The sequence below is a fragment of the Flindersiella endophytica genome, assembly GCF_054779015.1.
Genome location: NZ_BAAGYY010000009.1, coordinates 218,639 through 333,054 on the forward strand (window position 1 = coordinate 218,639; position 114,416 = coordinate 333,054).

The following is a 114,416-nucleotide window of genomic DNA, read 5'->3' on the forward strand; positions in this document are numbered from 1 at the left end:
CGTGGCGTCGCGGGAGTGGAGGTAGGACAGCTCGCGGACCTGACTGTTGAAGAACGTACAGCCCTCGCACTGCTCCGCGGCGGGTTGGCCGGGCCACCAGGCGTGGAAGTACGCGATGAGCTGCCACCGACCTTCGAAGACGTCGAGGATCGGGACCGGACCGTCCGGGCCGATCACCTCGATGGTGGCGTCGACCTCCACCATCGGCAGCCGCCGGCGCTCCGCCGCGATCGCGTCCCCTTCGCGGGTGTGCGCCTTCTCCCGAACGAGGAGGGCGTCTCGTGCTGCCTGCCACGTGGCCCGGTCCACCACCGGCGGTAAGCCCCGCGGCTCTACGTCATCGTTCATGATCGACTCCACAGCCTTCGATATCAGAGAAATCCGCCACCCGCTGCGATCCTCAGCCTGCCCATTACCGCTGGCGCCACGCTGGCGCCGAAACGAGGCGAATACTGGTCACGGCCCGGCCGGCCGACGCCTCACAGTATGCGAGCACGATAGACAGCGCTGTCACAAGCTGTACTATACAAATCTATGACAGGTGCCCGATTCCAGCAGGTTGCCGCCGAGCTGCGTGAACGGATCGCGCTCGGGGATTACGCAGGTTCGGGGGCGCTCGAAAGCGAGGCGGAGCTCACCCGGCGGTACGGCGTCAGCCGGGTGACCGTGCGCAAAGCCCTCGAGTTGTTGCGCGCCGAGCACGTCGTCGCGGCCAGGAGGGGGTCGGGGTGGTACGTCGTCTCGGATGCGAGTTTCGGGCAGTCGATCGCGCTGGGGTCGTTTCAGCATGCGCAGTCCGCCGTCGCCGAGGCCGGGGTGGAGCTGCGACGCACCGTCGTCAGGTACGAGTATCGGGCGGCGCCGAGCGACGTTGCCAGGTTGCTCGGTGTCGACGAAGGCACCGAGGCGCTCCACGTGCAGGCCGTCAGGATCGCGGGGGCCAGTCCGCTCGATGTTGTCACCGAGTGGGTTCCGCTCGACTTCGCCAGTCCGGTCAGCCGCAAGGATGCCGAGGACCCAGGCGTCTGGGAGACGCTACGACGCCAGGGGAACACGATCGCCCTGGTGAGGCAGAGCATCGCGGCGACCGCGGCCGGCACCCAGACCGCCAGGCAGCTCGACGTCGCCGACGGCACGCCCGTCCTCCTCGTACGCAGGCTCGCGCTGCTGGAGGACGACAGGCCGCTCGCCCTGTCCGAGCACCGCTATCTCGGCCACCGCTTCCGCCTCGACGTGGAGTTCCGCGGCTGGCCGGGCACCGCGGCCGCCGAACCGCTCGGCCTCACACCCATTACGTAGAAGGGAAAAGCATGCGCCTGCTCGTCACCGGTGCGGCCGGCTTCATCGGCTCCAACTTCGTACACCACTGGACCGCCAACCATCCTGACGACGAGATCGTCGCGGTCGACGCGCTGACGTACGCCGGCAACGAAGCCAACCTCGACCACGTACGCGACCGAATCACGTTCGTCCGGGGCGACATCGCCGACCTCGACGCGATGACCGGCCTCCTCCGCCGGCACCGGATCGACGCCGTGGTCAACTTCGCCGCCGAGTCGCACAACAGCCTCGCCGTCATCAACCCCGGGCTGTTCTTCAGGACGAATGTCCTTGGTACGCAGTCGTTGCTGGAGGCCTGCCGCCGGTCCGGCGTCGAACGCTTCCACCACATCTCGACCTGCGAGGTCTACGGCGACCTCGCGCTGGACGACCCCGGCGCGTTCCAAGAGGAGTCGCCCTATCGCCCCCGCACGCCCTACAACGCCAGCAAGGCCGGCGGCGACCACGCCGTACGCGCCTACGGCGAGACGTTCGGCCTGAACGTCACGGTCACCACCTGCTCCAACAACTACGGCACGTACCAGTTCCCCGAGAAGGTCATCCCGCTGTTCACCACGCACGCCCTGACCGGCACACAGCTCCCCGTCTACGCGAGCTCGGCCAACCGCCGCGAGTGGCTGCACGTGTCCGACCACTGCCGGGCCATCGAAGCCGTTCTCCACAACGGCAAACCGGGCGAGACCTACAACGTCGGCTCCGGCGTCGAGGTGAGCGTCGCCGACCTGGCAGCCAGGATCCTGGACCAGCTCGGCCTCCCCCGCACCATGATCACGACCGTGCCGGACCGCCCGGGCCACGACCGCCGCTACCTGCTCGACTCGACCAAGCTCCGCACCGAGCTCGGCTGGGCTCCCGTCATCGGCTTCGACGAGGGACTCGCGGCGACCATCGCGTGGTACCAGGACAACCGCGCCTGGTGGGAGCCGCTGCTCGACCGCGGCCAGGTCATCGAGAGCGAGTGGCGGGAGGCTTCGATAACGTCGAGTCCATGACCGGCGAGATCACACCGTTCCGGATCGACATCCCGCAAGCCGAGCTCGACGAGCTGCGCGACCGGCTGGCGCAGACGCGCTGGCCGGACGAGCTGCCCGGCGTGGGTTGGGCGTACGGCGCGCCGCTCGGCCACGTACGCGCGCTCGCCGAGCACTGGCGCACGACCTACGACTGGCGCGCGAACGAGGCCCGGCTCAACGCCTACCCGCAGTTCACCACCGAGATCGACGGCGCGACCGTGCACTTCCTGCACATCGAGTCGTCCGAGCCAAATGCACTCCCGTTGATCCTCACGCACGGCTGGCCGGGCTCGGTCGTTGAGTTCCTGAACGTGATCGAGCCGCTCACCACCAGCGGGTTCCACCTCGTGATCCCGTCGATCCCGGGGTACGGCTTCTCCGGCCCGACCACCGAGACCGGCTGGGAGGTCGGACGGATCGGCAGGGCCTGGGCCGAGCTGATGAGCCGCCTCGGGTACGAGCGGTACGGCGCGCAGGGCGGCGACTGGGGCTCGGCGATCTCGCGCCACGTCGGCATCGCCGCACCGGAGCACGTCGTCGGCGTCCACCTCAACACGTTGACGACGTACGTGCCCCGCGACGACTCCGAGCTGGAAGGCCTGACCGACGCCGAACGCGACCGGATCGCCACCAGGGCACGGTTCCTGCAGGACGGGCTCGGCTACGGCATGCAGCAGTCGACCAGACCGCAGACGCTCGCGTACGCGCTGACCGACTCGCCCGTCGGGCAGCTGGCCTGGATCGCGGAGAAGTTCCAGGCCTGGACCGACGACCCCGCGACGATCGACCGCGACGTCCTGCTCACCAACGTGATGCTCTACTGGCTGACCCGGACCGCCGGCTCGTCGGCGCGGCTCTACTACGAGTACGCCCACGCCGCACGCGCCGGCGGCTGGACCCAGCCACCCAGCTCGACAGTGCCGACCGGCGTAGCCGTGCTGCCGAAGGAGATCGCGCCTCCCGTCCGGCGGTTCGCCGAACGGGCCGACAACATCGTCTACTGGTCCGAGCTCGACCGCGGCGGACACTTCGCCGCGCTCGAGGTACCCGACCTGCTGGTCGCCGACATCCGCGCGTTCTTCCGTACCCTCACGTGAGCAGGAACTCCCCGACCAGCGCGGCTACCTGCTCCGGGATCTCGTGAACGAGGTTGTGGCTCGCCGGCACGGGCTCGATCCGTAGCAGGGGGTTGTCAGCCGCGACCGCGGCCAGGTCCCGCGAGACACCGCGGCGGTGGGCGGAGAGCAGCTCGGTGAACGGCTCGGTTCCCGGCAGGTTGCGCGTCGCGGTGCAGACGAGGAGCGGGCAGCGCGCCTCGGCGAGCACCTTGAACAGGTCGTAGGAGTCCATGTCCGCGCGGAAGGTCTCGACCGTCGCCTGGGACGGGCGGACGAACGTCTCGCCGTTGTCGGTACGGACCAGGTTGCGCTCGACCGTCTCGACGGCCGACGGCCCGCGCAACGCACAGACCTGCTCGCGCATTGCGTCGAGCGCGACGTCTGTGAGCGGCCCGGCCATCGCCGCGGCCTGCGCCTCGAACGCCGCGGTCAGCTGCGCGAGCTGAGCGGCGGCGACCGAAGAGTCGAGGCCCGGGTAGTTCTCGGGTGCCGTCTCCACGGCGCGCGTACCGTCGAGGTCGACCGCGCCCGGGCAGTCCGGATGCTGACGCGCCCACCACGCCGCGATCCCGCCGCCGAGCGAGTGCCCGACGACAGCCGGCCGCTCGAAGCCAACCCGGGCGGCCACCCGCGCGACGTCGGAGACCAGTGCGTCCCAGTCCCACGGCCCGTCGCCCGAGCGGCCGTGGCAGCGCAGGTCCGGCGCCACCACCCGGAACCGATCGGTGAGCAGCGGCGCGAACTCCTCCCAGTGCAGCGCGTTCCCACCGAACCCGTGCAGCAGCACCACGCCCGGGCCGTCCGCCGGGCCGCCGTGGTCACGTACCACCAGCTCAGGCGAACCAGGCGAACCAGCCGGACCAGCCGAGCCCGGCACGGTCAACTCAACAGTCATGTCCACTCCCATCGCTTGACGATCAACGTCAAGTACCATAGCCGATACTTGACAGTGAACGTCAAGAGCGCAGGATGGAGGGCGATGCCGTCCGAGCCAGAACTTCGCGACCAGCTCATCCAGCTGGTAGAGACCCGCTGCGTCGATCCGCTGGAGATCCTGCTCCAGGACGCCGGAACGTTGCGTGACCTGCGCACGCAGATCCACCAGCAGGCAGCGGCGTGGGCCCGCCAGCTCCTCGAAGCCGACGACGACACCGCGGTCGGCCTGATCATGCGCCTGGTCGCGGCGCTCTACCCCAGCGACGCCAGCGACGCGGGCTTCGACCCGCCGATCGCCTGGTGGCGTACGCCGATGGGCCAGGCCCTCGTCCGCCGGGTCGGCCATCCGACCGCCACCCGGCTGCCGTACCCCGTCGCGGGCGCGATGCTCGGCATCAGCAAGCAGGGCGTGCACGACCTCGTGAGCCGCGGCAAGCTGGCCCGCCACCCCGACGGCGGCGTGCTCCCCACCGCCGTCCGCGACCGGCTCCTCCGGCAGGAGCCCAGCCGCTCACGTTCCTGACCGCAGGACCAGACGCCTTGAGGGCGGCAGCTGTCCGCAACGCGTGCCAGACTGCTGAGCATGTTGGAGACCTCCGCCCGGCTGCTCCGCCTGCTCTCACTGCTGCAGACCAGGCGCGACTGGTCGGGGGCTGAGCTCGCCGGCCGGCTCGAGGTCGACGTCCGCACCGTACGCCGTGATGTCGACAAGCTCCGCACGCTCGGCTACCCCGTCAACGCCACCACCGGCACGGCCGGCGGCTATCGGCTCGGCGCCGGCGCCTCCCTGCCCCCGCTCCTGCTCGACGACGAGGAGGCCGTCGCGGTCGCGGTCGGGCTGCGCACCGCCGCCCGCGGTGCCGTCGCCGGGATCGAGGAGACCTCCGTACGCGCGCTGGCCAAGCTCGAGCAGGTACTCCCGTCCCGGCTACGGCACCGCGTGAACGCGCTGCAGACCTACACCGTCGCGATTCCCGGCGGCACCGGCCCGACCGTCGACCCGGCGGTGCTCACCGTGATCGCCTCGACGTGCCGCGACCACGAGCGCCTGCGCTTCGACTACCGCAAGCACGACGGCACCGAGAGCGTCCGTACGGTCGAGCCCCACCGGCTGGTGTGCTGGGGCAAGCGCTGGTATCTCGTCGCCTGGGACGTCGAGCGCGACGACATGCGCACCTACCGCGTCGACCGGATCCAGCCGCGGAGGCCGACCGGGCCGCGCTTCACGCCCCGCGACCTGCCGGACGAGCAGATCGCGGAGTACGTGGAGCGCGGGGTGTCGGCGGCCGGCTGGACCTACCGCGGCCGGATCAGGCTGCACGCGCCGGCCGAGCGGATCCTGGCGAAGATCAACCCGTCGGTCGGCGTGGTCGAGGTGATCGACGAGCAGACCTGCGTGCTCTCGACCGGCTCCGACTCACTCGAGATGATGGCGGTCTGGATCTCCGCGATGGGGTGCGACTTCGAGGTCGAGAGCCCGCCCGAGCTGCTCGGGCACATCGAGGAGCTGGCGGGCCGTTACGCGCGCGCCGCCTCCAGCAACTCCGAGATGCCCCGCGGGTCGGAGTAGTCGCGGGAGTGCACGATCTCGCCGTCCCGCACGGTGATCACCATGGCGTACGTACGCGTGAACGCCTGGCCGGTCGGCACCAGCTCGCCGTGCAGGTCGTACTCCGCGACGATCACCTCCGGGTCGGTCGTCTCGTGCACGGCGTGGACGTCGGCTCCGGTGAACCGCACGACCCCCGCGACCGAGGCGAACCGCTTGCGCAACGCCTCCCGGCCGCCCTGCGACCGGCGGAACGACGGGTCCGGCGCGAACGGGATCTCGATCACCACGTCGGCCGCGTACTGGTCGACCAGCGCATCCCAGTCGTTCTCGACCGAGGCCTGGACGAACCTGTCGAAGACCTCACGAGCTGTTTTCATGTCGTACTCCTAGAATCGGAACGGTGGACCCGGTTAACTATACGGAACGCACGCCCCGGTTACGCGCCGACGCCCGGCGGAACCGTGCTCGCGTGCTGGAGGCCGCCCAGGCGGCGTTCTCCGACGAGGGCCTGGCCGTGCCGCTCGACGAGATCGCCAGGCGGGCCGGGGTCGGCGCGGGCACGGTCTACCGGCACTTCCCGACCAAGGAGGCGCTGTTCGAGGCCGTGGTCTCCGAGCGGCTGCGGCTCCTGGCCGAGCACCTGCACGGTGTCGACGCGTCCGGCGAACCCGGCACGGCGTTCTTCACGTTCTTCGCGCACCTGGTCGAGCAGGCCGTGCTCAACAAGGACCTCTGCGACGCGCTGGAGTCGACGACGGGCTTCGGGTTCAAGGCCGACCTCGAGACGACGACGCGGTTCCGTGAGACGTTCGCCGAGCTGCTCGGCGCCGCCCAGCGAGCCGGCGCCGTGCGTTCCGACGTCGACGTCGAGGACGTAAAGGCGCTGCTGGTCGGCGCGCTGGCGATCCGGCGGCAGACGTCCGGCGAGCAGGCGGGCCGGCTGTTCGGCATCCTCTGCGACGGGCTGCGGCCATGAAACTGCCCGAGGAAACGGCCCGCGAGCGGTTCGCGCGCGCCCGCGTCGCCCGGCTGGCGACCGTCGGCGCCGACGGGCAGCCGCATCTCGTACCGGTGGTTTTCGCCTTGCAGGACGACGTTCTGGTGATCGCGGTCGACAACAAGCCGAAGTCGACACACGACCTCAAGCGGCTGCGCAACATCGCCGCGAACCCGCTGGTGTCGGTGCTGGTGGACCGCTACGCCGACGACTGGACCCAGCTGTGGTGGGTCCGCGCCGACGGTCGGGCGACCGTCCTGACCAACGACGCCGATCGGGCGGAGCCCCTTGCCTGGTTGAGCTCCAAGTACTCCCAGTACGTCACCGACCCACCGCCCGGCCCGGTGATCCGGGTCGAGGTGACGAGCTGGCGCGGCTGGTCCGCGAGCTGACCGCTGCCCGCTGCGGCGGCAGCAGCGTCAGTCAGGAGAAACGGTTCTACGTGGCTCTTCTGGATCCACCTCTGCAGGCGCCCCAGGAGCAGCCGGCGGCTTCTCTACCTCCGCGACCCCGGAGGCCGCGCTGCGAGCGAGCGCACCCGTCGCGTGCTCGAAGAAGCGCAGCATCTCCACCGGCAACGGCATGACCAGCGTGGAGTTCTTCTCGGCGGCGACCTCGACGACGGTCTGCAGCAGGCGCAGCTGCAGCGCGGCCGGCGTCTCCGCCATGATCGCCGAGGCCTCGGCGAGCTTGGTGGCCGCTTCCAGCTCGCCGCCGGCGGTGATCACGCGGGCCCGGCGTTCGCGCTCGGCCTCGGCCTGCTTCGACATCGAGCGCTTCATCGCCTCCGGCAGCTGCACGTCCTTGATCTCGACGCGATCGATGTGGATGCCCCACTCCACGGCAGGGCTGTCGATCATCAGGGCGAGCCCTTTGTGCAGCTCCTCGCGGTTGGACAGCAGGTCGTCCAGCTCGCTCTTGCCGATGATCGAACGCAGCGACGTCTGCGCGACCTGGCTGATCGCGAAGGTGTAGTCCTGCACCTCGATCGCGGCCTTCGCCGGGTCGATCACCCGGAAGTAGACAACGGCGTCGACCCGGACCGAGACGTTGTCGCGTGTGATGCCTTCCTGCGCCGGCACCGGCATCGTCACGGTCTGGACGTTGACCTTCTGCATGCGGTCGGCGATCGGCAGGACATAGGTGATCCCCGGCTGGCGAGCGGCGGGCATCGCCCGCCCGAACCGGAACACCACGCCTCGTTCGATCTGGTTGACCACCCGGATACCGCTCAGCAGCACGAGAACCACGATGCCGAGCACGACGAGCGCGATCTCAGTGACCATGCGGTAAGTGTCGCGCCCGAACGGCCGGAGGCACCGCGGCGAGCCAATCCTTTACACGGTCATAACCCTTCTTGGCGCCTCGTTCTAGGGTGTGCTCATGACCAGCTCCGGGAGAGGACCGCGCCTGCGCTCGTCGTTGCAGGGCATCGCTTCGTACAAACCTGGCCGGGCGCCCGCGCCCGCCAAGGACAAGCCGACCTACAAGCTGTCCAGCAACGAGAACCCCTACGCCCCGTCGCCCGAGATGGTCGCGGCGGCCGGCGACGCGGCCGCCCGGATGAACCGCTATCCCGACCTCGCGTGCACCAAGCTGGTCGGCACGTTGTCGGCGAAGCTCGACGTCCCGTTCGAGCACTTCGCCATCGGTACGGGCTCGGTCGCGCTGCTTTACCACCTCATGCAGGCCACCTGCACCGAGCAGGACGAGGTGGTCTACGCCTGGCGCTCGTTCGAGGCCTACCCGATCGCGGTGCAGGCGTCCGGCGCCTCCCGGATCGAGGTCCCGATCACCGCTGACGCCCGGCACGACCTGGACGCGATGGCCGGCGCGATCACCGACCGCACCCGCGTCGTCGTGGTCTGCACGCCCAACAACCCCACCGGCCCGGTCGTCCACCACGACGAGCTCGAGGCGTTCTGCGACCGCGTGCCCGACGACGTCGTGATCGCGATCGACGAGGCCTACCTCCAGTTCGTCCGCGACCCGCAGGCGGCCGACGGGCTGGCGCTCTACCGCGAGCGCCCGAACGTCTGCGTGTTCCGCACGTTCTCCAAGGCGTACGAGCTGGCCAACCTCCGCGTCGGCTTCGCGATCGCCCAGCCTCCGCTGGTCGACGCCATCCGCGCCTGCACACCGCCGTTCGCCGTGTCGAGCGTCGCCGAGGAGGCGGCGCTGGCCGCGCTGGCCGGCGAGGAGCAGCTGCTCGAACGCGTCGAGGCGCTGGTCAAGGAGCGTTCCCGGGTGCTCGACGGCCTGCGCGGCCAGGGCTGGGACGTCCCGGCCACCGAGTCCAACTTCGTCTGGCTGCCTCTCGGCGCCGACGCCGACCCGTTCGCCCAGGCCTGCGAGGCCGAGGGCGTGATCGTCCGGGCGTTCCCCGGCGACGGCTGCCGGATCACGGTCGCCGAGCCCGAGGCCAACGACATCGTGCTCCGCGTCGCCGAGGACTGGCGGAAGACCCACGCGTGAGATACGTATGCACGCGTTACCTGGCCAGATGCGGACGAACCGGGAACTCCCTGGCGGGTGCGCTCCCACGCCGTTTGCTCCCGCTTATGACCGGAAGTACCCCTTCCGCTCACACAGTGTTCATGCCGGGAAGAAATTCGGTTGTTCCAACGTAATAACCTTTAGCTAGGCATGTGTGTGACGTGAACGGGTCTGCGAGGGGGTTCATGGGATGCGGTCCAGACGGTCTATCTGACCTGAACGTGACGCGAAACCACCCGCGGGACCACAAATTTCGGTGAGGAGTGCCCTACTCGACGATGCCATCAGATAGCACGCCTGAAAGCGCTGTGTCCGCAGTTGAGGCTCAACCCCCCGCCCAGCCGGTTCGGCACCAGAACTCGCTGTGGCGGATGAAGTCCTACCTCCGACCATACGTCGCCCGCATGATCTTCATGTGGGTTGCCGCCCTCGGCGGCACAGCGGCGAGCATCGCCATCCCGCTGGTCAGCAGGGAGGTCATCGACGGCCCGATCGCCGACAGGGAACTGTCCGGCCTGATCCCGCTCGGCGCGCTGGCGGTCGCGCTGGGCTTCACCGAGGCCTTCCTGACGTTCCTTCGCCGCTGGATGCAGGCCAAGGCGATCCTCGGTCTCGAGACCGAGATCCGCAACGACCTGTACGAGCACCTGCAGCGGCTGCCGATGAAGTTCCATGGCGAGTGGCAGTCCGGCCAGCTGCTGTCCCGTGCGACGACCGACCTGTCGGTGATCCGCCGGTTCCTCGGCTTCGGGATGATGTTCCTGATCATCATCGTCTTCCAGCTCGTCACGGTCACGGTCCTGCTGCTGAACATGTACTGGCCGCTCGGCTTGATCGTCGCGCTGTCCTCGGTGCCGATCATCTTCATGTCGCTGAAGTTCGAGAAGAAGTACACCCGGATCTCGCGCAAGGTGCAGGACACCCAAGGTGACCTCGCCACCGTGATCGAGGAGGGCGCGGTCGGCATCCGGACGATCAAGGCGTTCGGCCGCCGGCACCACGTCTTCGACGGCTTCGACGACGGAGCCCGCGACGTCTACGACATCTCGATGGACAAGGTTCGCCTGTCGTCGCGGTTCTTCACGTTCCTCGAGGCGATTCCGAACGTCACGCTCGCGATCGTGCTGCTGCTCGGCGCGCTCGCGGTCGGCTCCGGCAACGTCACGCTCGGCACGCTCGTCGCGTTCACGACGATGATGCTGCAGCTGGTCTGGCCGGTCGCCGCGCTCGGGCACATCCTCGCGATGGGCCAGGAGTCGATGACCGCCGCCGACCGCGTGATGGAAGTACTCGACATCCCGCCGGCGATCCAGAGCGGCACCGACAAGATCGACAAGCCGCGGGGGCACCTGCGGTTCGAGGGTGTCGGGTTCCACTTCCCCGACAGCCAGAAGCCGGTCCTGCACGACGTCTGGCTCGACGTCCAGCCAGGAGAGACGGTCGCGATCGTCGGAGCCACCGGCTCGGGCAAGACGACTTTGACAGCGCTCGTCCCTCGCCTGATGGACGTCACCGCCGGCAGGGTCACGATCGACGGGCACGACGTCCGCGATCTCGAGCTGCCGGAGCTGCGCAGGGTCGTGGCCACGGCGTTCGAGGAGCCGACCCTGTTCTCGATGAGCGTGCGGGAGAACCTCGCGCTCGGCCGTACGGACGTCACCGACGAGGAGGTCCGCGAGGCGCTGGAGATCGCGCAGGCGGGGTTCGTCTACGACCTGCCGTGGGGCCTCGACACCCGGATCGGTGAGCAGGGCATGTCGCTGTCCGGTGGGCAACGGCAGCGGCTCGCACTGGCGCGGGCGGTGCTGTCCAAGCCGAAGATCCTCGTCCTCGACGACACGCTGTCGGCACTCGACGTCGAGACCGAGGCGCTGGTCGAGGAGGCGCTGCGCCACGTCCTGGTGCACGCGACCGCGATGGTCGTGGCACACCGGGCGTCGACCGTGCTGCTCGCCGACAAGGTGGCGCTGATCCACGACGGCACGATCACCCACGTCGGAACCCACTCCGAGCTGCTGGCGAAGGTCCCGGCCTACCGCGAGCTGCTCGCGCAGGACGCCGACCTCGAGGACGAGACCGAGGGGGCGCTGCGATGACGGCCACGCAGGACACTCAGGTCGACCAGAACAACAGCGCCGCCTCGGAGGCCGAAGAGAAGACCTGGCGCGGAGTCGCGACCGAGCACCAGGACGACATCACGGAGAAGGTCTCCCTGCGGCTGCGGGCCCGTTCCCGCAAGCTGCTGGGAGAGCTGCTCCGGCCGCACAAGAAGGCGATCATCACGCTGATCGCGGTGATCGTGATCTCGAACGCCGCGAAGCTGGCGATCCCGTACTTCGTGAAGGTCGGCATCGACTCCGGCATCCCGCCGATGCTGCGCGGCGAGGGCGCCCGAACGCTGGTCACGATCGTCTCGGTCATCTTGTTCGCGACGGTCGTGCAGGCGTTCACCCGGCAGGCGTTCCTGAAGATGTCCGGGCAGATCGGCCAGGACATCCTGCTCCAGCTGCGGCGGCGAGTCTTCAACCACTTCCAGAAGCTCTCGCTGTCGTTCCACGAGAAGTACACGTCGGGGAGGGTCATCTCGCGTCAGACATCCGACGTCGACGCGATCTACGAGATGCTGCAGTCCGGCTTCGACGGCCTGGTGACCGCGATCCTCACGTTGGTCGGCACGGCGATCCTGCTGCTGACGCTCGACGTCCACCTCGGTCTGGTCGCGTTGATCCCGCTGCCGATCCTGTACTTCTTCACCCGCTGGTTCCGGCAGCAGTCGTCGGTCGCCTACCGCCGTACACGGGAGACGGTCGCGATGGTCATCGTCCACTTCGTGGAGTCGATGCAGGGCATCCGCGCGGTTCAGGCGTTCCGCCGCGAGCCGCGTAACCAGGAGATCTTCCAGGAGCTCAACAACGACTACCGCGACGCCAACACCCAGGGCATGCAGCTGAACGCGAAGTTCGGCCCCGGCGTGAAGCTGATCGGTAACGTCACGGTCGCGGCGATCCTGCTGTACGGCGCCTACCTCGTCTTCCACGACGCGGCGACCGTCGGTGTGCTCGCGGCGTTCCTGCTCTACCTGCGGCAGTTCTACCAGCCGATGGAAGAGATCTCGCAGTTCTACAACACGTTCCAGTCCGCGGGCGCCGGCTTGGAGAAGCTGTCCGGCGTACTCGAGGAGGAGCCGGCGGTCCCGGAGCCCAAGGACCCGAAGCACATCGAGAACGCCAAGGGCGAGGTGCGCTTCGACGGCGTGCGGTTCGAGTACAACGACGGCACTCCGGTGCTGCCGTCGCTCGACCTGAAGGTGCCGGCGGGCCAGACCGTCGCACTGGTGGGTGCCACCGGCGCGGGCAAGACCACGCTGGCGAAGCTGATCTCGCGGTTCTACGACCCGGTAGAGGGCGCGGTCAAGCTCGACGGCATCGACCTCCGCGACCTCGACGAGGGCAGCCTGCGGCGGGCGGTCGTGATGGTGACCCAGGAGAACTTCCTGTTCACCGGCACGGTCACCGACAACATCCGCTTCGGCCGGCCCGACGCCACCCAGCAGGAGATCGTGGCGGCGGCCCGGGCGATCGGCGCGCACGAGTTCATCAGGGACCTGCCCGACGGTTACGACACCGAAGTCGGCAAGCGCGGCGGACGGTTGTCCGCCGGCCAGCGGCAGCTGGTCGCGTTCGCCAGGGCGTTCCTGGCCGACCCGGCTGTGCTGATCCTGGACGAGGCGACATCCTCGCTCGACGTGCCCAGCGAGCGGCTGGTCCAGCGCGCGCTGCGTACGATCCTCGCCGGCCGGACGGCCCTGATCATCGCCCACCGGCTGTCGACGGTCGAGATCGCCGACCGGGTGCTGGTCATGGAACACGGCCGGATCGTCGAGGACGGCTCGCCGAGCCAGCTGATCGGCGAAGCCGGGCGGTTCGCCTCGCTGCACCAGGCCTGGCTGGACAGCCTGGCGTAGTCCCCGCGGGGTAGTCGAGAGTCACTCCTCCCGCCCGACGGCAGCGATGCCGGAGGGCGGGAGGATTCAGTTATGGCCAACGAACTCAAGGACGCTCTCTTCAAGGCGACGACGGCTGTGCACAGGGCCGTCTTCCGGGCGTCGAAAGGCCGGGTGGCCGGTCGGGCCCTCGGCATGACCGTGGTGGAGCTGGTGACGACCGGCCGCAAGTCCGGCCGTCCGCGCTCGACCATGCTCACCGCGCCGATCGCCTCGCCGGACCAGCTGGTCCTCGTCGCCTCGTTCGGCGGCGACGACCGGCATCCGGCGTGGTACCTCAACCTCCGCGCCAACCCGAAGGTCACTGTCACCGCGGCCGGATCCACCCGCCCGATGATCGCCCGCGTCGCCTCCGAAGCCGAACGCGCCGACCTCTGGCCCCGCGTCACCACCATCAACCCCGGCTACGCGAAGTACCAGACGCGAACCACCCGAACGATCCCGCTCGTCCTCCTCGAACCGGCCTGAGCAGGCTTGTCCACAGGGGCCTGTGCATGACCGGAGGTCGCTGTGGAAACCAACCGGGGCCGCTGTGGAGCCATCGGTGGCAGCTTGTGCACAACAGTGTGTGGTCGTCCGCGAAACCGCAGGTCAACGCGTCCACACCCTGTGGACAACACTGCCTGTGGACGACCCCGGTATCCGGGGCGGAGCGGCCGCGACGAGGCCGTCCGTCGCTACGCCGGCCGCCGGGACTGGACGACGGAGAAGCGCGGAGCGACGAACGCGGCATCCACGAACGACGCGTTGGCCGCGGGGTTCACGCCCGTCCCGTGGAAGTCCGAGAACGCCGCCGACTGGTTGACGTAGACCCCGCCGGTCAGGTTCTCCGACAGCGCGACGCCGGTGTCCAGTGCCGCCTCGCGCGTCGCGGCGACCACCTCGGGAGACCGCGAGTAGACCGCGGCCGTCATCGCTCCCTGCTCCGCCGTCACCCGGCGGAACAGCGCGAGCGACTCCGCCGTGTCCGCCGTCCGCACCACGAACGACACCGGGCCGAAGCACTCCCGCCCGAACACGTCCCCGTCCTCGGCCTCCAGCTCGACCAGCGCCGGGGTCCGCACCACGGCGTCGGGATACGCGGGGTGCGCGACCGCCCGCGACGCCAGCAGCGTCTTGCCGTACCGCGTCGAGAGCTCCAGCCGGTTCAGCACACCGTCGTTGACGATCGCGCCCAGCAGCTCCACAGCCCGCGCATCGTCGCCGAGCAGCTTCTCCACAGCCGCACCGATCCCCGCGGCCACCTCGTCGAAGCTCTTGTGCCCCTCGTCCGTGTCGATCCCGTCGGCGGGCACGTACAGCGTCTGCGACGTGGTGCACATCTGCCCGGAGTACAGCGACAGCGTGAACGCGAGGTTCGCGCACATCCCCCGGAACGAGTCTGTCGAGTCGACGATCACGGAGTTCACGCCCGACTTCTCGGTGAACACCGCGGCCTGCCAGGCGTTCTCCTCCAGCCAGTCGCCGAACGCACTCGAGCCCGTGAAGTCGACGATCCGGACGTCCTTGTGCCGGGCGAGGTCCTTCGCCAGCTCGTCGCCGGCGTACTCGGCCGCCAACGTCACGAGCTGCGGGTCGAAGCCGTGCTCGGCCAGCACCGCCTGGCACACCTGCACCGTGATCGCCAGCGGCAGGACAGCCCGCGGGTGCGGCTTCACGACCACCGGGTTTCCGGTGACGAGCGACGCGAACAGCCCGGGATAGGAGTTCCATGTCGGGAACGTCGTGCACCCGATCACGACCGCCACCCCGCGCGGCACGACGGTGAACGTCTTGTCCATCAGCAGCGGCTTGTCGCGCGCCGGCTTCTCCCACCGCGACGATCCCCGAGTCCGGGTCATCTCGCCGTAGGCGTACGCGATCGCCTCCAGCGCCCGGTCCAGCGCATGCGCGCCGCCGGCCTGGAACGCCATCACGAACGCCTGCCCGGTCGTCGCATGCACCGCGTTCGCCAGCTCGAAGATCCGCGCCCGCAGCCCGTCGACGATCGCCAGGCACACGTCGGCCCGTCGCTCCGGCCCGGCATCCCGCCAGGTCGGCATGCCCGCCCGCGCGGCCGCGAGCAGCTCGTCGAGCCCGTCACCGTGTACGTGGGGGTACTCGACGTCCATCCGGATGCCGAACGGTGACGCCTCCGTGCTCACCGTTCCGTTGGCGCCCGGCGCTGCCAGCGGGAAGACCTTGCCCCGCCAGGCCTCGAAGGCGGCCTTCCCTTCCTCCGCTGCCTGCTCGCCCCAGACCCGCGGGCTCGGCGACTCGGGTACGGCGGAGAAGTACGAACGGTCCTTGGTCGCGTCCAGCGCCTGCTGCAGAGTGTCGCGGTTCATGCGATCAGGCTAGGCCCTGTATACGCATAGCCAAGATCTGAAACGGGAATTACGACGACGTGACCGCAACCCCAGGCAACGTCGCCCAGGCCGAGCCCGACCACACCACCGCGCGCACCATCGCCGCCGCCGTCACGGCCGCGATCGGCGGCTTCCTGTTCGGGTACGACACCTCCGTCATCAACGGTGCCGTGGACGCGATCGGCGACACGTTCGGCGCCGGGTCGTTCGTGCTCGGCTTCGCCGTCTCGTCCGCGCTGCTGGGATCTGCCGTCGGCGCCTGGTACGCCGGCCGCCTCGCCGACCGATGGGGACGTCCACGGGTCATGGTCATCGCGGCCGCGCTGTTCTTCGTCACCGCGATCGGGACGGGTTCCGCGTTCGCGATCTGGGACCTCACGATCTGGCGGTTCCTCGGCGGGATGGCCATCGGCGCGGCCTCGATCATCGCGCCGGCCTATATCGCGGAGATCTCGCCGGCGCACATCCGCGGCCGGCTCGGTTCCCTGCAACAGCTGGCGATCGTCGTCGGCATCTTCGTCTCGCTGCTCGTCGACTACGTCCTCGCGACGGGTGCCGGCGGTGCCGGCGAAGACCTCTGGTTTGGCGTGCCGGCCTGGCGGTGGATGTTCATCATGCTGGTCGTCCCCGCCCTGGTCTACGGCCTGATGGCGCTGAAGCTGCCGGAGTCGCCGCGCTTCCTGGTCGCCGCCGGACGGATCCCGGAGGCCCGGCAGGTGCTGAAGCGCTTCATCGGCCTCGGAATCGACGAGCGCGTACGCGAGATCGAGCAGAGCCTGCGGTCCGACCACCCGTTCCGGATGTCCGACCTGCGCGGCACGAGGCTCGGGCTGCTGCCGATCGTGTGGGCCGGGCTGATCATCGCCGCGTTCCAGCAGTTCGTCGGCATCAACGTCATCTTCTACTACTCCACGGTGCTGTGGCAGGCGGTCGGCTTCAACGAGAGCGACTCGATGCTGATCACCGTCATCACGTCGGTGACCAACATCGTGACCACGCTCGTCGCGATCGCGCTGATCGACAAGATCGGGCGTAAGCCGTTGCTGCTCACGGGTTCGGCGGGCATGGCGGTGTCACTGGCCGTGATGGCGATCGCGTTCGGAGCCGCACGGATCACCACGCTTCCGGACGGAACCGAGCAGCCCATCCTCGAAGGTGCCTGGGGGCCGATCGCGCTCGTCGCGGCGAACGTGTTCGTGGTGTTCTTCGGATGTACGTGGGGTCCGGTGATGTGGGTGATGCTGGGCGAGATGTTCAGCAACCGCATCCGCGCGTCGGCGCTGGCGCTGTGCGGTGCCGTGCAGTGGCTGGCGAACTGGCTGGTCACGGTGACGTTCCCGGCGCTGAAGAGCGTGAGCCTCGGGCTGACGTACGGCATCTACGCCATCTGCGCGGTGCTGTCGTTCGTCCTCGTGCTGAAGTGGATCACCGAGACCAAGAACCGTGAGCTGGAAGACATGGCGGACGCCTGAGCTGCCGGACATGATCGACGTGTGAACCTCACGAGTCACATCCTCGAGCGGGCCCTCGGGCTGCCACGGGCAGACACCCGCGACCTGACCGTCGAGCGCGACCTGCGGGTGCCGATGCGCGACGGCACCGTACTGCTCGCCGACCGGTGGGCGCCGTCGACCGGTGCCGAGGGCCTGCCGACCGCGCTGGTCCGCACGCCGTACGGCAGGGGCGGCATGGTCGGCCAGCTGATGGCCAGGCCACTTGCGGAGCGCGGCTATCAGGTGCTGATGCAAAGCGTGCGCGGCACGTTCGGCTCCGGCGGAGCCTTCGACCCGATGCGCCGCGAGCGTTCGGACGGCTTGGACACGCTGGCATGGGTCGTGGATCAGCCGTGGTTCGGCGAGGCGATCGTGCTGTACGGCGCCAGCTACCTCGGGTACGTCCAGTGGGCCGTCGCCGACCAGCTGCCGCCGCAGGTCAAGGCGATGGTCCCGATCGTGACCGAGTCGGCGGTATCGCTCGGTGCCCTGCGCCAGGAGGACTTCTCCCTGCAGATGCCGTTCAGCTGGGGCATCATGATCGACGGTCAGGAGAGCCGCTGGGCGCTGCTCAACCACCTGACGCTGAACCGGAAGGTCGCCCGCGCGCTGTGGACGCTGCCACTGAAGGAAGCCGATGTCGCCGCGATCGGCCGGCACGCCACCTACGTACAGAACATCCTGGCCCACGACGCCGACGCGCCGTTCTGGTCCGCGCTCGACCATCGCTCGCGGGTGCGCGACGTCACCGTGCCGGTCAGCTCGATCGGCGGCTGGTACGACATCTTCCTGCCCGGCCAGCTGCGCGACTTCGAAGCTCTGCAGGACGCGGGCCGTCCGGCCAGGCTCACGATCGGGCCGTGGACGCACGCCGACCGCGGCATGCTGCCGGTCACGTACGGCGAGACGCTCGGCTTCGCGCTCGCGCTGGCTCGCGGCGAACAGCCTCCCGACCGCACCGCGCCAGTGCGCCTGTATGTGATGGGTGCCGAGGAGTGGCGCGACTTTCCGGCCTGGCCACCTGCTGGGTACGAGCCGCGGCGGTTCCACCTCCAGCCGGACGGCGGGCTGTCCACCGAACCGGTGAGCGGACCGGCGGAGCCGGACTGCTACCACTACGACCCGGTGCACCCCACGCCCATGCTCGGCGGCATCTCGCTGTTCGACAAGGCGGGCCGGGTCGAGAACGGGAAGCTGGAGGCGCGGGCGGACGTCCTGACGTACACCACCGGCGTACTCGACGCGGACGTCGAGGTGATCGGCGAGGTCGGCGCGGAGATCTGGTTCCGCTCCAGCCTGCCGTACGCCGACGTGTTCGTCCGGCTCTGCGACGTCGACGCGCGTGGTCGCTCGTACAACATCTGCGACGGCCTGATCGGCCTCACCGGCGCGGACGAGATCTCCCGCGCGACCGTTCGCCTCTATCCGACCGCGTACCGCTTCCGGCGCGGACACCGGATCCGCGTACAGGTGTCGAGCGGGGCGTTTCCCCGGTATAACCGCAACCTCGGCACCGGCGAGCCACGTGCGACCGCCACCACCCTGCGCGCGGCTGACCAGCAGGTGTTCCACGACGCCGCCCACCCGTCCGCGGTGATCCTGCCGGTACGCCGGAGCGCGTAACCGGTCAGAATGTGGACATGACTGCCCTCCAGGAGAACGCCGCCGTCGGCGTCGTCGGTGCCGGAACGATGGGATCGGGCATCGCCCAGGTCGCGTTGCAGGCCGGTCACGTGGTCCGGCTGTACGACACGCAGCCGGGCGCGGCCGAGCGTGGCGCCGAGCAGATCCGGGCGCGGATCTCGCGGCTGGCCGAGAAGGGCCGGCTGTCCGCCTCGGACGCCGATGGCGCGGCCGAGCGGCTGCAGGTGGTGGAGGACGTCTCCGCGTTCCACGACTGCGGGCTGGTCGTCGAGGCGGTGGTGGAGGACCTTTCGGTCAAGCGCGCGCTGTTCGCCGATCTGGAGAAGGCCTGCGGCGACTCCGCGGTGCTCGCGACCAACACCTCCACGATCTCGGTGACGGCGATCGCGGCCGGGCTGGCTCGGCCGGAACGGGTCGTCGGCATGCACTTCTTCAACCCCGCGCCGCTGATGGGACTCGTCGAGGTGCCGGCCGGAGCGGCGACGTCGCCGGAGACCGTCGACTTCGTGCTGGCGACGGCCACCGCGTGGGGCAAGACGCCCGTGCGCTGCTCGTCGACGCCGGGGTTCGTGGTCAACCGGATCGCGCGGCCGTTCTACGGCGAGGCGCTGCAGGTGCTGGAGGACGGCGCCGCCGACTGCGCGACGATCGACGCGGTGCTGCGGGAGGCCGGCGGCTTCCCGATGGGCCCGTTCGAGCTCGCCGATCTGGTGGGCAACGACGTCAACCTGGCGGTCGGCCGCTCTGTATGGGAACAGACCTTCGGCGACCCGCGGTACGCACCGTTCGTGACGCAGCAGGGCCTGGTCGACGCCGGCTGGCTCGGCCGCAAGACGGGGCGCGGCTGGTTCTCCTACCACGAGGCCGGCGGCGGAGCACCACCTCCGGCCTCGACGGAGCCCCGGCAGCCGGCGCCGGAACGCGTGACGTACCACGGCGGCTGGCTGACCTGTTACGGACTTCTCGACCGGGTGGCGGATGCCGGGATCAGCGTCGAGCGGTACGACACCGGGCCGGCCGGCAACCGCACGGGACCCGGCGAGTACGACGCGGAGGAGCAGGCCTACGGGCTCGAGCTGCCCGGCGGCGGCCTGATCCTCGAGACGGTCGGTGAGCCGGCCACAGTCGACGGCAACGCGGTCGTGCTCGACTGGGTACACGACCCGCGCACGGCGACCCGCGTCTGCCTCGCCGCGAGCGACACCGCCGAGCCGGGAACGCTGAGCGAGGCGGTCGGCCTCTTCCAGGCGGCCGGGCTCGAGGTGTCCGTGGTCGACGACGTGCCGGGGCTGCTGGTCGCCCGTACGGTCTCGATGCTGGTCAACGAGGCGGTGGAGCTCGTCGCCCGCCGCGAGGCGGCCGCCGCGGACGTCGACGTGGCGATGCGGCTTGGCACGGGCTACCCCGAGGGACTCCTGGCCTGGGGCGACCGCCTGGGCGCGAGCACGGTGGCAGAAGTCCTGATCGGGCTGGCGAGGGCCTACCCGTCCGGGCGTTACCGCGTGGCACCTCTCCTCAGCCGTGCTGCCCACAGCGGCCGCCACCTCACGTCGCTCTGACCTCGCTCTGACCTCGTCCTGGTCCTGACCTGACCTGCACTGACGTGGCTTGACGTGGAGGGTCTCGCGCGGCCCTCCACGCCGGTCTCGGCGCTTCGTAGCGCCTGTGGTGCCCCCGGTTACAGCGGCTCTCTTGTGCCGTTTGAGAGCCTGGAGCTGATGCGCCTCCCCGGAAGAAATCCCCGAAAAAGTTCGGAACCCCCTCCACGGCCCGGACATAGACGGGTTGTGGATCAGCTCGACCTTGACGACGCATCGGATGGGGACCTGTGGCATCAGGCCGCGCAGGGTGACCCATCCGCGTTTGGTGCGTTGTTCGAGCGACACAGCAGCGCGGTCTACACGCACTGTTTCCGGCGCACCGGCTCCTGGTCCGCGGCCGAGGACCTGGCTTCGGTGGTGTTTCTGGAGGCATGGCGTCGTCGGGCTGACGTGTCGCTCAGCGGTGAGTCGATCCTGCCGTGGTTACTCGCAGTGGCCAACAACGTTGTCCGCAACCGAGACCGGAGCCTACGCCGACATCGGCGTCTGCTCGCGAAACTGCCGGCGGCCGTGGTGGCGCCCGATCCGGCAGACGAGGCGGTATCCCGGGTCGACGACGAGCGCGCTATGCGGCGCGTGCTCGCCGTCTTCGCGAAGCTGCTGCCCGACGAGCAAGACGTGTTGGCGTTGTGCGTATGGGCCGGTCTCAGCTATGCGGATGCCGCGGTGGCGCTGGGGGTGCCGGTGGGTACCGTCCGCTCCCGTCTGTCCCGTGCACGCGACCACCTTAAAAGGCTTGCCGGGCTTGAGGTGGCCGCGGGACAGACGGGGGGTTCCGCGTCCACCTCGGGGCGGACTGGACGGGCCAGACTGTCAACAAGCGAAACGGGGACATCATGATTGACGCTGACGTGGACATAGAGCAGGTTCCGCCTGCACGTGAGATGCCGGCCGAACGCCGCGAGGCGCTGCGCGAGCTGCTGATGGAGCAGGTCAGCCCGCCGCGCCGGGCCTGGTGGCGGCGATCCAAGCAGGCAGGCATCGCGGGTATCGGTGCGACGGCTCTCGTCCTGGCCGGCGGCGCGGCGGCGGCATACGTCGCGTTCAAGCCGGCGAACGACAAGTTCAGCGTGATCTGCTACTCGGAGGCCAAGCTCGGCAAGGATGTCCAACGCTTCACCTACGCCGAGGCCAACCCCGAGACTCCCAACTCCAAGCAGCCCGCTCAGCCGGCGACTATCGCCGACCCGGAGCGTGCCTGCGCCGACTTGTGGAAAAGCGGCGTACTGCCCCCTGGCTCGGCCAAGGATCAGCCCGTCGTAGCCAACCCGGACGACCCAGCTGCCTCCAGAGCCGTGCCGAAGCTCGTCTCGTGCACGACCGAAGACGGAGTGGCGGCGGTCTTTCCGGGAGACGACAAGACGTGCGAGCGTCTCGGGCTGCCGAAGACGGCCAGCTCACCGCCCAACTGACGAATCAAGCGTTGGAAACGCCATGGACATTATGCCCCGCGCAGGGATGGTCTCTCCGCCGCCAGCAACTGGTGGTGGCGGCGGAGAGACCAGGCCGGAAACCGGCCAGCTGGTCGACCCACCGTCGATGACGTTCGGGTTCCCGTTCGTACCGCTGAGAGATGGGGTCGACGCGACGACGGCCGTCCCCTACAGCCTGACGACCGGGGTCGACGACAACGTATTTCCAGCTGCGGGCACCTACCCTCCGTTCGGCCTGAGCGGCGTCTCGCCCTGGCCCCATCAGGAGGACTGCTGATGCAGAAGCCTCGGTCGGGCAAGGATGCGCTCATCTGACGAGCGCCTACCCCTCCCTTGCCCGACCGTTCCTTTCTTGTTTTCGATCAACGCAGCTTTCGACCGCACGCAACGAGTCCGCCCTGCCGGTGCCGGCAGGGCGGATTCGCGTCTCCGCACGTTCTGCCCGAGCCTGTCAGGTATACGCAGCCAGGACGCTGGTCGCAGCCAGCTGAGGGGTGCTCCGCCGACTCTGTGCACGGCGGTCGAGTGGGTCATCGACCGGCGAGCGCACGTGGCCGTACCCGATCCGGCCGAGCGGTCGCGGCTGGCTTCCCGGTCCAGGCGACCCGCGAGCTCACGTCAGCCCGCCGCTGAGCCGCCGACGTCGTGGTTGGGTGCGGCCAGGACGACCTCGAGCGCTTCGAGTGCGGCCATACAGTCGGCGACGCCCAGCCCGGCGGTGAACCGCACGGCGTCGCGAACCTCGTCCGCGTCGGCGACCAGCAACGCCGGCTCGACGTGCCTGCGGAACGACTACCGAGCGAACGCCGGCTCACCTCGGCCGTCAGCGCCACGAACGCGCGTTCCCGAGCCGACAGTCGTTCCTCCGTCCACGCTCGGCTGACCCGCGACGCGACGAACTCCGCCATCCATGGATCGACGCTCAGGTCGCTGACGTCCGGGCGCAAGGCTTGCTTGCCGGCGTGCTCCGGGCGCAGCGAGCGGCAGCCGGTCCGACCTCCAGTCCGGCTTCGCCGGCGATTTCCGCCAACCGGCTAAGGGCATCCGCCGCCGCGGGTCAGCCGGCGGATGGCGCGACGAAGCGGATCAGCGCGAGCAGATCGGCGTACCCCGCGCCGAACCGGTCCATCAGCGCCTGCTGCACGGTGGCGACGGTGGCTTCGGCGCGGTCCGCGGCCTCGGCGTCGTCGAACATCGTGATGGTCAGCACGGTGTCCTCTCCGGTGTGAACGGCCGTGTAGAGAACGGATCCGACCTGCTTCGGAATCTGGTCGGCGAACTCGCTGTGCCGCACCATCGGCTTGATCGAGCCGGCAGCGGCGCGGTAGTGGCGAAGCCTCGAAGCCTTCGCCGAACCTCCTGGTCGGCACACCAGATCGCCGGCCAACTCCGCACCAACCGACGTCGGCTGGGCTTCAGCTACGTCACGGTCCTCGAACCCGGCCTCGCCGCGATGGCGCCCGTGATCGAGCTCCTCCGCGGACAGTGACCACAGCTCGCCGGGCGGCGGACACGACAAAGCCGGCGACCCGAAAAGGGATCGCCGGCTTGGGCTGATGAGTTGACGATCAGTAGAACTTGATCGACGACGTGCGGTCGTTCATGTCGCCCATGTCCGGGCAGCGGGCGGAGTCGCAGTAGAAGTGCATGCCGGTGTAGCTCGCGCCCTGGTGGTGCTTGCCGATGCAGTTGGAGAACATCTCGGCCGAGGAGATGCGGTTGTCGAAGTCGTACAGCGCCATGTTCGGGAAGCCGTAGGTCGTGCCGGAGTAGCAGCCGGAGCCGCTGGAGGCGGACAGGACCAGGGCGTCGCCACCGTAGTTGCGGTTGACGTATTCGATGCCGAGCACGCCTCCCGTCGGCCTGGGCGCCGCCGCGGAGGCTGAGGTCGATGTCGAGGCGGCTGCCACCTCGGCGTTCGCCTGCAGGATCTGCTTGCGGTCGACGCTGCGGGCGCCGGGCACGAGTTTGACGCGGCCGCCGGTCGCGTGGCTGATGGCCGCGCTGAAGGTGGTGAAGCAGCGGAAGTCGGCCACTGCGGAGCCGGCCTCCGGTACCGCGGCCGAGCTGCCTGTCAGGCTCGCCACGCAGGTTCGGCCCAGACCGGCCTCTGTTTGGACCGGTGCCGCGGTCGCGACCGGCGCTTGCACACAAACGGCTACGAACGTGATCGCCGCAGCGGCCCATCCAAGTCGACGTGGTTTCAAGACAGCCACCTCCCCGGGGTGTTTGGTTCCAGGAGGCATGATGACATGCGGAGCGCAGTTGTGTCGCTCCGGCTTGTCAAGCCAACTCGCCGAAGCGTACTTTTCGACGGTTTCGTCCGGTCCAAGGGTTCCCGCTTTGTCCGGTCTTGACCTAGGCCATGATCATGGCCAGGCCGGGATCGGACAAAATGCCGGCGACGTCGGTCAGGAACCGCGAACCTTGTTCACCGTCGACGACGCGATGGTCGAACGACAGCGAGAGCGTCGTCACCCAGCGTGGCACAACCTGCTCCACGCCGTCGACCTCGACGACCCAGGGCCGCCGCGAAACGGTGCCGACCGCCAGGATGCCGGTCTCGCCGGGGTTGAGGATCGGGGTTCCGCCGTCGACGCCGAAGACGCCGACGTTGGTGATCGTGAACGTCGTGCCCTGCAGGTCGGACGGTGGCGTCTTGCCCTCGCGCGCGGTCTGCGCGAGCGAGCTGATCGAACGGGCCAGCTCGGGCAGCGACATCCGGTCGGCGTCCTTGACGTGCGGCACCAGCAACCCGCGCGAGGTCGCCGCGGCGATGCCGAGGTTGACGTAGTTGCGCAGCACGATCTCAGCGCTGTCGCCAGACCCGGAGCCGGGCTCCGACCACACGGCGTTGACCTCGGGGGTACGCCGGATCGCCAGGCAGCAGGCCTTGGCCACCAGCACCAGCGGTGACACCTTCAGGTCGGCGAACTCCCTGCGCGCCCGCAGCCGCTCCAGCAGCTCCATCGACGCGGTCACGTCCACCGTGATCCACTCGCTGACGTGCGGAGCCGTGAACGCGCTCTTGGTCACGGCCGCCGCAGTGCTGCGCCGCAGTCCGCGGACGGGCACCCGGGTCTCCCGCTCGCCCGGTGCCGCGACCACGGCCGGGGTCGGGGCAGGCGAGGCGGCCGGAGCACCGGCGAACGCCTCGACGTCGGCCCGGCTGACCGTTCCGTTCGGCCCGGTCGGAGGCACCTGCCGCAGGTCGACGCCCAGGTCCTTGGCGAGCTTGCGAACGGGCGGCTTCGCCAGTACCGACACCGATGCCCGCGCCGGCTCGGGAGCCGGGGCGGGAGCGGGGGTCGGAGTTGATGCGGGAGCAGGGGCCACCGGCTCGGGCGCGGCCTGCGCCGGAACAGCCGCGGCAGCCGACGGAGCGGAAGTCGCCTGCTTGCGCGGCCGGCGCGTCGTCGAGTGCGCCCGTGCGCCGTACCCGACCAGCACCGCCTGCCGCTCGCCGTTCTCCTCACCCGACGCGGCCGACGCAGCCGCACCCCCGGACCCAGCCGCGGCAGCGGTCCCGCCCGAAGCCGACACCCGGATGATCGGCGTGCCCACCGGCACGACCTGCCCTTCCGGCACCAGCAGATCCGAGATCACACCGGTGTACGGCGACGGCAGCTCCACCAGCGACTTCGCCGTCTCGATCTCCACGATGATGTCGTTGACCTTGACCGAGTCGCCGGGCTTGACCTTCCACGACACGATCTCCGCCTCGACCAGGCCCTCGCCGACGTCCGGCAGCCTGAACTCGCGTACGTCCGTCACGTGTAACAACCGTCCCTTCAGTACGCCAGCAAGCGGTCGACGGCGTCGAGCACGCGGTCGAGGTCGGGCAGGAAGTCGTCCTCGGCGCGGGCCGCGGGGTAGGGCAGGTCGTAGCCGCCCACGACCTCCACCGGCGCCTCCAGGGAGTAGAAGCACTCCCGCGTGATCCGCCGGGACAGCTCGGCGCCCATGCCACCGCTCACCGGTGCCTCGTGTACGACCACCACTCGACCGGCCCGCCGGGTCAGGTCGTAGACCGGATCGAGGTCGAGCGGCGAGAGAGTACGCAGGTCGACCACCGCCAGCGACCGCCCCTCCTCGGCAGCGGCCGAGGCCGCCTGCACGCAGGTCTTCACGGTCGGGCCGTAGCACAGCAGCACCGCGTCGGTGCCGTCACGGACGATCCTCGAAGCATGCAAGGGATCCGGCGCCTGCTCGGCGTCGGTGTCGACCTCTGCCTTGTCGTGGTAGCGCACCTTCGGCTCGAGGAAGATGACCGGATCGTCGGACGCAATCGACTGCTGGATCATCCAGTACGCGTCGGCCGGGTTGGAGCACGCGACGACCTTCAGCCCAGCAGTGTGGGCGAAGTAGGCCTCGGGCGACTCGGAGTGGTGCTCGACCGCGCCGATCCCGCCGGCGAACGGAATCCGGATCACGACAGGCATCTGCAGCCGTCCCTGCGACCGGTGCCGGAGCTTGGCCACCTGGCTGACGATCTGGTCGTAGGCGGGGTAGACGAACCCGTCGAACTGGATCTCGCACACCGGCCGGTATCCCCGCAGCGCAAGGCCGATCGCCGTTCCGACGATGCCGGACTCCGCCAGCGGAGTGTCGATGATGCGGTCCTCGCCGAAGTCCTTCTGCAGGCCGTCGGTGACCCGGAAGACTCCGCCGAGCTTGCCGATGTCCTCGCCCATGATAAGGACCTTGGGGTCTTCTTCCATCGCGCGGCGAAGGCCGGCGTTGAGTGCCTTGTTGAGCGGAAGCTTGGTCATGATCCGACCTCCGCACCAGTCTCGAACGACTGCTGGTATTCGGTGAACCACTGTTGTTGGGCCGCGATCTCCGGCGGCTTGTCGGCGAAGACGTAGTCGAAGTTACGCGTGAGGTCCGGCTCCGGCATCGCCCTGGTGCCTTCGCGTACGTGCTCGGCCAGCTCGTCGGCCTCGTGCTCGATGCCCTCGAAGAAGTCGTTGTCCGCAAGGCCGTTGCGGGTGAGGTAGGCCTTCACCCGGGCGATCGGGTCCTTGAGCTTCCAGTGCTCGAGCTCGTCGTTGAGGCGATAGCGCGTCGGGTCGTCGGTGGTGGTGTGCGCACCCATGCGGTAGGTGAACGCCTCGACCAGCAACGGTCCGCCGCCGTCGCGAGCCTGCTGCATCGCCTGCTTGACGACGGCGTAGCACGCGAGCACGTCGTTGCCGTCGACGCGGACGCCGGGGAAGCCGAAGCCGTTCGCCCTGCGGTACAAGGGGATCCGGGTCTGCTTGGTGGTCGGCTCGGAGATCGCCCACTGGTTGTTCTGCAGAAAGAACACCAGCGGAGCGTTGAACACCGACGACCAGACGAACGCCTCGTTGACGTCGCCCTGGCTGCTCGCGCCGTCGCCGAAGAACGCCAGCACCGCTGTGTCGCGGTCGGGATCGCCCGTGCCGACGCAACCGTCGCGCTGAATGCCCATGGCGTATCCGGTCGCGTGCAGGGTCTGCGCGCCGATCACGATGGTGTAGAGATGGAAGTTGACGTCGCGTGGATCCCAGCCGCCGAAGTCGCAACCGCGGAACAAGCTGATGACCTTCAGCGGGTCGATGCCGCGCATCCAGGCCAGAGCGTGTTCGCGATAGGTGGGGAAGATGTAGTCCTGCGCCCGAACGGCGTGGCCCGCACCGATCTGTGCGGCTTCCTGGCCGAGCATGGAGGCCCAGATGCCAAGCTCGCCTTGGCGTTGCAGGGAGGTCGCCTCGGCGTCGACTCGCCGGGTCAGAACCAGATCGCGATAGAAGCCCTTGATGGCCTCGTCGTCGAGATCGAAGGCGTAGTCGGGATGCTCACGACGCTCGCCCTCAGGGGTGAGTAGCTGGACCAGATCATCGTCTGGACCCCAGCGCACACTTTCCGCCATACCGTGCACTCCTCGCAATCCATCGGTTACGGGATCGCCGTGACCGGGCCGGAGTTTCCAACCTCGGCGCTTCGGGTGGGCGCGTGAGGCCGGGACGTACAGACCGTGGCGGCTGCCACGGCTTATGACCTAACGTACCCACACACGTCGCCTACGCGCATCTGAAACCGCCGATCCAAGCTGCGGAGGTTCCTGCTATTTCAGGATCGGTGGCGATTGGGTCCGCGCGCCATGTCGGAACCCACGGTTCGGTGGCAGGGTTTGTCGTACGGGTCCAACAGGTAGTCGCGCGCCCTACGAGTTGGTAGGAAACACGACTACATCCGAAATCAGGCCTTCGAGGTCAGCCTGGTCGAGACCCCAGTCGCGCAGCGCTTCGACGGTGTGTTCTCCCGCGGCCGGCGCCGGACCCCGCACCTCGCCGGGCGTACGCGACAACCGCGGAGCGGGCGCCGGCTGGACGAGGCCGCCGACCTCGACGAACGCCTCCCGTGCGACCGCCTGTGGATGACGGGTGGCCTCGGCCGGCGTGAGCACCGGTGCCACGCACGCGTCGGTGCCGTCGAACATCTCGGCCCACTCATCGCGCGCACGCGAGGCGAACCTCTCGGCGAACAGGCGATGCAGCTCCGGCCACCCGCCCGGGTCGTACTGCGCAGGCAGCTCCGCACCGTCGAGGCCGAGCCCGTCGAGCAGCGCCGCATAGAACGCCGGCTCGATCGCGCCGACCGCGACATACTTCCCGTCACCGCATTCGTACGTACGGTAGAACGGTGCACCGCCGTCCAGTAAGTTCTGCCCGCGCGCGGCCGGCCAGCGTCCATCGGCGAGCAGACCGTGCAGGAACGAGGTCAGCAGCCCCGCGCCGTCGACCATCGCCACGTCGACGACCTGTCCGCGTCCGGAACGCTCGCGTTCCAGCAGTGCCGACAGGATGCCGACCACACCGAGCATCCCGCCTCCGGCGAAGTCGGCGAGGTAGTTGAGCGGAGGTACGGGAGGCCGCCCGGCCGGACCGATCGGCTCCAGCGCGCCCGAGACCGCGAGGTAGTCGATGTCGTGACCGGCGGTCTGGGCCAGCGGGCCGGCCTGTCCCCAGCCGGTGAAGCGCGCGTAGATCAGGCGCGGGTTGCGTTCCAGGCACGGGTCCGGCCCGATGCCGAGCCGCTCGCACACGCCCGGCCGGAAGCCCTCGACCAGCACGTCGGCCCGCTCGACCAGCCGGAGCACCAGGTCGGCAGCCCGCGCGTGCTTGAGGTCGACCGCGACCGAACGCCGGCCACGGCCGAGCGGAGCAGGTGGCGCGGTGCCCGGATCGGCGAGTCCCGCCGGCCGGTCCAGCCGAAGCACCTCGGCACCGAGGTCGGACAGCATCGTTCCAGCGAACGGACCGGGCGCCAGGCTCGCGAGCTCCAGCACCCGGACGCCGCGCAAGGGTCCGGTCACGAGCCTGTTGATACCAGACCCGTGGCTATCGCCAGATCAGGAACGTGACCCCCACGGCTGCCGCCGCCCACAGCAGGCTGGCGAACGTACCGATGATGAACCGCTCCGACGCGCCCGGAACCCGCAGCTCGGGATAGCGGGCCAGGCCCTTGACCGCCACCACGATCGCGACTCCCTCGGTCACGCCGACCAGCAGGGCGACGGTGATCGCCGTGCGTTCGAGGATGCCGATCCACGCGCCACCCCGCAGCACTTCGCCGACCGGCGGGCCGAACCGCGTGGTCGCCAGCTCGACGCCGGTCGGCCGGGCGATGCCGGGTACGTCGTCCAGCCCGGGCAGCTCGGAGCTCTCCGCGCCGCGCAGCAGCGCCATGGTCACCGGCCCACCACCCACCACAGCGACCACGACCCCCAGGACGGCGGACAGCGCGACCGTCGTCTCGGTCGGGTTGTCCGGCAGCTTGAGCGCTCCCAGCGCGACTCCACCGAGCCCGACCGCCGGAATTCCGAGGCCGACCCACCACGGCCTGCGGTCCAGCCAGGCCTCCAGCCACGGGTGCCAGAGGGCAGCGCAAATGATGGCGAGCAGCGTGTACCCGCCCAGAACTGCCGGGGTCACGAGTCGGCCTGCGCGAGCAGGCGTGCGGCCAGTGGCCGTACCCGGCGCTCCTCCCGCCACAGCCCGGAACGCAGGCGCTGGCTCACTGCCTGCGGTGTGATCCCGAGCTGGCGTGCGATCTCCTTCTGCGACAGCCCGTCTGTCATCAGATCCGCGACCTCCCATCCCTCACGGCTTCGACGTTGGACGACGGCTCCCAGGAGCCGTAAGAGGTCCTCCGCTTCGCTCGCGGAGTCGGAGTCCGGTCCGGCGACCGCGACGTGATAGGGGCTCTTCTTGGCCCGATCGACCGCATCCCTGGCGAAGATGAACGCGGGTCCGTTGGCCGCGCGGACGCTTTCGGGGATCGGCATGCGCACCGGTCCAGCGCCGATGCCGACCGTCCACTCACCAGTACGAATGAGCGTGAGCGCGATGTCGACGGCGTCCTCCGCCGAGCCGACAATGGCCTGCACCTCGTCGCCGGCGGTTCGTTCGAACGAGCGCACGAGGCGTTCCGCGGCCGCACTCTTGTGCAGCATCTCTATGAGGTCGTCGACCAAGTCCTCCCGATGTCGACTACCGCGCTGGTCGATCGTCATGACGAGCATGGGGAATCTCCTCCCGTCGCCCATAACCGACTGGAGGGCCGCCCTGATCAAGGATGCGACCTTGACCGGGCTCGATCAAGTGCCTGTCCTTAACTGGCCAAGGCATGCCTTGCCTGCCCGAAGCCAGGACACGTTTGCCACCCCACACCCTCAAGCTTGCCAGGCTTATACCGATCGGTGCAGTCTGTGAACTATGCGTCACCGGTCACTCACTGAAAGCCCTACCCCAGGTCCGGTGGTCATGCCCATTCCGGGGCCGGTTCCGCCCGAACAGACGGACTTCCTGCGCGACCTGCTGCTGCACTTCGACCGGCTCGGCTGGCCCGGCGCACCGCGTTTCGAGGGCGTCGACGCGGACGGGCGGGTGCTGACCAGCGCACTCGACGGGCATGTCGCGAGCCATTTCGTCCAGCCACCCGCCGTGTGGTCGACCCCGGCGCTCATCCGGGTGGCCAAGCTGGTCCGGCAGCTCCACGACCTGACCGCCGGCACCCGGCTCGCGGGCGACCACGACGTCGTTTGTCACAACGCGCTGGCACCGCGCACGACCGTCTACCGCCGGCCGGACCTGGTTCCGTACGCCTTCGTCGACTGGGAGCAGGCCGCGCCCGGACGCCGGATCGACGACCTGGCCCACGCCTGCTGGCAGTTCCTCGGCATCGGACCCGGCCGGTCGAGCGCGTTCGCCGTAGGCGGGCTGCTCCGGCAGGTCAGCGACGCGTACGGCCTGACCGGGCGCGAACGTGGTGAGCTGATCGCGGCGATCCTCGACTGCGTCGACGACGAGACGGCCGGCTGGATCGAAGCCGAGCGGACCGGCCTCGAGGTCGGACTGGGCTGATCCGCGACCTCAGGAAAGCAGGCCGAGCTTGTACGCGGTGGCCACCGCCGCGGCCCGGTCGCGGACGCCGAGCTTGTTGTAGATGTGCAGCAGGTGGGTCTTGATGGTGGTCTCGCTGACCATCAGCTTCCGCGCCGCGACCTGGTTGGTGGATCCGTCGGCGACCAGCCGCAACACCTCGAGCTCGCGCGGGCTGAGCTTCCCGCCACCGGCCGGCCCACCCGAGCCGGAGCCGGCGCCCGTACCTCCGCCGACGAGCCCCATCAGCGCGCTGGCCACCTTGGGCGCGAGCACGGACTGGCCCGCGTTGGCGGCGCGTACGCCCCTGACCAGTTCGTCCCGCGGCGCGTCCTTCAACAGGTATCCCGTCGCACCGGACTCGATCGCGGGCAGCACGTCGCGGTCGGTGTCGTACGTCGTGAGGATCAGCACGCGGGCGGGATGCTCGAGCTGCCGCAGCCGCTTGATCGCCTCGACACCGCCCATGACCGGCATCCGCAGGTCCATCAGGATGACGTCGACATCTACCCGCTGAGCCAGGTCCACGGCCTCCGCACCGTCGCCGGCCTCGCCGACCACCTCGAACTCCTCGTCGTCGGCGAAGACACCGCGCAGGCCGTCGCGCATGATCGGGTGGTCGTCGACGATCAGCAACCGGATCGGCGTCATGGTGCTTCTCCAGGCTGGTCGACGCGCAGGGGTACGGCGGCGTTGAGCGTCGTGCCGTAGCCAGGCGCCGACTCGACGGTGAGCCTGCCTCCGACGCTCGCGAGCCGGTGCCGCATGCCCGCCAGGCCGTAGCCCTCGGTGCTCGCCTCGGGGTCGAATCCCTCGCCGTCGTCGGCGACGTCCAGCAGCAACGTGTCGTCCAGATAGGTCAGCGTGAGCCGGACCTGGCCGGCGCCGGCGTGCTTGGCGATGTTCGTCAGGGCTTCCTGAGCGGCCCGGAACACCGCCGCCTCGATGTCGGCGCCGGTGCGCACGGCAGTGCCCGTCGTCTCGAGCTCCGCGGTGACACCGGAACGCTGCGACCAGGTGCGCGCGAGCTCCTCGACCGCCTCCGGCAGGCTGGCGCCCTCGAGCTGCTCGGGCCGCAGTGCACGCACCGAACGCCTGGCCTCGGTCAGGCTGGAACGGGCCAGCGTCTCCGCCAGCTCGAGGTGCCGCGACCATTCCGCCGGACGGTGCCGGGCGCGCTCGGCCGCCTGCAGCTGCGCGACGATCGCGGTCAGGCCCTGCGCCAGCGTGTCGTGGATCTCGCCCGCCAGGCGCTGGCGCTCGTCCACGACGCCGGCTTCCCGCGCCTGTACGAGGAGCCGCTCCTGCAGGCGTTCGTTCTCGGCCATCGAGGCGGCCAGCCGGCGGTTCGTCTCGGCCAGCTCGCGGATCACCAGTCCGCGTTCCTCGTTCTGCTCCAGCGCGTGGTTGCTGATGCTGGCGGTGTTCAGCACCAGCGCCATCATGATCGCGGCGACGACGAAGTACGGCACCGACTCTCCGAGCGATCCCGACGGGTACCCGCCGACCAGCGACGCCGACACGATCAGCGCGTTGACGCCGAAGCCCGCGGTCCGCCAGCGCCGGCCCAGCGGGTAGGCGAACAGGAAACCGGCGTAGGCGAACACGCCGTACCAGAGGTTGACCCAGACCAGCACCGCGGTGATCGCCATGTGCACGCAGTACAGGAGCACCCGGCGCGGTGTCGAAGCCGTCGGACGTGACCAGGCGCCGAGCGCGAGCGACGAGCCGGCGGCCGCGAGCACGAGCAACGCCTCGACCGGCCTGGACGCCACCGAGTGGCCGGGCATGGCGAACGAGCCGATCGCCGACACGCCCAGCAGGGGTATCGGCAGGAACCGGCGCATCCGGTCCAGCCGCTGCTGCCACGGATCGTTCACGTCATCGATGGTGGCACGCCTTGCATGCCCGGAATCGCCACGATCACGGCGATCCCGATCGGGCCGCCGATCGAGATGAACCGCAGCCGGCGGTGAGCCTCGCGCGAGCCGCCCGCCATCCGTTCGGTGAACACGATCAGCAGAACGCCCGTCGCCGCGACGATGGCTCCGCGGGTCCAGGCGGTGCCGTTGACATCGGCCGGGTCGTTCCGCAGCAGGAAGATCGCCACGAGCGCGAGCAGGCTCAGGCCGAGGTAGCTCCAGCCGAGCAGCTGGACGGTGCGGAACGCACGTCGGGTGCGTGGTTCGATGGTCGTTTCGGTGTTCATCTCGGTGGTCATGGAGCGAGTATTCGTTCCGGACCCCGCCCGGCGAATCGTCCGCGCGGCCCTGCCCGCCCGCCGGATCGGGCAGTGCGGGCATCCTCCGATCGGTGGATGTCGCTAGACCTTGGCGAACGTCGCGGCGCAGGTGAACGTGCCGGGCGCGACCTCGGTGAACCCCGCGTCCCGCACCACCGCGGCGGGCAGCCTGCCACGCAGGAGCTGTTGCCAGACAGAGGATTCGGCCGCTCGTACGCGCAGCGGGAAGCCCGCCGTCACCCACTCGGCGACCATGGCCTCGTCGAGCTCGAGCAGCGCAAGCTGGGCGGCGTGGCCGACCTGTGCGCAGGCCTTGCCGGTGGTCAACGTCAGGCCGGGCGCGAGCAGGATCGTGAGCTGGAGATCCGTTGCGGGCAAGGGCTCCCAGTCCGGATCAGCCTCGAGATCGAGCCCCGCGACCTGCAGCTTGGCGACGGTCGCCGGCGGTTCCGAAACCGGGTGCGGGAGCAGGGCGCGGACCTCCGCGCCCGCCACCTCACTGGTGACGCCTGGCAGCGCGATCGTCTCGGTCCAGCGGATCGTTCGCGCGCGGCGTACGACCTTGCGGATCCAGCCGTCGGACCACCGCCGCAGCGGCGCGTGCCACGGCCCGCCAGGAGCGGCATCGGGATGCGCCAGCAGCCCGACGACGGCGCGAGCGCTCGCGTGCACGGCGGCCTGATGGGAAGGCGGGCTCGCCTTCTCCGAACGAACGACGAGCGGCAGCGACCACGGCTCCACGCTGTCGAGCTCGGAGCGGGCAAGGGAGTCCTGCCCAAGCCACAGCTTGCGCCAGGTGGTGACGGCTTCCAGATCGGCCACCAGGTGAGGGTACGTCGCTCCGGCAACGGGCCGAGCTCGAGACCCGGGCTCAGGACCCGGCTGCCACCGGCCGGCCCGCCAGCAGGTCCTTCGCCATCCGGCCGGCCCGCGCGCCGTAGCCGCCGCCGAAGTGCGCGGCGTGGACGAGCAACGGGTGCAACTGGTGGACGCCGGCCCGCTCTCGCCAGCCGTCGGCCAGCGGGAACACCTCGTGGTAGGCACCGATCAGCCGGTCGAGATAAGGAGCACCGAACAACGACAGCATCGCCAGGTCGGTCTCGCGATGCCCGCCGTACGCCGCGGGATCGACCAGCCGCGGCGGGCCTTCGATCGCCCAGACGATGTTGCCCGACCACAGGTCTCCGTGGACCCGCGCAGGCGGCTCGGGCGGTCCGGCCAGCTCGGCCAGGCACTCGAGCGCGTTGCAGATGGTGTTGGCGTCCTCGGCCTGCAGCGAGCCGCGGTTGAACGCCGTCCGGACGTACGGCTCGACCCGGCGTACGGAGTAGAACTCGACCCAGCTGTCGCAGGGAGTGTTCGGCAACGGCAGCGTCCCGATGTAGCCGTCGGCCGGCGCTCCGAACGTCGGCGCGCCGGTGCGGTGTGTCTCGGCGAGCGCGCGGCCGAGTCGTTCGGCGGCTTCGGGTGACGGGCGGCCGGACTCGACCCACTCCAGCACCAGGCAGTCACGGTCGTGGCCGAGCACCTGCGGGATCGGTGCACTGCCCGCCGAGGCCTCGGCCAGCCAGCGCAGGCTCCTGGCCTCGGTCTCGAAGAAGTCTTCCGGCGCGCCTGGCCGGGCCTTGACGAAGACGCTGCGCCCGTCGGTCAGCCGGGCACGGGTGGAGACGCAGATCTCTCCGCCGGCGACGGTGTTGGTCGCGACCACGGACAGGCCCGTGAGGGCGGCCACGTGGGAAGCGATGCTTGCATGACGTGCCATCGGGGCCGATTGTAGGCCCGCGGCTGCGGAAAGTTAGGGACTGCCCGGAACTACCCAGCTCAGCGGAGTGTCGTCGTGAGTTCGGCGACGAGCACATCGGACGCCTGCTCGACCATCGCGAGCACCCGCACGAAGCCCTCCGGGCCACCTTCGTAGGGATCCGGCACCTCGCCGACCTGGCCGAACGAGCCGAACATCCGCACCCGGCCGGGTGCGTTCGCGCTCATCTGGCTCAGCGTGTTGAGGTTGCGCCGGTCCATTCCGAGGATCAGCTCGCGCTCGTCGAACCAGTCGGCCCGCATCACCCGGGCCTGGTGCGGCGGCACGTCGTATCCGGCCTGCTCGAGCGTCCGCCGGGACCGGGGGTCCATGTCCTCACCGACGTGCCAGCCGCCGGTGCCGGCGCTGTCGACCACCACCGCATGGTCGAGGCCGGCCTTACGCAACCGGTCGGTGAGCACGACCTCGGCGATCGGCGAACGGCAGATGTTGCCGAGGCACACCACACAGATCCGGTATGGCGCGGACGGGTCCTTGGGCGGCAGATCGCTCATACCGCCCAAGGATGCCCGGCCCGTGCCACTGCGCCACTAGCTGTTGTCCTGGCTCTGGCCCTGAGCCTGGCCCTGGCCACCGTCGCCATCGCGCGGAGCCTCGGGCTCGTCGTCGCTCAGGATGCGGTAGATCTTGGTCCGCGTCTCGTTGAGGACGTCGACCACGCGGCGCATCTGAGCCTCACTGGCAGCCTGTCCGGCCTGGAAGACCGCACCGGCGAGGTTCATGCCGGCCTTGCGGACGTCGTGCCACGGCGAGTCGCTGGGCACGTCCTCGAACTCCTCCCACGGAGCTCGCTCGGCCTGCTCGACCTCGGCGCGACCGGCGTCGGTCAGCGTGTGGAGCTTCTTGCCGGCGCTCTGCTCGCTCGTGACGAGTCCTTCGTCCTCGAGCAGCTGCAGCGTCGGGTAAATGGATCCGGCGCTCGGCCGCCACACGCCACCGCTGCGGTCGGCGAGCTCGCGGATCATCTCGTATCCGTGCATCGGGCGCTCGGCCAGCAGATGCAGGATCCCGGTGCGGATGTCACCGCGCCGGGCCCTGGGCCCGCGGCCGCCGAACGGGCCGGGGAAACCGCGGAACTCGAAACCGCGACCCCAGGCCGCCCACGGTCCGCCCGGGCCCCAGCCGCTGTCTCTGCCCCAAGGTCCCCGAGGACCGTGGTGCCGGCCGTGACCCATCCCGGACCAGCCGCCGGCCTGTCGAAGCCGCGCGGCCTTGCCGGCGAGCATGGCAACGGGCAGCGCCTTGACGAGCGATGGAATACCGCTTCGCATGAGAACCTCCCTCTCTCGATGTTCTTTACGATGTCTCACGATATATCGACAACACATCGCGAGCAAGCGTTGAGCTATCGCTTTTACCAAACTCAGGGGATACGCCAGGGTCGAAACCGGCCGAAAACGCAGCGAAGCCGGCCTGGCCGGCCGGCTTCGCAAGAGAGGTGTGGGTTCCGCCTCGCGGCGGAGGCGGCTCAGGGGTGATCGCCTCGCCGCCCGAGGGTCTGTTCGGGAGTCGCGCCCGGACGGGTCCACTGCGGTACGGGACGACCGGTCGGGCCCCAGGTGGCGTTCCCGTCCGCGTCCGCCCGCCAGTACCAGCACGCGGCGTGCCCCTCGGGCCAGCCTTCCGGCGTGTCCTGCCAAGCCTCGCGACGACCGTATGGCGTCAGATCGAGCAGGGCGAACGATCCGGCGACCTGCTCGTTGCCCCGGCCGGTCGTGGAGTAGGTGAGGAACGTACGGTCGCCGTCGCGCAGGAAGCAGGTGAGATACCCCATGTCGCCGCCGACCGGCTCGGGCACGTCGCGCACGGAGTACCACGGCTGGGTGTATCCCATGAACTCGACATACGGAGCCACCTCCTCCCAGCGGCCCGTGGTCACGACGGCGGTCGAGATGCCGCGGGCGTTCGGGTAGACGGTGTCCTTCAGGTGCCAGGCCGTGATCGTGCAGCCCTCGCACTGGCCCTGGTGCGGTGCGCCGTCCCACCACATGTGCTTGTAGACCACGAGCTCGTCGCGACCCTGGAACAAGTCGAGGAACGGCACCGGGCCGTCGGGTCCGACGACCTTGACCGTCCCGTCGAACTCCACCGTCGGCAGCCGGCGGCGGGCCGCCGCGATGGCGTCGCCTTCGCGGGTGTGGGCCTTCTCGCGGACCAGGAGCTCGTCACGCGCGGCCTGCCAGGTGGCCAGGTCGACGACGGGCGGGCGCATGGTGGTCATGGCTTCCTCCTTTGGAGTTTCGGTCATAACCTTCTGACCTCGGATCCGGCCCGGATTCATCGGTGCGGGACATCAGACGACAGGATGCCGGAAGCCCGGATGCCCCTTCGGCAGCACGCGGTAGAGCACCCAACCGCTGATCACCAGACAAATCATGAGCACCGGCCAGCCCAGCAGGATCTGCACGGCACCGAGACCGACCACCGCGTCAGCGAGATAGAGCAGGCCGAGCACCACGACGCGCAGCGCGTACATCAGCACCCAGATCCAGGAGGCGTAGGAGTAGGCGCGCACGAGTGCGGGATCGCGACGCCACTGCCGGCCCTGCCGGAGCACCGTTCCGATCACGACGCCGAGCAGCGGCCGGCGGACCACGATGCTGACCGCCCAGGCCAGAGCACTGGCGGCGTTGACCGCGATCCGGGCGAGGAAGAAGTCGGCGGCGCGGCCGGTGTAGAGCGCGACCGCGGCCGCCACCGCCACACCGAGCAGGCCGATCAGGACGGCACGCGGCTTCTCGCCCCGCACCATGCGGTAGGCCGCGAACGCCAGCCCGACCACGATCGAGGCGACCGCACCCCAGCCGACCGAGTGCCCGGCCAGCAACCAGCCCACGACGAACGCGACCGGCGGGAGGGTGGCGTCGGCCGAGGCGCGCCAGCCGCCTAGTAGCTTGGCCAGCGATTCCGGCTCAGCGTTCACCGGGCGATTGGTCGTCGACTCCGAGGGCTGCACGTAACTAAGGATGCCCTTATCTTGCAAGTCCTCGGCATCTGGTCCCTGGAGTCTTTTCAATGGGTGTTCCTCTGCCTACGCTGAGTCCGGGAGTGTAGAGTTGGCCGTCTCGGAGGTACTGGCTGTGAGCCGTGGTGAACCGACACTCATTGGGTCGGTTCAGCGTGCCCTCCATCTGCTCGATGCGGTGGCCACCTACGACCGTCCGGTCCCTGCCAAGGTACTGGCCCGTCAGACCGGTCTGCAGCTTGCCACGACCTATCACCTGCTCCGCACCATGGTCCACGAGGGCTATCTCCGGCGGCTCGAAGACGGCTATGTCCTGGGCGAGCGGATCGCCGCACTCAACAGCGGAAGCCGCGGCCAGCTGATCGCTTCGCGGGCCCGGCCGACCCTGCGCCAGCTGCACGACGAGATGGGCGCCGCGTCCTACCTCGCGTTCTTCGAGGACGGCGAGATCAACCTCGCCGACATCGTCGACAGCCAGAACGCACCTCGGGTCGACCTCTGGGTCGGGTTCCTCGACGCCGGCCACGCGACGGCGCTCGGCAAGTGCATCCTGGCGAGCCTTCCGGCCGAAATGCGCAGGGATTATTTGTCCAGGCACATCCTGAATGATCTGACGCCTCGGACAATTACGGACACGAAAGCACTGCTGAATCACCTCGAGCAGGACCATCCGTACGGCATGGATCATGAGGAGTACGCCACCGGCACGGTCTGCATCGCGGCGCCCGTCCTCCTGCCCAACGCGATCGGTGCCGTAGCGCTGTCCATGCCCAGGCGCAAGCTGGCAAAAGCGCTGGAAAATCGCCATGCCGTCGGACGCGCGGCCAACCGGATCGCGCTCGCGTTGTCCGTTGCTGACCAGGTCGGCGACAGTGCGAGCGCAAATCTGCAGCCGTAAGACTGTGTCTGGTCCGGGTCCGATGGCTCATCATCTGAAATAGCCCAGGTTGCCCTTTCGCCGGTTTCGGGGGATCTTCGTACCCAAGAGATCGGAGAACGGAGGGGGGAACATGGCCACTGACCTGTCGCCGGCAGTAGATGATGCCGCTCGGGTCGACCTGTTCCGCACCATGGTCCTCATCAGGGCTTTCGAGGACGCAATCCTGCGTGAGCACAATCTGGGCGCGGGTCCCGGACCTGGCGAGCTGCGGCTGTCCGCAGGTCGCGAGCCGGTGGCCGGTGGTGTCTGCGCCCACCTCGACAACTCAGATGCCCTCACCGCCGCGCACCGCCCACACCACCTGGCACTCGCGCACGGTATGGACCTGCAGAAGCTCGCTCGGGAATCACTTGGCTTCGAGAATCCGCACGGCGAAGGCCGGCGGAATCGCTGGCACCTGTTCGATCCGGACACTCACTTCGTGAGCTCCGCGACGATCGCGGAAGGCTACCCGCCGGCACTCGGTCGCGCGTTCGCGTTCCAGCAACGCGGCAACGGCCGGGTCGCTGTCGCGGTGACCGACCGCACGGCCGCGCACCAGGAAGGCTTCCGTGAGGCGCTCAACCTCGCCGCACTGTGGACGCTGCCGCTGGTGTTCGTCGTCGAGGACGACGAGTGGGGCGACGAGGCTCCCAGGTCTGCCGCGCACTCTGTGATCAGTGCGACCGACCTGTCCGCCGAATACGGCGTCCCCACCGAGCGGGTGGAGGACAACGCGGTGGAGTCCGTCTACGAAGCGGCCGCGAAGGCGGTTGGCCGCGCTCGGATCGGGCAGGGTCCGTCCGTGATCGAGGTACACACCGTTCGGCTCTGGAACCACCCGGACGCCGAGTCGCCGTCCTACCGCTCCGACCTCTACGGCCGGGCCGGCAAGGATCCAGTCCCGACCTACGAGCAGGCCCTGCGCAAGCGCGGTCTGCTGACCGACCTGTCGGTCGTGCAGATCCGGGACGAGGCGGCCAAGCGCGTCGACCACGCGATCCGTATCGCGTTAGGGCGCCCGGAGGACACCGACGGTGATGTCGACGGCAATATCGTGGCGTGGGAAAGGAGGGCCGCAAGGTGACCAGTCCCGCTGAGCACCTCACACCCGACGACTCCTCCCGCAAGCCAGGCATGGATCCCGTGCTGTTCATCGTCGATGACCGTCCTGGCGCCGACGGCGAGCTCTACCTCCTCGACACCACAGCCGGAGCCGACTACTCCTCCGAGTCCGAGCCGGCCGAGCCAACCGAGTCCTCTGACTCCGATCTCGCGTAACACCCACCCATAGACGTCCCGTCGACGGCCCTCGTGCCGTAGGGGCGGGCCGCCGAGCGGCAGGCGCTTGGCGGCTCCGGTCGCCCTGGTTCGGTCAGGTTCCCGAAGCCCTGACCGAACCAGGGCGATCCTTTTCCCGCATGAAAGACTCGCAACGTGGCGAACGTACGGCGGACCGGGCCCAACCCGGCCCAGAATCCCGCGGAGCACGGACCGGAGGCCGACCTGGCCCGGCCCGACACGTTCCGCCTGCGCCCGGCGGTTGGCCTGCGGATGATCGGCATCGGCTGCCTGTGGCTCGCCGCGGCCGTGCTGCTGGAGGCGCTGCGTTCGATCGACGCCCTCGACTCGCCGGTCCTCCTCGTGCTGCGCTGGATCTGTGTCGCCGTCTTCGCGGTGATCGCCGTCGCGGGGGCCATCGCGCTCCTCGGACGGCCGCGCCTGGTCCTCTCCGCCACCGGATTCCGCAACCGGACGGCGCGGCCGGGCCAGTTGCGTCACGCCGCCTGGACCGACGTCGCCGACGTACGGCACGGGCCGCAGGGCACGCTGTTGATCTCGTTGTCCGACGGCAGGACCAGCCGGGTGCTGGTCGCGTTGCTGGACGCTCCCGCCGGCCGGATCGAGGCGGCGATCCAGGACCGGCTGAACCAGGCGCACGGCTACCGGCCCATCTGATCAACAGGCCTTGATTCGCCTCATTGATTGACACTCAGCGTCGCGATGACTTGACAATTCGTACCCGTTTGCGGTCGGATATCGGGACGCGTTACTCACAATCAGTTCGATTGAGCTGACGCGCTGCAATCGCGGGTGGTTGAGTTCAGACAAGGCGTTCAGGGGGCTGAGCGCGCGAGATCGTATGCGAGTGGAGGTTGGTAGTGCTGCGTGACAGCAGAGTCTCGGCCCGGTCGGGAGGGCATCTGGGCCTCCAAGGTCATTCATTACCTCCGGAGGATGTTTCTCAACCATGTGGAAGCTTCTGACCAAGGCGGCCATCGCGGCTGCCGCTGTCGCCCTGCCCCTGACGCTCACCGGTACCGCCAACGCGGCGGTCGGCGCCTTCCCGCTGCCGCTCCCCGGACCGCAGCTCCCGGACACCGGCAACACTCTGCCGCTGCCCGACCTGGGTGACCTCGGCCTGCCGATCCCTGCGCTGCCGGTCGACCAGGCACTGCCGGCAACCGCGCAGAAGGCTGACGTGAAGCCGAGCAACCTGCAGCCGACCGACCTGCCCCCGGTCGACGTTCCCACCATCCCGGACGTCCCCGGCGTCCCCGGCGTGGGCGACCTGCCGCTCCCGCTCCCGGGTCTGGACGGCCTGCCGCTCGACAGCCTGCCGTCGCTGCCCCTGCTGCCCGGCCTCGGCAACCTGCCGAGCACCGGTGGCGACCTGCCGGCGCCGGTTCCGGTGCCGCAGCCCGCGAAGTAGGACCCGCGGCCAGCACGCCACGTACGAAGACGTACGACAAGGCCCCCGGAGCGATCCGGGGGCCTTCGTACGTCTGGAGCTTCTTTGGTCTGGAAGGACCTGGAGAAAAGGTCCGGACATGGGTGCGCCGCTGCAGGTCTTGGGGGGCACAAGGCCTGCAGCGGCGCTCTTCGATGCACCAGGGAGGGATGGTGCGCTCATCAGAGTTAACGACGGGGTGCCTGTCGGGTTACGGACTGTCTTGAGGAAATTTCAGTGCGTAGTCATCTGTGGGCTTATTCACGGCTTATGTCTCGTTTTCCGGTCGTGGGGCAGCGCCGCGGCTAGTCCTGGCCCTCCGGCCGGTACGCGCAGCTGTCGTCCAGCGAGTCGGCCGGTGCGGACGGCTTCGGCGAGGCGCTGGTGCCGTCGGAGTCGCTCTCGTCCCCGTTGTCGCTCGAGTCGCCGCTGTCGTCCTCGGTCGGCGCCGGAGTCGGGCCGGCCGTCTTGTCGGCGGCCTTCTCGGTGCCGGTCGCCACGCTCGCCGCGACGGCCTTGGCGACCTTCTCGCGGATGAAGTCGTAGTCGGGGTCGTAGTGCTCGATCAACTCGTTGGTGAACGCGATGCTCGTGACCTTGGCGCCCTTCACGTTCATCGACAGGTCGACGAACGCGGGCAGCAGCTTGCCGGGGATGTCGGTCTCGACGATGTCGGTCGACGTCTTGGCGATCTGCTCGTAGCGCTTCAGCACCTCGGCCGGCTTGGCCTTGTCGATGATCGCCTTCATCGCGCAGCGCTGGCGCTTCATCCGCTGGTAGTCGCTGGCGCCGTAACGGCCACGGGCGAACCAGAGGGCGTCGTAGCCGCCCAGGTGCTGGTTGGGGCCGGGCTCCAGCCAGTCGTGGGGCTCGATGCCGCGGTCGGTGTCGCCGCCGATCGCGACCCTGGTGTTGATGTTGACCGTGATGCCGCCGAGTGCGTCGACGAGCTGCTGGAAGCCCTTGAGGTTGATCAGTACGTAGTAGTCGAGCTTCAGGCCGAACGTCTCGCCGACTGCCAGCTTCAGCACGTCGGCGCCCGGGTGGTCGGTCTCGCCGATCGCGTCGGGATGGTCACGCGGGACGTTCTGGTACATGGAGTTGAGCATCTGCTCGCCCTCGTCGCCACCCGGCGTGTGGTAGATGCCGTCGGGGTAGGCGTCGGCGAGCGCGGAGTCGGCCGGGAACGGGATCTTCTCGAGGTTGCGCGGCAGGCTGAACAGCACGGTGTTGCCGGTCTTGGTGTCGATGCTGGCGACCATCACGGTGTCGGTACGCGTGCCGGTGCGGCCCTTGCCGGCGTCACCACCGAGCAACAGGATGTTGACCCGGTCCTTGCCGGCCCACGGGTTCTCCTCGGTGACGTTCGGGCGGGTGGCGCTCTTGGAGTCGTCGTCGTCGAACACGCCGAGCACGACGTTGCGGGAGACGAAGGCGTACCGCGAGCCGATCGCCAGCGGCGACAGCACCACGATCGACAGCACACCGACGACGACCGAGCCGAGGATGCGGTCGAGCGGCGTGGCCATCCGCGATCGCAACGAACGGTGGGTCGCGACGATCACACCGACCCAGATCAGGCCGACACCGAACAGCACGGCGCCGAGCAGCGCGAGTGTGTTCGGGTCGACAGCGGCGTGCATGAGGTCGCGGCGGTCGAACAGGCCGAACCAGGCGAGGAACGCGGCCAGGATCACGAACGCCACGAGGATCGCCGAGCCCAGCCGCCGCCTGCCGGCGACGATCAGGCCGAAACCAGGAACAACGGTGCCGAGCAGCGTGAGACCGAGCGTCGACGACAGCGGACGACCCGGCGGACGGCGGCGGGGAGGCGCGCCCGCGTCCGGCCGGGGTTCGGGACCGGCCTGGTTCGGCGGTAGCTGCCGGGGCTCCTGCCGGTAGTAGCCGCCGCTTCCGTAGCGGTCGCCGTACGGATCGGAGGCCGGGTCGGCGTAGTCGGCGTAGCGGCCGGCGCGGGGATCGGCGTAGTGATCGCCATAAGGGTCGCCGTATTGATCGCCGTACTGATCGCCGTACTGGCTGCCATAGGGCGCACCGTCACCGCCGTAGGACGGCGAGGGGCGGCGCTGGCGGTACCCCTGGTGATCACCGGGCTGGTCGGACATGTCCGTTATTCAATCCCAGTCGTTCGTCGAGGCATGGTCGGGCGGTCGTCGCTTGCGATGGGAGAAACTCTCCGTGGGAAAACTGAGAACTCCCTGAACAGACGAGGGTTTCGTGCTGTCACGAAGGACGTACGGGGAGATTGGAAGGTTGCTTGCGGACGCGGAGTGCGCGCGTTTTCACGATCTGTTCATGAGTTTTCTTCTAGTAAAGATCTGACTTCCTCATCTGACGTCGGACGGAAGTCGGCGTACCAGCGTCCAACTGCCTCGAACGGATCGGGGAGGTAGGCGCACACCAGCCGGTCCGCGACGGCCTCCAACTCGGCCACCGCCTCGACCGGCCCCACGGGAACGGCGAGCACGACCTGCCCCGGCCGCAACTTCCTGATGGCGGCGATCGCCGCGCGGGCAGTGGCACCGGTCGCCAGCCCGTCGTCGACCAGAATCGCCGTCCTCCCGCCCAGCTCGAGCGGCGCCCGGTCACCCCGGTACGCCCGCTCGCGGCGGTTCAGCTCGGCCAGCTCGGCCTCGGCGACCTTCTCGATGTCCTCGTCCTCGATCCGTAGATGGTGAACCACATCGTGGTTCAATACCCGGATTCCACCGCTGGCCACCGCACCCATGGCCAGCTCCGGATGCCAGGGAACGCCCAGCTTGCGTACACAGAAGACGTCGAGTGGGAGCGCGAGCCGCTCCGCCACCGCCGCCGCGGTGACGACCCCACCACGCGGAAGCCCCAACACGACAGCGGGCGGTGGCTGGTGTCCGCCGCCGACGGCGGCGTAGTCGCCGAGCTCGTCCGCGAGGTGGTACCCGGCCTGCCGCCGGTTGGCGTACCCAGCCCTGCGTCGTCTGGTCCTCTTGATCATGGCGGGACACCTCCCGCTCGGTCCTGTCCTGAGCGTCCGGGTTGCGTTCCCCCTGTTCGCACCGTACCCCCGCCTCGGACGCCCTACCGCTTTGCGCGGCGTGACCGCTGCCCGCTACCCTGAACCGGCACGGTGTACGCACCGTGCGTGGAGGCGTCGCCTAGTCCGGTCTATGGCGCCCGCCTGCTAAGCGGGTTGAGGTCTCAAACCCTCTCGCGGGTTCAAATCCCGCCGCCTCCGCACCACCCGCAGAAACGCCGGACCGTAACCAACTCGGAAACGGTCCGGCGTCGCCATAGTTGCAGTTCTAGTTGCATTCGCTGACGTTCACCAGCGTCCGGTCGAGCTAGGACGCCGCCCGTTCCCCGTCGTACCCTTCTGCCACAGCAGCCCGCCAACTCGTTTCGCGACGGACTTCCGGATGGAGTCCGTCACGTGCTGGTTCCGCTTGGCCCAGCGCGCTGCTTGGCACGTTCGTACTGCTGCCGCCAACGGGTCCGCTCGGCGATGGCTTCGCCGATGACGCGCGTGTAGGTGGGCAGGTCGTCCAGCTCGACGGGTTCCCAGGCGTAGCGAGCCTTGCCGTCTGGCCGGAGAACGGTTGCCGAGCAGCGGCCGGAGTCCTCCATGTCGATCCCTGCCGCTTCGAGGACCGCGTGGACGGCGCCGATCCGGTCGGCCTTGTGCGCGGTCAGGGTCTTGCCGGTCCAGCGACGCGAGACGAGTACCCGGCGCCCTCCGCAGCCCAGGTGCTCACGATCGTGTGCCTTGCTCCCGCGGTGGCCCGGCGTCATGCCCGGTTGCGCGCATTGGGGTTGGATGCCGTAGCGCAGCCAGTTGGCGCAACGGGGCGAGCAGGGCAACAGCATGACCTCGCGGTGCAACCGGTCGATGTGTGCCCGGCGCGCCTGAGATTCGTCGTCGGGGTCGCCGTCGCCGATCGGGTCGGCCATCGACTTGCCTAGGTACTTGGTCAGGTACCCGATCCGCCGATCCGCATCGCCAGAGGCCGCCACGATGCCTTGCATGTCGAGCTGGGCACCGAACCGCACCACATGCGCCGGGGTGGCGTCCTCGTCAGCCTGATCGGCGCCGTGGACGCCTTCACGATCTCGACGATGCACGCCAAGGACGCCACCGCCGACGTACTCACCGACTACGAGCTACCCGCCGAAATGAGCGGAACCGGCGAGATCGTAGACGGCGCGGTCCACGTCCACGCCGTGCTCGCGTCGAAAGGTGATCGCGCCCTGTCCGGACACCTTCACCGCGCTACCGTTCGGACTCACTTCGCGCGGGCGTACGTCGTCCCAAACTGACTTCGTGCGCCGTGCATGATTCTCGCCATGATCAGCGGCTAGCGCCCATCAAGCAGCCGCAGTAGCAGATCGGCGAGCAGCACTATCTCAGCAGCCGTGGTGGCGTTGTCATACGGAACGGGGCGGTGACTGCTCGGGTTCTTGAACAGGCCGATGGCGCCCTTGAAGAGTTCCATCTCGGCCACAATCTCACCTCGATCGGCTTGTCCACGAGCCAGCACGCCATTCGGAGCAAAGGCATGCTGCATCAGAGCCGTACCCAGAAGCGAGTCGGGTGCGCCGCTGAGCTGACGGACGCGCACCTCGACCTCCTTCATGGCGACGAAGACAGCAGTCTCGAAGTCTCCTCGGAGAAACTGGGGGCGAGCTTTCGACTCCAGGACCGGATGCAGATCAATGTCCAGCCGTTCAACCGCACGCAAGTAGGCCAAGCCCTGTTCCAAGACCTCCTGGCCTCGACGTGTTACGAAGATTGCCGCCTCGGAGCTCTGCGTCGGGTTCCAGGCCACAAGCCCCTTCGTCATCAGCCATGTCCACGCCTCGCTGAGTGCGCGCATCGCCTCGGCGTTGCGCGGATAGTGGTGTTGCCCGGCGCTGATCATCCAGTTTCGCCAGTTCCACGTACCGCCAGCGTGGGCGTCAGCAAGCACACGAAGCGCCAGTTCGTCGAGCGGTAAGGCAATGACTTCCTCGGCGGCGAGGGTCCAATCGACCACAAGCGCCGACTATAGCGAGTTCAAGAGCTACAGAGCATCCGTTACAGATGCTCCCCCGGCCCGCCTCCGATATGTTTCAGCCATGCCCATGGCAACCGGGAGTACGTGACCACTTCAGCCGTCACCACACGTAGCCCACCAATTCGCCTCGCCCACGATCCGGTATTCGGTGGGCTTTGCCGAGTTCAGCTCTCTTGGATCAAGGGCGCGCCGCAAGCGGCGCGCGCCGCCCCGCCCTCGTCCTGCGGGCGGCGCCGGGGCGCCGTCCTCGGACGGGGCGGCACGGCCGATGCGGGAACGTCCTGGGATCGAAGAGACCTTGAACGGGGGCCAGCCCCCGAACCCCGACCCAACCCTTCCGAGAGCGGGAGAGGTGGGTGGAGGGGCCGGTTCCTCTATAGACAGGGGCGACATGTGGATGACACGAAGCCAACACCCTCGGTGAGCGCGACTACCGTCTTCCTGTGAGCGATGCGACTGGACATGTTGGCCCCCTGTACCTGTTGGCTGGCGGCCAAGCCTCAGGCAAGTCCACGCTCCGGCCGCACTTGGTGCAACTGGCGCGTGGGCCAATCGTCATGGAGATGGACGAACTTCTCGACGATGGTTCCCTGTTGGGCGTACGCCTTGCCGGGTCCGACAATGAGACAGCCTGGCGGGCATATGACCAGATGTGGGTCAAGCTCATAGCCATCGTGCGCCGCGCGGGGCACCCAGTGATGTTCCTGTGCCCCACACCCTCGCCAGATGGTTTCGAGCCATTCAGAGCGTTTGAGCCGCCAGTGCACTGGGCGCGCCTGGAGTGCTCGGATCGAGTCCGACGCGAACGCCTCCGCCGACGCGGCTGGCCACAGGAACAGGTCGATGACTTCCTGAGCGATCCCGGCCATGCCCGGATCAGGGCCTTGATCCCGACCGAGTTCCGTACGGATGACACCGACCCGGCAGCACTGGCCACAGAAGTTCTCAACTGGATCACCGAGACCGATTCATCCTGACCAGGCCTGGCCGAGTGTCGGCGAGCACCCCGCTCGTACTGCAGCCAAGTACAGCAACTGCACCGACCAGCACCGGCCGAAACCGACCTTCAGCGGCCTGACCTGCGCTTGAGCGACCCACATCGACCGCCCCGCCGATAGTTCACACCTAACGGATCACGCCCGCCGACAGTTGCAGTCGCAGTTGCATTCACCGTCGTTCACCACCGTCCGTCGATCATCTGATACGCCCGTCGCTACGCTCAACGGACGTGCCTATACGCTCCCGAACAGGAGCTTGCCGTCCTGCTAAGCGGGTTGAGGTCTCAAACCCTCTCGCGGGTTCAAATCCCGCCGCCTCCGCACCGACCTGCATGACCAGTGCAGACCAACGCCGGGCCAGCTCCGATCATGGATGCGGCCCGGCGTTTACCGTCTCATTCGCCTGAGCTCGCCAGCGTTCGGCTGGGCTAGGACGAATGGATAGACAAGCCACCAGTCAAGGAATGGTGAGGCGCACAAGTCATGGTTGATCTCAAGGCTGAGCTATGGGCATGCCTACGTGGTAGCCGGTCAGGGATGTTGGCCAAACTCGACGGGCTGACAGAGTACGACCGGCGTCGGCCGTTGACGCCGACCGGAACGAACTTGCTTGGTTTGGTGAAGCACCTGGCAGGCGAGGAGTACGGCTACCTCGGTGAGTGCTTTGGCCGACCTCCCGCAGAACGGCCGAGTTGGTGGCGCGACGATCCCTACACCGAGATCGACATGTGGGCGACTCCGGATGAGTCGAGCGAGTACATCGCCTCTGTCTACCACAAGGCGTGCGCTCACGCTGATGTGACCATCGGGGAGCTGACCCTGGACAGCCCTGGGCGGGTGGCGCACTGGGGCAACCGGGAGACGACATTGGGTGCGTTGTTGATCCGGATGGTCAGCGAGACCTCCGCCCACGGCGGGCAAGCCGATATCGTGCGCGAGCTGATCGACGGTCGGATCGGTTCGGATGAATCCGCCGACACCGACTTCTGGCGGAAACGACAGGCGGAGGTACAAGCTGTAGCTGAGGCGTTCCGCTAGTCAGCAGGTCACGTAGAGCTGCGAAGTACAGCCTGCCTTAGCATCGCCTGTGTGTTCGCTATCGAGCAGATCGAGGCGCTGCACGCACGCTTCGGCCGTGCGGAGACGCTGGCCGATTACGTCCGGGCGCTCGCGGGGCTCGGAGTCGTGCGCTACGACTCCTACATATCCGACGGACACTCCGAGTACGTCGGCGAGGACGGCCACCGCGTCAGCTCGCAGCCCGCGCACGACCTGCTGTCCGTCGCCTCGGCCAGCGACCGGGACGCATTCCTCGACCACCTGAGCCGCCACAACCGCGGCGAGACGAGCTACGTCGAGATGTCCAAGGGCCTGGCCGCCAGTGGGGTCGAAAGGTGGACCGTTGATACGCACGCGATGACCATGACGTTCTACAGCCGATCCGGCGAGGCCCTGCTGACTGAACAGATCACGTAGACACCAGACGTTCGGCGGTGTGCTCACGCCGGGGGTGTCTAGGCTGCGACGGATGATCGAAGTGCCTGACGGCTTTGCCCGCGAAACCATTGCTCGTGAAGGTCTGGCTGGTGAGCGATGGATCGCAGCGCTTCCCGGGCTGGTCGAGGAGCTCCTTGATCGTTGGGGCTGCATCCCAGCCGGACGGGTGATGCATGGCCGAGTCGGGATCGTTGTTCCCGTACGACGCCGGGACCGATCTCCTGCGGTACTGAAGATCTCCTTCCCGCACCCGGGCAACGTCCACGAGCCGACGACGTTTGCCGCGTGGTCGGGGCGCGGAGCGGTGTTGCTGTTCGAGCGCGACGATGCTCGATTCGCCATGCTCCTCGAGCAGGTTGAGCACAGCACGCTGGTCGATCTCGACGATGCGGACGAGGCCGCGGCCGTATGCGGTCGGCTCACTCGGCGGCTCGCGGTTCCGTCCCCACAGGGCGTTCCACGGCTGACCGAACGCGCGGATGCGCAGGAACGCGAGCTCCGCGCTGCGGCAAGGTTGTCGAATGGCCAGGTGCCCCGCAGGGTCCTCGACGTGGCGATCGGCACGATCCGGGAACTCGGTCATGAACAGCCGGACACGCTCGTCCACGGGGACCTGCACTACAAGAACGTCGTACGGGCGACCCGCGAGCCTTGGTTGGCCATCGATCCCAAGGGGGTTGCCGGGGACCCGGCCAACGGTGCGATCAGCGTGGTGGTCGGCGGCTATCAGCGCCGGCTGTCCGTCGACGAGCTTTGTGCCGTACTCCACCGCTGGCTGGCGATCTTCGCCGATGCTGCCGAACTCGACCGTGAGCGGGTGATTCGGTGGGCCCAGGCTCACGCCCTGCTGGACGCGGGTTGGGCGCGAAAGGCCTCCAATCCTCCAGCAGGCCCTGAGTTCGGGGAACGGATCGCCACCCTTCTGGCGTGAATACACGGCAGAGAAGGACAAGCAGACACAAGCGACTGACCGTGCTTAGGAGGGCGTGTGGGAGAGCTGTCGAACGTGCTTTGGATCGGCGGGCCCGCTGCTGCCGGCAAGACGACGGTGAGTCGCCTGCTGGCGAGGCGGCACGGCTTGCGTTGGTACAGCGTCGATGACCACACCTGGCAGTACTGGGACCGGGCCGAGGCGGCCGGGATAGCGTTGCCGAGCGATGGCCCCGGCGACTTCGACCGCGGGCCTATGATTCGCGAGGATCTGCTGGCGATGCCCTGGCCGCTGGTGGTGGTCGAGGGCGCTTTCGTCAGTCCCGAGCTGGCCAGGCCCGCCGGCCACGCGGTGTGGCTGATGCCCTCGCAGGAGGAACAGCGCGCCCGGCTCGAGAAGCGCCATCCGAAGGGCGTACACCATGGATATCTCTGGGGCTGGCAGTTGATCCGGAGCCAACTCGACGCCGCACCCGACGCGGCCACGATCGTCGTCGATGGTCAGAGTGTGGGGCAGACGATCGCCGCGGTTGAGAGGCACTTCGCCGAGCTCATCGCGGCCGGGCCGACGGCACGAAGCCGGGTCGAGCGGCAGGATTTGTTGCGCTACGCCAACGAGGTCGCCCTCACCCACTCCATGACTGCGCGTCGACCGGTGCCGCCTGGTGCCGGCGAGGCCGTCCGCACGTTCGACTGCGAATGTGCCGCACCGACCTGCGACGCCCTGGTGGATCTGCCCGGCAGCGAGGCCGCCGCCGCGCTGGCCGACCCGCCGCCGGCGCTGCTCGCACCCGGGCATCACTGACGCGGCGTCACCGTTGGCCTAGGTCGTCTCGATCCAGTGATCTGGCGGTACGTCAGGGCGTCCAGGCACCTCGCGGACGTCCTCGCGCCAGCGCCCAGCGCCGAACGCGGCGTCGGCGACGCGGCGCCAGAACGTGCCGGCCTGGTGGTTCTCGTGCTGGAAAGCAACCGACCAGGCACCGGGATGCCGGGCGATGACGTCAAGCGACAGCTGCATGCCCACGCCGTCCCGGCGGACGACGGGAGCGACCCACAGCGCGGCCAGCGATCGTCGTTCGCTCGTCAGGCCGTCCACCAAGGCGAACCCGATTGGGGCATCCTCACCCGTCTTCGGATGCGGCCGCCACGCGAGGTAGCCAATCCCGTCGTGCGAAGGAAATCCCGCCAACGTCCCTGTCTGGTAGCGACCGTCGGCGTACGGGAGGCCCGAGACGACCAGTGCGAGGTCGTGGCGGAAGCACTGCCACAGCCAGCCCACGATGCCCCATTGGTCTTCACCGACCGGCCGCACGTCGAACGACTTCACATTCTCAGCGTGCGCCGGCGCGAACGAATTGTCAGTCACCCGCAGGAGCCTAGCTTTCTCCCCCGATCAGTCGCCGACTTCGAGGAGGCAGAACGGGTGACCGGCCGGATCGGCGTAGACGTGGCCGAACTGCTCCTCGTTGTGGGGACGGAGCCAGGTCGCGCCCAGGTTGGTGGCGCGGCGCTCGGCGGCGGCGCGGTCGTCGAACAGCAGGTCGAAGTGCATCTGGGCCGGGTACGCCGGGTCCGGCCAGCGCGGCGGCCGGTAGTCGGCGACGCGCTGGAAGGCGAGCATCGGGTACGTCGAGGCGTCGCGCGCGATCACGACGCGATCGGCTGAGTCTTCGACGCGTTCCGTCATTCGCAGGAAGTCGCCGTAGAAGATGGCCAGCTCCCGCGGGTCGGCACAGTCGAGGACGATGCGCGCCAGCACTCCCGGCGCACCGCCTGGCTCGGCCGACAAGCCGCGCAAAGGGTCGGCGTAGAGACAGAGCGGGTGCCCGAGCGGGTCGGCGTACGTGCGGTACGTGCCCCTGTCCTGCAGCTTGCTTCCGCCGTTGCCCAACACGATCGCTTCGCCCGCGTCGAGGTCGGCGACGAGGATGTCCAGGTGCACCTGCTGCGGATACGCGGGATCGGGCCACCGCGGCGGCACGTACGGATCGCCGGCTTCGCGGCAGGGGAAGTCGTTGTTGACCAGGCTCTTGTAGAAGGCCTTGAGCTCCATCATCCGCTCGGGCGGGCAGGCGATCGTGACGCTCGTCGGCGGCTCGCCGTCCTCCTTCTCCTGCCTGCCCTCCACCAGGCCGGCAAGCCTCCAGCCGGAGTCGAACCGCACGGTGACGAACGCGCGCCCCTGATCGCCGTCGACGGCGAAGCGGGCGAGCCCATCCCTGACTTCCCAGCCCCGGTCGATCCGGCGGTCGATGCCCGGGAACTGCCGCAGGTAAGGAAACCACGAGATGCGCAGCCAGTCCGCCCAGCCGGTGGCAGGGCCTGGTACGAGACCCAACGAAACGAGCTCCGCTGCCGCCAGCTCGGCCGCGCGCGCATCGACGTCGGTGGGCTCGGGCACGCGCCCGAACCCGCGCTCGGGCCGGCCTCCGCTCTCCTCCGCCGCGCGATAGCTACGTTCCAGGGCCTCGACCACTTGGCGTCCAAGCGAAACCGCGTCCATCGACGGATCCCTTCCAGTACGTCCACGCGAAAATGCCCAGGCGACGCGGCACGGGCCGAGCGTAGCCTGTGCCGGTGCGCGAGATCAGCGAGAACGCGGTGACCGTCGACGACGGCGCCCGGCTCTGGACGATGAGCTCCGGACCCGTCGACGGGCCTCCGGTCGTGCTGTGTCACGGCGGCCCGGGACTCTGGGACGACCTCGGCCCGGTCGCCGAGATGCTGGACTCGACCTACCGCGTCCACCGGTTCGACCAGCGGGGATGCGCCCGTTCGACCGGGCCCGACGACTTCAGGATCGAGAGAGCACTCGCCGACCTCGACGCCCTGCGTCGACACTGGGGCTACGACCGCTGGACGGTCTTCGGTCACTCGTGGGGAGCGACGCTCGTCCTCGCCTACGCCTGGACCTGTCCAGAGCACGTGCAGGCCGTCATCCACTGCGACGGCGTCGGACCGGGCAACGAGTGGCGGGAGCCCAGCCAGGCCGTAACGGCCGAGCGCCTGTCGCCCGAGCAGCTCGAACGCCGCGACCAGCTGGGGCGGCAGAACGAGCGAAGCCGGGACGAGGAGGTGGAGTTTCGCACGCTGTGCTGGCTCCCCGAGTACGCCGACCGTACGAAGGCCGAGGCGTGGGCGCGAGCAGCGGCGTCTGTTCCGTACGAGATCAACTGGCGCGCCAACCGGCAGCTCTGGACCGCCCGCCCCGACCTGATCGCGCACGCGCCGAACGTGACCGCGCCGACGCTGATCATGCACGGCGAGCAGGACCCACGCCCGCTGGCCAACGTCCGCAGGCTGATCGACCTCATCCCGCACGCGACCCTCGCCGCCATCCCGGGCGCCGGGCACTCGCCGTGGCACGAGCAGCCCGCGGCCATGTCGGACGGACTGCACGCCTTCCTCTCGGCGCACACCGCGGAGCGTCCCCCGTCCTCCCGTGCCGAGTTTGTTCGGGAGCACCTTGACCGGCCCTGAGCGTGGGAAACTTCCTGACATGTCATCAACTGCCGGCTCGGCCGGTTCGGCCCTCCAGGTCGAGCAGAACGGCATCAACGTCATCGCCGAGGACGAACGCAAGGGCGGCGCTCGCGACCTCTTCTGGCCCTGGTGCGCCGCGAACATCTCCGTACTCGCGATCAGCTACGGCTCGTTCCTGCTGGGCTTCGGCATCGGCGTTCCGCAGGCGATCGTGGCTGGACTGCTCGGCACCGTGCTGTCGTTCCTGCTCGTCGGCTTGGTGAGCCTGGCCGGCAAGCGCGGGTCCGCGCCCACGATGGTGCTGTCCAGGGCCGCTTTCGGCGTACGCGGCAACGCACTGCCGAGCGCCGCCTCCTACCTCCTGCTCGTCGGCTGGGAGACCGTGCTCGTGACGCTGGCCACGCTGGCGACCGTGACCGTTTTCGGACGGCTCGGCTGGGCGGATGGCACGCCGACGAAGATCGTCGCGTTCCTGGTGGTCGCGGCGGTGATCATCGTCGCGGGCTGCCTCGGGTTCGAGGCGATCATGCGGTTGCAGACCTGGCTGACGATCGGCCTGGCGGTGCTGACCGTCGGCTACATCGCGTTGTCGATCGGACGGTTGAGCGAGCCGGCACAAGCCGCCGCGGCCGCGCCCTCCAACGAGCCCACGGCCCTGTTCGGCGCGCTCATCCTCGCCGCCACCGCGCTCGGTCTCGGCTGGGTGAACGCCGGCGCCGACTACTCCCGCTATCTCCCGCGCAGTGTCTCCTCCAAGGGCGTCGTCGGCTGGACGACGTTCGGCGGCGCGATCGCCCCGGTCATCCTGATCGGCTTCGGCGTCGCGCTCGCCGCGGCCGACCCCAAGCTCAACGACGCCATCGCGACCGACCCGATCGGTGCGCTCACCACGGTGCTGCCGACGTGGTACCTCGTCCCGTTCGCGCTCGTCGCCGTCTTCGGCCTGGTCTCCGGCGCGGTGCTCGACATCTACTCCTCGGGCCTCACGCTGCTCACGCTCGGCCTGCGCATCAAACGATGGAAGGCCGCGCTGATCGACGGTGTGCTGATGGTCATCGGCACGATCTGGCTGGTGTTCTTCGCCAGCGACGTGATCGGCCCACTGCAGGGCTTCCTCATCACGCTGGGTGTCCCGATCGCGGCCTGGTGCGGCATCTTCGTCGCCGACCTCTTGCTACGCAAACAGCCTTACGCACAAGCGGATCTGTACGAGTCGAGCGGGAGGTACGGCGCGTTCGGCTGGGCCGCGGTCGGCACGATGGTCGTCGCGACCGTCGCGGGCTGGGGCCTGGTCGTCAACACCTACGCCAAGGCCCTTGCCTGGCAGGGTTTCCTGCTCGAGCCGCTCGGGCTCGGCCCGAAGCTGGACGGCCCCTGGACGTACGCCAACCTCGGCGTGCTGGTCGCTCTCGTCCTTGGTTTCGCCGGTTACCTGTTGACCGGGTTCGCCCGCGTGCGAGCCCAGGAAAGGAACACATGAGCCCGATCGCGCAATGGCTGAACCACAACTTCGCCGAACTCGTCGCCAAGCACGAAGTCCCGGGCGCCGCGATTGCCGTCCTACACAACGAACGGATCGACGAAGCGGCAGCCGGAACGCTGAGCATGCGTACGGGCGTCGACGTCACGACCGACTCGGTGTTCCAGATCGGTTCGATCACCAAGGTCTGACACACGACGCTCGCGATGCGGCTCGTCGACGAGGGCAAGCTCGACCTCGACCAGCCCGTACGCACGTACCTCCCGGGCTTCCGCGTCGCCGACGAGGAGGTCAGCGCGACCGTCACCGTACGCCGGCTGCTCTGCCACCTCTCCGGCTTCGAGGGCGACGTCTTCACGCCGACCACGACCGGCGAGGATGCGATCGAGAAGTACGTCGACGAGGTCATGCCGGGCATCCCCCAGCACGTACGGCCCGGTGAGCTCTACTCCTACAACAACGCGGGCTTCGTCGCGCTCGGCCGGATCGTCGAGGTGCTGCGCCAGATGCCGTGGGCGCAGGCGCTGCGGGAGGGCCTGCTTGATCCGCTCGGCCTGGACCGCGCGGCGACCAGTGCGACCGAGGCGATCCTGTACCGCGCGGCCACCGGCCACACCCGTCCGTCGCCGGACGCCGAGTTGGAGCCGGCCAAGGTGTGGGCGCTGTGCGACTCGACCGCGCCGGCCGGAGCGCTGCTGTCGATGTCGGCCCGCAACGTCCTCGCGCTCGCCCAACTGCACCTCTCGGGCGGCCTCGCGCCCGACGGCACGCGACTGCTGTCGGAGGCGAGCGTCGCGGAGATGCGGCAACGGCACGCCGAGGTGCCGGCGGTCGGCATCCGCGCGCGTGGCTGGGGTCTCGGCTGGGCGCTCTACGACTGGCCGGGCAGCGCCGTGATCGGTCACGACGGCGGAACGATCGGGCAGTCCGCGTTCCTCCGCTTCGTGCCGGAACGCGGCGTCGCGATCGCGTTGCTTACCAACGGCGGCCACACCATCCCGCTCTACACCGAGGTGTTCACCCACCTGCTCGGCGAGCTGACCGACGTCGAGGTGCCTCCGGTGGCGCAGCCGCCTGCCGCGCCGGAGCCGCTGGACAACCCCGAGCGCTACACCGGAACGTACGAGGTCGGAAGCGCCCGGCTCGACATCGAGGCCGACGGCGCGGGCCTCCAGCTCACCAGCACGCCGCAAGGCGATCTGGCCGAGGCGCTCGACTCGCCGCCCGACCGGATCGGCCTGGTGCGCCTGGATGGCGAGTCGTTCGTCGCGACCGAAACCCGCGAAGGGACCTATCCGCTCTATACGTTCGTTGGCGAAGATGAATCCGGCCGCGCGAAGTTCCTCCACACCGGGAGGGCGATTCCGCGGGTGAGCTGAAGGGGACGCGATGGGAAGCCTTGACGCCGTAGCACGCTGGCTGGACGACGAGCTCGCCGAGCTGGCCGCGGCGGCGGATGTTCCGGGAGCGACGGTCGCCGTCCTCGCCGGTGACGACGTGCTCGAACGGGCCACAGGTGTGCTCAACCTGCGTACCGGCGTCGAGGCCACCACCGACTCGGTCTTCCAGATCGGCTCGGTCACGAAGGTCTGGACGGCAACCCTCGTCATGCAACTCGTCGACGAGGGCCTGCTCGACCTGGACACGCCCGTACGCGAGTACCTGCCCGGCTTCCGCGTCGCCGACGAGAAGGCGAGCACGACCATCACTCCACGACACTGCCTCAGCCACACCAGCGGAGTCGAAGGCGACGTCTTCGTGGAGATCTGCCGCGGCGACGACGCGATCGAACGGTTCGTGACCGAAGTCCTGCCCGAGGTGCCGCAGCTGTTCTCGCCCGGCGAGATGTTCTCCTACTGCAACGCAGGGTTCACGATCCTGGGCCGCTTGATCGAGGTACTCAGAGGTCAGCCCTACCACGAAGTCCTGCTCGAACGGCTGGCCGAGCCGCTCGGCCTGCGGACCGTCTCGCCGAGAGCCGACGACGCGATCCTGCACCGGGCGGCGGTCGGGCACCTACGCTCCAACGGCGAGTGGGAGCCGGCTAGGAAGTGGGCGTCTGGTTTCGCCGGACAGCCCGCCGGGTCGATGCTGTCGATGACGGCGGGAGACCTGCTCGGCTTCGCCCGCAGTCATCTGAACGGCAGCGGCGCGGTGCTCGCCAGCGAGAGCAGGATGGCCATGCGGGTGCCACAGGTCGACCTGCCACCGACGGGCGGTGCCGCCACTCGCCAGGGCCTGGGCTGGGTACTCGAGGACTGGCCGGGCGGTCTGGTGATCGGCCACGACGGCGGGACGATCGGGCAGAATGCCAACCTGCGCATCGCCCCGGAGCACGGCGTCGCGGTTGTCCTGCTCTCCAACGGCGGCGAGACCGGCAAGCTGTTCCGGTCCGTCGTCGGGCACGTGTTCCAGGAGCTGGCCGGGATCGAGGTGCCCGGCGAGTCCGAGCCGTCCGAGCACCCAGAGCCCGTCGATCCGCGGAGGTACGTCGGCCGGTACGAGACACGGGTGGTCCGGGTCGACGTCGAGGCCGACGCGAACGGCGACCTGTGGCGGGTGATCCGGTTGCAGAACGAGCTCGCGGACATGCTCCAGAGGTCCGAGCCCGAGCGGCACCAGATCGTCCGCCTGAGCGGAGAAACGTTCATCACGATCGGTGAGAACGGGCACGACACGTTCGCGTTCGTCGGAGACGACGGCAACGGGAAGGCGGCCTTCTTCTTCGGCGGCGGCAGAGTGCGACCCAGGATGAGCTGATGAACCGGCTGGACGAGATCAAGGCTCGGCTGGACGGCCAGCTGCCCAAGCTGCTGCCCGAGTACGACGTGCCCGCGATGGCGATCGCGGTCTCGGCCGGCGACGAGCTGGTCGAGTCCACCACCGACCCGGACGCGGTGTTCATGCTCTGCTCGATCACCAAGGTCTGGACGGCGACGCTCGTCATGCAGCTCGTCGACGACGGCCTGGTCGAGCTCGACGCGCCCGTCCGCACGTACCTCCCCCGGTTCCGGGTCGCCGACCAGGCCGCCGGCGAACGGATCACGATCCGGCACCTGCTCGCCCACACGGCCGGCTTCGACGACCCCTCGCCGGAAGGGCCTGCGAGCGACGACGCCATCCGGTGGTACGTCGAGGAGGTCCTGCCGACCGTGCCTCAGCTGTTCCCGCCCGGCGCGCTCTACTCCTACGGCACCGGCTACGTCGTCCTCGGCCGGGTCGTCGAGGTGCTCAGAGGTCAGCCCTACAACGAGGTTCTGCGCGAACGGCTGGCCGAACCGCTCGGGCTGGAACGGTTCGACACCCGGCCGGACTGGAACGCCCCCAGCGGCACCACGCTCTCGGTGTCCGCCGGCGACCTGGCCCGCTTCGCCCACATGCACCTGCGCGGCGGAGTCACACCCGACGGCACCCGGATCCTCTCCGAGACGAGCGTCCGGACGATGCGCGAACCGCAGGTCGAGCTGCCGCGCGTCCGCTTCCGCAGCGGCCACCAGGGACTCGGCTGGAAGCTGTCGGACTGGCCCGGCGGTCCGGTGCCGGGACATGGCGGCGGTGGCCCCGGCCAGGAGTCGAACCTGCAGACCGCTCCCGCGCACCAGGTCGCGATCGCCGGGTTGTCGCACGGCGGCAGCGCCCACGCCTTGTTCCTCAGGCTGTTCGACGAGATCTTCGGCGAGCTGACCGACGTCCGCGTGCCAATGCCGCCGGGCCCGCCGCCCGAGCCGGCGCCACTGCCCGCCCCCGAGCGGTACACCGGACGGTACGAAGCGCTTCGTGGTTGGTTCGAGATCGAGACCTGCGAAGACTCCGGTCAGCTACTGGTGAGAAGCGCGACGGGTGGGCCGTTCCGCCTGGCCTGGCTGGGCGGCGACCGCTTCACGACCACCGAGACGCTGCGCGGAGTACACGTCCCCTACGCGTTCGCCGGCGACACCAGCGACGGCCGGGCGGCCTACTTCCACACCGCGTCAGCCTTCCCGCGCGTGGATTGAGCGCATCAGCATCGGGAACGACGCGTGCAGCTCGCGCTGCCAGTACGGCCAGCTGTGCGTGCCGGGCCCGTACAGGTTCGTTGTCAGCCGGACGTGCGCGGCCCGCGCATTCGCGATGAACGACTCGTTCTCGGCGAGCAGCGCCTGTTCGAGCGTGTCCACCGGTCGCGCGGGGTCGTCGAACGGACCGGGCCGGCCGTCGCCGCACGAGACGTACACCGGTATGCCGCGCAGCCGCCGCGCCAGGTCCGCCGGGTTGTGCGCGGCCCAGATCCGGGCCTGCTCCTCCGGGTCGCCCCACAGCGCTAGCGGATCGAAACCGTACGCGGCGAGGATCCCCTGCACCAGATCGGCACCCAGCCGGGTGTCGACCACACCGCTGTATGCCGCCGCGGACCGGAACATCCCCGGATGCCGTGCCGCGTACGAAAGCGTGCCGAAGCCGCCCATCGACAGGCCCGCGACCGCACGCCGGTGCCCGGCTCCGTAGCCGCGCTCCAGCAGCTGCCGTACCTCCGTCAGGTGGAACGTCTCCCACGCGGGCGGGCCGTACCTGCCGCCGTTCCACCAGTTGGAGTACCACCCGGTGTTGCCGGCCTCCGGCATCACGACCAGCACGCCCGTACGCGCGGTCAGCTCCTCGACGTCGGTGAGCGCGGTCCAGCTGGTGTAGTCGCCGCAGCAGCCGTGCAGCAGATAGAGCACCGGCCACTGCTTGTGCGAACCGGCCGACCAGCCCGGCGGAACCAGCAGGCGCACCTTGCTCTCCGCGTCCAGCGCGGGCGAGTCGATCGTGAGGTCGACCATCCGGTCGGACAGCCATTCCTCGCTCACGACCCGCGCGCCGTCGTCGGAAAGCAGGCCGGCGCGCGAAGGGGCACCTGCGGCGATCGCGGGCGCCCCTTGCGTGAGCAAACCGGCCAGCATGACCAGGACTCCGAGCAACCGCCGCAGTGTCCGAATCGTGGTCGCAGTCATGCCTGCATCGTGAACGCGGACCGGCGTCCTGTCCAGTGCTGTCGCGGCCTATTGGTTCTTGGCCGGCGGGTTCACGTTGATTCCGGTGCCGTTCGGGACCGGAACGACCGTCACCTTGCCGTCCTGGATGGCCTGGTAGAGGACGTACGCGTCCGGCCCGAGCACGTCGACGAGCGCCTTGATCGACTCCAGCTCGGTGCGCACCCGCGCGTTCTTCTGCTTCTGCGCCTCGTTCTGGGCGACTGCCTCCTGCTCGGCGGTCAGCGCCGCGCGGATGTTCTCCGGCGGAACCGGCGCCTGCAGCGTCAGCGACGGCTGCCCGCACTTGCCGGTGCCCGCGTACGACGGCTGGCAGAAGAAGTCGGCGCCGGCCTGGTCCTTGATGAACTGCGTCGCGAGCTCGGCGACCTTGGACTCCCACTCCTCCTTGACCTTCGGGTCGGAGTAGAGCTGCTTGTAGCCGTACTGCTTCGACACCGCGTCCATCGCCTTGTCGAGCGGCTGCTTGAGGTAGGTGTTGAGCATCTTCAGCCAGCCGTCGCCGGTCTCGCCGCTTTCCATCCACGCGCGGTACTTGATGCCGATCCGCTCGTGGAACTGTTTCAGCGTCTTGCAGTCGGTGTTGAGCGCGAACGTGGCCACACCCGACACGGTCATCGTGACGTTGTCCTTGGTGACGACGCTGATCGGGTTCGACTCCGAGCCTTCACCGGCGAAGACGTACGTACGCTGGCCGAACGGGTAGGTGTAGTGCATGTCGCCCGGGCCGTCCCACTCACGGTTTCCAGGGTTGACGCAGACGTCGAACTGCGTGTCCGAGACGGGCCCCGCGTTGTAGGTCAGCCCTACTTCGTCAGGATTCGTGCTGACCCCCGTACACCCGGCAACCAAACCCACCGCGGCGACAGCAGCCAGGGCTGCGACTGCTCTCTTCATTTGCCAAGTTCCTTCTTCTCGTAGGTGCGGATCTCGTCGATGATGATCGTGCTCAGGCTGGGGTCGAGCTCGCGCTGGTCCCAGGCGATGTCCTTCACCCTGGCGAGCAGCTCGCGAAGGTCAGCCCGCTCCCGGCGCAGTTGGGCGGCCTGCCGCCACGAAGTGATGGCGAGCAGGATCGAGGTCACGATCACGGCGACCGCGAAGATGATCGGGACGAACCGGAGCATGGCACCCATGGCACCCCCAAACGCAGAGATGGGTCCTGCCCGAAGTTCGGACAGGACCCAATTCTGTCAGGGATGCTGTAGGAGCAGTCCCGGCCTCGTCAGTCGAGCTGGTGCCGCAGAACGTCGAGCTCGGCCCACAGGCCGGCCGGCATCGCTTGGCCGAACTTCTCGAACCACTCGGTGATCTCGGGCAGCTCGGCGCGCCACTCCTCGGCGTCGACGTTCAGCAACGCTTCGAGGTCGCCGCGGGACAGGTCGAGGCCGGAGACGTCGAGCGACTCGGGCGTCGGCACGTAACCGATCGGCGTCGTCCGAGCGTCGCCCCGGCCCTCCAGGCGGTCGACGATCCAGGAGAGCACCCGGCTGTTCTCGCCGAAGCCGGGCCACAGGAACGAGCCGTCGTCGCCGCGCCGGAACCAGTTCACGTAGAAGACCTGCGGCAGCATGCGCGGGTCGTGCTGCTTGCCCACGTGCAGCCAGTGCGCGAAGTAGTCGCCGCCGTTGTAGCCGAGGAACGGCAGCATCGCCATCGGGTCGCGGCGCACGACGCCGACCTTGCCGACAGCGGCCGCGGTCGTCTCGGACGAGAGCGTGGCACCCATGAAGACGCCGTGCGCCCAGTCGCGGGCCTGGGTGACCAGCGGGACGGTCGTCGCGCGCCGGCCGCCGAAGATGATGGCGGACAGGGGTACGCCAACCGGGTCGTCGTACTCCGGCGCGAGGATCGGGCACTGCCTGATCGGCATGCAGAACCGGCTGTTGGGGTGGCTGGACAGCTCGCCGGTGTCGGGCGTCCAGTCCCTGCCGTGCCAGTCGGTGAGGTGGGCGGGCGGCTCGTGGGAGTACCCCTCCCACCACACATCACCGTCGTCGGTCAGCGCGACGTTGGTGAACAGCGCGTTGCCGCGCTCGATCGTGCGCATCGCGTTGGGGTTGGTCTTCCAGCCCGTGCCGGGTGCGACACCGAAGAAGCCGTACTCCGGGTTGACGGCGTACAGGCGGCCGTCGGCACCGAAGCGCATCCACGCGATGTCATCGCCGAGCGTCTCGACCTTCCAGCCCTTGAGCGTCGGCTCGAGCATCGCCAAGTTCGTCTTGCCGCAGGCGCTCGGGAACGCCGCCGCGATGTAGTGGACCTCGTTCTTCGGCGAGGTGAGCTTGAGGATCAGCATGTGCTCGGCCAGCCAGCCCTCCTCTCGCGCGATGGTGCTGGCGATGCGCAGGGCGTAGCACTTCTTGCCCAGCAGGGAGTTGCCGCCGTACCCGGAGCCGTACGACCAGATCTCCCTGGTCTCCGGGAAGTGCGAGATGTACTTGGTGTCGTTGCAGGGCCAGGTGACGTCGTGCTCGCCCGGCTCCAGCGGAGCGCCGACCGAGTGCAGGCAACGAACGAACGGTGCGCTCGTGCCCATCGCGTCGAGCACGGTCTGGCCCATCCGCGTCATGATGCGCATGGAGATGGCGACGTACGCCGAGTCGGTGATCTCGACGCCGAACAACGGCTCGGGCGCGTCGAGCGGACCCATGCAGAACGGGACGACGTACATCGTGCGCCCGCGCATGCTGCCCTCGAAGCGGCCGCGCAGCTCGCGCTTCATCTCCGCCGGAGCGACCCAGTTGTTGGTGGGGCCGGCGTCCTCCTCGCGCTCGGAGCAGATGAACGTGCGCTCCTCGACGCGGGCGACGTCGGACGGGTCGGTGCGCGCCCAGAAGGAGTTCCGCTTCTTACCGGGGTTGAGCCGGACCAGGGTGCCCTGGGCGACGAGCTGGTCGGTGAGCTCGACCCATTCGGCCTCGGACCCGTCACACCAGTGGACGCGGTCGGGCTGGCACAGGGCGACGGCCTCGTCGACCCAGGCACGCAGGTCGGCATGGCTGAGGTGCGCAGGGGCGGCGGCAGGAGTTGTGTAGGCGGCGGGTGTAGCGAGCGTGGGCTCGGTCGTCGTCGACATGGCTTCGACGGTAGGAGCGGAAGCCATGACTTCAGAGTGTGAAGGGTCACACCGAGCGATTGGGTGAACGCTTTCCGGCAAGTTGCTTCAGTTGGACTGAAGAGGCTTGCAGCTGACTGCCGTCTTCTTGCGGTTGTGGGCTGAGACTTGCAGCAGTGGTACGAACCAGGCCATACCTGATCGGCAGCTCCGCCACTATGAGAGGTATGTCCGAGCCGGGTGGCTTCCAACACCGGCCGGCGGCTCGGACGTACCTCCTCTGCCGAACTAGAGATCGATGACGTGCCGGGCGACTTCCTCGCCCGTCCTGTCGTAGCCGATCAGCTCATGGGCCCGGTCGGGAGCTTCGATCCATGTACCGGCGTAGCGGAAGTGATCGGGTCGTACGTCCGGCCCCACGGGCAGCGGGATTCGCTTGCCGGCGTCGGTGACGACCACGGCGAAGACGACGCCGGGGCGCACGGTGCCGGCGACGAACTGGCCGTAGAAGCCGTCGTACCGGCTGACGCCGATGTCGCCTGGCTCAGGCGTCAGGAACGTACCCGACCACCCCTCGCCGTTCCCCTCCTCCGGGTGCGAGAAGTAGGCCGACTCCCAGCCGTTGGCGTCGATCCCGATCACCCACTTCGCGTGGGTGTTTCGGCCGCACAGGGCCACGGTCTGCTCGGGCGGGATCGTCGTACGGCAGTAGCCGGACGTGCTCGTTCTCTCGACGGGCGCGGAGGCGTTCGCCGGGCCGGCGAGGAGAAGTCCCGCCACGCCACAGATGCCGGCCATCAACCCCAGCAACCGGACAAGTCTCGACTTCGGATTCATACCCGTAAGACTCATCCGCCGGTTGGCAAGTTGTACGCCGGACCAGAAAGACGCGACAGCCTTACCGTGCCGGGTGGCGAGGCTCCGGTGGATCGGGCGCCAGCGAACCGTCCGGGGCGATGTGCTGGAAGACCTGGTCGACGAGCGTGAGGACGTGCGGGTCTTCGACGGCGTAGATCTGGCGCCGGCCCTCGCGGCGGGCGGCCACCAGGCCGGTCAGGCGGAGCTTGGCCAGGTGCTGGCTCACCGCGGCCACGCTGGCTCCGGTCAGCTCGGCCAGCGAACCCACGTCGTGTTCGTTGCGCGCCAGCAGCCACACGAGGTGGAGGCGCGTCGGCGCCGAGAGCATGTCGAACGTCTCGGCCGCCGCGCGTAGCTGCGGGGCGGTCAGCTCGGCCGGGCCGGCACCACTGTCGGCGCCGGTGCCGTCAGCCACCGGTGCCGATCCCGAGCCTGCCGCGGTTTCCGCCGGGTCCACGCATCGATTCTGTCCGATCCACACCAACTCTGTCCCGGCGGGCGTGATTGTGGTCACAACACTCAACCACTTGTTCATTTGCGCAACTGCTTGAATAATGGGTTGACGTGGATCTCGGAGTCGGCCTGACCGCGTTCGCGCTGATCGTTCCGGTGGAGTTGCCGGACAAGACGTTCGTTGCGACGCTGGTGCTGGCTACCCGCTTCCGCGCCGCACCGGTCTGGCTCGGAGTCGGGCTGGCGTTCGTGATCCAGAGCCTGGTCGCGGTCATCGCCGGTGGACTGATCTCGGCGCTGCCGGAGACGTACGTCCACATCGCGTCGATGCTGCTGTTCGCAGTCGGCGCCATCCTGCTCCTGCGCAGTGCGCGGCGCGCCGACCAGAACGAGGCCGAGCAGGAGCACGAGTTCGAGAAGAAGATGACGGACGGGCCGGTGGGCGGCTGGCGAGCGGTCGGCACCAGCTTCCTCGTCCTGTTCGCTGCCGAGTGGGGTGACCTCTCGCAGCTGCTGAGCGCCGGTATGGCCGCGCGCTTCGGCGCACCGGTCGAGGTGTTCATCGGCTCGGTGGCCGGCCTGCTGCTGGTCTCCGGCGTGGCCGCGCTGGCGGGGCGCACGATCCTCAAGCGGGTACGCCTCAGCCTGGTCCAGACGATCGGCGGCCTGGTCTGCGCGGGCCTTGCGGCCTTCACTGCGGTCCAGCTGATCCTGAGCTGAACGCGCGGAGGGGGCACGAAGGCAGCAGAGCAGCTCTCTGCCGATCTCCACTGCCGCTCAGCCGATCCTGAGCCAAGGTGCGCGCACGATCCACGCGGGCCGAACCGCGGCTGCTGCCGGACTCGCGGGCTTGACCGTTATCCGGCTGATCCTCGGCCGGCAGCCCATACGCTTGGCCGGTGAAACCCGGTCGGCTGCTGCTCGCCGCGCTCCTGGCAACGCTCGCACTGGCCGTCGCCGCGCCAGCGGTCCGGGCGGCCGGAGCCGAGCGCGTCGTGCTCGCCGGCATCGGCGGGTTGCGCTGGTCCGATGTCAACCGGTCGGACACACCCACGCTGTACGCGCTGGCCGGGCGCGGTGCCATCGGCACGCTCAGCGTCCGTACCGCCGGCGACGTTACCTGTCCCGACGACGCCTGGCTCACGCTGTCGGCCGGCCAGCGTGCGACCGCGGGCTGCAGGGCAGGTTCGAAGTCGTGGGCGGAGCTCGCCGCCGAGCAGCGCAAGGCCGGCTACCAGACGCGGATCGGCCTGCTCGGCGAGGCGCTTCGGGCCACCGGCGTCTGCGCGACCGTGACGGGAAAGGGCGCCGAGCTCGCGGTCACCGGTGCGAGCCGGCAGGCCGCCTGCCGGCTGACGGTCGCCGACCTCGGCGCGCTCCCGCTGAACCGCGACCAGCGCCGAGCAGCGGTCCGCGCCGCCGACCGCCGGCTGGCCGAGCTCGCGGCCGCGGCCGGCGCCAACTCCACCGTGCTCGTCACCGGGCTGTCCGACGAGCCGGACGCCACCACGACCTCGCTCCGGCTCGGCCTGGCCGCCGGCCCCGGCTTCGCACGCGGCTGGCTCGGCTCCTCCTCCACCCGGCAGCCCGGCCTGGCCCAGCTCACCGACCTCACGCCGACCCTGACCAGCCTGCTGGGCATCCGCACAGGCCACCAGTTCGTCGGCAGCCCCTGGCGTACAGTCGGCGAGCGCCCAGGCAACCTGGACGACGCCATCGCGCAGCTGAACGGCTTCGACACCGCCGAGCGCGTCGTCCGCCAGCAGTCGATGTGGCTGTTCGCCGGCCTGGCGGTGATCCAGCTGCTGGCCTACGGCATCGCGATCCTGGCCAGGCGCAGCCGTCCGGCAGCGATCGCCGCCCTGCTCGCCGGCGCCGTACCGGTCTCGGCGTTCCTCGCCGATCTGGTGCCCTGGCCGACCGCCCAGCACCCGGCGGTGACGCTGTGGATCGCCCTGCTGACCTCCACCGCGGTGCTCGCGGCAGCCGCCTGGCTGACTGCCTACCTCACCAGGCGGCGCTTCCCTTGGCTCGCGCCGACCGTGCTCGCCGGCGTCACCACCGTCGTCCTCGCCGCCGACGTGATCACCGGCTCGAGACACCAGACCGGCAACCTGATGACGCCCGGAGACCTGCCCGTGGTGGGCGGCCGGTTCTTCGGCTTCGGCAACGTCGCGTTCTCGATCTTCCTGACCAGCGCGCTGTTCCTCGCCGGCGGCGTCGCGGCCCAGCTCCAGCAGGCCGGACGACGCGCCTGGCCAGCCGCCCTGGCGATCGGAGCGGCGGCGGTGCTGGTCGACGGCTGGCCCGACTGGGGCGCCGACTTCGGTGGCATCCTGGCCGCCGTCCCCGCGGTCGTCGTGCTCACCGCCGGCGTCGCCGGCCTCCGGCTCACACCGAAGCGAGTGCTGCTCACCGCGCTCGCCGCAGTCGCAGCCGTCACGCTGCTCGCCGTCGCCGACTGGCTCCGGCCGCCCGAGAGCCGTACGCACCTGGGCGGCTTCGTCCAGCAGGTGATCGACGGCGACGCGCTGCCCGTGGTCGTACGCAAGGCCGAGATGAGCATCGGAACGGTCACCACCGGCGGACCACTGGCCTGGCTCGCGATCGTGGTCCTCGGGCTGGCCGCCGCCGTCGCGCTCAGGCCTCGACGCTTCAAGGCGAACGGCCTGTCAGATGCGTACGAGGCCTTGCCAACGCTGCGCCCCACGGTGCACGCCGTGCTCGTACTCGGCGTCGTCGGCTTCGCGATGAACGACTCCGGGCTGATCGTGCCTGCGGTCGTGTTCGCGGTCGCGCTGCCGCTCACCGCGCTCGCTGTGACCCTGTCTAGGGCAGCACGCTCTGTACGGCAGCCGCGATCCGCGCCTCCCTGGTAGGGCCCGGCCGCGCCTCCGCCACGAAGCCGATCAGGTGCCGCCGCTGGGCCGGATCCAGCCCGTCGACGTCGACGCCTGCCGCCGCGAGTGCCGCGGCCAGGTCGGCCGGCATCCGCACGCCGCGGGCCTTGGACGCCAGCCGCAGCGTGCCGTCCCACTCGTCGGGCAGGATCACGCCCGCCTCCAGCGGATAGACGATCGTGATGTCGTCCAGCGTCATCACCCGGACCTGAACGGGCGGGTGCGGAGGCCGAAGCAGTTGGGCCGGCCGATAGCTGTCGTGACCGCTGATCCGGTCGGACAGGACATAGGCGGGTACGACATCAGCTCCAGTGCCGTTGTCGAATCGCCGGGCTCGGACGACCACCTCGAAATCTTCGGGCTGTTCTTCTGGCATCGCCGTTGGCTCGAACCGCTTTCTCACATGCTGGGGCCGGTCAGCGGGGCCCCGGCGTAGGTGGAGTACCACAGGGACCGGTAGCAGCGCCAGCGTTCGGGCACCAGTCCGCGCGCGGCGGTGAGCCGCTCGATGTGCGCGCGAGCCTGCAGGTAGTACTCGACGTTGTCGGCGTCCGGCGAGCGCAGCACGTTCATGAGCGGGGTGTGCGCCTGGTAGATCTGGATCGAGGGGAAGACCGTCGTGTGGGGCAGCAGCTCCGACAGGAACGCGATCATCTCGTCGAACGGGTCCAGGCCGACGATGTAGGTGAACGAGGTGTCGAGCCCGGCGGCCTTGGCGCGGGCCAGCAGGTCGGGCATCTGACTGGGCCGAAGGCTCGCCTTGGACGCCTTCAGCAGAACGTTGCGCCGCGATGCGCACTCCGCGGTCAGGAACAGCAGGAACGGCGCCGACCGCTTCGCCAGCCGGGCGAACGCGTCGTCGGAGCGCAGCACCGAGGTCAGGAAGCCGATCCGCGCGGGTACGTCGTGCGCGTCCAGCACTCGCCGTAACGTCTCGATGTGCTCGAGCGCCGCCGACTCGGTGTGGAAACAACCGGTCGAGACCGTGATGTCGGTCAGGTCGGACAGCGAGCTGCCTGCGGGCAGCTCGGCCGTCAGGCCGGCCAGCAACTGGGAGAGCTCGTCGTCGAGGCGTAACCGCGGGTCGACGGCCGCCTCCAGCGTCGTCGGGCAGAACGCACACCCCGTGCACCGGCTGCGGGAGTTGGGGTTGAGCGTCGCGGCTCGCCAGGCGGTGCCGTCCCAGCAGCGCAGATAGCCAGAGACGGCGTCATCGGCGGCGGACCGGCGGATCACCGCGACCGTACGGTTGTCGACGACGAGGTTGTCCCCGACAACCTCGAAAGGTGAGGCGTCCTGGCCGGACGGGACGACGACCAGGCGTTCCTCGACATCACCAGGCACGCTGACGTAGAGCCGGACCCGGGCGCCCATCGGCGTCCGCAAGCCATACACGTTGAGTGCGATCAGCAGGACATCTGTCCAGCTCGTAGCCGTGTCGCCGGCCAGTTGCCGCCACCGGCCGAGCCGGTCATTCTGTGTTGACGTCCCCCACTGCGACTCCAGATCCACGACCCTCATCGGCACCACCACTCCTCGCGTTGGACTTATCGGACGAATCGCCCATATATGCCACTTTCCGCGTATAGAGACGTGGTTACGTCGAATCGCGTTCCGTAGCAGATAAATTCCGCATTGTGGTGCTCATGAGATTGGACAGCACCGTCCAACCCCGCGATTAAGACGACCTTGCACGGGAGAAAGGTTCCTTTCAGTCCACACCTGGCCAGGATGCGAACCCGCGGGCCGACCCGGACATATATAGATGCCCTCGTTCGACCCTACGAATCTCCGTCTCCTCTTGACAGGGAACGAGCCGATGGCAGGGCGCACGCCGGTGTGCCGCCCGGAAGCCGGTGCCGATTTGCCGCGACCAGCCGGTATCCCACGTACGCCAGCCAGCGGATCGGCGGGATCCGGAGCGTCCAGCCCAGCACCGCCCACCACGAGCCCGCGTCGATCAGCAACGCCGCGACCGCTTGTGCGCCGCCACGAACGCCGCCATCCCGGCCGACCCAGACCACCTCGTGCTCGGCCTGCTCGCGGGTGGTGCCGAGCTCGGCAAGATCGGCGAACTGCCAGGGCTCGACGGTCCCGCTGGTCGGGATGTGTTCCTTGATCAGGTCCGCGGTGCGAGTGCAGAACGCACAGTCGCCGTCGAAAAGCAGGACGGGCCGCTCACGGTTCATGTGTCCATTGTCGCCGACGGTGCCGAAGACACCAACGAGCCAGGAGGGCGAACAACGCGATCTCGGCCGCCACCGCCACGGTGTCGCGTAGCCGGGCGGTGATCAGCGCCAGCCCGGCGGGCAGTTCGACCACGCGGCCGGGAACGTATGCCGCGGCGACGATCAGCGTGCGGGCCAGCAGCAGGCGGTCGAGGCCGCCGGCACCGAGCGCCGCGAGCGGCACCCAGGCGATCAGGTCGTACCACGGCAATGTGTACGGCCAGCAGAACAGCCAGGCGAGGCTGAGGATGGCCGCGGTACGGACGGCAGCCGGCGTCGGGTCGTCGATCTCCGGTCCGGTCGTTGCAGGCGACGGCAGGGCCCGGGCGAGCAGAACGGCGACCACGACGATCGTCGCCAGCGCGGCCACGGTGACGATCCGGCGCGCGACCGGCTCCGGGACCACGAACAGGTGGAGCGGACTGAACAGCAGCTTCCACGGCGAGTGCGGCGCGATGTACCCCGACAGGCCCCCGAGCCCGCCGATCGCGTGGCGTGAGGCGACGGCGTACGCACCGGTGAGAACGATCGCCGAGCCCGCGCACAGCGCTGCCAGCCGGCGTGGAGAGCGCCGCAGCGCCCACAGCAGCGCCAGGCCGTACAGGCCCATCGACAGCTTCATCGCACCCGCGACGCCGAGCAGCAGGCCGGAGCCGAACGCGGTCCTGCGTACGACGACGAACGCGGCCACCGCGAACAACACCGCCTGCGCGTCGTTGTGTGAGCCGGCGACGACCGTCCAGATCAGTAGAGGGTTGGCCAGGACGAGCAGCAGCGCCCGCTGAGTGCCGCCGCTCTCGCCGCGGCTCTTGTCACGGCTCTCGTCATGGTTGGCGAGCCGGGCGACGAGCAGTCCGGTCGCGGCGAACGCGAGCGCGTTCAGCAGGTGCAGCCACCACACGGTCGCGTGCGTCGAGCCGTGGCCGAGCCAGGCGGCCGCCTGCTGCAGCCAGGTGGTGATCGGGCCGTACACCGACGTGATGTGCTGCCAGGGCGGCTCGGTCGCGCCGATCACCGGGTCCGGGCCTGTGACGTGGACAGCAGACTGTGGCGAGGTGACGTAGGGGTCGCCGCCGAGCTCGGCGATCCGGCCGTACGCCGCGTACATCAGCACGTCGCCGGAGCCCATCGGCGGTACCAGCGCGACGGCCGCGACCAGCAGCACCCCGAAGCCGGCGAGCCGGGACGGGCGCGGCCGCCAGCCCGCGGCAAGCGCGCACAAGCCGAGGTGGACGCCGTACCCACCGATCGCGAGCGCCAGCAGGACGAGCGCGACGACGAGCCAGGGTGAGGGGTGGACGTCGAGCCAGTACGGCGGCAGCCACGGCCGGCGCTGTGGCAGCGTGAGCACCACCGCCGACGGACCGAGCAGGCCGGTCAGCACGATCAGCGCGGTGGACGCCCCCAGGCACAGCAGAGCCCGGCTTCGCGTGGTCACGCCGTACTCACGTGGGAAACGCGCCGCGCCGGCGCAGCGCCGCGGCGACGTGCAACCACTGCTTGCCGCGGTGAAGGTAGCCGCGCACGTCGTTGCCGGTCGCCCGGTGGCGGAAGTCGGCCGGCACCTCGGCGACCCGGAAGCCCTTGCGTACCAGGTCGATCGTGAGTCCGGTCTCGATACCGAAGCCCGTCGCGAGCGGCAGCCCGGCCTCGAACGCCTTGCGGGTCAGGCAACGCTGGCCCGACAACGGCTGCGCCATCCGTTGCCCACAGGCGCGTTCGATGCCGTCCCGCGCGAGCCGGACGACGAAGCCGTGACCGCCGGCACCGGCCTGCACAGGCAGCGTCGCGATCGTCATGTCGGCCTCGCCGGCGAGCACCGGCTCGATCAGCGGTCCGGCGTTCGCGGCCGTCTCGCCGAGGTCGGCGTCCAGGAACAACAGCGGACGCGGCTCGACCGGGTCGGACTCCGTCACCGTACGAGCGCCGGTCTCGAGGGCGGCCGCCTTGCCGCGGGAACGGGGATGCGAGACCACCACCGCACCGGCTTCGAGCGCGATGTCGGCGGTCGCGTCCGACGAGCCGTCGTCGACGACCACGACGAGGTCCACCGGCCCGAGCTCCGCGGCCGCGCGAACGGTCGCGGCCACCCGGTCCGCCTCGTCGCGGGCCGGGATCACCACCGCGACCCGCGCGGCCATGGGTATCCGGTCCTACCGGATCGTGATCTGGCGGCTCAGCAGGCCGTCGCGGGCGTGGCGCTGCTCGACCGTGAGCGGGCTGGTCTCGGCGACCGCCTCGGCCAGTCGCTGGGCCAACTCGGCGGCGGGCTCCTCGAGTGCCTCGGCCGTGGTCTCGGGCGCGAGCTCCCACACCGGGATGCCCAGCCCGAACGCGCGGTAGGATCCGATCAGCTTGCTGCCCTCGGCGACCGCGCTGGCGCCGGCCGCGTGCAGGCGGGCGAGGCCGTCGAGCAGTCGCTCCTCCTCGTGCGGCAACACCCAGCGCAGGTGGCGCTTGCTGCCGGAGTCGACCCAGTAGGCCGCCTCGACCATGGTCAGGCGTTCGGTCGGATCGATCGCGGCGTTGACCCGCTCGAGTGAGGCGTTGACGTCCGGGTCGTCGGCGTCTGCCTCGTCGACCCAGAAGCTCACGTCGGACTGGACGGTCACCTGCGGCGCGACGCTGGTCTCGACCAGGTCCTGCAGCCGGGGCGAGCCGTCAGAGGTCTGAGGCACGACCTCGACGGCCTGGCCCGGCTCGAGCTCCAGCGCGGCGGCGAGCGTCGCGCCCAGGTCGCGGCTCGGGTCTCCGGAGCCCGGGTCCTGCACCTGGGTGCCGAGCCAGACGGTGCCGGACTGGCGTACCAGCGCGGGCATCGCGAGCGGAAGGATCGTCGCCAGCAGCACGTCGCGGCCGGCGTGGTCACCGGACAGCTTCAGCGGGGACGTCGCCACCGGAACGAACGAACGCAGCGCCACCCAGTCGCACTCGCCCGCCAGGCCTTCGAACGGGCGGGCCGGCGGCATCGGGCGTGCCCGGTGGGCGGCCATGCCGTGGCACTGCTTGTAGCGCTTGCCGGATCCGCAGGGACACGGCTCGCGTGGTCCGACGACGGCGACCTCGCCGGCATCGATCGTTGCCGGCCGGCCTGCCGGCTGACGGCGCGACTTCTTGCCCATGGTCGACCTCGCTATCGCATGATGTCTTCGCGCGAGAGCGTACCGGGCGGACCGCGGAGGGTCAGCGCAGGGAAAGCACGGCGTAAACCGTGGTGCCACGACCCTCGCGACGAACGCCCCACGTCGCGGACAGGTCGGAGACGATCGCCAGCCCACGGCCGCCGAGCGCGGACACGGGCAGGTTGAGCACCCTAGGGTGAGTCGGACCGCCACCATCGGTGACGGAGATCTCGACGGCGCCCGGCAGGAACGACCACGCGACCCGGACCATCCCGGGCGGCAGCGGGCGGGCATGCCGCAGGGCGTTGCCGAACAACTCCGAAAGAATCAGGACCGCATCCTCGATGCGGTCTTCGGGCACACCGACCGTACGCAGATCCATCGCAAGCCGCCGCCGGGCGTGCCACACGCTCGCCACTTCGAACGGCAGCGCGAGGGCGATAGCGGGAGCCGACCCCTCGATCGCAGCCACTGTCACGCCTTCTCCTCAGGCCTCCGCGCCAGCCGTACCCCATCTGGCCCATCGAGCCGCTGTACGAGCATGAGGCATAGCTTCCCGGACCGGAGACCCCGAAAACCCCTTGTTTGTGACCGGGACAGGACGCCCAACGTACTCTGTTGCCAACATCCTGTATAGACCGCATCCAATGCAACGAAACGTCCGATGTCCAGTGCGGATCTGATGAATCTCGCTCGGTAGGCCCGATGGGCGCGAACGGGCGGACACGGGCCCAGCGAACACCAGGGTGACGAAGGTAGTCTCACTATCCGTGAGGCGACAGGGGAGACTTGTGCGAGCACGCCACATCGGAGCCGCGACGGCGGCCGCCGCGATCATGCTGCCCATACTCGCCGCCGGGCCGGCGGCCTCTGCCACTCCGGCCCGCGGGCCTGCGCAGCTGCGTCTCGAGTTGCAGGACTGCGAGGTGGAGGCGAGGGCCGCGAGCAGCAAGGTGCCGTGGGAGCAGGAGCAGACCCGGTTCAAGGACGTCTGGTCCATGTTCGGCAACAAGGGCCAGAACATCACGGTCGCCGTGGTCGACAGCGGACTCCAGCTCGACGAGAGGCAGAGCACCAACGCGAACTACCCCGTCCATCCGCAGCTGAAGGACATGAGGGTCGTGCCAGGTGCCGACTTCACCAACTCTCCAGGACTCAGCGAGCGGAACGACTGCGACGGTCACGGCACGGGCGTGGCCAGCATCATCGCCGCCCAGTCCTGCGTGGCCTGCAAGGACGACGCCGGCAAGCCGATCAAGGTCCCGTTCGTCGGCGTCGCGCCCGAGGCCACGATCATGCCGATCCGCGTCAAGGACAAGAAGGACGACAGGGTCGACAGCGAGGCGATCGGCAAGGGCATGCAGTTCGCCGTCGACCAGGGCGTCGACATCATCAACGTCTCGCTGGAGACGACCCAGGACTGGCCCTCGATCCGGGCCGCGGTGAAAGCGGCGTACGACAAGGGAATCGTCATCGTCGCCGCGGCCGGAAACCACGGCGACTCCGTCGCCTATCCCGCGAAGTACGCCGCGCAGTTCCCCAACGTCATCTCCGTCGGCGCGATCGATGAGAACGGCGCCATGATGCCGGAGAGCGGCAAGGCCTCCAACGCCACGATCGCAGCTCCCGGTGTGGGTGTGCACACGGCCGAGTCCTTCTTCGGCAACGGCAACGACCAGGGTGCCGGCGAGACGGGCACCAGCTTCGCCGCACCGTTCGTCAGCGGCGTGGTGGCGTTGATGAAGGTCCAGTTCCCCGACCTCACTCCGGCTCAGATCCGCAGGCGCCTGGAGCTGACCGCGATCCGGCCGGGCATCGACGTCCCCGACCCGCAGATGGGCTACGGAATGATCGATCCGGTGGCCGCGATCACCAAGATCGTTCCGAGCAACGTCGACCCGCGTCCGACCGTTCCGGGCGGCCAGGTCATCCCCGACCTCCCGAAGCAGGCCGCGGCCGACACCCGGGTCCGCGACCTCGCGTTGCTCGCGTTCGGCATCGCCGCCGGACTCGCGCTGGCGACCCTGGCCTTCGCGACCGTCTACCGCCGCGGCCGCGCCCGCAGCTGGCGCCCGGGCGTACAGCGGCCCGCCGCCTAGACGATCTATGCAGTACCGAGCCAACACCGAACAGAGACAGCGAACCGCCCCCGGTCACTCCAGGCCCGGGGGCGGTTCGCTGTCTGACGTTCCGGTTGAGGCGCCTACGCCGAGGCCGTCTCCTCCTCGCCCGGGCGGGGCAGCCAGGCCGTCTGGATGAGCTTGTTGCCCATCCGGCGGCTGATCAGCATGCCTCGGCCAGGCACCAGTGGCGTGGCCGTGTGGCCGTAGAGCTTGCCCTCTTCCTTGGTACCGGACATGATCAGCGCCGGGTTACCCATGTCGCGCTGGCGCTGCACGATCGGGTCGTGCATCGCGCGGCCCACGCCACCGAAACCACGGGCGATGATCAGGTGCAGGCCGATGTCGCGGGCCTGGCTCACCAGGTCGACGAACGGGCTGAGCGGGTTGCCGCTCGAGGTGGCCACCAGCTCGTAGTCGTCGACCACGACGAACAGGTCGGAACCCGTCCACCAGGAACGGTTCTTCAACTGCTCCGGCGTGACGTCAGGCCCTGGCATCCGCTTGCGTACGACGCCCGCGATGTCCTTCAGCATGTCGGTCGCGGCGCCGGACGAAGCGGCGTAGCCGATCAGGTGTTCCTTGCCGGTGATCGACTCGAGCTGCGCCCGGCGGTAGTCGATGACGACGATCTTGGCTTCCTTCGGTGTGTAGCGCGCCACGATCGACTTGAGGATCACGTCCAGCAGGTTGGACTTACCGCACTCGATCTGCCCGGTGAGGAACAGGTGCGGCTCCTCCTCGAAGTCGAGGAGGACGGGTTGCAGGTTGTCCTCGTCGATACCGATCGGGATGAGGTGCTTGGGACGGTCGCCCGGCTGCGGCAGTGTCGTGATCTCGAGCCGCTCGGGCAGCAGGCGGACGGGCGCCGCGGGCCGGCCCTTCCAGGCGGCCACCGAGGCCTCGCACATCGCCTTCACACCGTCGGCGAGGTCGTCGTCGTCCTCGACACCGTCGATACGTGGCAACACGCCCAGGAAGTGCAGCTTCTCGGGTGTGATGCCGCGGCCCGGGCGGTTGTTGGGCACGTTGGCCGCGATCCGCCGGTCGATCTCGGAGTCGTACGGGTCACCCTGCCGCAGCTCCAGCTTGGTCTGCAGCAGCGTCTTGATCGCCGAGCGGAACTCGTTCCACTTCACGGCCGTGGCGACGACGTGAATGCCGAAACCCAGACCGCGGTTGGCGAGCGTGGTGACGGCCTGCTCGATCTGCTCGTGCTCGGCACGCACCGTGCCCCAGCCGTCGATGACCAGGAACACGTCGGACGGGAAGCGGTCGGGCTCGATCCGGTTCTGCCGGCGCATCCGGCGGTACGTGGCGATCGAGTCGATGCCGTTCTCGGTGAAGCGCAGCTCGCGCTGCTCCATCAGCGAGGTCATCTCACCGATGGTCCGGCGGATGCCGTCGGAGTCGAGCCGGGTCGCGACGCCACCGACGTGCGGCAGGCCGGCCATGGCCGGCAACGTGCCACCACCGAAGTCGAGGCAGTAGATGCCCACCTCCTCGGGCGTGTGGGTCATCGCCAGCGCGGCGATCAGGCCACGGACCATCGTGCTCTTGCCGGTCTGCGGACCACCGCAGATCGCGATGTGACCACCCGCACCCGACAGGTCGAGCCACATCGGGTCACGCCGCTGGTGGTAGGGCTTGTCGACCAGGGCCACCGGGACCTGCAAGGTGCCCCGGCCGTCCCAGTCGGCGTTCAGGCCGTGTTCCTCGCTGGTCTTCAGCGGCGGCAGCAGGCCGTCCATCGTCGGCGGCTCGTTGAGCGGCGGCAGCCAGACCTGGTGAGCAGGCCGGCCTTTGCCGATCAGCTGCTCCACGATCAGGTCGAGCAGCACCTTGGGCTCGCCGGGTGCGGGACCCTGCGCGGCCTGCTGGACTTCCTGCTCGGGCTCCGGCTCCGCCGGGATCTCGACGATGTTGGGTTCGACGTAGTCGGTGGTGTAGGCGGTGATCTGCGGGACGAACCGCTTCTCACCCGGCTTCGGCGGCGCCTTGCGCTTGCCGCCGACCGTGCCCGGCGTCGGCCGGACGTACGGCGCACCGACGTAGGCGGCACGGAACCGCTGCATGTAGTCGGTGCCGACCTTGAGGTAGCCACCACCGGGCTCGCGGGGCAGCTCGAACGCGTCCGGAACGCCGATGACCGTACGGCTCTCGGCGGCGGAGAACGTCCGCAGACCGAAGCGGTACGACAGGAACGTGTCGAGGCCCTTGAGCTTGCCTTCCTCCAGCCGCTGGGAGGCCAGCAGCAGGTGGACGCCGATCGATCGGCCGATCCGGCCGATCTGCAGGAACACGTCGATGAACTCGGGCTTCGCGGTCAGCAGCTCGGAGAACTCGTCCGCCACGATCCACAGCGTGGGCAGCGGCTCCAACGGCTTGCCCTTGGCCCGGTCCTCTTCGTAGTCGCGCAGCGAGCCGTAGTTGCCTGCCGACGCGAGCAGCTCCTGCCGGCGCGCCATCTCACCGGCGATCGCGTCCTGCATGCGGTCGACGAGCGTGAGCTCGCCTTCGAGGTTGGTGATGACCGCGGAGGTGTGGGGCAGCTTGTCGAGCTCGAGGAACGTCGCACCACCCTTGAAGTCGACCAGCACGAGGTTGAGGTAGTCGGGCGAGTGGGTGGCCACCAGCCCGAGCACGATCGTGCGCAGCACCTCGGACTTACCGGAACCGGTCGCACCGATCACCAGGCCGTGCGGGCCCATGCCGCCCTGCGCGGCCTCCTTGATGTCGAGCTCGATCGGCATGCCCTTGTCGTCGAGACCGAACGGGATCCGCAGCCGGCTCTCGCGTGGCCGCGGCTTCCAGACCTCTTCGAGGTTGAGGTTGTAGGCGTCCTGGATGTTGAGCAGAGCCATCAGGTCGTTCTCGAACTGCGGCTTCTCCTCCTCGACCTCGGCCTCCGCGGACTCAGCGGCCTTGCCGGTCGCCGTCGTGGCCCGCAGGGGCGCGAGCGTACGGGCGAGCGCCTCGATCTCGGTCACCGAGATCGAGTCGGGCTTGCCGAGCTCGGTGGTACGCCACTTCTCGTCGCGGCCGGGCGTGAGGTGCTCGACCTTGCTCTTCTCGACGTGCAGCCGGAGCACGCCGGTGCCGCCCTGCCGGGCCGCCTGGCCGGTGACGTCGATCAGCGTCGTGCCCTGCCACGGCTGGGACACGAACAGGGAGTCGGGGCCGGCGTGGCCACCGTCGACGACGACGATCACGTGCGGAGCGTCGGTGAGCGGCGAGCCGTCGGGCGAGAAGTAAGGACGGTTGGTCAGCTGGTCGGCGAGCATCCGCTCCAGCTCCGACATCGAGCCCGCGACGAACCGCAGGTGGCCGGCGCCGTCGGTGGCCGCCGGGTGCAGCGTGTGCGGCAGCCACTTGACCCAGTCCCACTCGGCCCGGCGGTCGGGTCCGACGCAGAACGCCAGGATCATCTCGTGCGGCGCGTGGAACGTCGCGATGTGCGCGAGCATCGCCCGCGAGAGGTCACGGATGGCCTCGACGTCGCCGTCCATGCGTACGTGGGCGAACGCGCGAAGTGACAGCGCCACCGGCAGGTCGTTGACCCGGCGGTAGGTCTGGATGAAGCGACGCAGTGCGCCGGAGCTCACGGGGTCGAGGTCCTCGACGGGCTTGGTCTCCGGCGCGACCAGCTTCAGCAGGAAGCCCTGGGCGCCTCGAGCCAGGCGTACGTGCCCGAAGTCCTTGTCGTTGGGCCGGCGCTCCCACAGCCGGCGCGACAGCGGCACCGCCCACAGCTGGCTGGGGTCGGGGTAGCGGAACTCGAGCGCCTCGCGTTGCTTGTCGGCCGCGGCCCGGATGCGACGGCGCAACTGCGAGAGGTAACGAAGGTAGTCCCGCCGGCCGCCGTCGACCTTGCGCTTGCGATCGGCTCCCCGGTTGCCGAGCTGCGACAGGCCCATGCCCATCGTCGAGACGCCCATCATGCCCATCGCGATCATGCGCATGATCCCGCGGTCGCCGCCGCCTCCGCCGGTGAACATGCTGGCCATGAACACCATCGAGACCGCACCACCGGCCATCGGGAGCACGCTGAGCCACTTCTGCATACCGCCGCCGGCGGTCTCTTCCTCCGGCATCTCAGGCGGCGACTCGAAGATCACCTCGCCCTTGGGCATCTGAGGCGGCGGCCGCCGTGGTGGACGGCGGTACAGCACAGTGCTCATCGGCCACACCCTCCTAAACGCTGCATAATCCCCACGCCGGACCCAAGTGAGCGGGTGTTGCACAGCAAAGTCACAAAGGTCCACATCCAGCCTAACGTCGCGAAGCGACGACGTCTCCTCCGAGGAGCCCTCCTCGGTGTCGAGCCGGCCGGCCAGGCGATCGGCTCCGGGGACATACCGTCGACAAAGCCCCGGCCGGAACCTCTAAGCTCTAGTTTCCACGACTTGTGTGGTACCGGGCTGTGCAAGCGGAAGAGGGGACTTGGCCGTGGACGCGAACAGCGGGGTAGAGCTATGCCGCGTCACTGTGATCGCACCGCGAACACGAATGGATCTGGCGCTGCCGACGGACTCGCCGCTCGCCGACCTCCTGCCGACACTGCTGCGTTACGCGGGTGAGAATCCCGACGATCCGACGTTCCTGCGGGGCGGCTGGATCATGCAGCGGCTCGGCGAGTCGGCGCTCGACCCGTCGCAGCGACTGGCGAGCCTCGGTGTCAAGGACGGCGACGTGCTGTACCTCCGGCACCGCGAGACCTCGATCCCGGAGTTCGCGTTCGACGACGTGTCCGACGCGATCGCGACGGCCACTCGTACCCGCCGGTCGGCCTGGGACGCCGGCGCCACTCGTACCGCCTCGATGGCGGTGGCCGCCGTCGCCTTCCTGGTCGGGATCTTCGTGGCGCTGCGGTCCGGCGAGCCCAACTGGATCCTGTCGACGGTGATCTGCCTGATCGCCGCGGTGGCGCTGCTCGGTGGCGGCGCGGCGATGTCGCGGGCCTACGGCGACGCCCGGGCCGGGTCGCTGCTCGGCGCGTTCGCGGTCGCCTACGCCGCGGTCGGCGGGTTGCTCCTGCTCGGTGACAGCTCGAACCTCAGCGCGTTCGGGCCGGCTCAACTCCTCGTCGGCCTCGGGTTCGCGATGGTGATGTCGACGATCTGCGGTTACGCCATCGCGGCCAGCTGGGACGCGTTCTTCGCCGTCGCCGTGGTCGCGGGGCTCGGTGCGCTGGCCGCGCTGGCGGTCCTGCTCAGTCCGGAGAACGGTCCGGTCACGGGCCCGCAGGCAGCGTCGATCGCGATCATGATCGCGCTGGGCGCGGTCCCGTTCCTGCCGACCATCTGCGCCCGGCTGGCCAAGCTGCCGATGCCGGTGCTCCCGTCCAGCGCCGACGACCTGCGTGCGCAGACCGACGTGCTACCCGGCCCCACGGTCATCCAGCAGGCGATCATCGCCGACAAGCTGATCGCCGCGTTCATCGCCGGCTCGGCGACGATCTGCGTGCTCGGCTCCATCTACGTCCTGCGCGAACCCACCTGGTTCGCCCCGGCGCTGATCGGTGTGGCGGCGCTGGCGCTGGTCCTGCGGGCGAGGCACTTCCGCGGCCGGACGCAGCGGCTCTGGCTGATCTGCGGTGGCGTGCTGTGCTCGGTGATCGTGATCGTCGAGCTCTCGCTGGCCCAGGACACCCAGCTGGCCCTGCTGGTGCTCGGCCTGCCGTGCCTCGTGATCGCCGGCGTACTGGTCGCCTGGGGCATCTGGATGCCGGGCCGGGAGCTGTCGCCGGTCTGGGGCCGCTACGGCGACCTGCTCGAGGTCCTCGTCCTGCTCGGCATCGTGCCGCTGACCGTCGGCATGCTCGGCGTCTACGACCTGATCCTCGAGGGTCTCAGCGGCTGATCGCCCGTCCTGACGGCAAGAACAAGAAGCAGCCGGCGCCTCGGTTCGAGGCGCCGGCTGTTTTCTTTGTCGCGAAATTCTTCGATGCGGCCGAGGGCTACCCGAACAGCCGCTGCTCCAAGCTGCTCGCCTGCAGCTGCCCGAACGCCAGCTGGCCGGCCGTCGCCACCGCGACGACACCCGCCGGCATCTGGGTCAGCCAGCCGGCCCGGTCGGGCGCCAGACCGAACGCCCTGCGCACCGACTCGGCCGACGCGGGAGCCAGCTGCTGCGTCACCACGAGGTCGTACGAACGCAGCTCGTTCTCGTCGGTGGAGTCGATGCTCGACTGCACCGAGACGAACGTCTGCCAGTTGCTCTGCTCCCACCGCGGCAGCGCCTGGTGGTCGCTGGTGGCGTCGATCACCAGCGACGGCCGCAGCAAGGTGCCGGTGGCCGCGACCCGCGAGCCGGTCGGCAGCACGGTGAGCCACTGCGGCCCGCGCGGGACGGCCTGTACGAGCCGGGTCCAGCCGGCCACCGCGTCGGTGACGACGGTGACGTGGGCGCCGAGCGCGATCGCCCGGTAGGCGATCAGCTGGGCGAGCTGCCCGGCCGACACCACACAGACGCGGACCGGCTCGGCCCGGAACAGCCGGATCACCAGCGCGCCCGCCTGGCCGGAGCCGAGCACGAGCCCGGACGGCGGCAGCGTCACGATGGCATCGCCGACGTTGCGCTGATGCGTCTCGTGCGCGGCCACCAACGGAAACATCGTCACGGTGCACCAACTCCGTAGCAGACGGCTCGGCCAGAAGACTTCACGGACACCCCCGCGGCAACGGCACTCATCGGGCACCGACTCCGAGCGGGATCGTCGCCAGTACGCCGGGCACGTGCTCGCCGTCGAGCCGGTTGACGGTGACCCGGCCGCGAGACGACAGCCTGGTCAGCTGGCGGAACGCGGCACGCGCGTTCTTCGGGTTGTCGGCGCCGATCCGGACGAACGACGAGGCGCGCAGGAGGTTTTCCGTGGACCAGGAGAACGTCAGCGACGCCGTGCTCGCCACCGGGAGCGCGGCCATCGCAGCCAGCAGCCGGGAGGCGCCGGGCAGTCCGGCCCGGGGCCAGGACCGAACCCATCCGGTCGCGTGCGCCACGCCGTCACAGGTCCAGCCGCGCCAGTTCTCGTTGGTCCGCCGCGCGCGCACCGACGCCGGAACGTAATGGGGGTCGATGCTGAGCGTCAGCGACAGCACGTCGCGAACCTCGGTGTCGCCGAGCGCCCGGCACGGCACGCCCTCGGACGACAGCACCTTGGTCGCCCAGCCGATGGCGGTGCGGACCGCCCGGCGTACGGCGTCGACGTCGTCTCCGTCGAGCGTCAGTGAGCTGCCGGCCCAGCCCGGCTCCAGCCGGACCGCGATCCACCACGCGACCGTGGCGGGAGCGCCGGCGGTGTTGATCTCGAGGTAGGACTGCGCGATCTGCTGGCCGTACTGGCCGAGCGAAGGGCTCGGTGCCGGCAGCGTACGGACGATGAGCTGCGCGGACGCCAGGCGTACGCCCTCGGCGTCACCGAGCGCGGCCAGCGCCTTGAGCGGCACGGTCACCGGGTCTGCCGAGGAGATCAGGTCCTCCTGCGACGGCCCGAGCAGGAAGACGTAGCCGGTGCCGTCGTGGATGACGCCGACGTCGGTGCTGCCCCGCCGGCCGGCCACGGACGTGATCTCGAACTTCGGCAGCCACTCCCGCAGTGGCGCGAGCGCCGGGTCGTGCGGGGCCCCGGCCCGGGCGGCGCTGTTGCGCTTGCGATGCGCACGCCACACTCCGAACCAGCGCCACAGCGGTCTGCCGTTGAGATAGAACAGCGTGAACACGGCGACGGCGAGCAGGACGACGATGCCGATGACGAGCGGGATCGGACTGGATCCCTTGTAGCGAATGCCGATGGCGAGCAGGCCGAGACCGACCTGCCAGGCCACGAGCGGGCCGAGTGGCACCGGCCCGATGCGTCGACCTGGATAGGCCCTGGTCACAGGTGCTGAAGCACGACTGCGATCGGCCGTTGCCGGCTGACTGCCCCGCTGACCCGAGCCACCTCGGCCGGCCGCAGAAGCGGCTCGCCGGGTAGGCGCCGGTTGCTGGCGAACGGCGGACACGATCCCCCTTCCGGCCGCTCGACCGCATCGCACCGGTTTGGTCAGGGCGAGTGCCGAACGACAACAGTTGGCTTGGCGGAATATCGTAGTCGCAGTTCCCGGCCGGTGTGCCTACCGTGCCGGGCAGAGCTTGTACAAATCAGGCATAGCATGCTGTGACAGGATCTTGCGACAGGGCACCGACGGGATGGCTTAACGAGCCTAGGGGACATCTATGCAGACCAGACGTGACCGGCTGCAGGCATACCAGTATCAGGTCAAGCGGATCATGTCGGCGTTGCTCGGCATGGAGCCGGAAGCGCCGGACCAGCCGATGCGGCGCGTCCGCGCGGCGATGTTCTCCGGCGTCATGGTCGGCGCCCTGGCCTGCGGCGTGGTTGCGCTCTACGGCTGGATCAGCCACTCGCAGACGCGAGGCTGGAAGGACCAGGCGCCGGCGCTGATCCAGATCAAGGAGTCCGGAGCCCAGTTCATCCTCTGGCCGGACGACTCGGTCGAGGGCAAGCGGGTGCTCTATCCCGTCACCAACTTCACCTCGGCGCAGCTGATCCTGGGCAACAGCACCATCAAGGACACGCGGCGGACGATTCCGCGAGTCAACGCCAACGGCGTGCCGCGCGGCGGCCAGGTGGTCGGCATCAACGGCATCCCGCCCAGCCTGCCGGACAAGGACGCCTCCGCCAACGGAGTCTGGTTCATCTGCAACCACGTCGAGACGGTGAAGGGCGAGCAGAAGCGGGTGGTCGACCTGTTCGCCGGCCAGTCTCCGATCGACACGCAGTACCTCGGCACCGACACGCTCGCGGTAAGCGACACCAGTTCCGGCCAGCTTTACGTGATCTACAACGGCAAGCGACTTCCAGTCGAGTCCGAAGACACCCTGCGTTTCCTCGATCTGAAGGACAACCCGATCGTCAAGGTCAAGCCGGCCTGGCTCAACTCCATCCCCGAAGGGAAACCCCTCGAGCCGCTCTCCGTCCCCGGTGCGGGCACGCCCGCGTCGAAACAGATCGAGGGCAACGACACCGTCGTCGGGGAGGTGTTCGAAGCCGGCGACCAGTTCTTCCTGATGCAGACCGGCGGACTGGCGAAGATCTCCCCGACGCAGGCGAAGCTGCTCATCAGCTCCGGCACCGCGAGGGATCCCAGCGGGTCGCAGGCGGCGGCGAAGGAGATCGCCGACGCGTCGACCAGAGGCATCGTCCTCGAGGACGTCGACCTCTCGCAGCCGGACCACCCGCAGGATCTGCCGAGCTGGGCAGCCATTCCTAACGACTCGTCGGATCCTGTGATGTGCCTGCAGTACTCCAGCGAGTCTCCCCAGGATCCGATGCAGATGCAGATCGGCCTCAGCCTGAAGGACACGCCACGGGTGAATCCGGTCGGCGGCTCGCTGAGCGGCCCGCCCGCCGACACCGTGTCTCTGCCAGGCGGGAAGTTCATGGTGCTGCGGTCATATGCCCGAGACCCCGGCAAGGGCCCCCTCTTCCTCCTGACCGACGACGGGCTGAAGTACCCCGTCAAGGACCCCAGCGTGCTGAGCCTGCTCGGATACGACGGCGTGAAGATCTGGCCTGTACCCAGGGACATCTCCGACCTGATCGCCACCGGGCCGGCACTCGACCCGGCCAAGGCGAAGGGATCCGCGCTCGCCCAGGGCGACCCCAACGCACAGCCGACCCAGAGTGTCCCGGCCGGCAACTGACCGCTCCCCCTGAGTTCGCGTTTTTCGAGGTCGTGGGCAGGTTTACGCGCCGGAAATCTGTCCACAGAACCAAGTTGACCCGCATTTCTGTGGACCGCTGTCCGGATATCCACAGGCTTGCGGGTGCGGCGTGACATGGACGGTGCGGTTCGGGTTAGCGTAGGCATCACGTTGAACACGAACGGTTCGAACCGCACCGGACCAGACGAGTTCGACAACAAATGACGGTCGCTCCTGTTGCTCACACACCGCGCAGCGAGCGGACAGCGATCCGGGAGACCGGACTGACGAAGGAGGCAGGTGTGTCTGCAGCTAGCTCTGACAGCGTTGCGATGGAACAGGCGCGCGGGAAGATCGAAGAGACCTTCGACGCGATCGATGGCCTGCGCAAGGGCTTGGTCCAGTACGCCGAGCAGAACGCCAGCGAGTGGACGGGCCAGACGGCTGGGGTCTTCCAGCGCGTGATCGGCCTGACCGACGAGAAGCTCGTCAAGATCGGCGACGCGCTCAACACCCTCGCGACCAACGTCGGTGGTGCCGCCAAGGCCTACGCCAGCAACGAGGAACAGCAGGCGCAGACCACGAGCAAGTTCGAGGGCCTGCTCGGCGGCTGACCGCTCCACTCGTTGCATCGACATCGATCACAAGCTTAGAAGAGAGGCAAAGCGACCATGGGTGACGTTAGTAAGTGGAGTGAGACAGCTCTCGACGAGCTGACCGACGTCCTGAAGAAGACCTACGACGGTATCTCGCAGGAGACCGACGGCCTGGAGAAGCAGCTCGAGCCGCTGCTGGAGACCTGGGACGGTACCGCGCGTGCGGCCTACGGCGACGCCAAGGCGCAGTGGGAGAAGGCCCAGACGGAGGTGGCGGACATCATCAACGAGCTCAGCTCCGCCATCCAGGACGTCAAGGGTGGCTTCATGGACACGGAAAAAGGCAACGAGGCGCTGTTCGGCTGATCAGCCGCCCACGTTGTCAGGTATCGATCCCGGTCGTCGCGGAGGGCGGCCGGGATCGCCCCTTTTCCAGGTCATTTCACATTCGTTCGGGCGCCGTTAGCCCACCCCCGTGAGGCGGGGCCCCGGACCTCCGTTCAGGCCAGGTTTCGGCCCCAGTACTGCCCCACCAGGTCATGACCGAAGCTGTGATGCGGTTCGGACTCCAGCAGCTCGAATCCCGCGCGCTGGTAGATCCGCCGCGCCGAGGCGAGTACGTCGTTGGTCCACAGCACCATCTGCTCGTAGCCCGCTTCCCTTGCGAACCGCAGGCACTCGTCCGTGAGCCGCGATCCGATACCCATGCCGCGGGCGAACGGCTCCACCAGCAGCAGGCGTAGCTGCGCGGTCGTGTCGGGCGCGTCTTTGCTACGCACGCAGAACACGCAGCCGGCGGGCTGACCGCCGACCTCCGCGATCCACGCGTTCTCCTTCTCTGGTTGAAGATTGTCGGCGTAGTCCGCGACGATCCGGGCGACCAGCGCCTCGTAGGTCAGGTCCCAGCCGTACTCCTGTGCATAGATCGCGCCGTTGCGCTGCACCACCCAGCCGAGGTCGCCGGGCCGTAGTGGGCGCAGGTCGTACTCCTCGGGCGGCGTCTTGGTGAGCAGCCGCCGGACCGTCCCGAGCGCCGCCACCAGCTCACGCTGCTCCTCCTCGCCCAGCGCGTCGAGGTGGGTTCCGATGTCCGCCGCGGCTCGCTCGTCCAGCTGGGCGAACGTCGCCTGCCCCGTCTCGGTGAGCGTGACCAGCTGCCGGCGCGCGTCGTGCTGTGCGCGCTGCTTGACGACCAGGCCGTCGCGCTGGAACCGGGCGAGGATCCGGCTCAGGTAGCTCGGATCCAGACCGAGCCGCCGGCGCAGGTCGAGCGTCTCCGTGGCGTCCGGGTCGTTCGCGATCTCGTAGAGCACGCGAGCCTCGGTCAGGCCGTACGGCGAGCCGAGGTGGCCGTCGCCGAGCGCACCGACGTACGCGGTGTAGAAACGGTTGAACGAACGAACGTCGCGGACGTGTTGCGCGCGCTGGTCCGCAGAGGTAAAGGCTGTCATCGACATCCATCAGCAATCGTTGGACTAAGTCCAACAAATCCTAGCCGCACTCTGCCGCCGGTGGTGCGAAGGGAGCGAAAGTGGTTCAGACCAGGCGCTTGGGCACCGGTGCCGAGGTCAGCTCCTCGACGTTCTTGCTGACGCCCCGGATGCCGAGGATCGCGATCACCGAGAGCGCCGCCACCAGCACCGAGCCGACGCCGAGCAGGATGTAGCCGACCACGATCTGGTTGAGGTCGTCGCCGGCGTGCAGGAAGAACGCGACGACGATCAGCACAGTGGCGAGTCCAACCGCGACCCACCACGCGACCCCGAACGGCAGCCTGGCCTGCGGCAGCGCCTGGAAGACCCGGGCCATCCACAGGCCGACCAGCACGGCGGCGGCGATCACCAGCACGCTGGCGGTGAGGAACAGGACGAGGTTGATGGTGTCGCTCGTGGTCGCGCTGTCGGTGCTGACCGAGCCGGCGTCCTTTGCCAGGTCGGAGAAGATCGCCCGCCGCTGGGTCAGGCAGAGCACGCCGTAGGCCGCCGACGAGACGGCAGCCAGCACGAGCGCGAGGCTCGCCAGCATGCCGAGACCGGCGGGATAGGCGGACGGCTCGCGGACCGGCTCCTGCGGAATCTGCCGCATCGCGGGCTCGACCGGCAGGCCGGCGCCGGTGCCCGCTCCGGTGCTCGATCCACCGCCGCCCGGCGAGGCCGGCTGCGAACCGGACACGGTGCGGCGAGGGGCGAAGTCGGGTGGGGTCTGCCAGGCCGCGGCGTCCTGGGTGCCGGCCCAGGGCGGGGCCTCTGCCGCGCCGGCGCTGGATGCACCGCCGCTCTGACCACCCGGACTGCTCTGACCTTGGCCGGCATCGCGCTGCCAGGTCGCTGTGGCCCCCCGGCCGCTGTTGGTGGCGGCCACCGCGGAAGACAGTGCGGCACCGCACCGCGAGCAGGTCGAAGCGTCGCTCGTGGTGTCGTAGCCGCAGCGGGGACAGCGCATCAGTGGTGGCCTCGCATTGTGTTCAGTCTCGTGCAGTTTGCCCAACGGCTGCCGAGCCTATCGGCCCGACCCCGCAGGAAGCGAAAGTTGTCAACAGACCTTGGGTACGGGCCGATTCGCCGGCCCGTTCACCGGCTCGGTCGGCCGGCTCGAGGTTGTGGACAGTAGTCCGCCCTTGGATCCGATCGCGCGTCCAGAGTATTACGCCCGAATGGCGATGATCGATTTCGGTAGGCCTGCCGCCCGCTCGTACCAGATCTTCGAGTCCGGGAAGTAGCCGCGCATCGCCCCCGCCGACACCAGTTCGACCTCGTCGACCAGCGCCGCTGCCCGCTCGGCGTCACGAGTGTGCCGGTGGCCGAGCGGCCAGGTCCTGGTGACCGCGAGCTTCGCGGCGCGCGGGAGGAACTGGAAGCCGGGGAACAGCCAGTGCGGCTCCAGCGGGAAGTAGCGGTACGGCGTCTGCACCCAGTGCCGGTCGCTGTGCCGGCGCACGACCTCGGCGAACCGGCTGCGACCCTGGTGGCCGCCGAGGTGCTCGAGCAGGCTGTTGGAGACGACGAGGTCGAAGCGCTCGTCGCCGAGCCCGGGGTCGCAGGCGTCGCCGATCAGAACGCGGATCCAGTCCTCGCTCGCGGAGTCGCGCAGCGCCGGATCGATGTTGACCGTCGTGACGTGAGCCGGCCGGACGGGCGCGCCACGCCAGTAGACGGGTGTCCCGCCGAGATCGAGCACGCGGAACTGCTCGAGATCGGGAAACCTGCGGGTGAACTCGGCCCACCGTTTCGCCCGTGCCCTCGCCGACAACGATCGCGGGTTGTCCGGATTGGCTACCAGATCCCGCAAGCCTCCCAACGCCATGGGGACGAAGCCTAGGCCATGTCTGGCAGGGCGGTCAGGCGCGCTGGCCTCGCAGGAACGCACCGAAGTGCGGCACGGTGAACGCCACCGTCCCGCGTTCGGCGGCATAGACCAGGCCCTTCTTGATCAGCCCGTCGCGGGCCGGCGACAGGCTCTGCGGCCGCCTGCCCAGCACCTTGGCCACCTCGGACGTGGGCACGGAGCTGTCGCCGGCCCGGTCAGCGCCGAGCTCGGCCATCGCCCGCATGTACTCGCGTTCGGCCGGCGTCGCGCGTTCGTACCGCGCTCCGAAGAACCCGACCGCGAGCTCGGCTTCGGCATCCGGTGCGGCGACCTTCACGTCGTCGGCGGTGATCGGGCTGTCGGGCGCGACGTCCCAGGTGGCCTTGCCGAACGCCTGCACGAAGTAGGGGTATCCGTCGGTCACCTCGTGCAGGGCGTCGAGGGCGTCGGCGGCGTACTCCACCTCCTCCGTCTCGGCCGGAACGATCAGTGCCCGGTCGGCCTCGTCGCGCGGCAGGCGGTCGACCAGGACGTACCGGAACAGCCGCTCGGCGTAGGACTTGCTGGCCGCCAGCGCCGCCGGCAGGTGCGGCAGCCCCGCGCCGACCACGACGAACGGCAGCGCGCGCTGGCTGATCTCGTGGCACGCGCCGCAGATCGCGGTGAGCTCGGTGGTGTCGATGTCCTGCATCTCGTCGATGAAGATCGCGACGCCCACGCCCAGGTCGCCCGACAGATCGGCCGCGTCGGACATCAGCTCGGTGAGGTCGAGCTCGAGGTCGCCGGAGTCGGCCCGGCCACGCGCGGCCGGGATCTCGAACGGCGGCTTCCACTTCACGCCCTTGCGACCCTCGGGCGGCGTCTGCAGCGCGAACGCCTTCAGCACGCCGAGGAACTGGTCGACCCGCTCCTCATCGCGGTGCCGTGGGGCGAGCTCGCGGATCGCGGCGTAGATGGCCTGGGCGATCGGCAGCCGCACCGAGCGATCCGGCCGGGCCTCGACCTTTCCGGTGCCCCAGGCCCGCTGCAGCGCGAGCGAGCGCAGGGCGTTCAGTAGCACGGTCTTGCCCACGCCACGCAGGCCGGACAACACCATGGAGCGTTCGGGCCGCCCGGCGGCGACCCGCTCGAGAACGACCGCGAACTGGCGTACCTCGCGGTCTCGGCCGGCGAGCTCGGGCGGACGCTGCCCGGCACCCGGTGCGTAGGGATTCCGTACGGGGTCCACGATCGGACTGTATGGCCTCGTCTAGTGAAAACCCTAGATTTCCTTAGAAGCCGGTAGCGCGTGTCGCAGCTCGGACTTCTGGGTCGCCAGCCACGGCAGCGCGCAACCACCGACCAGCAGCACCAGCGCGGTGGCGGTCAGCGTCACGGTGAAGAGGTTGTTGGTCATGCCCTGGACCAGGAACGCCAGCACGGCGACCCCGATGCCGAGTGGCTCGGCCAGCCGGCTCCACTCCCGCCTGGCACGCCGGATCAAGGCGATGCTCACCAGCACGAACGCCACGTTCAGCAGCAACGCGCCGAGTAGCCCGAGCACGCCGTTCTCCGCTCCGGCGAGCAGGACGGTGTTGTGCGCGTTGTTACCCGCGACGCCGAACGAGGTCGCCCGATAGCGCTCGGGGTCGGCCGCGGTGAACGCCGCCTGCTCCCCCGGGCCCACCCCGACCAGCGGGTGCGACCCGAACACCTTGAGCGCCGAGGCGTACAGCGCCATCCGGTCGGTCCCGTCGTCGAGCAGCCGGCGCAGGACCGGCGTCGCGATCAGCAGCCCGCCGATCACGACCGCGCCACCGGCCAGCCAGAGCATCCTGCCGCCGCGTACGGAAAGCCGCCCGCGCAGTGCCAGCAGCGCCACACAGGCCACCAGCGTGACCACCATCGAAGCCCGCGTGTACGTCAGCACCAGCGCGGCGAACTGGGACAGTACGGCCAGCCCCCACAACATCCGGCGCCGGCGCCGGGCGTCCAGCGCGATGCCGAGCGTGACCGGGATCGTGAGGGTGAACAGCGCTCCGAGGAAGTTCGGCGACAGTTCGAGCGTGCCGTTGACCCGGCCCGGGATCTCGCCGAGCAGGCTGGTGTTGCCCCGCGCCTCCTCCAGGCCGAGCCCGCCAGGCAGTCCGACGGTGTACGCGGCCAGGCTGACCACCGCTTCCAGCACGCCGACAGCGGCCAGCCCGCGCGCGACGACGTGCCTGGTCTGCTCCCGCGGCAGCTGCGCGAGCACCACCAGCACGGCGGCGACGTACAGCAGCACCCGGCCGGGTCCGCGTACCAGGAGGCCGAGGGTGTCCGGCAACGTCTCGGCGTTGACGAACGCGGAGACTGTCGTTCCGGCCGCGAGCAAACCGGCGCCGGCTGTGAGCAGCCGGCCGTACGGCAGCCGGGGCAGGTCACCGCGCAAGGCGAACGGGACGAGCAGTACGAGCCCGAGCACGAACAGCAGGTCGTCGGCACCCACCCCGAGCGCCACGGTCTGGTGCGGTGGCACGACCGTGCACACGGCGATCAGCAGACCGAGCGAGGGCGGCCACTTGCGCAGTCGCGGCACCGTCCACCACAGGACCGCCACGACGAGCACGCAGGCGACCGCGAAGCCGAGCGAGAGGGTCACTTGCCTCCCTCGATCAGGTCGCGGTCGAGCACGTTCTGCCGGACCAGGTGCGACACCTTGACGTCGACCGCGCCGGGCTCGACCCGGATCGCGTGCACAGCGCCGACGATCATCAGGTCGTTGATGCGTACGTGCGCCGACCGGCCCGAGACGCAGATCCCGTCGCCGGCCTTGACGAAGATGTCGAAGTCGTTCGGGTCGTAGTGGTCGCTGCGGATGAACACCTGGCCGTCGGCCCACCAGGCGGCATTACGCACGACAGCCTCCGGTTTGCTCCCGAAGCCGACCAGCGTGATGCCACCGAGCTTGACGAACCCGTCGTCCGCGTCGCCACTGAGCCGGATCCGCCGCGGCCAGGGCGCGGCGAACGTCCGCGTCTCGGACGTCTCCTCGACCAGCTTCCACGGACCGCGGACCAGCCTCGTCGAGGTGAGGACGGTGGGATAGAGCGTGTTGGTGTAGACGTTGCGCTGGAGCGTGATCGGCTTGCCCGGCTCGCCCCGCAACGTGATGCAGCGGTCCTCGGTGCCGGGGTACGCCAGCCGCGTGCCGTATCCCGTGATCAGCACCTGCCCACCTGGTTTCACGCGCCGGATCGCCTCGTCGATGGTGGCCAGTGGCTGGTCGGGCAGCCGCCCGGCCGCGTCGTCGCTGCCGATCCGCCGATCGACGTAGAGCGTGACGGGCTGGCCCGCGGTGGCCGGCGGGAGCAGGACATCGGCGAGCAGCGCGGCGGCCAGCACGGCCACCACCGCTCCGGCCGCGCCCCAGAGCTTGCGACTCACAACAGCGCCTCGAATCGCTCGACGGTCTCGGCCACGGCCGCGTCGACGTCGTGGGAACGCGCGACCGTGTCACCGGCTCGCCGCAGGCCGGCCAGGCGCTCCGGGTCGGCGACAGCGGTCCGGGCCCTGGTCAGCGCGGCGGCCAGCGCCGACGGGTCGTCGGCAGGACAGCTGAAGCCGTTCACGCCCTCGGTGACCGACTCCGCCAGGCCACCGACCGCTGAGACCACCGGGACGCAGCCGGCGGCCATCGCCTCCAGCGCGACCAGGCCGAGCGCCTCCTCACGGGACGGCACGGCCAGCAGCCGGGCACCGGACATCTCGGCGGCGACCGCCTCCTGCGACAGCGCGCCAGCGAAGTCGGCCCGGACGCCGCGGGCGGCGGCCTGCTGCTCGAGGCCGGCCCGCTCGGGCCCGTCACCGACCACGCGTAGCGCGGGTGGGTCGGGCAGCTCGGCGAGCGCGTCGATCAGCACGTCGAGTGCCTTGCGGTGGATCAGGTTGCCGACGAACAACAGCTCGGTCGAGCGGGCCGGAAGAGCAGCGGCGAACGTGTCGTACCGGATGCCGGGCGAGACGACGGCGACCTTGTCCTTCTCCACTCCCAGCCGCTCGGTGACCTCGGCTGCGAGGTAGTCGGTGTTGGCGACGACGAGCGCTGCCCGCCTGAACACCGCCTGGCAGATCGTCCGGTCCAGGCCGCTGCGATCGGGCAGCCGCAGCACGTCGCTGCCGTGCGCGAACAGCACCAGCGGGGCCCGCAGGCGCGCGGCCAGCGGGGCCGCGAACAGCCCGGTGGGGTGCGCGATGTGCGCCTCGACGATCGTGCGTGGCGCACGCTTGCCGGCGGCGGCTCGGAGCACCTGCCCGGCCAGGCTGGCGTACCGCAGCGCGGCCGACGGGTGGTCGTGACAGACGACCGGCCGCACCTCGTGACCCAGCCGCTGCAGAGCGTCGACCCGGTTGGCGACGAACGAGCCCCAGGCCGGGCGGCGGGGGCTCGGCCACAGGTTGGCGACGACGACGATCCGCAGGACTTTCCCCTCCAGGCATGATTGGCGCGTGCCGAACGATACCGCCACCAGCGCGCGGACCCGCCTGCTGACAGGGACGCTGTGGTCGATGGTCGGGCTGGCGGCGCTCGGCGTGACCAGGCTGGTCTACACCGCGCTGATCGGGCGCACCGGCTCGCCCGAGCGGCTGGCGGAGGTCAACGCGCAGGTCTCGCTGGCGTTCATCGCGACGTTCGTCTCGGCCGCAGCCACCGGTGCCGCGGCCGCGAAGTTCATCCCGCTGGCCGCAGCCCGCTCCGGCCGTCCCGCGGCCGCCGCCGTCAGCCGGCGGCTCGGCTGGTGGACGGTGCTCGCCACGGTCGTCGTGCTGGGCGTGCTCGCGGCGTCCGGTGGCAGTTTCCTGCCATCCGCCGGCTGGACCGAGGTCGGCTGGGTCTGTGCGCTCGCGGCGGCGTACGGCGCCTACACGTTCGCCAAGCAGGTGCTCTACGGCTGGCAGCGGCCGGGCAGGTACGCCGTGCTCGAGGTCTTCGCCGACCTCGCGATCGTCGTCCTGACCGTCGTCGCGGTCGTCGCCGGCGCGGCCGAGTGGCTGATCGCGCCGCTGGTCGTCGGCTACGCCGGCTTCGCGGTGGCCGCCCTGCTCTCCGCGCCCCGGATCACGCCCGGCTCGATGCCCGACCTCGGCCGCAACGAACTTGGTGGCTTCGTCGCCTACACGACGCTCGGGATCGCCGCCAGCCAGGGCTTCTTCCAGGCCTCCATGGTCGTCGCGCCGCACGCGACCTCCTCCGCGGAGGCCGGTCTCTACGCCGCGGCGATGAGCCTGATCAGCCCGGCGTTCTTCGCGCCACGGGCGCTGGCACTGGCGTTCCTGCCGAGCGCCGCCGAGGCGAGCGGCCGGGGCGACCAGGCCGCGCTGGCCCGGCAGACCGACCTGCTGACCCGCATGCTCGCGCTGTCGATGCTCCCGCTGTTCGCCGTCGCGGCGATGCTCGGCGCGCCCGCGCTCTGGCTGGTCTTCGGCCCCGACTACACCGGCGGTGGTGCGGTGCTCGCGGTGCTGCTGCTCGGCGTCCTGCTGTACGTCGTGGCAGTGCCCGCGGTGAACGTGCTGTCGGCCTCCGACCTGGCGTCGGTACGGGTGCCTCCGCTGGCGTCGGCCGCCGGGCTCGTGGTGGGTGTCGCGGTCTGGCTGGTGCTCGGCGGCCGGGCCGGCGCGGTCGGCATCGGCCTGGGCTACCTCGCGGGAATGGTCGTACAGGCAGGGATTCCGCTGGTGATCGCGTTCCGGCGGCTCGGCATCGGCTGGGGCGCCGGCCTGGTCGTCAGGCTCGGCTGCTCGCTGGCTGTGGCAGCCGGACTCGGCACCGTAGCGGTCGTCCGGCCACAGCCGTTGCCCGTCGCCGGCTGCGTGGTCGGCTTCGCCGCCGTGTTCGGGCTGCTCCACGGGCGTGAGCTGCTGGGCCTGGTCCGCCAAGTGCACGCTGCGCGGCCTGTTCGGGCGAGATAAAGCGTGATTCACCCGACTCACGACCTGACTCGACGTACCGCGACGAACCCTGGCATGCTGGGGCAGCGAGGTTCGCGGGGGCCCGCCGCCACGGAGGGGAGCAAGTGACCACACCCGGACAGATCCGCGCCGGTTCACACTTCGGTGGGAACGGCCACGGAGCGGTCCGGCGCACCCAAATCTGCGATGTACCGGTCGACGTCCTCACGATGGAGGAGTCCGTACAGGTCGCACACGAGCTCATCCAGGCAGGCGGCACGCACCAGCATGTCGCGATCAACGCAGCCAAGGTCGTCGCGGCCAGCCGCGACCCGTTGCTGCGGGAGATCCTGGAGTCCTGCGCGATCAACAACGCCGACGGTCAGTCGATCGTGTGGGCCGGGCGGCTGCTCGGGCATCGCGTTCCCGAACGGGTGACCGGAATCGACTTCATGCTGCGGATGTGGCAGGCGGCCGCCGAGCACGGCTACCGCGTTTTCCTGCTGGGATCCAAGCGTTCGACGGTCGAGAAGGCCGCCGAAGTCGCGCGCTCTCAGGGCGTCGACGTCGTGGGCGTACGCGACGGCTTCTGGACCGAGTCCGAGGAGGACTCCGTCGTCGCCGACGTCGCCGCTGCCAAGCCCGACCTGCTGTTCGTCGGGCTGCCCACGCCACGCAAGGAAGAGTTTCTCCACCAGCACCTGTCCAACCTGTGCGCGACGCTCGCGGTCGGCGTCGGCGGGTCGTTCGACGTCGTGGCCGGTGAGGTCAGCCGGGCACCGTTGTGGATGCAGCGGTGGGGCCTGGAATGGCTGCACCGCATGCGACAGGAGCCGCGGCGACTGTTCGCGCGTTACTTCCTCGGCAACCTCGAGTTCACCCGGCTGGTCCTGAAGGAATGGCTGACACGCAGGCGCCGGCCCAAGGCCTGACCGGGGTCCAGGCCCAGGAGATGGCCCAGGAGATGACTCGGGCGCGTACGTACGTGCCCTGGGTTTCGTGGGCCAAGGTGATCGCGATCGTGGGCATCGTCGGCATCCACGTGTGCGGGCATCTCGTGCTCGCGTGGGGACGAGTCGACGCGACGCGATGGCATTTCGCCAACCTGGTCGACTCCGCGGGACGCTTCGGTGTGCCGCTGTTCGTGCTCGTGTCGGGCGCGATGTTGTTACGGCCGGAGCGAGCCGAGAGCGTCCGGACGTTCTGCCGCAAGCGGGTGGCGCGGATCGCGGTTCCCCTTGTGGTGTGGACGATCTTCTATCTGTGGTTCGACGCGTGGACGGCCGGGCGAGAGGTCACGGCGCACACGTTCGTGCAGGGATTCCTGTGGGGGCGGCCTTACTACCACCTCTATTTCCTCTACGTCGTCGCCGGGCTCTACCTCGTGACGCCGTTCCTGCGGGTGTTCGTGGCACACGCGTCGCGGCGGCTGGTCGCGCTGGCGGCGGCGGTGTGCCTGGCCCTGGCGATCGCGGACAAGCTGCAGCACACGTTCATGGGTGGTGGCGGGTTCAACGCGTTCTCGTACTTCGTGCCGTGGATCGGCTATTACCTGCTGGGCCACGTCGTCGCCACGGTGTCGCTGGAGCGCTGGTCACGGCGGGCCGTGCTGGTGTGGTCGGGCGTCGCGTACGTGGCTGGAGTGGTGGTCACGGCCGTCGGCACGTGGGTGCTGTTCGGATGGGTCGGACCGCAGCTCGGTCGGCTGATGTACGACTACTTCGCGCCCGGCGTGCTGCTGTCGGCGCTGTCGGCTGCTGTGTTCCTGCGAGCGTGGCTCGGCGACGCGCGGCCGGTGCCGGCGGCCGGCTCTTCGCCGCTCGGGTGGCGGCTCTCGGACCTGACGCTCGGAGTGTTCCTGCTGCATCCGCTGCCGCTGCAGCTGTTCGTCCGCGCCGACCAGCCGGTCTTCGGCTCCGACCTGGCCGACGTCGGCTTCCACGCTGTCGTGATCGTGGCGCTGGTGGTCGGCTGCGCCGTGGTGACAGCTGTTGTCCGCTTGGTGCCGTTTGTCCGGCGGGTGGTCTGAAGGGCTCGTTGACTAGGCTGTGCCTCTCCCGGGCGACCCCGGAGAGGCACGAGATTGACCGGATTTTGTGCACAGCTATGACATGTCCACAGGGCCGTCAGCGCGGCTGCGCGGAACCGTCCTCTCGCGTACCGTAGTCGGCAGATAAGCGAGACCCGGGGTAGACCATGGACAACCGGAGCACCAGGCTCACCGCGGTGATCGCCGCGGTGGTCGCTGTGCTCGCGGTCGGCGCGCTGATCGCCACCACCTATCTCAATATCGGCGCACACCAGGCCGCCACCGGCAGCGATGCCACCTCCAACCCGGTCGACGGCACGCCGGCGCCCGGCGACCCGCTCGACTCCTCGCCGACGGCCAGCGCCTCACCGAGCGATCCCACCGGCGACGGCCACGACACCGACCAGTACGTCCCGGACGCCAAGACGGCCGGCGAGATCCGTTCGGTGTCCAAGCGCTTCGTCGAGGCGTGGAAGACGCCAGGCACGGCGGCCGAACGCACCCAGGCGATCGGGCCGCTGGCCACCGAATACCTCACCAGGCTGCTGGCCACGGTCGACCCGCTCGACCTGCCGACCGAGGCCAAGGTCGTCGGCCAGCCCAAGATCACCGCTGCCACCCCCTATGCCGCCGGCACCGACGTCAAGCTGAGCAACGGCTGGACGATCCGGGTCAACCTCGTGCTCGACACCACCGGCTGGCGGGTCAACGAGATCCTGCCGCCCGACCAGGACGCCGGGCCCGCGCAGCCGGGCAAGAAGACCAGTCCGTCGCCGACCACCGAGCCGGGCGGGGCACCGGCCCACGCCGGCTCGTTCGCCGGCTGCAAGCAGAGACGCGTCACGCCCACCGAGGTCTGCTGATGGCAGCGCCGGTCCTCGCCTCCGCGGCCAAGAAACTCGCCTCGCGGCTCGTCATCAAGAAGGCAGCCAGCAGCCGGAAGACCCGCAACCTCGTCATCATCGTCGCGATCCTCGGGCTGATCTCGCCCGTGATCCTGCTGCTGTTCTTCTCCTCGATGATGATGGCGATGTTCGGTGGAGCCGCCGGTGGAGCCGCCCAGGCCAGCACCGAAGACTGCGCCGGCCTGCCCCCGGCCGGTGGCGACGCGCTCGCCCCCGCCGGCGGGCTGAAGGGTCCGGGCGTACAAGGCGTGGTCTCCTCGCCGTCGCAGCTGTCCGAGGAGCAACTGCTCAACGCCAAGACGATCGTGCAGGTGGGCCAGAAGCTCCGCGTGCCGGAGTACGGCTGGGTGGTGGCGCTGGCCACGGCGATGCAGGAGTCGACGCTGCGCAACCTCGACTACGGCGACCGCGACTCCTTGGGGTTGTTCCAGCAGCGGGGCAACTGGGGCACGGTGGCCGAGCGGACCGACCCGGTGACGTCCTCGACGTTCTTCTACAGCGGTGGGTCAGCTGCTGATGGGTTGTCGGAGAACGGGCTGCTCGACATTCCCGGCTGGGAGCAGATGAGCGTGGCAGAGGCCGCGCAGAGCGTCCAGATCTCGGCGTTCCCGTCGGCCTATGCCAAGTGGGAGCCGCTGGCGCGGGCGCTGGTGGAGCAGCTGGGCGGCGAAGGCCTGCCGGGTGGTGGCTGTGGCTACCCACCGCCGGGCCTGCAGTGCCCGCCCACGCCGTGGCCCAACCTGGAAAAGGGGCTGAAGCCCGACGCGTTGCTGGTGCTGACCTGTGAGCACCAGCAGTTCCCGAGCATCAAGACGTTCTTCACCATCGGCGCCCGCCCCTCCGGCGGTGACGGCGACCATGCCAACGGCCGCGCGGTCGATGCGATGCTGCCCTACAAGGACTACAAGTCCGCCGAGGCGAAGGCGTTCGGCTGGAAGGTCGCCAACTGGGCCAGGAGCAACGCCGACCGGCTCGGCGTCAAATACATCATCTTCGACAAGAAGATCTGGTCGGTGGCCCACAACGCCGAAGGCTGGCGCCCCTACACTCACTACACCGGCTGCACCACCGACACCTGCCTGCACTACGACCACATCCACGTCTCGGTCTACGGCAACTCCGCGTCGCTGCCGGGCACCGGTGACTGGGTGCTGCCCGTGCCGCCGGGGTCCTACCACCTGACCGCCCGGTTCGGCCAATGCGGCGGCAACTGGGAAAACTGCCACACCGGCCTCGACTTCGCCGCGCCCGTCGGCACGCCGGTCCGCTCGGCCGCCCAGGGCAAGGTGATCTTCGCCGGCTGGAACGGCTCCTACGGCAACTCCATCAAGGTCGACCACGGCGACGGCGTCGTCACCACCTACAACCACCTGTCGGCCTTCTCCCAGGGCGTACTGGGCAAGACCGTCATACCCGGCCAAACCATCGCGGCCGTGGGCACCACCGGCAACTCCACCGGCCCCCACCTCCACTTCGAAGTCCGCCGCGACGGCACCCCCATCGACCCCGAACGCTGGCTACAAGATCACGGAGTGACACCGTGATATCCGGCCGGACCACCCCCCACCAGCCCGCGTGCGCGAGAATGAGTGACGTACCCGACATTCATCCAGAGGCAAGCGCGGAAGCAAGCGGTGCGAAATGAACACGACACCCGACCCGGCCGCCAGTCCGCTGGGCGTCGACGGAACGCCCAACGGCATCCCACAAGACGGCGTTCCCGAACTCGCCTGGGAGCCGGCGACGGCGTACGCCATCGAGGGTTACGACCCCGATGATCCGTGGAATGCCGTGTTGTGTGTCGAGGGCAGGACGACCGAGGTCGTGCTCGACCTCACGCCGACGCATCTCGACCGGCTGGTCGCCGGCCTGGTCGAGGTACGTGACGCGCAGCGGGTCGCGCTGGGTGTCGAGCTCGATTCGGACGTGGATGAAACCGAACCAGACGACGGCCAGACAGAAGAAGAGAAGAGGCGTACTCTCGGCCGGGTTACGCAGGCAGCGCGGCTGGCGACCGGCAGCGCGCCGGTGTCCCGGCTGTGGAACAGCGGCACGAGAGGACGGATGATCATCATTGGTGGTGCCGGGCTCTTCGTGCTACTCGGTGTCATTCTGAAAGTGATCATTTAGTCGCGGGTCAATGCCAGGGAGCAGTTGTGAGTGACCAGCAGTCGCAAGGCGGCTCGTCCGCCAACGGCGGCGGTACCTGGGTCGGTGCGGCCTTGTCGCCGGACGGCCAGGCGTTGTCCCTACCCACGCAGCAGCCGAACGGCAAGCCCTCGGACCCGCCGCCGGCTCCTGCCGGTGCGCAGTCTTCGGACTCCGTTTCCGAGTCCAACCACCAGACGCCGGCCGACGAGGCCGACCCCGAGTCGGACGCCCAGGCGAACGTCGATTCCGACGCTGGATCGAGCTCCGAGTCTTCCGACGATGCCGGCGGCCAGGCGAGCACCGGCCAGGGCCAGTCCGCCGGGTCGGGCAGTGGTCCGGGTTCCGGCCCGGCTCAGCCGGCCGGCGGCGGTGCTTCCGCAGCGTCCGGCCCACCGGGCGGAGGCGACTACCACACCGGAGAGTTCCGAGCGGTCGGTTCCGACGACTCCGACGACTCCGGCGATCGCTACAACGAGGAGCACATCGGCGTCGGCCGGCCTTACACCGGGCGGCTCGCGGCGCCCGGTCTACAGCCCGGCTGGTCGCAGCCTGGGCCACCGCAGCCTGGGCCACCGCAGCCCAAACCCGGTCCGTCCGGCCCGCAACTAGCCGGTCAGGGACAGGGCCAAGGGCAGGGCGGCCAGGGGCAGCAGCCCGGCCAGCCACCGCGGCCGCCCGCGCAGCAGCCGGGCAACCCGCCCCAGGGCAACCCGCAGCAGGCTCCTTCGTACTGGACGCCGCGGCCCAGTGACCTGCCGCCGCCGGCACCGGTGACCCGGCGCACTGGCATGGAGGCGGCCGGCTTCAGCGGTCCGGGAGGTCCGCCTCCGCCGCAGGGCCAGCAGGGTCAGGCTGGCCCGCCTGGTCCGCCGCCAGGCCGGCAGCAGCCGCCACAGCCACAGCGCACGCCTCCGCCGCCACCTCAGCGCGGTGGCCGGTTCGAACCCCAGCCGTTCAACACCGCGGACGACGATGACGAGTTGCTCGAGGTCGAGCACCGCAGGCCCCGGCCTCGCAGCGGCTGGCAGGGCGCGGTCTACCGCATGACCCGGATCAACCTCGGGCCGAGCCGGAAAGACCTGCAGGAGATCGACATCCGGCAGAAGCTCAACCGCCAGTTGCGCCGCACACGGGGCTACTGCGGTTATGTCGGCATCTCGTCGGAGAAGGGCGGAGTCGGCAAGACCACACTGGCCGCGCTGCTCGCGGCCGAGATCGCGGAGGGCCGGCGGGAATCGGTGGGCGTCGCCGATCTCAACCCCGACCTCGGCACGCTGCCCGACCGCTTCGGCGTCCGGCCGCAGCACTCCATCCGCGACCTGCTCGCGCATGTCGACGAGATCCCGTGGCGCTACCACGTCCACGACTTCATGGAGAAGGTCCCGGAGATGAACGTCCGGGTCCTGGCCGCGTCGACCGACCGAAAGATCCGGCACCAGCTGTCGGTGTCCGACGTCGAGTTGCTGGCCGAGCTGTTCGCGCCGTTCTTCTCGTTCGCCATCCTCGACAACGGCACCCACATCACCCACGAGGCGATGCTGGGCACGTTGCGGGTGGCGCACGGCATGGTGCTGGTCACCGACAACACCAAGGACGGCGCCAACCTCGCGCGCAAGACGCTGCAGTTCCTCACCGACAACGGCTTCCCGGAGATGCGGCGCCGCGTCGTGCTCGCGGTCGTGGCCAAGGAGACCGCCAGCCCGGTCAAGGTGCGGGCGATCGAGAAGGCGTTCCGCGACCACGTACGCGAGCTGGTCGTGGTGCCTTACGACCCGGCGCTCGACGGTGGCGGCAAGATCCCGTTCCGCGACCCGAACGCCGTCAACAAGCTGCTGCGCCCGCAGACCCGGGCGGCGGTCCGCCGGCTCGCCGCGATCGTGATCGACGACCTGGTCAACTGACCTGTTCGCCTAGCCAGGCAAGGAGTTTCTCGCCGCGGACCAGCACGACTCGCGTGCCGGTCCGCCGGCGGCGAGCGGTGTCGAACACCGTGAGCTCGACCACTCCACCGTCCGGCAGCCTGGTGGCGTCCCAGAACACCACGACGCCGGTGAGCTCGTCCGCCTGCAGCCCTTGCCTGGCGGCGAACCGCCTGCTCTCGTTGACGATCGGCTGCAGCTGTTCACTGAGCGCCTGCGCGTCGCCGTCGAGCGTGTAGGCGTTTCCGCCGGCGAGCTCGACACGACCGTCCCAGCCCGCATCCCGCAGGTAGTAGTGCCCGGCCGGCCCGGTGAGCACGTTGCCGTGCAGCTCCCAGCCGTCGCCGCGGCCGCCGAGCGCGCTCGTGGTCCGCTCCTCCAGCGTGCTCTGCGGCTCCGTACGCGGCGGCCAACGCCGTTGCCTGGAGCGCCAGCCGACGACCGCGAGCGCGGCGATCAGGCCCGCGATCGGCACGATGGCGGTCGAGAAGTACGACAGCGCACTCGCGACCACGAGGATCGCGTGCGCGATCACGACCGTGACCGCCCGGCTCCCACGCTGCCGCGGCGCCAGCCACACCGTCACCACGACCACGGCGGCGAACAGCCAGAACGCCAGTCCCAGCTGCAGCGGAGAGATCGCGTTCACCTGCACGCCGACGGCGTAGGTGATCTCCGACGTCAGCAAGCACGTGACGACCAGCGAGCCCACCGTGCCCGCCACATCGGGCCGGCGCCACCACCACCAGGCCAGCCCGGCCAGGGCCAGCCCACCGAGCGCGAGTGCGGTGGCCGCGCTGCCTCGCTGCTGCGCCAGCATCAGCACGGCGCCGACCGCGAGCACCACCACCGCGAGCCGCAACGCCCGGAGGGCCTTTCCCTGCATGCGCCTGACACTATGCGCTGCGGCTGACCGCCCGCGCATCCGCCGTCGCCAGCCAGGCGATCGCGCCGAGCAGCAGGATCGCCCCGATCGTGGTCGCGACGGTGAGTGGCTCATCGAGCAGGACGACGGCGAGCACGGCGGCGCTGACCGGCTCGATCAGCATCACCATCGTCGCGGTCGTGGCCCGGACGGCTGCGGCGCCGGCGAAGTAGAGCGGGTACGCCGCCGCGGTCGGGACGGCGGCGACGTACCCGATCAGCAGCAACACCTGGCCCAGGTGGGCGGTGCCCGGCAGCAGGCCCTCGACCGCGGCCGCGGGGAGCAGGACGATCGCGCCGATGACGAACGCCCAGATCGTGAGCGTGCGCGGGTGCTCGCCGTTGCCGGCACTTCGCGCGAGCAGGGTGGTGACCGCGAACCCGGCCGCCGACAGCAGTGAGAACGCGACGCCCACAGGGCGGACGACGCCCGGCTGGTTGCCGAGGACGAGGACCGCGAGGCCGGCGATGGCACCGAGCATGGCGGCCGCACCCGTACGGTTCAGGCGTTCGTGCAGGACCAGCCGGGCGCCGAGCGCCGCGAGCACGGGCGCCGCGCCGAGCGTGACCATCGTGCTGACCGCGAGGCCGGTGCTCTGGACGGCGGCGAAGTACGCGGTCTGGAAGACGGTCAGGCCGAGGCCCGTGCCGATCCGGAGCTTCCAGTTGGGTTTCCGCCGCTCGCGGCCGGTCCGGGCGGTGAACCGGGCGGCGCCGAGCAGCAGGGCGGCGCCGGTGACGTACCGCCAGAAGGAGACAGCGATCGGGCCGAGGTCGCTGATCTGGTACAGCAGGCTGGCCGCAGCGCCGGTGGTCCCCCAGGTGATGGCGGCGATGCCGAGGCCGAGCAGGGCACGCCCGATGGGCAGATTGGACATTCGTGGTTTCTCCGCGTTCGGATTGGTCGGATGGACCCGTCTGCGGGCGTCACCGGCCAACCGCGGGGCGGATCGCCTGTCGCGCGGTGAGGTGGAAGGAGCCCGCCGTCAGGCGGCGGGCGGGGAGAGATCGACGAACGTCACGCGCTCTAGGGTACGGAGGTATGCGAATCCGGCGTTCACAACGCGGTGCGGGCCTGTCGGTGGGCATCGACCTCGGCACGACATACTCCGCTGTGGCGCGGGTCGGCGAGCTCGGCAAGCCGGAGATCCTGCCGAACCGCGACGGCGAGAACATCACGCCGTCGGTCGTCCTCTTCGACGGCGAGCGCCCGATCGTCGGGACGATGGCGAAGCGGTCGGTGGTTTCGGCACCGCTCGATGTCGTGCAGTTCGTGAAGCGGCCGATGGGCGACGCGTCCTGGCGCTTCTCGACCGCAGCCGGAACGTCGTACCGGCCGGAGGAAGTCTCGGCGCTGATCCTGAAGCGCCTCCGCCTGGACGCGACGGCGGCCCTCGGCACCGAGGTGACCGACGCGGTGATCACCGTACCCGCGTACTTCGACGACGCCGCCCGCCGCGCCACCATCGACGCGGGAACGATCGCCGGCTTCAACGTCCGCCGGGTGCTGAACGAGCCGACGGCGGCAGCCCTGGCCTACGGCCTCCGCGGCGACCACGACGGCACCGTGCTCGTCTACGACCTCGGCGGCGGCACGTTCGACGTCACCGTGCTGCGGATCGCCGAGGGGTCGTTCACCGTGCTCGCGACGTTCGGCGACCGCAACCTCGGCGGCTTCGACTTCGACAACGAGCTGATGCGCCTACTGGACGGACGCTTCGTCGCCGCCGGCGGACGTTCGTTGCTGGAGGACGACGCATCGGAAGCCTCGCTGCGGGAGCAGGCGGAGATCGCCAAGCACACGCTGACCGCGGTCGAGCAGGCACGCGTCACGCTCGCCGCCGATGGCGTCTCGACGCCCATTACGGTCACCCGAGCCGAGTTCGAGGCAGCCACCTCGTCCCTCCTCTCCCGAACCCGCGACGTCGCCGAGCTCGTGATCGAAGAGGCCGACTTGTCGTGGGACGGCATCGACCGCATCCTGCTGGCCGGCGGCTCGACCCGAATGCCCATGGTGCGAACGATGTTGGAGGCGGTGTCAGGCAAGCGCCCCGACTGGTCGCCAAACCCAGATGAGGTCGTCGCCCACGGAGCCGCCATCCAAGCCCAGCTCCTCGACGACGAGGCGGCCAAAGCCGATGGCCTGCGCCTGAGGGTCCAGGACGTCACCTCGCAAGGCCTCGGCCAGCTCTTCTACCAGCACGGCAGCGACGCGCTCGAGAACCACGTCATCATCCCTCGCAACTCTCGACTGCCCGCCAGGGGCTCGACCGACTGGGTCACTCGCGAAGCCCAGCAGAAGACCGCGCGAGTGCAGATCACTCAGGGAGACGAGACCAACCCTGACTACGTGCGGCTGATCAGCGAAGAGCGGCTGCCCATCCCTGTCTACCCGAAGGGCGCGCCATTCGAGACGACGCTCGCCTATGACGTCGATCAGATCGTCTATGTGGAGCTGACGGACCTGCGCACGGGTGAGCGAGCAGGCACCTTCGAGATCCAGAACATCGCCAATCTGAGCGGCGATGAGGTCAACGCATCGATTCGCAAGGTGCAGGAGATCGATCCGAGCTGACTAGGAGCCGGTCTGCCGCTTCCTTCTGAGCTCTTCCAGCGTCTCTTCGTGGCGGCGCTCGTCGGACTGATCCTTCTGCTGGCGTCGCTTGGTCTCCTCGACCCGATACTTCTGACGGGCTTGCGCCTCGGCGGGTGGACGCGTGGTGCGTTCTGCCTGGTTCTCGGCGTGCTGCGACTGCTGCCCCCGCGAGGTGGTGCTGCGGTAGCCGGCGGCCGCGCCTTGGCGACGGGACCTTCCGACCGTCTGCTTCCACTCGTCGGAGCCGCGGGCGTAGCCCATGTCCGCAGCTGTCGCTTCGCCGACGCGGCGGCCGGCTCGGGCACCTGCTGCCGCACCCCGGCCGCGGGCGATGATGCCACCGGCAGCGGCGCGCGTGGTCGTGACCGTGCCGACCACGACACGGGTCGAACCCGAGTCGGATGGCATCGCACCGGCCTGCAGAGCCTCCTGCGAGATCTGCGGTGCCAGCGCACCACTCCGCAGCGCCGTCAGCAGCTTCCAGATCGCCGCGGTGGCGATCAGCATCAGCAGAATCTTCAGCGGCAGGGCACCTGGCGCGGACTGGATGACGTTCAGCACTGCCAGCAAGACCGCGAGCACGAGCCCGAAGACACATCGCAAGAAGATCGCCTGCACCATCACACCGAGCACGGTCTTGACGATCCGGCGGGCAGGCGGATAGGCCGCCACCGCACCGACCAATGGCAGGAACACCCACGCGACCAGGAACACCCCGTGCCAGAAGATCGTCAGGATCGCCAGCAAGCCGATGAAGAACATCGCGATCAGGTTGACCACCAGCGCCGACACCGCGGTCGCCATCCGGCCGCTGGGCTCGCTGCCCCGCCACACCTCGTGGAGCCCTGGGAAGTTCCGGCCCACTGTGTAGTGGACGGCGAGCCAGTGGTTTTGATGGTCTTCGGTGACAGCGTTCTTCCTCAGGAACTCGTTCCGGGTGATCGACTGCGCCACGATCTGCTGGACCGCGAGGTTGATCTTCGCCTGGGTGTCGGAGTCGGGGAACGTCCGGCTCTGCGGTAGACAGCGATATTCAAATGTCGGAACCTTCGTCGTAGGTTCCTCGGCCTGATGGCAGTAGTCGAACTGTGCGGATGTGTTGGTGTTGGACGGGAACTTCAGGTCGTTGACCAACAGCTGCTGGTCACTGCCGTATTGACCGTTCACCCACGGCTGATAGAGCAGGACTTCGTACAGCAGGCAGGTGGAACTGCGCTTACCGAGGTTGTAACCGAGATCAGGGTCGCCGCCCTCGCCTGGCTGTGTCGCAGACGCTTGTGGCAGGTAGCACGGGCTGTTGACATTGTCGGTGCCGTTGACCGACACGAGTTCCATCATGCCGGAGTTGAACGACGCGGTGTACTTGTCGATCGCGCCGGTGATCGTCGTGTAGTTGCTGCCGGCCAGCACCGCGGCGATCCCGATCACTATCAAGCCTGAGGTGATCACTCCGGAGTAGGTCTCGCGCGCGTCGGCACGGCGGGAGATCCGGATCGCGACCCAGTAGCCGGCCAGGATCACAGCGATCGTGAGCGCGGGTATGGCGAAGTAGGTCTTCATGTTGGAGAGCAACTTCTGATTGCCCTCATAGACAGACTTGAACGGGGCCTCATTCGTTGCCAGCTGCTTGAGAGCGATCGTGAGTCCGCCGAGGAATCTGCTCGGCTCCCACATCAGCTGGGCCAGGTTGCCGGAAGCCGCATCGACTGGCGAGCAGCGCTCCTCGAAATTCTTGTCCGGGGCTCCGTCCCAGTTGACGTCGTCGGGTTCTTTCAGCGCCCACGGCGTGTAGGACCAGGTGAGGCCGCGCGGGCCGACGACTTCCCACAGCGTGTGTTGCGAGGGGTGTTGCTGGACGCCGCGCTTGTTGACCGCGGAGTCCTCGGTGGCCACGAACGGGATCCAGTAGGTCGCGCCGCCGCCTGCCAGCTCGGGCCCGATGTTGGCGGTGCCGCCGTCGAGCGAGCAGCTCACACCGTCGAGTGGGCCAGCCTGCGCCGGCTGGATCGCGAACGCCACCCCGATCATCGACGCCAGGAACGCGCCGATCGCCACCAGCACGCGCACCAACGCTCCGGCCGTGCGTCCCACGCGCCCCGGCCGCGGTCGGGCGCTGCCGCGGACGCCGGGCGCCAACGCAGCCGCGGGCACGGCGACGTAACGCGGTGAGCGACGCCGGCCGAACGTGCGGAGCACCGCGCCCACGGCCTTGCCCTCCCGGAAACTCATCGCGCCGCTATCCCCTCGTCGGAATGCACGGAACTCACTCCCACGTCGTCGAAGTCGTCGTCGCTCGGCGGCGGAGGCTCTGCGCGCGGACCTTCGGCGGCGGCGACCACGCCGATCAGGTCGACCGCGTCCTCGACCGTTCGCCAGTCGCTGACGTCGGGCGAGGGGTCGATCGCCTTGAACCGCGCCTCGAGGTGCGGGTTGCTCTGGATCGCGGCCGCGAACTCGAAGAACGCCCGGTCGATCTCGACCGACGCGAGCTCGGCGTCGACGTCGCGCATCACGCACTCGCCGTCGCGCAGGGCCTTCAGGGTTTCGATCATCGGACGGTCGTCGGTGGCGCGGTTGAGCAACGGCAGCGTCTGTGCAGCATCGGGGTCGGAGTGGTGCCGGAACGCGAACACCGTGTGGATCTGGTTGGTGCCCGCCGCCTTCGCCTCCAGGTCGTCGGACTCGATCCGCGCCAGGTCGCCGGCCTGCTGGGTGATCAGCACGATGCCGATGTTGAACGCGCGCCCCTGCTTCAGTACGAAGCTGATCAGGTCGCGACCCTCACCGGTGGACGCGACGCTGTAGGCCTCGTCGATGAACAGCTGCTGTGGTCGCCAGCCCTTCACCGGATCGCGTTCGGTCGTCTCCTCCAGCATCTGGAAGCCGAGCCGGGTGACGAGGTAGATGATGCCGCGCGCGATGTTCGCCGACGAGCTGTTGCCCTGCGCCCGCGGCAGTCCGCGCAACGTGATGATCGTGCGCCGCTTGCCCGCGTGGTCCATGACGTTCGTCGACTCGCGCGCGAACGCGACCCGGGCGTAGGGGTTCTTGCGCAGGTCCTCCAGTACGGCGGCGGCGAAGCGCAGGTCGCGGATCTCGGAGTCGGCGACGCCGGCGTCCTTGACCATGTCGAACTCGTCGATCACGGTCTGCAGGACGGTCCAGGTCGTCGGCCGCGGGACGTTGCCCTCGATCTGGTCTCGCCCGGCCTCCGGATGCTCCGAGCGGAACTCCACCACCCGCCGGTCGTAGTCGTTGACGATCCGGGAGAACGCCTCGACGACATAGCCACTGATCCGCGCCCACGCGACCTCGCCGAGGAAGATCTCGAGCATCGCCTGCGCGTGCATCCGGCCCTCGGTGACGGACGCCGCGGTCAGCAGCGGGTCGAGGTTGCCGGCCCGGCCGCGCAGCGGGTCGATGATCTCGGTGTCGCGCCAGTAGGACAGGTTGATCGGCTGGAACGGGCAGCCCTGCTCACCGAGGCAGCCCTCGGCAGCGTGCCGCATGAACTCGGCGTTGAGCACCTGCGATCCGAACGCGAGGTAGTAGGCCATCCGGGCCGCGTCGATCTTCGGGTCGATGAACACACAACGCACGCCGGCTTCGGACTCGTAGTGGAACAGCTTCAGCGCCAGCGTCGTCTTGCCACCGCCGGACGCACCGACGATCACCACGCCGGCGCCGTTCTCGCGCGAGATCGCGGAGTGCGCGGAGTAGTGGACGGGGTTGTGCCCGTCGCGAGTGCGCCCGACCAGCATGCCCTGCCAGCCCTTGGCGATGCCGTCGCGGCCGACCACCGAACGGTCGCCGACCTGCGTCGCCGTTGTCAGCAAGGCGATTCCGAGCTGGTCGAGCTCCTGCAGCCGCCGGAACGGAGCGATCCGTCCGATCGGCGATTTGTCTCCGTCGCCCGGAAGGATGTTGTAGAGCAGGCGGTACTGCAGGCGCTTGGGCCGCAGCACGGTCGCGTCGAGGGTCTTGGCGAACAGCCGCTCGATCCGCTTGCGGCGGTTCTCGAGCTCGGCAGGCGTGTCGGCCGAGATCGTCAGCAGCAGCTGCGACTCCATGCCGGGGAACGGGTTGCTGTCCTGCTCGTCGACGAGGGTGTTGGCTCGCTCCACCTGGTCGACCAGCAGCGAGTCGATCCGCGCACCGGCCTTCTCCATGTCGCGAGCTTCGTCCTCGAGGTTGTCGCGGATCTTCTTGCCGCGGTCGCGGAACTCCTCGGGCGGCATCATCGTGCCCCGCCACGAGACGACCACCGGGAACTCCAGCCGCTTCAGGATCCGGCCCCACGCTCGCGACTTGGCGAACCGGATCGCGTCCGGCCAGCCGGTGGCGACGAGCGTCGAGAGGTAGGTGGTGTGCTCCTCGCCGGTGTCGTCGTCGACGATGCTGACCTCGAGGCGGGTCTTGTGGTTGGGCGCCCGGAAGTCGGCGGCCAGCTCGAACTCGTGGGCGCCCCACGGCCGGCGCTCGCCCGCGTCCTCGTCGGGTACGTGCAGGTGGCCGAACAGGCAGGTCCGGATCACTCGCACCAGGTCGGAGCGCAGCATCGGGCGGACCTCGACACCGGAGTCGACGGCGACGGCGTAGACCTCGTCGGCGCGTTCGTGCCAGTAGGCGACCACATCGGGGTCGAGGTATTCGTCGTGTACGCCGGTGACCTGGTCCGCGATCGCCGCCACCGCGCCGGTGCCGCCGCGGCCGTCGGACAGCTGGCCGATCCGCATCAGGAACAGCACGTCGTACTGCGCGCCGAGCCGCCCGGCACCGGTCGCGCGGCCCGCCTCCCGGAGGATCAGCTTGCGGAAGTTTTCGGTGGGCCTCCAGACGCGGCTGAGCAGGTCGTAGGCCCAGCCGGTGAGGTCGGGATGCCGCGGGACGAGCATGATCTGGAACTGCGGGCGGTGGAACTCGCGGCCGATCTGGTGCAGCATGCGCGGCAGCTTCAGCGCCTCGGGCACCAGGTCGTCGCTGGTGATGTGCTCGTCGGCCCGGGTGTTGACGAAAAAGCCCGTCCAGACCGACTTGCCCCAGATGAAGATGACGTCGTCGCCGTAGCGATAGGGCAGGCGTTCGCGTTCGGTACGCGACTCGCGCGGCTTGGCGTCCTGCTTGTCCTGCTTGCCGGGCTTGTCGTCGCTGCCACCGACATTGAAGACGAAGATCAGGATCGCCCCGAGCAGGACGATGCCGACCGCGGCCAGCGGAATGATCAACAAGGGGCTCATGCGGCGTCCCTCCTTCCGCGGCGATCGCGCCGGGTGGCTCGCGCTTGGGTGGCGAACTCGTCGGCGGGGTGCGCTCGCAGCAGTCCGGGTCGTTGGTCTTCGGCGGCGTGCCGGGCGCGGGTGGCGCGCGCCTTGGCGAGGCTGTGTTGCCAGCGCTGGCCACGCGGGTGCCACAGGATGACCCGCCAGTGCACGGCCTCCGGCTCGACGTCGGCCGCCAGCCCGTGGATCCGGCGGGGCTGGAGGAGGAGGTAGTCGAGTGCGACCAGGAGGTTCTGCTCAGTGGTCATGCCGTTGCGCCAGCGCCGCGGCCAGAGGAGGTAGGTGCCGACCGCGAGCCCGAGGCAGATCAGGATCGACCAGAGGTTGAAGTCGATGAGCGGCGCGGACTGGCCCACGAACAGCAGCGAGAGCAGGCCGACGAACAGCAGGCCGGCGATGACGAGCGCGCGCAGGTCGATGCCGCCGAGGATGGTGAGCGGCAGGCCTTCGGCGAGGTTCCACAGCTTCTTGCGCCTGCGCTCCAGATCGGTGTGGTCGAAGGCGGTGTAGTGGCTCTGCTGCTGCGACTGCTGGTTCGACTGGCTCGACATGGGTGCGTTAGCTCCTCAGTCGTGCCGCTGCTGCGGTGGCGACCTTCATTCGCCACCGATCTGCTGACCAAGGGCCATCAGCAGGTTCGCGATACCGGAGGCGCCACCAATGATCAGAGCAGCAAACGCCACAACGCCGATGTTCTGGATCGCCGCCCGGATGTTGTCACCGCTGCGGATCGCGAACATGATCTTGAACCCGATGATGATGAACGCGACCGCGAGCGCGGTAATCGCCACTCCACCAAGGACGTCCTTGATGTTGTTGAACAGCGCATCAAGTGTTGAGACCGCTACGATCATCCGTCATTCCTTTTCGCTAGAGCCGCTTGTCAGCAGGTGTGCTTCCAACGGAGGCATCCACCGTCAACCTCCCCCGAGGTCCGGCACGCCGCCACGAATGTCGCGAACGGCCCACTCCTGCGCGGGATCCTTGCCCTCGGTCTGCTTGACGAGTTGGAGGCGGTAGGCGCGGGTCTCCTGAGCGTCGGCGCCGGCACTGGGATTGTGCCAGGTCACCCATACCCAGGCCTCTGTCACGGCACCACGCTTCCAGGTGAAGTCCTGGTCGGACTCGGTGACGCCCGACGGGAAGAAGACCTGCACCCGGTCGATCTGTGGCTCGTTGAGCGACCCGGCCAGGCCGCCGGTGGCCGCGACCGTGGCGTCGGTCGTGACCAGACGCTGCAGGGACGCGCTGCTGGAGTCGCCCCAAGCGGTGAAGAACTGTGCGAAGAACTCGCCGTCGCGCAAGGCGTTGGCCAGGGCGTTGTCGGAGGCGGCGCCGGGCTGCGGCTTGGGTGCCCTGGCCAGGCTCGGCTGCGGCACCTCGCCGACGTCACCGACGATCCGCATGCCTTCGCCGGTGGCGAGGTTGGCGACGTAGACCGGCACGGTCACGATCCGGCTGCCGGTGCTGGTGAGCACGCGTACGGTCATCGCTCGCGTGTGGCCTTGGTAGCCGCCGACGTCGACCGGCTCGGACTCGCCGGTCCAGGTGGCGTCCTGGACGGTCTGCTCGCCCTTGCCGTTCCAGCCGCACGCGGAGTCGACGCCCTCGGAGACGTAGTGCTCGAGCCGGGCCTCGCGCTGCTCGGGCGCACCAGGCGCGGGGTTGTGGGTCAGGCAGATCCGGGTGTAGTCGGAGGCGAACTGGCCGGCCTGCGCGAGCGGGAACTCGGTCAGCCGATAGCGCTCGATGTCCTTGGGATTCAGAGAGTAGGTGTTGTCCTGGACCGCGAGCGCGCCGAAGGAGAACGCGACGTAGCCGACGATGCCGAGCGCCAGCAGGCAGGTGGTGACGACGACCGTCGCACGCACGAACGCATGGGTGCCGCGTCCGCCGGAGAACCGTCCGCCCGGGGGTGGGACGTCGAATCGGTCGCGTTTGGTTTTACGCCCCCTGCTGGAGGAAGAGCGTGACTGACTCGGCTTCGCCTGTCGGGAACGCGGCGGCTCTGGTCGGGCGGAGCCGAAGTCACCTTCCTCGAACCGGACGGCGTCGTCGTATGCCGGCGCTGCCTGCTGCCCGGCGTAGGCATAGCCGTCGGCCGCTCCGGGCTGGCTGGTGCCGGCGCGGTAGACCGGCTGCTCGGCCGGTGCCGAGGGCGCGGCAGGCGGTGGAACGGGCGGGGCGGAAGCCTGGGAGTAGGGCTGGGCCACGGGTTGCGCCGCAGGCTGCGCCGCGGGCGGCGGCGCCGTCTGGGCATAGCCGGCAGGCGGCTCCGGATAGCCGGCCTGCGGCTGAGGCTCGGAGTAGCCCGGCTCCGGCGGTGCGGCCGGACGGATCGCGCTGCGGCGGGTCGCCGGCTGGTCGGGCGGCACCTGCTGGGCATGGCGCGGGGCCTGCCGGGGCGGCTGCTGCTCCTGAGGCTGCGGTGGCGATGGCGCCTGCTCGGGCGACTGCTGCTGCTCCCAGCCGTCCGGCACCCACACCCCTTCGCCCGCCGGCGGGGACTCCTGCTCGGGGGCGGACGGCGAATCGGTCGCGGGCACACCACTGCCCTGTCCGCGCTGCCATGAAAACCGCATGCGTGACAGTGGTGTCGTCGCGTCGTTCGGGTCCGTCATAGTCGTGCTGTCCCTGGTCGCTTTCCCCTTGTAGTCACGATAAGCCGTCCCGGCCCATTCGCGCGCCCCCCACATGATCCTGTGGACATGTTGTAGTTGTGGACAACTCCTGGACAACTGATACCGCTTCACGCTGCATGCGCGTCACCCGGGCCGCCTGAGATCGTGTCGAGATCCCACAATTTCCGCGATTCGGGCTGCCGGCCCCCTGGCATGGGCCCGCAACTCGGACAGCCGGCCGGTGTAGCGGCCATACTCCGCATATCGCTCGGTCTCCATCGCCAGTGCCGACCGGATCTCGGCCGCCAGTGCCTCCGGGTCAACGGGTCCCGGCAGCGTCGCCACGACCGGCCTGCCGACCTGCCGCGCGAACGCGGTGACCTTCGGGTCGTACGACAGCGCCACGAACGGCCGCCCGGCCGCCGCCGCGGCGATCAGCGCGTGCAGCCGCATACCCAGTGTCGCCCGCGCACCCGCGACCGCCGCCAGCACCGTCTCATGGTCGCCGGACACGACGCGTGCCCCGGAACCCACCGCCGCGCAGACCTCTGATGCCAGCTCGACGTCCTGCGCGCCATGGAACGCGACCAGGACGATCTCTGTGTCATCGGAACCAACTGCCTTCAGGGCCGCGACGACTTCCGGCAGCCAGCTCTCCTGGTCGTGCCACGGTCGCAGCGCGACCGCCAGCGTCTCGCCCGGCCCAGGAATGCCGAGGCTCCGTCCCAGGACCGGATCGGGCACCAGCACCGCACCGCGTACGCCAAGCGCCTCCGCCAGCGCAACCGACTCCTCGTCGCGCAGCGAGACGTATGTCGCCGACCGCAACGCCAGGCCCGCGAGCAACCGGTTCACCCGCCGCCGGATCGGCCCGAGCCCTTGCGCGTAGACGAAAACCGGCTTCCGCAGCATCCGCGCCAGCAGCATCACACCGCCGTAGAACGCGACCGGCCGGGCGCTCGTGACGTCCTGCAGCAGGCTCCCGCCGCCCGCGACCAGCGCGTCGCAGTCGCGGATCGCCGCGACGAGTCCTCGATAGTCCGTACGAGAGACGGCCTCGAGCCCGTGCACCCGGCCCGTGTGCTCCGGATCGCCCGACACCACGGTGAACTCCACGGACGGCCCCAGCTCCGAGCGCAGCACCTCGATCTCCGCCGCGAGGATCGCTTCGTCGCCGGCGTTGCCGAAGCCGAAGTACCCGAGCATCAGCAG

General features: G+C 69.3%; 107 protein-coding genes, 1 tRNA gene and 1 pseudogene (1 of these 109 cut by a window edge). 49 read left to right on the forward strand and 60 right to left on the reverse strand.

All coding sequences use genetic code 11. From position 1 onward, the window contains the following. Window positions 1–348, reverse strand: a 348-nt coding sequence (locus ACYVF6_RS06340; protein WP_460516979.1) for a DUF899 family protein, incomplete at its 3' end; no start/stop codon positions are given. A 186-nt stretch (window positions 349–534) separates the two neighbouring features. On the opposite strand from ACYVF6_RS06340, the gene ACYVF6_RS06345 reads away from it, so the two are divergent. The 3 genes from ACYVF6_RS06345 to ACYVF6_RS06355 are packed head-to-tail and all read left to right on the forward strand — an operon-like array spanning window position 535 to window position 3,451. Further along, window positions 535–1,299 (forward strand): GntR family transcriptional regulator, encoded by a 765-nt coding sequence (locus ACYVF6_RS06345; protein WP_460516982.1) that lies wholly within the window; start codon window positions 535–537, stop codon window positions 1,297–1,299. An 11-nt stretch (window positions 1,300–1,310) separates the two neighbouring features. Beyond that, window positions 1,311–2,333 carry a dTDP-glucose 4,6-dehydratase gene (rfbB, locus tag ACYVF6_RS06350; RefSeq protein WP_460516984.1) on the forward strand — a complete coding sequence of 341 codons (1,023 nt, stop codon included), beginning with the start codon at window positions 1,311–1,313 and terminating at the stop codon, window positions 2,331–2,333. Then, window positions 2,330–3,451, forward strand: a complete 1,122-nt coding sequence (locus tag ACYVF6_RS06355; protein WP_460516987.1) for an epoxide hydrolase family protein — start codon at window positions 2,330–2,332, stop codon at window positions 3,449–3,451. Before rfbB ends, ACYVF6_RS06355 begins: the two co-directional genes overlap by 4 nt. Here the strand turns inward: ACYVF6_RS06355 and ACYVF6_RS06360 are convergent. Continuing rightward, window positions 3,444–4,367 (reverse strand): alpha/beta fold hydrolase, encoded by a 924-nt coding sequence (locus ACYVF6_RS06360; RefSeq protein WP_460516990.1) that lies wholly within the window; start codon window positions 4,365–4,367, stop codon window positions 3,444–3,446. The two genes, ACYVF6_RS06355 and ACYVF6_RS06360, sit on opposite strands and share 8 nt — an antisense overlap. Before the next feature lie 84 nt (window positions 4,368–4,451). Here ACYVF6_RS06360 and ACYVF6_RS06365 point away from each other — a divergent pair, with 84 nt between their 5' ends. After that, on the forward strand, window positions 4,452–4,931 hold the full coding sequence (locus ACYVF6_RS06365) for a hypothetical protein (protein ID WP_460516992.1): 480 nt from the start codon (window positions 4,452–4,454) through the stop codon (window positions 4,929–4,931). Window positions 4,932–4,991: 60 nt separating this feature from the next. After that, window positions 4,992–5,978 (forward strand): helix-turn-helix transcriptional regulator, encoded by a 987-nt coding sequence (locus tag ACYVF6_RS06370; protein WP_460516995.1) that lies wholly within the window; start codon window positions 4,992–4,994, stop codon window positions 5,976–5,978. On the opposite strand, the gene ACYVF6_RS06375 is transcribed toward ACYVF6_RS06370, so the two are convergent. Beyond that, complete coding sequence (locus tag ACYVF6_RS06375) at window positions 5,927–6,337, reverse strand: nuclear transport factor 2 family protein (protein ID WP_460516998.1); 411 nt, start codon at window positions 6,335–6,337, stop codon at window positions 5,927–5,929. The genes ACYVF6_RS06370 and ACYVF6_RS06375 overlap by 52 nt on opposite strands. Window positions 6,338–6,360: 23 nt before the next feature. Between ACYVF6_RS06375 and ACYVF6_RS06380 the strand changes: the two genes are divergently transcribed. Both ACYVF6_RS06380 and ACYVF6_RS06385 read left to right on the forward strand, forming a co-directional pair. After that, window positions 6,361–6,936, forward strand: a complete 576-nt coding sequence (locus tag ACYVF6_RS06380) for a TetR/AcrR family transcriptional regulator (protein WP_460517001.1) — start codon at window positions 6,361–6,363, stop codon at window positions 6,934–6,936. Continuing rightward, complete coding sequence (locus tag ACYVF6_RS06385) at window positions 6,933–7,349, forward strand: PNPOx family protein (RefSeq protein ID WP_460517004.1); 417 nt, start codon at window positions 6,933–6,935, stop codon at window positions 7,347–7,349. Before ACYVF6_RS06380 ends, ACYVF6_RS06385 begins: the two co-directional genes overlap by 4 nt. A 27-nt stretch (window positions 7,350–7,376) precedes the next feature. Here the strand turns inward: ACYVF6_RS06385 and ACYVF6_RS06390 are convergent, their stop codons facing one another. Further along, entirely contained in the window at window positions 7,377–8,243 is an 867-nt protein-coding gene (locus ACYVF6_RS06390) for a slipin family protein (protein WP_460517007.1), read from the reverse strand. A gap of 97 nt (window positions 8,244–8,340) precedes the next feature. On the opposite strand from ACYVF6_RS06390, the gene ACYVF6_RS06395 reads away from it, so the two are divergent. From ACYVF6_RS06395 to ACYVF6_RS06410, 4 genes are all read left to right on the forward strand, one after another. After that, window positions 8,341–9,432, forward strand: coding sequence for a histidinol-phosphate transaminase (locus tag ACYVF6_RS06395; protein WP_460517010.1), 1,092 nt, complete (start codon window positions 8,341–8,343; stop codon window positions 9,430–9,432). A gap of 392 nt (window positions 9,433–9,824) precedes the next feature. Further along, window positions 9,825–11,549, forward strand: a complete 1,725-nt coding sequence (locus ACYVF6_RS06400) for an ABC transporter ATP-binding protein (protein WP_460517013.1) — start codon at window positions 9,825–9,827, stop codon at window positions 11,547–11,549. Next, window positions 11,546–13,417, forward strand: a complete 1,872-nt coding sequence (locus ACYVF6_RS06405; RefSeq protein WP_460517015.1) for an ABC transporter ATP-binding protein — start codon at window positions 11,546–11,548, stop codon at window positions 13,415–13,417. Before ACYVF6_RS06400 ends, ACYVF6_RS06405 begins: the two co-directional genes overlap by 4 nt. A gap of 72 nt (window positions 13,418–13,489) precedes the next feature. Then, on the forward strand, window positions 13,490–13,924 hold the full coding sequence (locus ACYVF6_RS06410) for a nitroreductase family deazaflavin-dependent oxidoreductase (protein WP_460517018.1): 435 nt from the start codon (window positions 13,490–13,492) through the stop codon (window positions 13,922–13,924). Between the two features lie 209 nt (window positions 13,925–14,133). On the opposite strand, the gene paaN is transcribed toward ACYVF6_RS06410, so the two are convergent. Further along, window positions 14,134–15,783, reverse strand: coding sequence for an aldehyde dehydrogenase family protein (gene paaN, locus ACYVF6_RS06415; protein ID WP_460517021.1), 1,650 nt, complete (start codon window positions 15,781–15,783; stop codon window positions 14,134–14,136). 59 nt (window positions 15,784–15,842) lie between these two features. Between paaN and ACYVF6_RS06420 the strand changes: the two genes are divergently transcribed. From ACYVF6_RS06420 to ACYVF6_RS06440, 5 genes are all read left to right on the forward strand, one after another. Next, window positions 15,843–17,276 (forward strand): sugar porter family MFS transporter, encoded by a 1,434-nt coding sequence (locus ACYVF6_RS06420; protein WP_460517024.1) that lies wholly within the window; start codon window positions 15,843–15,845, stop codon window positions 17,274–17,276. Between the two features lie 21 nt (window positions 17,277–17,297). After that, window positions 17,298–18,920: a CocE/NonD family hydrolase gene (locus ACYVF6_RS06425; protein WP_460517027.1), complete on the forward strand. Its 1,623-nt coding sequence runs from the start codon at window positions 17,298–17,300 to the stop codon at window positions 18,918–18,920. 17 nt (window positions 18,921–18,937) lie between these two features. After that, window positions 18,938–20,500, forward strand: a complete 1,563-nt coding sequence (locus ACYVF6_RS06430) for a 3-hydroxyacyl-CoA dehydrogenase (RefSeq protein WP_460517030.1) — start codon at window positions 18,938–18,940, stop codon at window positions 20,498–20,500. A 228-nt stretch (window positions 20,501–20,728) separates the two neighbouring features. Further along, complete coding sequence (locus ACYVF6_RS06435; protein WP_460517033.1) at window positions 20,729–21,382, forward strand: RNA polymerase sigma factor; 654 nt, start codon at window positions 20,729–20,731, stop codon at window positions 21,380–21,382. Next, on the forward strand, window positions 21,379–21,954 hold the full coding sequence (locus ACYVF6_RS06440; RefSeq protein WP_460517036.1) for a hypothetical protein: 576 nt from the start codon (window positions 21,379–21,381) through the stop codon (window positions 21,952–21,954). The genes ACYVF6_RS06435 and ACYVF6_RS06440 overlap by 4 nt, the downstream gene beginning before the upstream one ends. Before the next feature lie 639 nt (window positions 21,955–22,593). Here ACYVF6_RS06440 and ACYVF6_RS06445 read toward each other — a convergent pair. The 9 genes from ACYVF6_RS06445 to ACYVF6_RS06485 form a co-directional block, all read right to left on the reverse strand. Next, complete coding sequence (locus ACYVF6_RS06445; protein WP_460517038.1) at window positions 22,594–22,740, reverse strand: hypothetical protein; 147 nt, start codon at window positions 22,738–22,740, stop codon at window positions 22,594–22,596. 292 nt (window positions 22,741–23,032) lie between these two features. Further along, complete coding sequence (locus ACYVF6_RS06450; RefSeq protein ID WP_460517042.1) at window positions 23,033–23,494, reverse strand: hypothetical protein; 462 nt, start codon at window positions 23,492–23,494, stop codon at window positions 23,033–23,035. A 49-nt stretch (window positions 23,495–23,543) separates the two neighbouring features. After that, window positions 23,544–24,062: a hypothetical protein gene (locus tag ACYVF6_RS06455; protein WP_460517045.1), complete on the reverse strand. Its 519-nt coding sequence runs from the start codon at window positions 24,060–24,062 to the stop codon at window positions 23,544–23,546. A gap of 271 nt (window positions 24,063–24,333) precedes the next feature. Continuing rightward, on the reverse strand, window positions 24,334–25,749 hold the full coding sequence (locus ACYVF6_RS06460; protein ID WP_460517048.1) for a dihydrolipoamide acetyltransferase family protein: 1,416 nt from the start codon (window positions 25,747–25,749) through the stop codon (window positions 24,334–24,336). Window positions 25,750–25,766: 17 nt separating this feature from the next. Next, on the reverse strand, window positions 25,767–26,747 hold the full coding sequence (locus tag ACYVF6_RS06465) for an alpha-ketoacid dehydrogenase subunit beta (protein ID WP_460517051.1): 981 nt from the start codon (window positions 26,745–26,747) through the stop codon (window positions 25,767–25,769). Beyond that, window positions 26,744–27,871, reverse strand: a complete 1,128-nt coding sequence (gene pdhA, locus ACYVF6_RS06470; RefSeq protein ID WP_460517054.1) for a thiamine pyrophosphate-dependent dehydrogenase E1 component subunit alpha — start codon at window positions 27,869–27,871, stop codon at window positions 26,744–26,746. The genes ACYVF6_RS06465 and pdhA overlap by 4 nt, the downstream gene beginning before the upstream one ends. Window positions 27,872–28,165: 294 nt before the next feature. Further along, window positions 28,166–29,317 (reverse strand): CaiB/BaiF CoA transferase family protein, encoded by a 1,152-nt coding sequence (locus ACYVF6_RS06475; RefSeq protein ID WP_460517057.1) that lies wholly within the window; start codon window positions 29,315–29,317, stop codon window positions 28,166–28,168. 25 nt (window positions 29,318–29,342) lie between these two features. Next, complete coding sequence (locus tag ACYVF6_RS06480; protein WP_460517060.1) at window positions 29,343–29,936, reverse strand: hypothetical protein; 594 nt, start codon at window positions 29,934–29,936, stop codon at window positions 29,343–29,345. After that, window positions 29,933–30,526: a SatD family protein gene (locus ACYVF6_RS06485; RefSeq protein WP_460517063.1), complete on the reverse strand. Its 594-nt coding sequence runs from the start codon at window positions 30,524–30,526 to the stop codon at window positions 29,933–29,935. Before ACYVF6_RS06485 ends, ACYVF6_RS06480 begins: the two co-directional genes overlap by 4 nt. 241 nt (window positions 30,527–30,767) lie before the next feature. Between ACYVF6_RS06485 and ACYVF6_RS06490 the strand changes: the two genes are divergently transcribed. After that, window positions 30,768–31,367, forward strand: a complete 600-nt coding sequence (locus ACYVF6_RS06490; protein ID WP_460517065.1) for a protein kinase family protein — start codon at window positions 30,768–30,770, stop codon at window positions 31,365–31,367. Window positions 31,368–31,376: 9 nt separating this feature from the next. Here the strand turns inward: ACYVF6_RS06490 and ACYVF6_RS06495 are convergent, their stop codons facing one another. From ACYVF6_RS06495 to ACYVF6_RS06535, 9 genes are all read right to left on the reverse strand, one after another. Beyond that, window positions 31,377–32,036, reverse strand: a complete 660-nt coding sequence (locus tag ACYVF6_RS06495) for a transcriptional regulator (RefSeq protein ID WP_460517068.1) — start codon at window positions 32,034–32,036, stop codon at window positions 31,377–31,379. Continuing rightward, window positions 32,033–33,265, reverse strand: a complete 1,233-nt coding sequence (locus ACYVF6_RS06500; RefSeq protein ID WP_460517071.1) for a sensor histidine kinase — start codon at window positions 33,263–33,265, stop codon at window positions 32,033–32,035. Before ACYVF6_RS06500 ends, ACYVF6_RS06495 begins: the two co-directional genes overlap by 4 nt. Further along, window positions 33,262–33,606, reverse strand: coding sequence for a hypothetical protein (locus ACYVF6_RS06505; RefSeq protein ID WP_460517074.1), 345 nt, complete (start codon window positions 33,604–33,606; stop codon window positions 33,262–33,264). Before ACYVF6_RS06505 ends, ACYVF6_RS06500 begins: the two co-directional genes overlap by 4 nt. Before the next feature lie 102 nt (window positions 33,607–33,708). Beyond that, entirely contained in the window at window positions 33,709–34,449 is a 741-nt protein-coding gene (locus ACYVF6_RS06510) for a peptidyl-tRNA hydrolase (RefSeq protein WP_460517077.1), read from the reverse strand. 49 nt (window positions 34,450–34,498) lie between these two features. Further along, complete coding sequence (locus ACYVF6_RS06515; protein WP_460517080.1) at window positions 34,499–35,392, reverse strand: fructosamine kinase family protein; 894 nt, start codon at window positions 35,390–35,392, stop codon at window positions 34,499–34,501. 59 nt (window positions 35,393–35,451) lie between these two features. Continuing rightward, window positions 35,452–35,946 (reverse strand): low molecular weight protein-tyrosine-phosphatase, encoded by a 495-nt coding sequence (locus ACYVF6_RS06520; protein WP_460517083.1) that lies wholly within the window; start codon window positions 35,944–35,946, stop codon window positions 35,452–35,454. A gap of 36 nt (window positions 35,947–35,982) precedes the next feature. After that, complete coding sequence (locus ACYVF6_RS06525; protein WP_460517086.1) at window positions 35,983–36,723, reverse strand: PadR family transcriptional regulator; 741 nt, start codon at window positions 36,721–36,723, stop codon at window positions 35,983–35,985. Window positions 36,724–36,920: 197 nt separating this feature from the next. Next, window positions 36,921–37,673 (reverse strand): thioredoxin domain-containing protein, encoded by a 753-nt coding sequence (locus ACYVF6_RS06530; RefSeq protein ID WP_460517089.1) that lies wholly within the window; start codon window positions 37,671–37,673, stop codon window positions 36,921–36,923. A gap of 72 nt (window positions 37,674–37,745) precedes the next feature. Next, window positions 37,746–38,408 carry a DUF3159 domain-containing protein gene (locus ACYVF6_RS06535; RefSeq protein ID WP_460517092.1) on the reverse strand — a complete coding sequence of 221 codons (663 nt, stop codon included), beginning with the start codon at window positions 38,406–38,408 and terminating at the stop codon, window positions 37,746–37,748. 124 nt (window positions 38,409–38,532) lie between these two features. Here ACYVF6_RS06535 and ACYVF6_RS06540 point away from each other — a divergent pair, with 124 nt between their 5' ends. From ACYVF6_RS06540 to ACYVF6_RS06560, 5 genes are all read left to right on the forward strand, one after another. Further along, the gene (locus ACYVF6_RS06540; protein ID WP_460517094.1) at window positions 38,533–39,315 is read left to right on the forward strand and encodes an IclR family transcriptional regulator; all 783 of its coding nucleotides are present in this window, start codon (window positions 38,533–38,535) and stop codon (window positions 39,313–39,315) included. 112 nt (window positions 39,316–39,427) lie between these two features. Then, complete coding sequence (locus tag ACYVF6_RS06545) at window positions 39,428–40,423, forward strand: thiamine pyrophosphate-dependent dehydrogenase E1 component subunit alpha (protein WP_460517096.1); 996 nt, start codon at window positions 39,428–39,430, stop codon at window positions 40,421–40,423. Next, window positions 40,420–40,617 carry a hypothetical protein gene (locus ACYVF6_RS06550; RefSeq protein ID WP_460517099.1) on the forward strand — a complete coding sequence of 66 codons (198 nt, stop codon included), beginning with the start codon at window positions 40,420–40,422 and terminating at the stop codon, window positions 40,615–40,617. The genes ACYVF6_RS06545 and ACYVF6_RS06550 overlap by 4 nt, the downstream gene beginning before the upstream one ends. Before the next feature lie 156 nt (window positions 40,618–40,773). After that, window positions 40,774–41,295, forward strand: a complete 522-nt coding sequence (locus tag ACYVF6_RS06555; RefSeq protein WP_460517102.1) for a hypothetical protein — start codon at window positions 40,774–40,776, stop codon at window positions 41,293–41,295. 292 nt (window positions 41,296–41,587) lie between these two features. Next, window positions 41,588–42,049 carry a hypothetical protein gene (locus ACYVF6_RS06560; RefSeq protein ID WP_460517105.1) on the forward strand — a complete coding sequence of 154 codons (462 nt, stop codon included), beginning with the start codon at window positions 41,588–41,590 and terminating at the stop codon, window positions 42,047–42,049. 323 nt (window positions 42,050–42,372) lie between these two features. Here ACYVF6_RS06560 and ACYVF6_RS06565 read toward each other — a convergent pair whose 3' ends face one another. Continuing rightward, entirely contained in the window at window positions 42,373–44,193 is a 1,821-nt protein-coding gene (locus ACYVF6_RS06565; protein ID WP_460517107.1) for an LCP family protein, read from the reverse strand. Between the two features lie 188 nt (window positions 44,194–44,381). After that, entirely contained in the window at window positions 44,382–45,062 is a 681-nt protein-coding gene (locus tag ACYVF6_RS06570; RefSeq protein ID WP_460517110.1) for a phosphoribosyltransferase, read from the reverse strand. Between the two features lie 149 nt (window positions 45,063–45,211). Here ACYVF6_RS06570 and ACYVF6_RS06575 point away from each other — a divergent pair. Next, window positions 45,212–45,302: transfer RNA gene (locus tag ACYVF6_RS06575), tRNA-Ser, on the forward strand. Window positions 45,303–45,493: 191 nt separating this feature from the next. Here ACYVF6_RS06575 and ACYVF6_RS06580 read toward each other — a convergent pair. Further along, window positions 45,494–46,186, reverse strand: a complete 693-nt coding sequence (locus ACYVF6_RS06580) for a replication initiator (RefSeq protein WP_460517113.1) — start codon at window positions 46,184–46,186, stop codon at window positions 45,494–45,496. Between ACYVF6_RS06580 and ACYVF6_RS06585 the strand changes: the two genes are divergently transcribed. Then, complete coding sequence (locus tag ACYVF6_RS06585; protein WP_460517116.1) at window positions 46,181–46,381, forward strand: hypothetical protein; 201 nt, start codon at window positions 46,181–46,183, stop codon at window positions 46,379–46,381. The genes ACYVF6_RS06580 and ACYVF6_RS06585 overlap by 6 nt on opposite strands. Window positions 46,382–46,419: 38 nt before the next feature. Here the strand turns inward: ACYVF6_RS06585 and ACYVF6_RS06590 are convergent, their stop codons facing one another. Beyond that, window positions 46,420–47,097 (reverse strand): TIGR02391 family protein, encoded by a 678-nt coding sequence (locus ACYVF6_RS06590; protein ID WP_460517119.1) that lies wholly within the window; start codon window positions 47,095–47,097, stop codon window positions 46,420–46,422. A 584-nt stretch (window positions 47,098–47,681) separates the two neighbouring features. On the opposite strand from ACYVF6_RS06590, the gene ACYVF6_RS06595 reads away from it, so the two are divergent. From ACYVF6_RS06595 to ACYVF6_RS06615, 5 genes are all read left to right on the forward strand, one after another. Beyond that, window positions 47,682–48,095 carry an AAA family ATPase gene (locus ACYVF6_RS06595; RefSeq protein ID WP_460517122.1) on the forward strand — a complete coding sequence of 138 codons (414 nt, stop codon included), beginning with the start codon at window positions 47,682–47,684 and terminating at the stop codon, window positions 48,093–48,095. A 504-nt stretch (window positions 48,096–48,599) separates the two neighbouring features. Continuing rightward, window positions 48,600–49,154, forward strand: coding sequence for a DinB family protein (locus tag ACYVF6_RS06600; protein WP_460517125.1), 555 nt, complete (start codon window positions 48,600–48,602; stop codon window positions 49,152–49,154). A gap of 51 nt (window positions 49,155–49,205) precedes the next feature. Beyond that, a complete protein-coding gene (locus ACYVF6_RS06605; RefSeq protein ID WP_460517128.1) occupies window positions 49,206–49,592 on the forward strand; it encodes a DUF1398 domain-containing protein in 387 nt (128 codons plus the stop codon). A gap of 52 nt (window positions 49,593–49,644) precedes the next feature. Next, window positions 49,645–50,544, forward strand: a complete 900-nt coding sequence (locus ACYVF6_RS06610; RefSeq protein ID WP_460517132.1) for an aminoglycoside phosphotransferase family protein — start codon at window positions 49,645–49,647, stop codon at window positions 50,542–50,544. A 57-nt stretch (window positions 50,545–50,601) separates the two neighbouring features. Next, window positions 50,602–51,348: a P-loop nucleotide/nucleoside kinase family protein gene (locus tag ACYVF6_RS06615; protein WP_460517135.1), complete on the forward strand. Its 747-nt coding sequence runs from the start codon at window positions 50,602–50,604 to the stop codon at window positions 51,346–51,348. Window positions 51,349–51,366: 18 nt separating this feature from the next. Here ACYVF6_RS06615 and ACYVF6_RS06620 read toward each other — a convergent pair whose 3' ends face one another. After that, window positions 51,367–51,912 (reverse strand): GNAT family N-acetyltransferase, encoded by a 546-nt coding sequence (locus ACYVF6_RS06620; protein WP_460517139.1) that lies wholly within the window; start codon window positions 51,910–51,912, stop codon window positions 51,367–51,369. Between the two features lie 27 nt (window positions 51,913–51,939). Next, complete coding sequence (locus ACYVF6_RS06625) at window positions 51,940–53,049, reverse strand: VOC family protein (protein WP_460517142.1); 1,110 nt, start codon at window positions 53,047–53,049, stop codon at window positions 51,940–51,942. 74 nt (window positions 53,050–53,123) lie between these two features. Between ACYVF6_RS06625 and ACYVF6_RS06630 the strand changes: the two genes are divergently transcribed. The 5 genes and pseudogenes from ACYVF6_RS06630 (at window position 53,124) to ACYVF6_RS06650 (ending at window position 59,504) form a co-directional block, all read left to right on the forward strand. Then, a complete protein-coding gene (locus ACYVF6_RS06630; RefSeq protein ID WP_460517145.1) occupies window positions 53,124–54,026 on the forward strand; it encodes an alpha/beta fold hydrolase in 903 nt (300 codons plus the stop codon). A 19-nt stretch (window positions 54,027–54,045) separates the two neighbouring features. After that, the gene (locus ACYVF6_RS06635; RefSeq protein WP_460517148.1) at window positions 54,046–55,509 is read left to right on the forward strand and encodes a purine-cytosine permease family protein; all 1,464 of its coding nucleotides are present in this window, start codon (window positions 54,046–54,048) and stop codon (window positions 55,507–55,509) included. Then, a pseudogene (locus ACYVF6_RS06640) lies at window positions 55,506–56,888 on the forward strand (serine hydrolase domain-containing protein). Before ACYVF6_RS06635 ends, ACYVF6_RS06640 begins: the two are co-directional and overlap by 4 nt. A gap of 10 nt (window positions 56,889–56,898) precedes the next feature. After that, window positions 56,899–58,269 (forward strand): serine hydrolase domain-containing protein, encoded by a 1,371-nt coding sequence (locus ACYVF6_RS06645; RefSeq protein WP_460517151.1) that lies wholly within the window; start codon window positions 56,899–56,901, stop codon window positions 58,267–58,269. Next, a complete protein-coding gene (locus ACYVF6_RS06650) occupies window positions 58,269–59,504 on the forward strand; it encodes a serine hydrolase domain-containing protein (protein WP_460517154.1) in 1,236 nt (411 codons plus the stop codon). The genes ACYVF6_RS06645 and ACYVF6_RS06650 overlap by 1 nt, the downstream gene beginning before the upstream one ends. Here ACYVF6_RS06650 and ACYVF6_RS06655 read toward each other — a convergent pair. The 6 genes from ACYVF6_RS06655 to ACYVF6_RS06680 all read right to left on the reverse strand — a co-directional run bounded on the left by ACYVF6_RS06655 (window position 59,481) and on the right by ACYVF6_RS06680 (window position 64,894). Then, entirely contained in the window at window positions 59,481–60,482 is a 1,002-nt protein-coding gene (locus tag ACYVF6_RS06655; RefSeq protein ID WP_460517156.1) for an alpha/beta hydrolase, read from the reverse strand. The two genes, ACYVF6_RS06650 and ACYVF6_RS06655, sit on opposite strands and share 24 nt — an antisense overlap. A gap of 48 nt (window positions 60,483–60,530) precedes the next feature. After that, on the reverse strand, window positions 60,531–61,418 hold the full coding sequence (locus ACYVF6_RS06660; protein WP_460517159.1) for an SPFH domain-containing protein: 888 nt from the start codon (window positions 61,416–61,418) through the stop codon (window positions 60,531–60,533). Further along, window positions 61,415–61,648, reverse strand: a complete 234-nt coding sequence (locus tag ACYVF6_RS06665) for a hypothetical protein (RefSeq protein WP_460517162.1) — start codon at window positions 61,646–61,648, stop codon at window positions 61,415–61,417. The genes ACYVF6_RS06660 and ACYVF6_RS06665 overlap by 4 nt, the downstream gene beginning before the upstream one ends. A 98-nt stretch (window positions 61,649–61,746) precedes the next feature. Continuing rightward, window positions 61,747–63,600 carry a phosphoenolpyruvate carboxykinase (GTP) gene (locus ACYVF6_RS06670; protein ID WP_460517165.1) on the reverse strand — a complete coding sequence of 618 codons (1,854 nt, stop codon included), beginning with the start codon at window positions 63,598–63,600 and terminating at the stop codon, window positions 61,747–61,749. 267 nt (window positions 63,601–63,867) lie between these two features. Then, on the reverse strand, window positions 63,868–64,416 hold the full coding sequence (locus ACYVF6_RS06675) for a hypothetical protein (protein ID WP_460517168.1): 549 nt from the start codon (window positions 64,414–64,416) through the stop codon (window positions 63,868–63,870). Between the two features lie 61 nt (window positions 64,417–64,477). Continuing rightward, the gene (locus ACYVF6_RS06680; protein ID WP_460517171.1) at window positions 64,478–64,894 is read right to left on the reverse strand and encodes an ArsR/SmtB family transcription factor; all 417 of its coding nucleotides are present in this window, start codon (window positions 64,892–64,894) and stop codon (window positions 64,478–64,480) included. 107 nt (window positions 64,895–65,001) lie between these two features. Here ACYVF6_RS06680 and ACYVF6_RS06685 point away from each other — a divergent pair, with 107 nt between their 5' ends. Both ACYVF6_RS06685 and ACYVF6_RS06690 read left to right on the forward strand, forming a co-directional pair. Further along, a complete protein-coding gene (locus tag ACYVF6_RS06685; protein WP_460517174.1) occupies window positions 65,002–65,610 on the forward strand; it encodes a TMEM165/GDT1 family protein in 609 nt (202 codons plus the stop codon). A gap of 179 nt (window positions 65,611–65,789) precedes the next feature. Continuing rightward, complete coding sequence (locus tag ACYVF6_RS06690; RefSeq protein ID WP_460517177.1) at window positions 65,790–67,769, forward strand: hypothetical protein; 1,980 nt, start codon at window positions 65,790–65,792, stop codon at window positions 67,767–67,769. Here the strand turns inward: ACYVF6_RS06690 and ACYVF6_RS06695 are convergent. The 7 genes from ACYVF6_RS06695 to ACYVF6_RS06725 all read right to left on the reverse strand — a co-directional run bounded on the left by ACYVF6_RS06695 (window position 67,720) and on the right by ACYVF6_RS06725 (window position 73,618). Continuing rightward, a complete protein-coding gene (locus ACYVF6_RS06695; RefSeq protein ID WP_460517180.1) occupies window positions 67,720–68,166 on the reverse strand; it encodes a hypothetical protein in 447 nt (148 codons plus the stop codon). The two genes, ACYVF6_RS06690 and ACYVF6_RS06695, sit on opposite strands and share 50 nt — an antisense overlap. A gap of 23 nt (window positions 68,167–68,189) precedes the next feature. Then, entirely contained in the window at window positions 68,190–69,311 is a 1,122-nt protein-coding gene (locus ACYVF6_RS06700) for a hypothetical protein (RefSeq protein WP_460517182.1), read from the reverse strand. A gap of 260 nt (window positions 69,312–69,571) precedes the next feature. After that, window positions 69,572–69,979 (reverse strand): thiol-disulfide oxidoreductase DCC family protein, encoded by a 408-nt coding sequence (locus ACYVF6_RS06705; protein WP_460517185.1) that lies wholly within the window; start codon window positions 69,977–69,979, stop codon window positions 69,572–69,574. Next, window positions 69,969–71,456, reverse strand: a complete 1,488-nt coding sequence (locus ACYVF6_RS06710; RefSeq protein WP_460517188.1) for a glycosyltransferase 87 family protein — start codon at window positions 71,454–71,456, stop codon at window positions 69,969–69,971. Before ACYVF6_RS06710 ends, ACYVF6_RS06705 begins: the two co-directional genes overlap by 11 nt. 7 nt (window positions 71,457–71,463) lie before the next feature. Further along, on the reverse strand, window positions 71,464–72,159 hold the full coding sequence (locus tag ACYVF6_RS06715) for a glycosyltransferase family 2 protein (protein ID WP_460517191.1): 696 nt from the start codon (window positions 72,157–72,159) through the stop codon (window positions 71,464–71,466). A gap of 12 nt (window positions 72,160–72,171) precedes the next feature. Then, window positions 72,172–73,140: a DUF5926 family protein gene (locus ACYVF6_RS06720; RefSeq protein ID WP_460517194.1), complete on the reverse strand. Its 969-nt coding sequence runs from the start codon at window positions 73,138–73,140 to the stop codon at window positions 72,172–72,174. A gap of 61 nt (window positions 73,141–73,201) precedes the next feature. Beyond that, window positions 73,202–73,618, reverse strand: a complete 417-nt coding sequence (locus tag ACYVF6_RS06725) for an ATP-binding protein (RefSeq protein WP_460517197.1) — start codon at window positions 73,616–73,618, stop codon at window positions 73,202–73,204. 313 nt (window positions 73,619–73,931) lie between these two features. Here ACYVF6_RS06725 and ACYVF6_RS06730 point away from each other — a divergent pair, with 313 nt between their 5' ends. Beyond that, the gene (locus ACYVF6_RS06730; RefSeq protein WP_460517200.1) at window positions 73,932–75,239 is read left to right on the forward strand and encodes a type VII secretion-associated serine protease mycosin; all 1,308 of its coding nucleotides are present in this window, start codon (window positions 73,932–73,934) and stop codon (window positions 75,237–75,239) included. A gap of 104 nt (window positions 75,240–75,343) precedes the next feature. On the opposite strand, the gene eccCa is transcribed toward ACYVF6_RS06730, so the two are convergent. Next, complete coding sequence (gene eccCa, locus ACYVF6_RS06735) at window positions 75,344–79,441, reverse strand: type VII secretion protein EccC (protein ID WP_460517202.1); 4,098 nt, start codon at window positions 79,439–79,441, stop codon at window positions 75,344–75,346. Between the two features lie 268 nt (window positions 79,442–79,709). Here eccCa and eccD point away from each other — a divergent pair, with 268 nt between their 5' ends. After that, window positions 79,710–81,122 carry a type VII secretion integral membrane protein EccD gene (gene eccD / locus ACYVF6_RS06740; RefSeq protein ID WP_460517205.1) on the forward strand — a complete coding sequence of 471 codons (1,413 nt, stop codon included), beginning with the start codon at window positions 79,710–79,712 and terminating at the stop codon, window positions 81,120–81,122. Window positions 81,123–81,219: 97 nt separating this feature from the next. Here the strand turns inward: eccD and ACYVF6_RS06745 are convergent, their stop codons facing one another. Both ACYVF6_RS06745 and ACYVF6_RS06750 read right to left on the reverse strand, forming a co-directional pair. Continuing rightward, window positions 81,220–81,882, reverse strand: coding sequence for a hypothetical protein (locus tag ACYVF6_RS06745; protein WP_460517208.1), 663 nt, complete (start codon window positions 81,880–81,882; stop codon window positions 81,220–81,222). Between the two features lie 67 nt (window positions 81,883–81,949). Continuing rightward, a complete protein-coding gene (locus ACYVF6_RS06750; RefSeq protein WP_460517211.1) occupies window positions 81,950–83,104 on the reverse strand; it encodes a type VII secretion protein EccE in 1,155 nt (384 codons plus the stop codon). A 373-nt stretch (window positions 83,105–83,477) separates the two neighbouring features. Here ACYVF6_RS06750 and eccB point away from each other — a divergent pair, with 373 nt between their 5' ends. The 3 genes from eccB (at window position 83,478) to ACYVF6_RS06765 (ending at window position 85,930) form a co-directional block, all read left to right on the forward strand. After that, complete coding sequence (gene eccB, locus ACYVF6_RS06755; RefSeq protein WP_460517214.1) at window positions 83,478–84,968, forward strand: type VII secretion protein EccB; 1,491 nt, start codon at window positions 83,478–83,480, stop codon at window positions 84,966–84,968. Window positions 84,969–85,270: 302 nt separating this feature from the next. After that, complete coding sequence (locus ACYVF6_RS06760; protein WP_460517217.1) at window positions 85,271–85,582, forward strand: WXG100 family type VII secretion target; 312 nt, start codon at window positions 85,271–85,273, stop codon at window positions 85,580–85,582. A gap of 57 nt (window positions 85,583–85,639) precedes the next feature. Further along, the gene (locus ACYVF6_RS06765) at window positions 85,640–85,930 is read left to right on the forward strand and encodes a WXG100 family type VII secretion target (RefSeq protein ID WP_460517220.1); all 291 of its coding nucleotides are present in this window, start codon (window positions 85,640–85,642) and stop codon (window positions 85,928–85,930) included. Between the two features lie 134 nt (window positions 85,931–86,064). On the opposite strand, the gene ACYVF6_RS06770 is transcribed toward ACYVF6_RS06765, so the two are convergent. The 7 genes from ACYVF6_RS06770 to ACYVF6_RS06800 form a co-directional block, all read right to left on the reverse strand. Further along, window positions 86,065–87,015: a bifunctional helix-turn-helix transcriptional regulator/GNAT family N-acetyltransferase gene (locus ACYVF6_RS06770; protein WP_460517223.1), complete on the reverse strand. Its 951-nt coding sequence runs from the start codon at window positions 87,013–87,015 to the stop codon at window positions 86,065–86,067. 85 nt (window positions 87,016–87,100) lie between these two features. After that, window positions 87,101–87,925, reverse strand: coding sequence for a hypothetical protein (locus ACYVF6_RS06775; RefSeq protein WP_460517226.1), 825 nt, complete (start codon window positions 87,923–87,925; stop codon window positions 87,101–87,103). Window positions 87,926–88,207: 282 nt separating this feature from the next. Then, window positions 88,208–88,867, reverse strand: a complete 660-nt coding sequence (locus ACYVF6_RS06780) for a methyltransferase domain-containing protein (RefSeq protein ID WP_460517228.1) — start codon at window positions 88,865–88,867, stop codon at window positions 88,208–88,210. 34 nt (window positions 88,868–88,901) lie between these two features. Next, entirely contained in the window at window positions 88,902–90,098 is a 1,197-nt protein-coding gene (locus ACYVF6_RS06785) for an ATP-binding protein (RefSeq protein ID WP_460517231.1), read from the reverse strand. Between the two features lie 33 nt (window positions 90,099–90,131). Beyond that, entirely contained in the window at window positions 90,132–91,490 is a 1,359-nt protein-coding gene (locus tag ACYVF6_RS06790; RefSeq protein WP_460517234.1) for an O-antigen ligase family protein, read from the reverse strand. Next, on the reverse strand, window positions 91,487–92,275 hold the full coding sequence (locus ACYVF6_RS06795) for a hypothetical protein (RefSeq protein WP_460517237.1): 789 nt from the start codon (window positions 92,273–92,275) through the stop codon (window positions 91,487–91,489). Before ACYVF6_RS06795 ends, ACYVF6_RS06790 begins: the two co-directional genes overlap by 4 nt. Continuing rightward, window positions 92,272–93,357, reverse strand: a complete 1,086-nt coding sequence (locus ACYVF6_RS06800) for a glycosyltransferase family 4 protein (RefSeq protein WP_460517240.1) — start codon at window positions 93,355–93,357, stop codon at window positions 92,272–92,274. Before ACYVF6_RS06800 ends, ACYVF6_RS06795 begins: the two co-directional genes overlap by 4 nt. Between ACYVF6_RS06800 and ACYVF6_RS06805 the strand changes: the two genes are divergently transcribed. From ACYVF6_RS06805 to ACYVF6_RS06835, 7 genes are all read left to right on the forward strand, one after another. Next, window positions 93,338–94,801 carry a lipopolysaccharide biosynthesis protein gene (locus tag ACYVF6_RS06805; protein WP_460517243.1) on the forward strand — a complete coding sequence of 488 codons (1,464 nt, stop codon included), beginning with the start codon at window positions 93,338–93,340 and terminating at the stop codon, window positions 94,799–94,801. The genes ACYVF6_RS06800 and ACYVF6_RS06805 overlap by 20 nt on opposite strands. A gap of 104 nt (window positions 94,802–94,905) precedes the next feature. Further along, window positions 94,906–95,712: a WecB/TagA/CpsF family glycosyltransferase gene (locus ACYVF6_RS06810; RefSeq protein ID WP_460517246.1), complete on the forward strand. Its 807-nt coding sequence runs from the start codon at window positions 94,906–94,908 to the stop codon at window positions 95,710–95,712. Further along, on the forward strand, window positions 95,679–96,809 hold the full coding sequence (locus ACYVF6_RS06815; protein ID WP_460517249.1) for an acyltransferase: 1,131 nt from the start codon (window positions 95,679–95,681) through the stop codon (window positions 96,807–96,809). Before ACYVF6_RS06810 ends, ACYVF6_RS06815 begins: the two co-directional genes overlap by 34 nt. A gap of 167 nt (window positions 96,810–96,976) precedes the next feature. Continuing rightward, complete coding sequence (locus ACYVF6_RS06820; RefSeq protein ID WP_460517252.1) at window positions 96,977–97,672, forward strand: hypothetical protein; 696 nt, start codon at window positions 96,977–96,979, stop codon at window positions 97,670–97,672. After that, the gene (locus tag ACYVF6_RS06825) at window positions 97,672–99,258 is read left to right on the forward strand and encodes a M23 family metallopeptidase (RefSeq protein ID WP_460517255.1); all 1,587 of its coding nucleotides are present in this window, start codon (window positions 97,672–97,674) and stop codon (window positions 99,256–99,258) included. The genes ACYVF6_RS06820 and ACYVF6_RS06825 overlap by 1 nt, the downstream gene beginning before the upstream one ends. 97 nt (window positions 99,259–99,355) lie before the next feature. After that, the gene (locus ACYVF6_RS06830) at window positions 99,356–99,844 is read left to right on the forward strand and encodes a hypothetical protein (RefSeq protein WP_460517258.1); all 489 of its coding nucleotides are present in this window, start codon (window positions 99,356–99,358) and stop codon (window positions 99,842–99,844) included. Window positions 99,845–99,870: 26 nt separating this feature from the next. After that, complete coding sequence (locus ACYVF6_RS06835; protein WP_460517261.1) at window positions 99,871–101,766, forward strand: MinD/ParA family ATP-binding protein; 1,896 nt, start codon at window positions 99,871–99,873, stop codon at window positions 101,764–101,766. Here ACYVF6_RS06835 and ACYVF6_RS06840 read toward each other — a convergent pair. Both ACYVF6_RS06840 and ACYVF6_RS06845 read right to left on the reverse strand, forming a co-directional pair. Next, complete coding sequence (locus tag ACYVF6_RS06840; RefSeq protein ID WP_460517264.1) at window positions 101,759–102,670, reverse strand: hypothetical protein; 912 nt, start codon at window positions 102,668–102,670, stop codon at window positions 101,759–101,761. The genes ACYVF6_RS06835 and ACYVF6_RS06840 overlap by 8 nt on opposite strands. A gap of 10 nt (window positions 102,671–102,680) precedes the next feature. Further along, a complete protein-coding gene (locus ACYVF6_RS06845) occupies window positions 102,681–103,586 on the reverse strand; it encodes a DMT family transporter (RefSeq protein WP_460517267.1) in 906 nt (301 codons plus the stop codon). 164 nt (window positions 103,587–103,750) lie between these two features. Here ACYVF6_RS06845 and ACYVF6_RS06850 point away from each other — a divergent pair, with 164 nt between their 5' ends. After that, window positions 103,751–105,283 (forward strand): Hsp70 family protein, encoded by a 1,533-nt coding sequence (locus tag ACYVF6_RS06850; RefSeq protein WP_460517270.1) that lies wholly within the window; start codon window positions 103,751–103,753, stop codon window positions 105,281–105,283. Here the strand turns inward: ACYVF6_RS06850 and ACYVF6_RS06855 are convergent, their stop codons facing one another. The 6 genes from ACYVF6_RS06855 to csaB all read right to left on the reverse strand — a co-directional run. Further along, window positions 105,284–107,533, reverse strand: a complete 2,250-nt coding sequence (locus ACYVF6_RS06855) for a hypothetical protein (protein WP_460517273.1) — start codon at window positions 107,531–107,533, stop codon at window positions 105,284–105,286. Then, window positions 107,530–110,541 carry an ATP-binding protein gene (locus tag ACYVF6_RS06860; RefSeq protein ID WP_460517276.1) on the reverse strand — a complete coding sequence of 1,004 codons (3,012 nt, stop codon included), beginning with the start codon at window positions 110,539–110,541 and terminating at the stop codon, window positions 107,530–107,532. Before ACYVF6_RS06860 ends, ACYVF6_RS06855 begins: the two co-directional genes overlap by 4 nt. Beyond that, window positions 110,538–111,134 carry a hypothetical protein gene (locus ACYVF6_RS06865; protein ID WP_460517279.1) on the reverse strand — a complete coding sequence of 199 codons (597 nt, stop codon included), beginning with the start codon at window positions 111,132–111,134 and terminating at the stop codon, window positions 110,538–110,540. The genes ACYVF6_RS06860 and ACYVF6_RS06865 overlap by 4 nt, the downstream gene beginning before the upstream one ends. Window positions 111,135–111,179: 45 nt before the next feature. Next, window positions 111,180–111,437, reverse strand: coding sequence for a hypothetical protein (locus tag ACYVF6_RS06870; protein ID WP_460517282.1), 258 nt, complete (start codon window positions 111,435–111,437; stop codon window positions 111,180–111,182). 63 nt (window positions 111,438–111,500) lie between these two features. Continuing rightward, complete coding sequence (locus tag ACYVF6_RS06875) at window positions 111,501–113,204, reverse strand: conjugal transfer protein (RefSeq protein WP_460517285.1); 1,704 nt, start codon at window positions 113,202–113,204, stop codon at window positions 111,501–111,503. Window positions 113,205–113,348: 144 nt separating this feature from the next. After that, window positions 113,349–114,416: the 3' portion of a polysaccharide pyruvyl transferase family protein gene (gene csaB, locus ACYVF6_RS06880; protein ID WP_460517288.1), read on the reverse strand. Its footprint extends 6 nt past the window's final position; only the last 1,068 of its 1,074 coding nucleotides appear in the window; the start codon falls outside the window, past its right edge — the gene reads right to left on this strand; its stop codon occupies window positions 113,349–113,351.

Coding starts and splice junctions, on each gene's coding strand:
- ACYVF6_RS06345 (WP_460516982.1), top strand. CDS start 535: ATGACAGGTGCCCGATTCCAGCAGGTTGCCGCCGAGCTGCGTGAACGG.
- rfbB (WP_460516984.1), top strand. CDS start 1,311: ATGCGCCTGCTCGTCACCGGTGCGGCCGGCTTCATCGGCTCCAACTTC.
- ACYVF6_RS06355 (WP_460516987.1), top strand. CDS start 2,330: ATGACCGGCGAGATCACACCGTTCCGGATCGACATCCCGCAAGCCGAG.
- ACYVF6_RS06360 (WP_460516990.1), bottom strand. CDS start 4,367: ATGACTGTTGAGTTGACCGTGCCGGGCTCGGCTGGTCCGGCTGGTTCG.
- ACYVF6_RS06365 (WP_460516992.1), top strand. CDS start 4,452: ATGCCGTCCGAGCCAGAACTTCGCGACCAGCTCATCCAGCTGGTAGAG.
- ACYVF6_RS06370 (WP_460516995.1), top strand. CDS start 4,992: ATGTTGGAGACCTCCGCCCGGCTGCTCCGCCTGCTCTCACTGCTGCAG.
- ACYVF6_RS06375 (WP_460516998.1), bottom strand. CDS start 6,337: ATGAAAACAGCTCGTGAGGTCTTCGACAGGTTCGTCCAGGCCTCGGTC.
- ACYVF6_RS06385 (WP_460517004.1), top strand. CDS start 6,933: ATGAAACTGCCCGAGGAAACGGCCCGCGAGCGGTTCGCGCGCGCCCGC.
- ACYVF6_RS06390 (WP_460517007.1), bottom strand. CDS start 8,243: ATGGTCACTGAGATCGCGCTCGTCGTGCTCGGCATCGTGGTTCTCGTG.
- ACYVF6_RS06395 (WP_460517010.1), top strand. CDS start 8,341: ATGACCAGCTCCGGGAGAGGACCGCGCCTGCGCTCGTCGTTGCAGGGC.
- ACYVF6_RS06400 (WP_460517013.1), top strand. CDS start 9,825: ATGAAGTCCTACCTCCGACCATACGTCGCCCGCATGATCTTCATGTGG.
- ACYVF6_RS06405 (WP_460517015.1), top strand. CDS start 11,546: ATGACGGCCACGCAGGACACTCAGGTCGACCAGAACAACAGCGCCGCC.
- ACYVF6_RS06410 (WP_460517018.1), top strand. CDS start 13,490: ATGGCCAACGAACTCAAGGACGCTCTCTTCAAGGCGACGACGGCTGTG.
- paaN (WP_460517021.1), bottom strand. CDS start 15,783: ATGAACCGCGACACTCTGCAGCAGGCGCTGGACGCGACCAAGGACCGT.
- ACYVF6_RS06430 (WP_460517030.1), top strand. CDS start 18,938: ATGACTGCCCTCCAGGAGAACGCCGCCGTCGGCGTCGTCGGTGCCGGA.
- ACYVF6_RS06440 (WP_460517036.1), top strand. CDS start 21,379: ATGATTGACGCTGACGTGGACATAGAGCAGGTTCCGCCTGCACGTGAG.
- ACYVF6_RS06465 (WP_460517051.1), bottom strand. CDS start 26,747: ATGACCAAGCTTCCGCTCAACAAGGCACTCAACGCCGGCCTTCGCCGC.
- pdhA (WP_460517054.1), bottom strand. CDS start 27,871: ATGGCGGAAAGTGTGCGCTGGGGTCCAGACGATGATCTGGTCCAGCTA.
- ACYVF6_RS06485 (WP_460517063.1), bottom strand. CDS start 30,526: ATGCTCGTCATGACGATCGACCAGCGCGGTAGTCGACATCGGGAGGAC.
- ACYVF6_RS06490 (WP_460517065.1), top strand. CDS start 30,768: ATGCCCATTCCGGGGCCGGTTCCGCCCGAACAGACGGACTTCCTGCGC.
- ACYVF6_RS06495 (WP_460517068.1), bottom strand. CDS start 32,036: ATGACGCCGATCCGGTTGCTGATCGTCGACGACCACCCGATCATGCGC.
- ACYVF6_RS06505 (WP_460517074.1), bottom strand. CDS start 33,606: ATGACCACCGAGATGAACACCGAAACGACCATCGAACCACGCACCCGA.
- ACYVF6_RS06515 (WP_460517080.1), bottom strand. CDS start 35,392: ATGGCACGTCATGCAAGCATCGCTTCCCACGTGGCCGCCCTCACGGGC.
- ACYVF6_RS06520 (WP_460517083.1), bottom strand. CDS start 35,946: ATGAGCGATCTGCCGCCCAAGGACCCGTCCGCGCCATACCGGATCTGT.
- ACYVF6_RS06525 (WP_460517086.1), bottom strand. CDS start 36,723: ATGCGAAGCGGTATTCCATCGCTCGTCAAGGCGCTGCCCGTTGCCATG.
- ACYVF6_RS06530 (WP_460517089.1), bottom strand. CDS start 37,673: ATGACCACCATGCGCCCGCCCGTCGTCGACCTGGCCACCTGGCAGGCC.
- ACYVF6_RS06545 (WP_460517096.1), top strand. CDS start 39,428: ATGGCCACTGACCTGTCGCCGGCAGTAGATGATGCCGCTCGGGTCGAC.
- ACYVF6_RS06560 (WP_460517105.1), top strand. CDS start 41,588: ATGTGGAAGCTTCTGACCAAGGCGGCCATCGCGGCTGCCGCTGTCGCC.
- ACYVF6_RS06565 (WP_460517107.1), bottom strand. CDS start 44,193: ATGTCCGACCAGCCCGGTGATCACCAGGGGTACCGCCAGCGCCGCCCC.
- ACYVF6_RS06570 (WP_460517110.1), bottom strand. CDS start 45,062: ATGATCAAGAGGACCAGACGACGCAGGGCTGGGTACGCCAACCGGCGG.
- ACYVF6_RS06585 (WP_460517116.1), top strand. CDS start 46,181: ATGCACGCCAAGGACGCCACCGCCGACGTACTCACCGACTACGAGCTA.
- ACYVF6_RS06595 (WP_460517122.1), top strand. CDS start 47,682: ATGGACGAACTTCTCGACGATGGTTCCCTGTTGGGCGTACGCCTTGCC.
- ACYVF6_RS06600 (WP_460517125.1), top strand. CDS start 48,600: ATGGTTGATCTCAAGGCTGAGCTATGGGCATGCCTACGTGGTAGCCGG.
- ACYVF6_RS06610 (WP_460517132.1), top strand. CDS start 49,645: ATGATCGAAGTGCCTGACGGCTTTGCCCGCGAAACCATTGCTCGTGAA.
- ACYVF6_RS06625 (WP_460517142.1), bottom strand. CDS start 53,049: ATGGACGCGGTTTCGCTTGGACGCCAAGTGGTCGAGGCCCTGGAACGT.
- ACYVF6_RS06635 (WP_460517148.1), top strand. CDS start 54,046: ATGTCATCAACTGCCGGCTCGGCCGGTTCGGCCCTCCAGGTCGAGCAG.
- ACYVF6_RS06645 (WP_460517151.1), top strand. CDS start 56,899: ATGGGAAGCCTTGACGCCGTAGCACGCTGGCTGGACGACGAGCTCGCC.
- ACYVF6_RS06650 (WP_460517154.1), top strand. CDS start 58,269: ATGAACCGGCTGGACGAGATCAAGGCTCGGCTGGACGGCCAGCTGCCC.
- ACYVF6_RS06655 (WP_460517156.1), bottom strand. CDS start 60,482: ATGACTGCGACCACGATTCGGACACTGCGGCGGTTGCTCGGAGTCCTG.
- ACYVF6_RS06660 (WP_460517159.1), bottom strand. CDS start 61,418: ATGAAGAGAGCAGTCGCAGCCCTGGCTGCTGTCGCCGCGGTGGGTTTG.
- ACYVF6_RS06665 (WP_460517162.1), bottom strand. CDS start 61,648: ATGCTCCGGTTCGTCCCGATCATCTTCGCGGTCGCCGTGATCGTGACC.
- ACYVF6_RS06670 (WP_460517165.1), bottom strand. CDS start 63,600: ATGTCGACGACGACCGAGCCCACGCTCGCTACACCCGCCGCCTACACA.
- ACYVF6_RS06675 (WP_460517168.1), bottom strand. CDS start 64,416: ATGAATCCGAAGTCGAGACTTGTCCGGTTGCTGGGGTTGATGGCCGGC.
- ACYVF6_RS06695 (WP_460517180.1), bottom strand. CDS start 68,166: ATGCCAGAAGAACAGCCCGAAGATTTCGAGGTGGTCGTCCGAGCCCGG.
- ACYVF6_RS06700 (WP_460517182.1), bottom strand. CDS start 69,311: ATGAGGGTCGTGGATCTGGAGTCGCAGTGGGGGACGTCAACACAGAAT.
- ACYVF6_RS06705 (WP_460517185.1), bottom strand. CDS start 69,979: ATGAACCGTGAGCGGCCCGTCCTGCTTTTCGACGGCGACTGTGCGTTC.
- ACYVF6_RS06715 (WP_460517191.1), bottom strand. CDS start 72,159: ATGGCCGCGCGGGTCGCGGTGGTGATCCCGGCCCGCGACGAGGCGGAC.
- ACYVF6_RS06720 (WP_460517194.1), bottom strand. CDS start 73,140: ATGGGCAAGAAGTCGCGCCGTCAGCCGGCAGGCCGGCCGGCAACGATC.
- eccCa (WP_460517202.1), bottom strand. CDS start 79,441: ATGAGCACTGTGCTGTACCGCCGTCCACCACGGCGGCCGCCGCCTCAG.
- eccB (WP_460517214.1), top strand. CDS start 83,478: ATGCAGACCAGACGTGACCGGCTGCAGGCATACCAGTATCAGGTCAAG.
- ACYVF6_RS06765 (WP_460517220.1), top strand. CDS start 85,640: ATGGGTGACGTTAGTAAGTGGAGTGAGACAGCTCTCGACGAGCTGACC.
- ACYVF6_RS06770 (WP_460517223.1), bottom strand. CDS start 87,015: ATGACAGCCTTTACCTCTGCGGACCAGCGCGCGCAACACGTCCGCGAC.
- ACYVF6_RS06780 (WP_460517228.1), bottom strand. CDS start 88,867: ATGGCGTTGGGAGGCTTGCGGGATCTGGTAGCCAATCCGGACAACCCG.
- ACYVF6_RS06815 (WP_460517249.1), top strand. CDS start 95,679: ATGGCTGACACGCAGGCGCCGGCCCAAGGCCTGACCGGGGTCCAGGCC.
- ACYVF6_RS06820 (WP_460517252.1), top strand. CDS start 96,977: ATGGACAACCGGAGCACCAGGCTCACCGCGGTGATCGCCGCGGTGGTC.
- ACYVF6_RS06825 (WP_460517255.1), top strand. CDS start 97,672: ATGGCAGCGCCGGTCCTCGCCTCCGCGGCCAAGAAACTCGCCTCGCGG.
- ACYVF6_RS06830 (WP_460517258.1), top strand. CDS start 99,356: ATGAACACGACACCCGACCCGGCCGCCAGTCCGCTGGGCGTCGACGGA.
- ACYVF6_RS06840 (WP_460517264.1), bottom strand. CDS start 102,670: ATGCAGGGAAAGGCCCTCCGGGCGTTGCGGCTCGCGGTGGTGGTGCTC.
- ACYVF6_RS06845 (WP_460517267.1), bottom strand. CDS start 103,586: ATGTCCAATCTGCCCATCGGGCGTGCCCTGCTCGGCCTCGGCATCGCC.
- ACYVF6_RS06850 (WP_460517270.1), top strand. CDS start 103,751: ATGCGAATCCGGCGTTCACAACGCGGTGCGGGCCTGTCGGTGGGCATC.
- ACYVF6_RS06855 (WP_460517273.1), bottom strand. CDS start 107,533: ATGAGTTTCCGGGAGGGCAAGGCCGTGGGCGCGGTGCTCCGCACGTTC.
- ACYVF6_RS06860 (WP_460517276.1), bottom strand. CDS start 110,541: ATGAGCCCCTTGTTGATCATTCCGCTGGCCGCGGTCGGCATCGTCCTG.
- ACYVF6_RS06865 (WP_460517279.1), bottom strand. CDS start 111,134: ATGTCGAGCCAGTCGAACCAGCAGTCGCAGCAGCAGAGCCACTACACC.
- ACYVF6_RS06870 (WP_460517282.1), bottom strand. CDS start 111,437: ATGATCGTAGCGGTCTCAACACTTGATGCGCTGTTCAACAACATCAAG.
- ACYVF6_RS06875 (WP_460517285.1), bottom strand. CDS start 113,204: ATGACGGACCCGAACGACGCGACGACACCACTGTCACGCATGCGGTTT.